The organism is Aeromicrobium jepli (assembly GCF_047246605.1).
GTDB lineage: Bacteria > Actinomycetota > Actinomycetes > Propionibacteriales > Nocardioidaceae > Aeromicrobium.
In genome coordinates this window covers 166,149-268,417 of record NZ_JBFOKO010000003.1, presented here as the reverse complement: position 1 = coordinate 268,417, position 102,269 = coordinate 166,149, and the positions used below count along the sequence as shown (strand labels likewise).

At 64.5% G+C, this 102,269-nt stretch carries 153 protein-coding genes, 43 tRNA genes and 1 other RNA gene (2 of these 197 cut by a window edge); 122 read left to right on the top strand and 75 right to left on the bottom strand.

Going from position 1 to position 102,269, the window contains the following annotated elements:
* From AB3M81_RS08570 to AB3M81_RS08305, 54 genes are all read right to left on the bottom strand, one after another.
* Positions 1-333, bottom strand: partial view of a hypothetical protein gene (locus tag AB3M81_RS08570; RefSeq protein ID WP_412903476.1) — the 5' portion only. 27 nt of this gene lie to the left of the window's left edge; 333 of the gene's 360 nt are visible here — the first part of the coding sequence; the start codon lies at positions 331-333; its stop codon lies off the left edge, out of view.
* A 2-nt stretch (positions 334-335) separates the two neighbouring features.
* Positions 336-563, bottom strand: coding sequence for a hypothetical protein (locus tag AB3M81_RS08565; RefSeq protein ID WP_412903475.1), 228 nt, complete (start codon positions 561-563; stop codon positions 336-338).
* A complete protein-coding gene (locus tag AB3M81_RS08560) occupies positions 556-1,035 on the bottom strand; it encodes a hypothetical protein (protein ID WP_412903474.1) in 480 nt (159 codons plus the stop codon). Before AB3M81_RS08560 ends, AB3M81_RS08565 begins: the two co-directional genes overlap by 8 nt.
* Complete coding sequence (locus tag AB3M81_RS08555) at positions 1,032-1,283, bottom strand: hypothetical protein (RefSeq protein ID WP_412903473.1); 252 nt, start codon at positions 1,281-1,283, stop codon at positions 1,032-1,034. Before AB3M81_RS08555 ends, AB3M81_RS08560 begins: the two co-directional genes overlap by 4 nt.
* A 4-nt stretch (positions 1,284-1,287) precedes the next feature.
* Positions 1,288-1,620: a hypothetical protein gene (locus tag AB3M81_RS08550; protein ID WP_412903472.1), complete on the bottom strand. Its 333-nt coding sequence runs from the start codon at positions 1,618-1,620 to the stop codon at positions 1,288-1,290.
* A 27-nt stretch (positions 1,621-1,647) separates the two neighbouring features.
* Positions 1,648-2,262, bottom strand: coding sequence for a hypothetical protein (locus AB3M81_RS08545; protein WP_412903471.1), 615 nt, complete (start codon positions 2,260-2,262; stop codon positions 1,648-1,650).
* 4 nt (positions 2,263-2,266) lie between these two features.
* The gene (locus AB3M81_RS08540) at positions 2,267-2,677 is read right to left on the bottom strand and encodes a hypothetical protein (protein WP_412903470.1); all 411 of its coding nucleotides are present in this window, start codon (positions 2,675-2,677) and stop codon (positions 2,267-2,269) included.
* Between the two features lie 71 nt (positions 2,678-2,748).
* The gene (locus tag AB3M81_RS08535) at positions 2,749-3,216 is read right to left on the bottom strand and encodes a hypothetical protein (protein ID WP_412903469.1); all 468 of its coding nucleotides are present in this window, start codon (positions 3,214-3,216) and stop codon (positions 2,749-2,751) included.
* Positions 3,213-3,746 (bottom strand): hypothetical protein, encoded by a 534-nt coding sequence (locus AB3M81_RS08530; protein ID WP_412903468.1) that lies wholly within the window; start codon positions 3,744-3,746, stop codon positions 3,213-3,215. The genes AB3M81_RS08535 and AB3M81_RS08530 overlap by 4 nt, the downstream gene beginning before the upstream one ends.
* 2 nt (positions 3,747-3,748) lie before the next feature.
* Positions 3,749-4,219 carry a hypothetical protein gene (locus tag AB3M81_RS08525; RefSeq protein ID WP_412903467.1) on the bottom strand — a complete coding sequence of 157 codons (471 nt, stop codon included), beginning with the start codon at positions 4,217-4,219 and terminating at the stop codon, positions 3,749-3,751.
* Positions 4,220-4,314: 95 nt separating this feature from the next.
* Entirely contained in the window at positions 4,315-4,983 is a 669-nt protein-coding gene (locus AB3M81_RS08520) for a hypothetical protein (protein WP_412903466.1), read from the bottom strand.
* Positions 4,984-5,105: 122 nt separating this feature from the next.
* Positions 5,106-5,567: a hypothetical protein gene (locus tag AB3M81_RS08515; RefSeq protein ID WP_412903465.1), complete on the bottom strand. Its 462-nt coding sequence runs from the start codon at positions 5,565-5,567 to the stop codon at positions 5,106-5,108.
* A 147-nt stretch (positions 5,568-5,714) separates the two neighbouring features.
* Positions 5,715-6,275 (bottom strand): hypothetical protein, encoded by a 561-nt coding sequence (locus tag AB3M81_RS08510; RefSeq protein WP_412903464.1) that lies wholly within the window; start codon positions 6,273-6,275, stop codon positions 5,715-5,717.
* Positions 6,275-6,658, bottom strand: a complete 384-nt coding sequence (locus tag AB3M81_RS08505; RefSeq protein ID WP_412903463.1) for a hypothetical protein — start codon at positions 6,656-6,658, stop codon at positions 6,275-6,277. Before AB3M81_RS08505 ends, AB3M81_RS08510 begins: the two co-directional genes overlap by 1 nt.
* A 90-nt stretch (positions 6,659-6,748) precedes the next feature.
* Positions 6,749-7,582 carry a hypothetical protein gene (locus AB3M81_RS08500; protein WP_412903462.1) on the bottom strand — a complete coding sequence of 278 codons (834 nt, stop codon included), beginning with the start codon at positions 7,580-7,582 and terminating at the stop codon, positions 6,749-6,751.
* Between the two features lie 4 nt (positions 7,583-7,586).
* The gene (locus AB3M81_RS08495) at positions 7,587-7,982 is read right to left on the bottom strand and encodes a hypothetical protein (protein WP_412903461.1); all 396 of its coding nucleotides are present in this window, start codon (positions 7,980-7,982) and stop codon (positions 7,587-7,589) included.
* Positions 7,979-8,134, bottom strand: coding sequence for a hypothetical protein (locus AB3M81_RS08490; RefSeq protein WP_412903460.1), 156 nt, complete (start codon positions 8,132-8,134; stop codon positions 7,979-7,981). Before AB3M81_RS08490 ends, AB3M81_RS08495 begins: the two co-directional genes overlap by 4 nt.
* Positions 8,135-8,195: 61 nt before the next feature.
* On the bottom strand, positions 8,196-8,531 hold the full coding sequence (locus AB3M81_RS08485; RefSeq protein WP_412903459.1) for a hypothetical protein: 336 nt from the start codon (positions 8,529-8,531) through the stop codon (positions 8,196-8,198).
* Entirely contained in the window at positions 8,528-8,830 is a 303-nt protein-coding gene (locus AB3M81_RS08480) for a hypothetical protein (RefSeq protein WP_412903458.1), read from the bottom strand. Before AB3M81_RS08480 ends, AB3M81_RS08485 begins: the two co-directional genes overlap by 4 nt.
* A 35-nt stretch (positions 8,831-8,865) precedes the next feature.
* The gene (locus AB3M81_RS08475) at positions 8,866-9,210 is read right to left on the bottom strand and encodes a hypothetical protein (RefSeq protein ID WP_412903457.1); all 345 of its coding nucleotides are present in this window, start codon (positions 9,208-9,210) and stop codon (positions 8,866-8,868) included.
* Positions 9,211-9,225: 15 nt separating this feature from the next.
* On the bottom strand, positions 9,226-9,510 hold the full coding sequence (locus tag AB3M81_RS08470; protein WP_412903456.1) for a hypothetical protein: 285 nt from the start codon (positions 9,508-9,510) through the stop codon (positions 9,226-9,228).
* A 34-nt stretch (positions 9,511-9,544) separates the two neighbouring features.
* Positions 9,545-10,072 carry a hypothetical protein gene (locus AB3M81_RS08465; RefSeq protein ID WP_412903455.1) on the bottom strand — a complete coding sequence of 176 codons (528 nt, stop codon included), beginning with the start codon at positions 10,070-10,072 and terminating at the stop codon, positions 9,545-9,547.
* A complete protein-coding gene (locus tag AB3M81_RS08460; RefSeq protein WP_412903454.1) occupies positions 10,072-10,248 on the bottom strand; it encodes a hypothetical protein in 177 nt (58 codons plus the stop codon). The genes AB3M81_RS08465 and AB3M81_RS08460 overlap by 1 nt, the downstream gene beginning before the upstream one ends.
* Positions 10,248-10,496 (bottom strand): hypothetical protein, encoded by a 249-nt coding sequence (locus AB3M81_RS08455; protein ID WP_412903453.1) that lies wholly within the window; start codon positions 10,494-10,496, stop codon positions 10,248-10,250. The genes AB3M81_RS08460 and AB3M81_RS08455 overlap by 1 nt, the downstream gene beginning before the upstream one ends.
* Before the next feature lie 49 nt (positions 10,497-10,545).
* Positions 10,546-10,902, bottom strand: coding sequence for a hypothetical protein (locus AB3M81_RS08450; RefSeq protein ID WP_412903452.1), 357 nt, complete (start codon positions 10,900-10,902; stop codon positions 10,546-10,548).
* A gap of 35 nt (positions 10,903-10,937) precedes the next feature.
* Entirely contained in the window at positions 10,938-11,519 is a 582-nt protein-coding gene (locus tag AB3M81_RS08445; protein ID WP_412903451.1) for a hypothetical protein, read from the bottom strand.
* A 325-nt stretch (positions 11,520-11,844) separates the two neighbouring features.
* A complete protein-coding gene (locus tag AB3M81_RS08440) occupies positions 11,845-12,432 on the bottom strand; it encodes a hypothetical protein (protein WP_412903450.1) in 588 nt (195 codons plus the stop codon).
* Positions 12,429-12,791, bottom strand: a complete 363-nt coding sequence (locus AB3M81_RS08435; protein WP_412903449.1) for a hypothetical protein — start codon at positions 12,789-12,791, stop codon at positions 12,429-12,431. The genes AB3M81_RS08440 and AB3M81_RS08435 overlap by 4 nt, the downstream gene beginning before the upstream one ends.
* A complete protein-coding gene (locus tag AB3M81_RS08430; protein ID WP_412903448.1) occupies positions 12,788-12,952 on the bottom strand; it encodes a hypothetical protein in 165 nt (54 codons plus the stop codon). The genes AB3M81_RS08435 and AB3M81_RS08430 overlap by 4 nt, the downstream gene beginning before the upstream one ends.
* A complete protein-coding gene (locus tag AB3M81_RS08425; RefSeq protein WP_412903447.1) occupies positions 12,949-13,782 on the bottom strand; it encodes a hypothetical protein in 834 nt (277 codons plus the stop codon). Before AB3M81_RS08425 ends, AB3M81_RS08430 begins: the two co-directional genes overlap by 4 nt.
* A complete protein-coding gene (locus tag AB3M81_RS08420) occupies positions 13,779-14,021 on the bottom strand; it encodes a hypothetical protein (protein WP_412903446.1) in 243 nt (80 codons plus the stop codon). The genes AB3M81_RS08425 and AB3M81_RS08420 overlap by 4 nt, the downstream gene beginning before the upstream one ends.
* On the bottom strand, positions 14,021-14,515 hold the full coding sequence (locus AB3M81_RS08415) for a hypothetical protein (RefSeq protein WP_412903445.1): 495 nt from the start codon (positions 14,513-14,515) through the stop codon (positions 14,021-14,023). The genes AB3M81_RS08420 and AB3M81_RS08415 overlap by 1 nt, the downstream gene beginning before the upstream one ends.
* A 126-nt stretch (positions 14,516-14,641) precedes the next feature.
* Positions 14,642-15,229 (bottom strand): hypothetical protein, encoded by a 588-nt coding sequence (locus AB3M81_RS08410; RefSeq protein WP_412903444.1) that lies wholly within the window; start codon positions 15,227-15,229, stop codon positions 14,642-14,644.
* 70 nt (positions 15,230-15,299) lie between these two features.
* The gene (locus AB3M81_RS08405; protein ID WP_412903443.1) at positions 15,300-15,662 is read right to left on the bottom strand and encodes a hypothetical protein; all 363 of its coding nucleotides are present in this window, start codon (positions 15,660-15,662) and stop codon (positions 15,300-15,302) included.
* A complete protein-coding gene (locus AB3M81_RS08400) occupies positions 15,659-16,054 on the bottom strand; it encodes a hypothetical protein (RefSeq protein ID WP_412903442.1) in 396 nt (131 codons plus the stop codon). Before AB3M81_RS08400 ends, AB3M81_RS08405 begins: the two co-directional genes overlap by 4 nt.
* A 91-nt stretch (positions 16,055-16,145) precedes the next feature.
* Positions 16,146-16,616, bottom strand: coding sequence for a hypothetical protein (locus tag AB3M81_RS08395; RefSeq protein ID WP_412903441.1), 471 nt, complete (start codon positions 16,614-16,616; stop codon positions 16,146-16,148).
* Complete coding sequence (locus tag AB3M81_RS08390) at positions 16,613-16,945, bottom strand: hypothetical protein (RefSeq protein WP_412903440.1); 333 nt, start codon at positions 16,943-16,945, stop codon at positions 16,613-16,615. The genes AB3M81_RS08395 and AB3M81_RS08390 overlap by 4 nt, the downstream gene beginning before the upstream one ends.
* Positions 16,942-17,100: a hypothetical protein gene (locus tag AB3M81_RS08385; RefSeq protein ID WP_412903439.1), complete on the bottom strand. Its 159-nt coding sequence runs from the start codon at positions 17,098-17,100 to the stop codon at positions 16,942-16,944. The genes AB3M81_RS08390 and AB3M81_RS08385 overlap by 4 nt, the downstream gene beginning before the upstream one ends.
* Positions 17,097-17,369: a hypothetical protein gene (locus tag AB3M81_RS08380; RefSeq protein WP_412903438.1), complete on the bottom strand. Its 273-nt coding sequence runs from the start codon at positions 17,367-17,369 to the stop codon at positions 17,097-17,099. Before AB3M81_RS08380 ends, AB3M81_RS08385 begins: the two co-directional genes overlap by 4 nt.
* Positions 17,366-17,893, bottom strand: coding sequence for a hypothetical protein (locus AB3M81_RS08375; RefSeq protein WP_412903437.1), 528 nt, complete (start codon positions 17,891-17,893; stop codon positions 17,366-17,368). Before AB3M81_RS08375 ends, AB3M81_RS08380 begins: the two co-directional genes overlap by 4 nt.
* A 23-nt stretch (positions 17,894-17,916) precedes the next feature.
* Positions 17,917-18,267 carry a hypothetical protein gene (locus tag AB3M81_RS08370; protein ID WP_412903436.1) on the bottom strand — a complete coding sequence of 117 codons (351 nt, stop codon included), beginning with the start codon at positions 18,265-18,267 and terminating at the stop codon, positions 17,917-17,919.
* Between the two features lie 106 nt (positions 18,268-18,373).
* Positions 18,374-18,607, bottom strand: a complete 234-nt coding sequence (locus AB3M81_RS08365) for a hypothetical protein (RefSeq protein WP_412903435.1) — start codon at positions 18,605-18,607, stop codon at positions 18,374-18,376.
* Positions 18,608-18,681: 74 nt separating this feature from the next.
* Complete coding sequence (locus tag AB3M81_RS08360) at positions 18,682-18,849, bottom strand: hypothetical protein (RefSeq protein WP_412903434.1); 168 nt, start codon at positions 18,847-18,849, stop codon at positions 18,682-18,684.
* Positions 18,850-18,872: 23 nt separating this feature from the next.
* Positions 18,873-19,247, bottom strand: a complete 375-nt coding sequence (locus AB3M81_RS08355) for a hypothetical protein (RefSeq protein WP_412903433.1) — start codon at positions 19,245-19,247, stop codon at positions 18,873-18,875.
* A 65-nt stretch (positions 19,248-19,312) separates the two neighbouring features.
* Positions 19,313-19,816, bottom strand: coding sequence for a hypothetical protein (locus tag AB3M81_RS08350; protein WP_412903432.1), 504 nt, complete (start codon positions 19,814-19,816; stop codon positions 19,313-19,315).
* Positions 19,813-20,091, bottom strand: coding sequence for a hypothetical protein (locus AB3M81_RS08345; protein ID WP_412903431.1), 279 nt, complete (start codon positions 20,089-20,091; stop codon positions 19,813-19,815). Before AB3M81_RS08345 ends, AB3M81_RS08350 begins: the two co-directional genes overlap by 4 nt.
* Positions 20,091-20,390 carry a hypothetical protein gene (locus AB3M81_RS08340; protein WP_412903430.1) on the bottom strand — a complete coding sequence of 100 codons (300 nt, stop codon included), beginning with the start codon at positions 20,388-20,390 and terminating at the stop codon, positions 20,091-20,093. Before AB3M81_RS08340 ends, AB3M81_RS08345 begins: the two co-directional genes overlap by 1 nt.
* Before the next feature lie 2 nt (positions 20,391-20,392).
* The gene (locus AB3M81_RS08335; protein WP_412903429.1) at positions 20,393-20,779 is read right to left on the bottom strand and encodes a hypothetical protein; all 387 of its coding nucleotides are present in this window, start codon (positions 20,777-20,779) and stop codon (positions 20,393-20,395) included.
* A complete protein-coding gene (locus AB3M81_RS08330; RefSeq protein WP_412903428.1) occupies positions 20,779-21,000 on the bottom strand; it encodes a hypothetical protein in 222 nt (73 codons plus the stop codon). The genes AB3M81_RS08335 and AB3M81_RS08330 overlap by 1 nt, the downstream gene beginning before the upstream one ends.
* Positions 20,997-21,233 (bottom strand): hypothetical protein, encoded by a 237-nt coding sequence (locus tag AB3M81_RS08325; protein ID WP_412903427.1) that lies wholly within the window; start codon positions 21,231-21,233, stop codon positions 20,997-20,999. The genes AB3M81_RS08330 and AB3M81_RS08325 overlap by 4 nt, the downstream gene beginning before the upstream one ends.
* A 119-nt stretch (positions 21,234-21,352) precedes the next feature.
* Complete coding sequence (locus AB3M81_RS08320) at positions 21,353-21,487, bottom strand: hypothetical protein (protein ID WP_412903426.1); 135 nt, start codon at positions 21,485-21,487, stop codon at positions 21,353-21,355.
* Between the two features lie 305 nt (positions 21,488-21,792).
* Positions 21,793-22,038 (bottom strand): hypothetical protein, encoded by a 246-nt coding sequence (locus tag AB3M81_RS08315; RefSeq protein ID WP_412903425.1) that lies wholly within the window; start codon positions 22,036-22,038, stop codon positions 21,793-21,795.
* Between the two features lie 50 nt (positions 22,039-22,088).
* A complete protein-coding gene (locus tag AB3M81_RS08310; RefSeq protein WP_412903424.1) occupies positions 22,089-22,262 on the bottom strand; it encodes a hypothetical protein in 174 nt (57 codons plus the stop codon).
* A 115-nt stretch (positions 22,263-22,377) separates the two neighbouring features.
* Positions 22,378-22,665 carry a hypothetical protein gene (locus AB3M81_RS08305; protein ID WP_412903423.1) on the bottom strand — a complete coding sequence of 96 codons (288 nt, stop codon included), beginning with the start codon at positions 22,663-22,665 and terminating at the stop codon, positions 22,378-22,380.
* Between the two features lie 1,251 nt (positions 22,666-23,916).
* Between AB3M81_RS08305 and AB3M81_RS08300 the strand changes: the two genes are divergently transcribed.
* Genes AB3M81_RS08300 through AB3M81_RS08290 form a run of 3 tightly spaced genes read left to right on the top strand, consistent with a single transcriptional unit; the run spans position 23,917 to position 28,404 of the window.
* Positions 23,917-26,475, top strand: a complete 2,559-nt coding sequence (locus AB3M81_RS08300; protein WP_412903422.1) for a type IV secretory system conjugative DNA transfer family protein — start codon at positions 23,917-23,919, stop codon at positions 26,473-26,475.
* Complete coding sequence (locus AB3M81_RS08295) at positions 26,472-27,845, top strand: hypothetical protein (RefSeq protein WP_412903421.1); 1,374 nt, start codon at positions 26,472-26,474, stop codon at positions 27,843-27,845. Before AB3M81_RS08300 ends, AB3M81_RS08295 begins: the two co-directional genes overlap by 4 nt.
* A gap of 25 nt (positions 27,846-27,870) precedes the next feature.
* Positions 27,871-28,404: a hypothetical protein gene (locus AB3M81_RS08290; RefSeq protein WP_412903420.1), complete on the top strand. Its 534-nt coding sequence runs from the start codon at positions 27,871-27,873 to the stop codon at positions 28,402-28,404.
* A 10-nt stretch (positions 28,405-28,414) separates the two neighbouring features.
* Here the strand turns inward: AB3M81_RS08290 and AB3M81_RS08285 are convergent, their stop codons facing one another.
* The 5 genes from AB3M81_RS08285 to AB3M81_RS08265 all read right to left on the bottom strand — a co-directional run bounded on the left by AB3M81_RS08285 (position 28,415) and on the right by AB3M81_RS08265 (position 30,520).
* Positions 28,415-28,750: a hypothetical protein gene (locus AB3M81_RS08285; RefSeq protein ID WP_412903419.1), complete on the bottom strand. Its 336-nt coding sequence runs from the start codon at positions 28,748-28,750 to the stop codon at positions 28,415-28,417.
* 8 nt (positions 28,751-28,758) lie between these two features.
* On the bottom strand, positions 28,759-29,409 hold the full coding sequence (locus tag AB3M81_RS08280; protein WP_412903418.1) for a hypothetical protein: 651 nt from the start codon (positions 29,407-29,409) through the stop codon (positions 28,759-28,761).
* Between the two features lie 116 nt (positions 29,410-29,525).
* Entirely contained in the window at positions 29,526-29,906 is a 381-nt protein-coding gene (locus AB3M81_RS08275; RefSeq protein WP_412903417.1) for a hypothetical protein, read from the bottom strand.
* On the bottom strand, positions 29,906-30,307 hold the full coding sequence (locus AB3M81_RS08270; RefSeq protein WP_412903416.1) for a hypothetical protein: 402 nt from the start codon (positions 30,305-30,307) through the stop codon (positions 29,906-29,908). The genes AB3M81_RS08275 and AB3M81_RS08270 overlap by 1 nt, the downstream gene beginning before the upstream one ends.
* 3 nt (positions 30,308-30,310) lie before the next feature.
* On the bottom strand, positions 30,311-30,520 hold the full coding sequence (locus AB3M81_RS08265; RefSeq protein WP_412903415.1) for a hypothetical protein: 210 nt from the start codon (positions 30,518-30,520) through the stop codon (positions 30,311-30,313).
* An 80-nt stretch (positions 30,521-30,600) separates the two neighbouring features.
* Here AB3M81_RS08265 and AB3M81_RS08260 point away from each other — a divergent pair, with 80 nt between their 5' ends.
* Together AB3M81_RS08260 and AB3M81_RS08255 are read left to right on the top strand one after the other, a co-directional pair.
* Entirely contained in the window at positions 30,601-30,963 is a 363-nt protein-coding gene (locus AB3M81_RS08260) for a hypothetical protein (RefSeq protein WP_412903414.1), read from the top strand.
* 24 nt (positions 30,964-30,987) lie between these two features.
* Positions 30,988-31,611 (top strand): hypothetical protein, encoded by a 624-nt coding sequence (locus AB3M81_RS08255; RefSeq protein ID WP_412903413.1) that lies wholly within the window; start codon positions 30,988-30,990, stop codon positions 31,609-31,611.
* 50 nt (positions 31,612-31,661) lie between these two features.
* Here AB3M81_RS08255 and AB3M81_RS08250 read toward each other — a convergent pair whose 3' ends face one another.
* The 8 genes from AB3M81_RS08250 to AB3M81_RS08215 form a co-directional block, all read right to left on the bottom strand.
* Positions 31,662-32,054, bottom strand: coding sequence for a hypothetical protein (locus AB3M81_RS08250; protein WP_412903412.1), 393 nt, complete (start codon positions 32,052-32,054; stop codon positions 31,662-31,664).
* Between the two features lie 158 nt (positions 32,055-32,212).
* Positions 32,213-32,683 carry a hypothetical protein gene (locus AB3M81_RS08245; RefSeq protein ID WP_412903411.1) on the bottom strand — a complete coding sequence of 157 codons (471 nt, stop codon included), beginning with the start codon at positions 32,681-32,683 and terminating at the stop codon, positions 32,213-32,215.
* The gene (locus AB3M81_RS08240) at positions 32,680-33,021 is read right to left on the bottom strand and encodes a hypothetical protein (protein ID WP_412903410.1); all 342 of its coding nucleotides are present in this window, start codon (positions 33,019-33,021) and stop codon (positions 32,680-32,682) included. The genes AB3M81_RS08245 and AB3M81_RS08240 overlap by 4 nt, the downstream gene beginning before the upstream one ends.
* A gap of 81 nt (positions 33,022-33,102) precedes the next feature.
* Positions 33,103-33,288, bottom strand: a complete 186-nt coding sequence (locus AB3M81_RS08235; RefSeq protein ID WP_412903409.1) for a hypothetical protein — start codon at positions 33,286-33,288, stop codon at positions 33,103-33,105.
* 28 nt (positions 33,289-33,316) lie between these two features.
* Positions 33,317-33,619 carry a hypothetical protein gene (locus AB3M81_RS08230; protein ID WP_412903408.1) on the bottom strand — a complete coding sequence of 101 codons (303 nt, stop codon included), beginning with the start codon at positions 33,617-33,619 and terminating at the stop codon, positions 33,317-33,319.
* 59 nt (positions 33,620-33,678) lie between these two features.
* Positions 33,679-34,038, bottom strand: coding sequence for a hypothetical protein (locus AB3M81_RS08225; RefSeq protein ID WP_412903407.1), 360 nt, complete (start codon positions 34,036-34,038; stop codon positions 33,679-33,681).
* A 112-nt stretch (positions 34,039-34,150) separates the two neighbouring features.
* Entirely contained in the window at positions 34,151-34,420 is a 270-nt protein-coding gene (locus AB3M81_RS08220; RefSeq protein ID WP_412903406.1) for a hypothetical protein, read from the bottom strand.
* Positions 34,417-34,911, bottom strand: a complete 495-nt coding sequence (locus tag AB3M81_RS08215) for a hypothetical protein (RefSeq protein ID WP_412903405.1) — start codon at positions 34,909-34,911, stop codon at positions 34,417-34,419. The genes AB3M81_RS08220 and AB3M81_RS08215 overlap by 4 nt, the downstream gene beginning before the upstream one ends.
* Positions 34,912-35,168: 257 nt before the next feature.
* Here AB3M81_RS08215 and nrdF point away from each other — a divergent pair, with 257 nt between their 5' ends.
* The 5 genes from nrdF (at position 35,169) to cas5e (ending at position 40,547) form a co-directional block, all read left to right on the top strand.
* On the top strand, positions 35,169-36,143 hold the full coding sequence (gene nrdF / locus AB3M81_RS08210; protein WP_412903404.1) for a class 1b ribonucleoside-diphosphate reductase subunit beta: 975 nt from the start codon (positions 35,169-35,171) through the stop codon (positions 36,141-36,143).
* Positions 36,144-36,450: 307 nt separating this feature from the next.
* Entirely contained in the window at positions 36,451-36,747 is a 297-nt protein-coding gene (locus tag AB3M81_RS08205) for a hypothetical protein (protein WP_412903403.1), read from the top strand.
* Between the two features lie 50 nt (positions 36,748-36,797).
* The gene (gene casA, locus AB3M81_RS08200; protein ID WP_412903402.1) at positions 36,798-38,792 is read left to right on the top strand and encodes a type I-E CRISPR-associated protein Cse1/CasA; all 1,995 of its coding nucleotides are present in this window, start codon (positions 36,798-36,800) and stop codon (positions 38,790-38,792) included.
* 7 nt (positions 38,793-38,799) lie between these two features.
* Complete coding sequence (cas7e, locus tag AB3M81_RS08195; RefSeq protein ID WP_412903401.1) at positions 38,800-39,852, top strand: type I-E CRISPR-associated protein Cas7/Cse4/CasC; 1,053 nt, start codon at positions 38,800-38,802, stop codon at positions 39,850-39,852.
* Positions 39,849-40,547 carry a type I-E CRISPR-associated protein Cas5/CasD gene (gene cas5e, locus AB3M81_RS08190; RefSeq protein WP_412903400.1) on the top strand — a complete coding sequence of 233 codons (699 nt, stop codon included), beginning with the start codon at positions 39,849-39,851 and terminating at the stop codon, positions 40,545-40,547. Before cas7e ends, cas5e begins: the two co-directional genes overlap by 4 nt.
* A 45-nt stretch (positions 40,548-40,592) precedes the next feature.
* Here cas5e and AB3M81_RS08185 read toward each other — a convergent pair whose 3' ends face one another.
* The 3 genes from AB3M81_RS08185 to cas3 are packed head-to-tail and all read right to left on the bottom strand — an operon-like array spanning position 40,593 to position 44,125.
* Positions 40,593-40,868, bottom strand: coding sequence for a hypothetical protein (locus AB3M81_RS08185; RefSeq protein ID WP_412903399.1), 276 nt, complete (start codon positions 40,866-40,868; stop codon positions 40,593-40,595).
* Positions 40,869-40,905: 37 nt separating this feature from the next.
* Positions 40,906-41,169 (bottom strand): hypothetical protein, encoded by a 264-nt coding sequence (locus tag AB3M81_RS08180; protein ID WP_412903398.1) that lies wholly within the window; start codon positions 41,167-41,169, stop codon positions 40,906-40,908.
* A 13-nt stretch (positions 41,170-41,182) separates the two neighbouring features.
* Positions 41,183-44,125 carry a CRISPR-associated helicase Cas3' gene (gene cas3, locus AB3M81_RS08175; RefSeq protein ID WP_412903397.1) on the bottom strand — a complete coding sequence of 981 codons (2,943 nt, stop codon included), beginning with the start codon at positions 44,123-44,125 and terminating at the stop codon, positions 41,183-41,185.
* Positions 44,126-44,941: 816 nt separating this feature from the next.
* Between cas3 and AB3M81_RS08170 the strand changes: the two genes are divergently transcribed.
* The 35 genes from AB3M81_RS08170 (at position 44,942) to AB3M81_RS08000 (ending at position 69,045) form a co-directional block, all read left to right on the top strand.
* On the top strand, positions 44,942-46,015 hold the full coding sequence (locus tag AB3M81_RS08170) for a hypothetical protein (protein WP_412903396.1): 1,074 nt from the start codon (positions 44,942-44,944) through the stop codon (positions 46,013-46,015).
* Between the two features lie 48 nt (positions 46,016-46,063).
* Positions 46,064-48,313: a DEAD/DEAH box helicase gene (locus tag AB3M81_RS08165; RefSeq protein WP_412903395.1), complete on the top strand. Its 2,250-nt coding sequence runs from the start codon at positions 46,064-46,066 to the stop codon at positions 48,311-48,313.
* Positions 48,314-48,465: 152 nt separating this feature from the next.
* The gene (locus AB3M81_RS08160; protein ID WP_412903394.1) at positions 48,466-49,017 is read left to right on the top strand and encodes a hypothetical protein; all 552 of its coding nucleotides are present in this window, start codon (positions 48,466-48,468) and stop codon (positions 49,015-49,017) included.
* Positions 49,018-49,084: 67 nt separating this feature from the next.
* Positions 49,085-49,426, top strand: coding sequence for a hypothetical protein (locus AB3M81_RS08155; RefSeq protein WP_412903393.1), 342 nt, complete (start codon positions 49,085-49,087; stop codon positions 49,424-49,426).
* 34 nt (positions 49,427-49,460) lie between these two features.
* The gene (locus AB3M81_RS08150; RefSeq protein ID WP_412903392.1) at positions 49,461-50,516 is read left to right on the top strand and encodes a hypothetical protein; all 1,056 of its coding nucleotides are present in this window, start codon (positions 49,461-49,463) and stop codon (positions 50,514-50,516) included.
* A gap of 87 nt (positions 50,517-50,603) precedes the next feature.
* Positions 50,604-51,404, top strand: a complete 801-nt coding sequence (locus AB3M81_RS08145; RefSeq protein WP_412903391.1) for a hypothetical protein — start codon at positions 50,604-50,606, stop codon at positions 51,402-51,404.
* A 36-nt stretch (positions 51,405-51,440) separates the two neighbouring features.
* Positions 51,441-52,304: a hypothetical protein gene (locus AB3M81_RS08140; RefSeq protein WP_412903390.1), complete on the top strand. Its 864-nt coding sequence runs from the start codon at positions 51,441-51,443 to the stop codon at positions 52,302-52,304.
* 25 nt (positions 52,305-52,329) lie between these two features.
* Entirely contained in the window at positions 52,330-53,148 is an 819-nt protein-coding gene (locus AB3M81_RS08135; protein WP_412903389.1) for a hypothetical protein, read from the top strand.
* Between the two features lie 51 nt (positions 53,149-53,199).
* Positions 53,200-54,498 (top strand): DNA-methyltransferase, encoded by a 1,299-nt coding sequence (locus AB3M81_RS08130; RefSeq protein WP_412903388.1) that lies wholly within the window; start codon positions 53,200-53,202, stop codon positions 54,496-54,498.
* Positions 54,499-54,500: 2 nt separating this feature from the next.
* Entirely contained in the window at positions 54,501-55,166 is a 666-nt protein-coding gene (locus AB3M81_RS08125; protein WP_412903387.1) for a hypothetical protein, read from the top strand.
* A gap of 361 nt (positions 55,167-55,527) precedes the next feature.
* Positions 55,528-56,985, top strand: coding sequence for a hypothetical protein (locus tag AB3M81_RS08120; protein WP_412903386.1), 1,458 nt, complete (start codon positions 55,528-55,530; stop codon positions 56,983-56,985).
* Positions 56,986-57,066: 81 nt separating this feature from the next.
* Positions 57,067-57,567 (top strand): hypothetical protein, encoded by a 501-nt coding sequence (locus AB3M81_RS08115; RefSeq protein WP_412903385.1) that lies wholly within the window; start codon positions 57,067-57,069, stop codon positions 57,565-57,567.
* Positions 57,568-57,621: 54 nt separating this feature from the next.
* The gene (locus tag AB3M81_RS08110; RefSeq protein ID WP_412903384.1) at positions 57,622-57,801 is read left to right on the top strand and encodes a hypothetical protein; all 180 of its coding nucleotides are present in this window, start codon (positions 57,622-57,624) and stop codon (positions 57,799-57,801) included.
* The gene (locus tag AB3M81_RS08105; RefSeq protein WP_412903383.1) at positions 57,801-58,418 is read left to right on the top strand and encodes a nuclease-related domain-containing protein; all 618 of its coding nucleotides are present in this window, start codon (positions 57,801-57,803) and stop codon (positions 58,416-58,418) included. Before AB3M81_RS08110 ends, AB3M81_RS08105 begins: the two co-directional genes overlap by 1 nt.
* Before the next feature lie 239 nt (positions 58,419-58,657).
* On the top strand, positions 58,658-62,872 hold the full coding sequence (locus AB3M81_RS08100) for an FtsK/SpoIIIE domain-containing protein (RefSeq protein WP_412903382.1): 4,215 nt from the start codon (positions 58,658-58,660) through the stop codon (positions 62,870-62,872).
* Between the two features lie 19 nt (positions 62,873-62,891).
* Positions 62,892-63,332: a hypothetical protein gene (locus AB3M81_RS08095; protein ID WP_412903381.1), complete on the top strand. Its 441-nt coding sequence runs from the start codon at positions 62,892-62,894 to the stop codon at positions 63,330-63,332.
* Positions 63,333-63,987: 655 nt separating this feature from the next.
* Positions 63,988-64,068, top strand: a tRNA-Tyr gene (locus AB3M81_RS08090).
* A 456-nt stretch (positions 64,069-64,524) separates the two neighbouring features.
* Positions 64,525-64,619: transfer RNA gene (locus tag AB3M81_RS08085), tRNA-Ser, on the top strand.
* A 3-nt stretch (positions 64,620-64,622) separates the two neighbouring features.
* Positions 64,623-64,695 (top strand) — tRNA-Asn (locus tag AB3M81_RS08080).
* Positions 64,696-64,874: 179 nt separating this feature from the next.
* Positions 64,875-64,956 (top strand) — tRNA-Leu (locus tag AB3M81_RS08075).
* 154 nt (positions 64,957-65,110) lie between these two features.
* Positions 65,111-65,183: transfer RNA gene (locus tag AB3M81_RS08070), tRNA-Asn, on the top strand.
* Between the two features lie 101 nt (positions 65,184-65,284).
* A tRNA-Glu gene (locus AB3M81_RS08065) sits at positions 65,285-65,360 on the top strand.
* Positions 65,361-65,672: 312 nt separating this feature from the next.
* Positions 65,673-65,745 (top strand) — tRNA-Glu (locus AB3M81_RS08060).
* A gap of 381 nt (positions 65,746-66,126) precedes the next feature.
* Positions 66,127-66,200: transfer RNA gene (locus tag AB3M81_RS08055), tRNA-Asp, on the top strand.
* A gap of 171 nt (positions 66,201-66,371) precedes the next feature.
* Positions 66,372-66,447 (top strand) — tRNA-Pro (locus AB3M81_RS08050).
* 95 nt (positions 66,448-66,542) lie between these two features.
* Positions 66,543-66,615, top strand: a tRNA-Trp gene (locus AB3M81_RS08045).
* Between the two features lie 116 nt (positions 66,616-66,731).
* Positions 66,732-66,807, top strand: a tRNA-Lys gene (locus tag AB3M81_RS08040).
* A gap of 254 nt (positions 66,808-67,061) precedes the next feature.
* Positions 67,062-67,135, top strand: a tRNA-Val gene (locus AB3M81_RS08035).
* Positions 67,136-67,327: 192 nt separating this feature from the next.
* Positions 67,328-67,400 (top strand) — tRNA-Ala (locus tag AB3M81_RS08030).
* A 302-nt stretch (positions 67,401-67,702) separates the two neighbouring features.
* Positions 67,703-67,775 (top strand) — tRNA-Ala (locus tag AB3M81_RS08025).
* A gap of 50 nt (positions 67,776-67,825) precedes the next feature.
* A tRNA-Arg gene (locus AB3M81_RS08020) sits at positions 67,826-67,898 on the top strand.
* Positions 67,899-67,972: 74 nt separating this feature from the next.
* Positions 67,973-68,055: transfer RNA gene (locus AB3M81_RS08015), tRNA-Gln, on the top strand.
* Between the two features lie 216 nt (positions 68,056-68,271).
* Positions 68,272-68,346, top strand: a tRNA-Ile gene (locus AB3M81_RS08010).
* Between the two features lie 455 nt (positions 68,347-68,801).
* Positions 68,802-68,874 (top strand) — tRNA-Ile (locus tag AB3M81_RS08005).
* Positions 68,875-68,981: 107 nt separating this feature from the next.
* Positions 68,982-69,045 (top strand) — tRNA-OTHER (locus AB3M81_RS08000).
* Positions 69,046-69,057: 12 nt separating this feature from the next.
* Here AB3M81_RS08000 and AB3M81_RS07995 read toward each other — a convergent pair.
* Positions 69,058-69,423: a DUF3846 domain-containing protein gene (locus AB3M81_RS07995; RefSeq protein WP_412903380.1), complete on the bottom strand. Its 366-nt coding sequence runs from the start codon at positions 69,421-69,423 to the stop codon at positions 69,058-69,060.
* 53 nt (positions 69,424-69,476) lie between these two features.
* On the opposite strand from AB3M81_RS07995, the gene AB3M81_RS07990 reads away from it, so the two are divergent.
* From AB3M81_RS07990 to AB3M81_RS07935, 12 genes are all read left to right on the top strand, one after another.
* A tRNA-Lys gene (locus AB3M81_RS07990) sits at positions 69,477-69,548 on the top strand.
* A gap of 35 nt (positions 69,549-69,583) precedes the next feature.
* Positions 69,584-69,656, top strand: a tRNA-Lys gene (locus AB3M81_RS07985).
* Positions 69,657-69,735: 79 nt separating this feature from the next.
* Positions 69,736-70,482: a DUF5131 family protein gene (locus AB3M81_RS07980; protein WP_412903379.1), complete on the top strand. Its 747-nt coding sequence runs from the start codon at positions 69,736-69,738 to the stop codon at positions 70,480-70,482.
* Between the two features lie 397 nt (positions 70,483-70,879).
* A tRNA-Val gene (locus AB3M81_RS07975) sits at positions 70,880-70,952 on the top strand.
* 101 nt (positions 70,953-71,053) lie between these two features.
* Positions 71,054-71,127, top strand: a tRNA-Pro gene (locus AB3M81_RS07970).
* 47 nt (positions 71,128-71,174) lie between these two features.
* A complete protein-coding gene (locus AB3M81_RS07965; protein ID WP_412903378.1) occupies positions 71,175-71,429 on the top strand; it encodes a hypothetical protein in 255 nt (84 codons plus the stop codon).
* A 114-nt stretch (positions 71,430-71,543) separates the two neighbouring features.
* A tRNA-OTHER gene (locus AB3M81_RS07960) sits at positions 71,544-71,638 on the top strand.
* 13 nt (positions 71,639-71,651) lie between these two features.
* Positions 71,652-71,723: transfer RNA gene (locus AB3M81_RS07955), tRNA-Gln, on the top strand.
* Positions 71,724-71,812: 89 nt separating this feature from the next.
* Positions 71,813-72,508, top strand: a complete 696-nt coding sequence (locus AB3M81_RS07950) for an SIR2 family NAD-dependent protein deacylase (RefSeq protein WP_412903377.1) — start codon at positions 71,813-71,815, stop codon at positions 72,506-72,508.
* Positions 72,505-72,825 carry a cyclic-phosphate processing receiver domain-containing protein gene (locus AB3M81_RS07945; protein ID WP_412903376.1) on the top strand — a complete coding sequence of 107 codons (321 nt, stop codon included), beginning with the start codon at positions 72,505-72,507 and terminating at the stop codon, positions 72,823-72,825. Before AB3M81_RS07950 ends, AB3M81_RS07945 begins: the two co-directional genes overlap by 4 nt.
* 42 nt (positions 72,826-72,867) lie before the next feature.
* A tRNA-Ile gene (locus AB3M81_RS07940) sits at positions 72,868-72,939 on the top strand.
* A 222-nt stretch (positions 72,940-73,161) separates the two neighbouring features.
* Positions 73,162-73,238, top strand: a tRNA-Gly gene (locus AB3M81_RS07935).
* 31 nt (positions 73,239-73,269) lie between these two features.
* Here AB3M81_RS07935 and AB3M81_RS07930 read toward each other — a convergent pair.
* Both AB3M81_RS07930 and AB3M81_RS07925 read right to left on the bottom strand, forming a co-directional pair.
* Complete coding sequence (locus AB3M81_RS07930; protein ID WP_412903375.1) at positions 73,270-73,521, bottom strand: hypothetical protein; 252 nt, start codon at positions 73,519-73,521, stop codon at positions 73,270-73,272.
* A 57-nt stretch (positions 73,522-73,578) separates the two neighbouring features.
* Entirely contained in the window at positions 73,579-74,079 is a 501-nt protein-coding gene (locus AB3M81_RS07925; RefSeq protein WP_412903374.1) for a hypothetical protein, read from the bottom strand.
* A 170-nt stretch (positions 74,080-74,249) separates the two neighbouring features.
* Here AB3M81_RS07925 and AB3M81_RS07920 point away from each other — a divergent pair, with 170 nt between their 5' ends.
* The 17 genes from AB3M81_RS07920 (at position 74,250) to AB3M81_RS07840 (ending at position 80,235) form a co-directional block, all read left to right on the top strand.
* Complete coding sequence (locus tag AB3M81_RS07920; RefSeq protein ID WP_412903373.1) at positions 74,250-74,735, top strand: hypothetical protein; 486 nt, start codon at positions 74,250-74,252, stop codon at positions 74,733-74,735.
* Between the two features lie 27 nt (positions 74,736-74,762).
* Complete coding sequence (locus tag AB3M81_RS07915; protein WP_412903372.1) at positions 74,763-75,590, top strand: hypothetical protein; 828 nt, start codon at positions 74,763-74,765, stop codon at positions 75,588-75,590.
* Between the two features lie 24 nt (positions 75,591-75,614).
* The gene (locus tag AB3M81_RS07910) at positions 75,615-76,193 is read left to right on the top strand and encodes a hypothetical protein (RefSeq protein ID WP_412903371.1); all 579 of its coding nucleotides are present in this window, start codon (positions 75,615-75,617) and stop codon (positions 76,191-76,193) included.
* Positions 76,194-76,202: 9 nt separating this feature from the next.
* Positions 76,203-76,275, top strand: a tRNA-Arg gene (locus AB3M81_RS07905).
* Positions 76,276-76,478: 203 nt separating this feature from the next.
* A tRNA-Phe gene (locus AB3M81_RS07900) sits at positions 76,479-76,551 on the top strand.
* 36 nt (positions 76,552-76,587) lie between these two features.
* Positions 76,588-76,670 (top strand) — tRNA-Leu (locus AB3M81_RS07895).
* A gap of 25 nt (positions 76,671-76,695) precedes the next feature.
* A tRNA-His gene (locus AB3M81_RS07890) sits at positions 76,696-76,785 on the top strand.
* Between the two features lie 49 nt (positions 76,786-76,834).
* Positions 76,835-77,758: a hypothetical protein gene (locus AB3M81_RS07885; protein WP_412903370.1), complete on the top strand. Its 924-nt coding sequence runs from the start codon at positions 76,835-76,837 to the stop codon at positions 77,756-77,758.
* 607 nt (positions 77,759-78,365) lie between these two features.
* Positions 78,366-78,438, top strand: a tRNA-Thr gene (locus AB3M81_RS07880).
* Between the two features lie 21 nt (positions 78,439-78,459).
* Positions 78,460-78,550 (top strand) — tRNA-Ser (locus AB3M81_RS07875).
* A gap of 185 nt (positions 78,551-78,735) precedes the next feature.
* Positions 78,736-79,213, top strand: a transfer-messenger RNA (tmRNA) gene (gene ssrA / locus AB3M81_RS07870).
* A 164-nt stretch (positions 79,214-79,377) separates the two neighbouring features.
* The gene (locus AB3M81_RS07865) at positions 79,378-79,512 is read left to right on the top strand and encodes a hypothetical protein (RefSeq protein WP_412903369.1); all 135 of its coding nucleotides are present in this window, start codon (positions 79,378-79,380) and stop codon (positions 79,510-79,512) included.
* A 20-nt stretch (positions 79,513-79,532) separates the two neighbouring features.
* Positions 79,533-79,625: transfer RNA gene (locus AB3M81_RS07860), tRNA-OTHER, on the top strand.
* A 72-nt stretch (positions 79,626-79,697) separates the two neighbouring features.
* Complete coding sequence (locus AB3M81_RS07855; protein ID WP_412903368.1) at positions 79,698-79,916, top strand: hypothetical protein; 219 nt, start codon at positions 79,698-79,700, stop codon at positions 79,914-79,916.
* Between the two features lie 34 nt (positions 79,917-79,950).
* Positions 79,951-80,042: transfer RNA gene (locus AB3M81_RS07850), tRNA-Ser, on the top strand.
* 22 nt (positions 80,043-80,064) lie between these two features.
* Positions 80,065-80,137 (top strand) — tRNA-Thr (locus tag AB3M81_RS07845).
* 24 nt (positions 80,138-80,161) lie between these two features.
* A tRNA-Pro gene (locus AB3M81_RS07840) sits at positions 80,162-80,235 on the top strand.
* 91 nt (positions 80,236-80,326) lie between these two features.
* Here the strand turns inward: AB3M81_RS07840 and AB3M81_RS07835 are convergent.
* Positions 80,327-80,842 (bottom strand): hypothetical protein, encoded by a 516-nt coding sequence (locus AB3M81_RS07835; protein ID WP_412903367.1) that lies wholly within the window; start codon positions 80,840-80,842, stop codon positions 80,327-80,329.
* A gap of 167 nt (positions 80,843-81,009) precedes the next feature.
* Here AB3M81_RS07835 and AB3M81_RS07830 point away from each other — a divergent pair, with 167 nt between their 5' ends.
* The 47 genes from AB3M81_RS07830 (at position 81,010) to AB3M81_RS07600 (ending at position 101,398) form a co-directional block, all read left to right on the top strand.
* On the top strand, positions 81,010-81,399 hold the full coding sequence (locus tag AB3M81_RS07830; protein ID WP_412903366.1) for a hypothetical protein: 390 nt from the start codon (positions 81,010-81,012) through the stop codon (positions 81,397-81,399).
* A 91-nt stretch (positions 81,400-81,490) separates the two neighbouring features.
* A complete protein-coding gene (locus AB3M81_RS07825; RefSeq protein WP_412903365.1) occupies positions 81,491-81,997 on the top strand; it encodes a hypothetical protein in 507 nt (168 codons plus the stop codon).
* On the top strand, positions 81,994-82,392 hold the full coding sequence (locus AB3M81_RS07820) for a hypothetical protein (RefSeq protein WP_412903364.1): 399 nt from the start codon (positions 81,994-81,996) through the stop codon (positions 82,390-82,392). The genes AB3M81_RS07825 and AB3M81_RS07820 overlap by 4 nt, the downstream gene beginning before the upstream one ends.
* A 59-nt stretch (positions 82,393-82,451) precedes the next feature.
* A complete protein-coding gene (locus AB3M81_RS07815; RefSeq protein WP_412903363.1) occupies positions 82,452-82,658 on the top strand; it encodes a hypothetical protein in 207 nt (68 codons plus the stop codon).
* Positions 82,659-82,717: 59 nt separating this feature from the next.
* A tRNA-Leu gene (locus AB3M81_RS07810) sits at positions 82,718-82,800 on the top strand.
* A 58-nt stretch (positions 82,801-82,858) separates the two neighbouring features.
* Positions 82,859-82,932 (top strand) — tRNA-Thr (locus tag AB3M81_RS07805).
* Positions 82,933-82,950: 18 nt separating this feature from the next.
* Positions 82,951-83,024 (top strand) — tRNA-Arg (locus tag AB3M81_RS07800).
* A gap of 144 nt (positions 83,025-83,168) precedes the next feature.
* A tRNA-Cys gene (locus AB3M81_RS07795) sits at positions 83,169-83,242 on the top strand.
* Between the two features lie 90 nt (positions 83,243-83,332).
* Entirely contained in the window at positions 83,333-83,755 is a 423-nt protein-coding gene (locus tag AB3M81_RS07790) for a hypothetical protein (RefSeq protein WP_412903362.1), read from the top strand.
* 88 nt (positions 83,756-83,843) lie between these two features.
* A complete protein-coding gene (locus tag AB3M81_RS07785; protein WP_412903361.1) occupies positions 83,844-84,179 on the top strand; it encodes a hypothetical protein in 336 nt (111 codons plus the stop codon).
* Positions 84,176-84,487: a hypothetical protein gene (locus AB3M81_RS07780; RefSeq protein ID WP_412903360.1), complete on the top strand. Its 312-nt coding sequence runs from the start codon at positions 84,176-84,178 to the stop codon at positions 84,485-84,487. Before AB3M81_RS07785 ends, AB3M81_RS07780 begins: the two co-directional genes overlap by 4 nt.
* Before the next feature lie 10 nt (positions 84,488-84,497).
* A tRNA-Arg gene (locus AB3M81_RS07775) sits at positions 84,498-84,573 on the top strand.
* A 41-nt stretch (positions 84,574-84,614) separates the two neighbouring features.
* On the top strand, positions 84,615-85,109 hold the full coding sequence (locus tag AB3M81_RS07770; protein ID WP_412903359.1) for an HAD domain-containing protein: 495 nt from the start codon (positions 84,615-84,617) through the stop codon (positions 85,107-85,109).
* A 4-nt stretch (positions 85,110-85,113) separates the two neighbouring features.
* Positions 85,114-85,404 (top strand): hypothetical protein, encoded by a 291-nt coding sequence (locus AB3M81_RS07765; RefSeq protein WP_412903358.1) that lies wholly within the window; start codon positions 85,114-85,116, stop codon positions 85,402-85,404.
* Positions 85,405-85,439: 35 nt separating this feature from the next.
* Positions 85,440-85,853 carry a hypothetical protein gene (locus AB3M81_RS07760; RefSeq protein ID WP_412903357.1) on the top strand — a complete coding sequence of 138 codons (414 nt, stop codon included), beginning with the start codon at positions 85,440-85,442 and terminating at the stop codon, positions 85,851-85,853.
* Positions 85,854-85,933: 80 nt separating this feature from the next.
* Positions 85,934-86,009: transfer RNA gene (locus AB3M81_RS07755), tRNA-Gly, on the top strand.
* 114 nt (positions 86,010-86,123) lie between these two features.
* Complete coding sequence (locus AB3M81_RS07750) at positions 86,124-86,657, top strand: HAD domain-containing protein (RefSeq protein ID WP_412903356.1); 534 nt, start codon at positions 86,124-86,126, stop codon at positions 86,655-86,657.
* Positions 86,650-87,135 (top strand): HAD domain-containing protein, encoded by a 486-nt coding sequence (locus AB3M81_RS07745; protein WP_412903355.1) that lies wholly within the window; start codon positions 86,650-86,652, stop codon positions 87,133-87,135. Before AB3M81_RS07750 ends, AB3M81_RS07745 begins: the two co-directional genes overlap by 8 nt.
* A gap of 69 nt (positions 87,136-87,204) precedes the next feature.
* Positions 87,205-87,543 carry a hypothetical protein gene (locus AB3M81_RS07740; RefSeq protein ID WP_412903354.1) on the top strand — a complete coding sequence of 113 codons (339 nt, stop codon included), beginning with the start codon at positions 87,205-87,207 and terminating at the stop codon, positions 87,541-87,543.
* Positions 87,540-87,665, top strand: a complete 126-nt coding sequence (locus AB3M81_RS07735; protein WP_412903353.1) for a hypothetical protein — start codon at positions 87,540-87,542, stop codon at positions 87,663-87,665. The genes AB3M81_RS07740 and AB3M81_RS07735 overlap by 4 nt, the downstream gene beginning before the upstream one ends.
* Positions 87,665-87,856 carry a hypothetical protein gene (locus tag AB3M81_RS07730; RefSeq protein WP_412903352.1) on the top strand — a complete coding sequence of 64 codons (192 nt, stop codon included), beginning with the start codon at positions 87,665-87,667 and terminating at the stop codon, positions 87,854-87,856. Before AB3M81_RS07735 ends, AB3M81_RS07730 begins: the two co-directional genes overlap by 1 nt.
* 34 nt (positions 87,857-87,890) lie before the next feature.
* A complete protein-coding gene (locus tag AB3M81_RS07725) occupies positions 87,891-89,243 on the top strand; it encodes a hypothetical protein (RefSeq protein ID WP_412903351.1) in 1,353 nt (450 codons plus the stop codon).
* A 50-nt stretch (positions 89,244-89,293) separates the two neighbouring features.
* Positions 89,294-89,977, top strand: coding sequence for a hypothetical protein (locus AB3M81_RS07720; RefSeq protein WP_412903350.1), 684 nt, complete (start codon positions 89,294-89,296; stop codon positions 89,975-89,977).
* Positions 89,978-90,060: 83 nt separating this feature from the next.
* Positions 90,061-90,231, top strand: coding sequence for a hypothetical protein (locus AB3M81_RS07715; RefSeq protein ID WP_412903349.1), 171 nt, complete (start codon positions 90,061-90,063; stop codon positions 90,229-90,231).
* Positions 90,231-90,962: a hypothetical protein gene (locus AB3M81_RS07710; protein WP_412903348.1), complete on the top strand. Its 732-nt coding sequence runs from the start codon at positions 90,231-90,233 to the stop codon at positions 90,960-90,962. Before AB3M81_RS07715 ends, AB3M81_RS07710 begins: the two co-directional genes overlap by 1 nt.
* Positions 90,963-90,997: 35 nt before the next feature.
* On the top strand, positions 90,998-91,540 hold the full coding sequence (locus tag AB3M81_RS07705; protein ID WP_412903347.1) for a hypothetical protein: 543 nt from the start codon (positions 90,998-91,000) through the stop codon (positions 91,538-91,540).
* The gene (locus AB3M81_RS07700) at positions 91,537-91,812 is read left to right on the top strand and encodes a hypothetical protein (RefSeq protein ID WP_412903346.1); all 276 of its coding nucleotides are present in this window, start codon (positions 91,537-91,539) and stop codon (positions 91,810-91,812) included. Before AB3M81_RS07705 ends, AB3M81_RS07700 begins: the two co-directional genes overlap by 4 nt.
* Positions 91,812-92,114: a hypothetical protein gene (locus AB3M81_RS07695; RefSeq protein WP_412903345.1), complete on the top strand. Its 303-nt coding sequence runs from the start codon at positions 91,812-91,814 to the stop codon at positions 92,112-92,114. The genes AB3M81_RS07700 and AB3M81_RS07695 overlap by 1 nt, the downstream gene beginning before the upstream one ends.
* A 37-nt stretch (positions 92,115-92,151) precedes the next feature.
* Positions 92,152-92,517 carry a hypothetical protein gene (locus tag AB3M81_RS07690; RefSeq protein ID WP_412903344.1) on the top strand — a complete coding sequence of 122 codons (366 nt, stop codon included), beginning with the start codon at positions 92,152-92,154 and terminating at the stop codon, positions 92,515-92,517.
* On the top strand, positions 92,518-92,847 hold the full coding sequence (locus AB3M81_RS07685; protein ID WP_412903343.1) for a hypothetical protein: 330 nt from the start codon (positions 92,518-92,520) through the stop codon (positions 92,845-92,847).
* A 141-nt stretch (positions 92,848-92,988) separates the two neighbouring features.
* Positions 92,989-93,834 carry a hypothetical protein gene (locus AB3M81_RS07680; protein WP_412903342.1) on the top strand — a complete coding sequence of 282 codons (846 nt, stop codon included), beginning with the start codon at positions 92,989-92,991 and terminating at the stop codon, positions 93,832-93,834.
* Entirely contained in the window at positions 93,831-95,009 is a 1,179-nt protein-coding gene (locus AB3M81_RS07675) for an RtcB family protein (protein WP_412903341.1), read from the top strand. Before AB3M81_RS07680 ends, AB3M81_RS07675 begins: the two co-directional genes overlap by 4 nt.
* Positions 95,010-95,014: 5 nt before the next feature.
* The gene (locus AB3M81_RS07670; RefSeq protein WP_412903340.1) at positions 95,015-95,209 is read left to right on the top strand and encodes a hypothetical protein; all 195 of its coding nucleotides are present in this window, start codon (positions 95,015-95,017) and stop codon (positions 95,207-95,209) included.
* On the top strand, positions 95,206-95,553 hold the full coding sequence (locus AB3M81_RS07665) for a hypothetical protein (RefSeq protein WP_412903339.1): 348 nt from the start codon (positions 95,206-95,208) through the stop codon (positions 95,551-95,553). The genes AB3M81_RS07670 and AB3M81_RS07665 overlap by 4 nt, the downstream gene beginning before the upstream one ends.
* Before the next feature lie 49 nt (positions 95,554-95,602).
* Positions 95,603-95,854, top strand: a complete 252-nt coding sequence (locus AB3M81_RS07660) for a hypothetical protein (RefSeq protein ID WP_412903338.1) — start codon at positions 95,603-95,605, stop codon at positions 95,852-95,854.
* 34 nt (positions 95,855-95,888) lie between these two features.
* Positions 95,889-96,149, top strand: coding sequence for a hypothetical protein (locus tag AB3M81_RS07655; RefSeq protein WP_412903337.1), 261 nt, complete (start codon positions 95,889-95,891; stop codon positions 96,147-96,149).
* On the top strand, positions 96,146-96,514 hold the full coding sequence (locus tag AB3M81_RS07650) for a hypothetical protein (RefSeq protein WP_412903336.1): 369 nt from the start codon (positions 96,146-96,148) through the stop codon (positions 96,512-96,514). The genes AB3M81_RS07655 and AB3M81_RS07650 overlap by 4 nt, the downstream gene beginning before the upstream one ends.
* 31 nt (positions 96,515-96,545) lie before the next feature.
* Positions 96,546-96,935, top strand: a complete 390-nt coding sequence (locus AB3M81_RS07645; RefSeq protein WP_412903335.1) for a hypothetical protein — start codon at positions 96,546-96,548, stop codon at positions 96,933-96,935.
* A gap of 32 nt (positions 96,936-96,967) precedes the next feature.
* Positions 96,968-97,378: a hypothetical protein gene (locus tag AB3M81_RS07640; protein WP_412903334.1), complete on the top strand. Its 411-nt coding sequence runs from the start codon at positions 96,968-96,970 to the stop codon at positions 97,376-97,378.
* Complete coding sequence (locus tag AB3M81_RS07635) at positions 97,375-97,746, top strand: hypothetical protein (RefSeq protein WP_412903333.1); 372 nt, start codon at positions 97,375-97,377, stop codon at positions 97,744-97,746. The genes AB3M81_RS07640 and AB3M81_RS07635 overlap by 4 nt, the downstream gene beginning before the upstream one ends.
* Complete coding sequence (locus AB3M81_RS07630; protein ID WP_412903332.1) at positions 97,739-98,296, top strand: hypothetical protein; 558 nt, start codon at positions 97,739-97,741, stop codon at positions 98,294-98,296. Before AB3M81_RS07635 ends, AB3M81_RS07630 begins: the two co-directional genes overlap by 8 nt.
* Positions 98,296-98,592 (top strand): hypothetical protein, encoded by a 297-nt coding sequence (locus tag AB3M81_RS07625; protein WP_412903331.1) that lies wholly within the window; start codon positions 98,296-98,298, stop codon positions 98,590-98,592. The genes AB3M81_RS07630 and AB3M81_RS07625 overlap by 1 nt, the downstream gene beginning before the upstream one ends.
* A complete protein-coding gene (locus AB3M81_RS07620) occupies positions 98,589-98,897 on the top strand; it encodes a hypothetical protein (protein WP_412903330.1) in 309 nt (102 codons plus the stop codon). Before AB3M81_RS07625 ends, AB3M81_RS07620 begins: the two co-directional genes overlap by 4 nt.
* Positions 98,894-99,466, top strand: coding sequence for a hypothetical protein (locus tag AB3M81_RS07615; protein ID WP_412903329.1), 573 nt, complete (start codon positions 98,894-98,896; stop codon positions 99,464-99,466). Before AB3M81_RS07620 ends, AB3M81_RS07615 begins: the two co-directional genes overlap by 4 nt.
* Positions 99,459-99,956 (top strand): hypothetical protein, encoded by a 498-nt coding sequence (locus tag AB3M81_RS07610; protein WP_412903328.1) that lies wholly within the window; start codon positions 99,459-99,461, stop codon positions 99,954-99,956. The genes AB3M81_RS07615 and AB3M81_RS07610 overlap by 8 nt, the downstream gene beginning before the upstream one ends.
* Positions 99,953-100,447: a hypothetical protein gene (locus tag AB3M81_RS07605; protein ID WP_412903327.1), complete on the top strand. Its 495-nt coding sequence runs from the start codon at positions 99,953-99,955 to the stop codon at positions 100,445-100,447. The genes AB3M81_RS07610 and AB3M81_RS07605 overlap by 4 nt, the downstream gene beginning before the upstream one ends.
* Before the next feature lie 72 nt (positions 100,448-100,519).
* Positions 100,520-101,398 (top strand): hypothetical protein, encoded by an 879-nt coding sequence (locus AB3M81_RS07600; RefSeq protein WP_412903326.1) that lies wholly within the window; start codon positions 100,520-100,522, stop codon positions 101,396-101,398.
* Here the strand turns inward: AB3M81_RS07600 and AB3M81_RS07595 are convergent.
* Complete coding sequence (locus AB3M81_RS07595) at positions 101,380-101,736, bottom strand: hypothetical protein (RefSeq protein WP_412903325.1); 357 nt, start codon at positions 101,734-101,736, stop codon at positions 101,380-101,382. The genes AB3M81_RS07600 and AB3M81_RS07595 overlap by 19 nt on opposite strands.
* A gap of 244 nt (positions 101,737-101,980) precedes the next feature.
* On the opposite strand from AB3M81_RS07595, the gene AB3M81_RS07590 reads away from it, so the two are divergent.
* Positions 101,981-102,269, top strand: the start of a protein-coding gene (locus AB3M81_RS07590) for a hypothetical protein (protein WP_412903324.1). 410 nt of this gene lie beyond the right edge of the window; only the first 289 of its 699 coding nucleotides appear in the window; the start codon lies at positions 101,981-101,983; its stop codon lies beyond the right edge, outside the window.

The following is a 102,269-nucleotide window of genomic DNA, read 5'->3' as shown; positions in this document are numbered from 1 at the left end:
TGCCTCGGCCGCGAGCGCGGTCATCTTCGCGGAGAAGACCTTCAACTCGTACTGGGTGATGTCGGCGACCTCCTCGAACGCGCGCGCCCTGCCTTCCTCGATGGCGTCGTACACCGACACGAATCCGAGCGACGGGTTGTACAAGATCGAGAATGTGTCATGACGGAGCAGGTCAGCGGTCGTGACGGTCGGGAGGGTCTGCGGGGCGCCCCACACGCGTTCGTTGGTGCGCGGGACGAACATCGCCATGTACACGTCACCGTCTTCGCCTCGGATGAGCGAACCGACCGGGAGTGCGTCCAACTCCTCGACCGTGGACAGACGCTTCGCCACCTCTACACCTCGCTCGCGGGGACGATGGCGACCTGATCGGTGCGCTGCAGCCGCAATGCGACACGGCCACGCCGCTTGGTCAGGCACGCGAACTCGAACACCTGCGTGTTGGTGTCCGGGTCGGTGAACTGGGCGATCACCTCGATCGGCTGCTTGCGGCCCGGAGGAACGATCCAGTTCCCTTCCACGATCTCGTCGGTGAACACCTTGCCCGGCTCCCGGTCAACCACGCGCGTACCCCGCTTCCATGAGTACCTGCGCGAGGTGGGTGTCGTGCTCGTCGAGCGCGACGAACCACGACGAGTCGGCTGTGTAGAAGTCGCAGGAGTCGCCCTCGCACTTCACGCGCGTGTACATCGTCGAGAGGTTCGGGTCCGGGTCGTAGACGCCCTCGGTGACGTAGTTCGGTCGGTGCGTCTTGATGAGGGCCCGAAGGTCGTCGAACGCCTTGCCGGTCTTCGTGCGGGATGCATCCTCGGCGGCATCGACGAGCGCGAGCAGCATCCGGGTGTCCACGTCCACGAAGGAACGGTTCTCCATCTCGGCGAGCAGGTCGTTCCGGAGGTTCTCACCCAGCACGGCCGTCCCGGAGGTTGCCGCCATCAGGACGGACAGGGCATTCTTCGTGACGAGCGTCATCTTCTGGTCCGGTTCGATGCTTGCGCGAAGCCTCGCGCACACGCCAGCGACATCAGTGCTCATGGGGTCACTCCTCGGGTCGCCTCGATGTGGTCGATGAGGGCGGTCAGTTCGGTGACCTTCACCGGCATCCAGTAGTCGTGCTTCGCGACCGCCTTGCGGAGCACCTTGCGGTCGAACGGCGCCAACGCGTCGGTGCCCTCGGTGGCATCGAGCAGCGCGGTCAATTCGGTCGCCTTGACGGTCACCCAGTAGTCGTCGGCGTGGATGTAGCCGCGCAACACCGCGCACAGGTCGAGAAGGTCGTCCATCGTCTCAGTCCTTCCGGTATCGGGCGGGCGTCTCGCGTTCGGTGCCGTCGGTGAACCCGAGGGACACCATCAGGTCGATGATGTCCTCGACGGTCGCGCCCTTTCCGAGGTCCGCGAGGCCCTCGAAGAACTCGGGGATGGCGTCGAACGCCTTCCACGCGTCGTCGAACACCTTGACCTGCAGCGCGTCCCCGTAACGGCCGAGGTCCACCTCGACGACCATGAACTCCCAGTCGTCGTGGATGATGTTGAGGACGTCCGTGAAGGCGTCACCCAGCGCGGACTTGTTCGCGTCGTACCACCACGCCTCACGCGAGACGATGAATTTCACAGTCATGCCCGGTTCAAGCCCGGACAGGGTCTCTCACCGATCTGCGTACGGGGTTCCGCCATGCACGAGATGACCGTGACCGACCAGACGGTGGTACGTGACCTCCTGCGACACGATCTCGAGGCCGTCCCGGAAGTCCCGCTTCGCGTCCTCGAGCGTGTTGTACGTGCCGAGGACCGTCCCGGAGGCGTCCCGCAGGTGGAACTGCTCGAACGTGGTGACCTCGGTGCCCAGAGCGGTCACCGAGGTGACGACCTTCGGCGTGTTCGCGAGGGCCTTCGCGACAGCCTTGCTGATGAACTCGGCCGTCTGACGGTGAGGCCACTGAGCCTGCCAGTTCTCGTACGACGGAAGCCCGACGGTGTGCGCGCCCGGGTGGGCGTCAGATCGTGCCGTCGCGTACTTCGCGAACTCCTGCTGGCCGGTACGGATCGCTTCGAGGATGACGACAGGGCTGGTGACTCGGGTGATGGAGCCGGTCGTGACGAGTTCACGCACGTACTCGGCGGTGTCCTCAGCGAGCATGAGCACCTCCGGACCCGTCATCGGGCCGGGGTTGTCCACCATTCCGGTCGCTTCGGCGATCTTCACGATGGCGTCGGCGAGCGCGGAGATGCGATGCGTGTTGATGTCGTCGGTCTCGGTCATAGGTTCAGTCCTCGCTGGTGGTGGGGTCGGCGGGCGTCCACTCGCCGAGGTACATCTGGAAGTCGCGGCGGACACGCGTCAGGAGGGGCTTGCCGCGACCTCGGGCATCCGAGGCGGCCAAGTCACGGTCGAACCGGGCGACGTAACGGCCGCCCGGGTCGGTGCCGCCGTACTCGATGTACGGTTCCTTCGTCCAGTGGTTCAGGCGCTCACTACCCCAGTCGTTGCTCTCGTGAACGACGGCCGGGGCGATACCCGAGGCGATGAGCGCGTCGGCCTGCCGGATGGCGAGGTCACGCTTGGCGGTGACGTTCCGCGGTTCGTCGAATGTGAACGGCTCCCCATCCCACGGCTGCAGGTCAGGGTTCAGGGCGTAGATGGCGCGGGCGTACTCGTCCCGCAGGTCGATGATCACACCGGCTCCCGGGTCGCTTCAACGAGGGATTCGACGGTCGGTTCGGTCATCTGGGTGTTCTCCATGTCGGTTCAGCCGAGAGGTTCGGTGTCGTGGACGGTGACCGTCCCGTCGGACCACAGGGCCACCCACTGGTCGTAGTTCACGATGACCTGCCCGTGCGCGTACGAGAAGACCATCGAGGCGCCGTCGCCGTACCCGTAGCCGTAGGTCTTGCCGTCCTCGTCGGCGAGCAAGTGCACGACAGGTCCGGGGACGCCGACCCACTGGACGGCGTCCACGAGGTCCGGCCCGACCGATTCGCTGTCCGGGGCGACGACCGGCTCGGGTTCCACGGGGGCGCCTGCGGTCGCGGGTGTGGGAGAGGTGAACGGCTCCCACGAGTCCACCTCCGAGATGTCACACACGAACTTGCTGCCACCCGGGGTCCACGCGCGCAAGTCCTCGACCGCGCGGTAGTAGGTGCCGAGGATGCCGTTGATGCGACCCTCAGCCGCATCCTCACGGGTGGTCGGGAAGTTCGGTCCGAGGGCGCTCATCGGCCGCCAGCCTTCGGGCTCAGGACGTCCGCCAGCAGGTGCACGACCTCGGCGTTGTCCGTGATGGACGCGAACTCGTCATCGCGGACCTTCACGGCACGCTCCACCACCTCGCGTGGGACCGCGACGTCGGACGGGCGGAGCACCTCGACCAGTTCGACGGTCTCCACGAAGTCGAACCGGACGGCGTCGGCGTTGTCGGTGAGCGGGTCCACCATCATCAGGTGGCCGCGGCGCATGTCCCGCCAGTACGTGCCGACGACCTTGTTGACGGCCGCCACGACGGCGTTTGCGGAGCCTTCGGGGATCTTCATCCACTCCGGCTCGTCGATGACCTCGACCGTCCCGTTCACCGCGCCGAGCGCGAGACGTGCGGTGGAGAGGTACTCGTTGCGGCAGGCGGCGAACCATCCGCCCTCACGATGGGAGGGGGTGTCCCACAGTTCATGGTCACGGGCACCCTTGAACTTCTCGTCATGCATCGCAGCCGCTGCGGCGTCGATGTGCTCCTCGTTGAACGTCCTCTTCACGGTCACCACCGGTCTTCGGCCTTCCGCTTCGTCTCCTCGTCAGCGATCGCGCACAGCAGCGCCTCGGCACCTCGCGCGTCCAACGGGAACGGGGTGCCGGTGGCGTCCCTTCGGCCCTCGACCAGCCGGGCGGCTTCCTCCACGAGTTCCTTGTCGATGACCGTCTCTTTCTCGTTGGCGATGACCGTGAACGCGACGCTGCGAACGTCATCAGCCAGACCGCACTCCACGGGGGTGCCGTCACCGGCCATGTCCCACGTGAACACCGAACCGTGCTCGTCACGGAAGTACCGCCCGAGGGCGCCGTTCACGACGGCCACCCGGGCGTACCCCTGACCGACCGGCAGGGAACGCCACGCCTCGGTCGACGTCTCGATGCGGCGGGTTGCGACGATCTGGTTCGTCAGGTGGAAAATCTCTTCCAACCGGCTGTTCTCGTGCGCCACCACCAACTCGTCGACCAGTTCAGTCACGGTCGGGAGGGTCTTTGCGTCTGCCATGAGGTTCCTTGGGTGCTTTGGAGGTGCTGCTCTCACTCGTTACAAGCCCAGAAACGCCCGTGAACCGATCAGGCCGAGCGACTCTTGGTGAGGTACGTCTGCTTCGACGCTCGGGCAGCCTCGAACTGCTGCCAACTGATGAGCCCGGCCTTCTCGAACGCCTTGAGCGCCCGCTTGTACTGCGGCCACGTCATCCGCGTGTCCACCACCAAGTGCTGGTGACCCGGGTGACGGGACTCATGCAGTTCGGTAGCCCGGTCCAGATCGAGCAGCAGCATGTGCCGCTTGGAGTCCTTCTTGCGTGACCCGATGTACGCCGAACGGTTCAGGGGCGTCTCTTTCAGGTACGTCTCGGTCCACGAGTCGTACCCCGAGTAGACGTGCTCGCTCACCTGCTTGTACGAACCCAACTGGTCCACCAGCGCGCCGGTCTTGTCGCCCGTGGCGAGCACCATCTGGCCGACGTGCGTGTTCGCGTCCACCCACGCCTTCTCCACGACACCAGCCTTCACCAGCGCCTTGAGCAGCCGCTTGTAGGCGACCCACGTCATGTCGGCGTCCACGATCAGGTGGAAGTGGCCGGGCGTCTTAGACGCGAACAGCCGCGCGTCGCGGTTCAGGTCGAGCAGAAGCATGTGCCAGTCGGCGTCGCTGTGGTCGCTGCGACGTGAACCCACCATGTCGGCGTCCTCGAGGAACTTCACCGGACGCAGGGTGCGCTTCCCGTTCTTCGACACCGGGAGCACTTCCCGGTACAGGGTGAGCGATCGAAGCAGTCGGCTCGCAGGCTTGGACTGAGGGACGGGAGCGGGCGCCCGGTTGGCCTTGAACGGCGGCGGGAACATCTTCGGCATCGCAGTCACTCGCTCTCGGCCAGCAGGTCCGCCACGACACGCTTCGCGTTCCTCGTCGCCGTGTCACGCGCCGAACCGAGCAGGTCCGACAGGACGTCACGGGACACGACCACGTGCGTGCGTGCGGGAGCGAGGACAGCCTTCTCGAACGCGACGAGGTTCTCCAAGATCACGTCCTCACCGGCGTCGTCGAGCAGGTACGTCGGGTGACGCAGCCACGTGCCGAAGTACCGGTCGCCGTCCTCGCTGACGGCCCAGCCGACGACACCGTCGCCACGGAACGGGACGTCATCGAGTCCGGGGATGTGACGAGGAGTCCACACGTTGGTTCCCTCGGTGACCGCCCAGTCCATCGGCATCGGCTTACCCTCGACGACCTTGCCATCGGTGTTGCGGTACGCCCACGGCGCGTCCGCCTTGATGATGTCGCCGGGCTGGCGGTTCACCCAGTCGTGAAAGTTACTCATACCCCGTTCAAGCCCAGCCGAGAGCCGCCACTCGATCAGTTGGCCTGCGTTCGCAGTTCGGTCGGGATCTTCTTGTGCTCGGCGTGCGCAGGTGTCGGTCCCATCCGGTCGCGTCGGTCTATTGCGTCTTCGCGAACACGTTGGCTTTCAGAACACCTTGGCGGTCTTGTCGAACGGATCGGTGAGTTCACGGAAGTCGAAACGACCCAGAAACGCCAAGTACATCCGGCAAGGGCCGTGCGGCGCAAGGGGCGGGTTCTCGTACACGGTGAATGAACCGGGGTGCCCGTGAACATCACACATCAGGAACATGCCACCGCCAAGCGACGAACCATCCCAATCGGTGACGTCCGCCTCCCACTCGTCCTTCTCGTACGAGCAGTCGAGCGTCATCACCACCACCGAACGGGCAGGAACCTTCACGCGGGCGGCGGTCTTTCCGCTCGTTTCGTCCCACTCCACGGTGACCCTCTTGCGGGCCGTCTCGACGACGAGTGCGGCGCCGGGCTGACCCGGGACAGTGACCACGTCACCGACACGGATGCCGACCCCGTTGGCGTCTCGAAGGCCAAGAACGCGGGCCCACCGGGCGGTCTTGTCGCACAGACACGCGTGCCCGTGACGGTTCTTCGCGCCGCACCGGTGGCCTTCGTAGTGGCCGTGCGGGTTCGAGTGGTGGCAGATGACGCACTGGCCGGGCTTGGACATCAGGACTCCTTCGACGCGGTGACGATACCGAGCGTGTCGAGCACCAGCGAGATGATCTCGCGAGCCTCACGGCGGGCGGCGTCTGCTTCCCAGTCGTCCAGTTCGCTCATCTCGGCTCCGAACCCGCGAATGAAGTCGTCGGTGTGGTCGAGCCCGATCAGGTGTCCGGCCAACACCTCCACAGCACCGTCGGGGTTCACCGCCGGGCGACCAGCGCGGGCGGAACGTACCTCACCGACGAGGGTCTTCACCATGTCCGGATCGAGCGCAGCCATGTACTCGGCGGTCGCGCGGTCCTCACCGAACGACACGTTGTTACGGCCGTACCGCTCAGTCGCGAGCCCTTCGATGACTGCGTGCTTGTGGTCGATGTCGCCGACCATCTCCACCCGGTACGGGCCGCGCGTCGCGTTGTCGGCGAGTTCCTCGAGGCGATCCAGATCGATTCTCATGCCTGCTTCAAGTCCGACCGGTCAGTCCCGACCGATCACGTCACCGATCGTCGCGACGGTCGTCTCGAACACCGGCTCGGGATCCGGCCACACCCGGTCGTCGGGATCGATGGCATCCACGTCGAAGCCGAGCAGATGCGAGTAGTCACCCACCCGGCCGCCGACACCGCTACGGGCCATCTCGGTGAGCCGTTCGACCGCCTCCTCAGCGGTGTACGCGACACACAACGTGTCGTCCTGCTCGCCCGTCACGTAGGCCTCCACCTTCATGTCGCCTGTGATGTCGTCCGGAACCTCACGGAACCTGACCTTGTTCCCGGGGACACGCCACCAACGCGGGGCACGCTCCAACTGCGGGACCAGTTCGATCATCAGGTTCGCGAACTCCTCAGGCTCCAAGAACCCGTCGTAGTCGTCGCCGTGCTGCTTCGACGCGTCCCACAACACCGTGTCCCACCCGTACGGCTTCGTGCCCGGCATGCCGATCTTCAACGAGGCGTGACCGCTGCGGTAGCGGAAGTAGTACGGGTATCCCTTGATGGTGCCTTCGGACTGGTACGGGCACGCGCCGCCAGCGGACTCCACCAGCAGGCCCGGGATCGCGGCTGACAGGGCAGCCCACCGTCCGGGGTCGGTCATGTGGAGGTTCGGTTCGTCATCGTCGTTGTCTCGCGCGTCAGCGATCGCGAACAGCGCGTCGAGCGGACCCACCTCGCGCTCCTCAGCGGCGGCTTCCTCCTTGACGGCTTCGGCGATCGCGTTGGTCTTCTCGAAATACGACTCGAACGCCGCCTTGCGCTTCGCCTCGAAGTCCGGGTCAGGGACCGGGATGGGCCACTCGTTCATTTCGGTCATGTGTTCACGCTCCTGCGGGGACGAGATGAACCGGGTGGACTTCGACCTTGCAGGTGTGGGTGGCGTCGGAACGTTGCGCGCGATGCTCGGCGTTCCACTTCTCCACGAACGCTGTCGCCTCACCACGGTCGGTGTACGCGCGCAGGACGTATCCGGGGAACTGGCAGTTCGCACCGTCGGTCGGGTCGTAGGTTGCGTACATGCAACGACGTTCCGCGACGACAGCGAACAGGCGCGGCAGGGACGAGTTCAGGGGGCAGCCGGGCTCGCGACAGTAGGCGACGTCGCCCTCCCATTCGATGATGCTGCGGTGATGCTCAGGGCAGGACCAGAACCGAATCGGGATATCACCCAGTTCTTCCAGCAGTTCGGCGAGCGTGGGCCCGGGAGTCTCGGTCACAGTCGGGCTCCTCTGGGTCGGTCGTACTTGGTCTTGGTCTGCTCGTGGCGGAACTGCTCGATGAGGACCATGTGGTCGTGCGGGAACCACCGGCGGACGAGTTCTTCGAATTCTGTTCGCGCGCCGTCCGGCTGCTTGGGGTCGCTGCTCATGGACAGCACAAGACCCCGGCCGGGCGACGATTCGATCGCAACCCTGCCGGGGTCTGTCTGCTCAGATGCTGTTGGCGATGTCCGACCGGGACAAGTACTGGTCCTTGGTGAGCGCGGCCGGGTCGATGGTGATGCCCTCGGCTTCGGCGACCTCGGCGATGACCTCAGCGATGCGCTTCTCGACCCCCGGGTCGCCATCCAGATGCTCGGTGAGGTCGGCAGCGACCCGGTGCATCACGTACAGGAACGTGAACTCGGCGTCCGGGTCACCGGAGCGCAGGTGGATGGACAGGTTCGCTGCCTTCGCGACCACCGTCGCCGCGTACTGGTCGTCGGCCGTCTCGTACTCGGTCACCAGACCCATGAGCCGGTCGGTGAGGACGTCGATGGTGGTCATGCTGCGGCCGCCTCGGCGCGCAGGTCAGCCAGTTCACGCTGGTAGAGACGCTCCACCATGTCCTGCACGATGCCCCACGTCTTGTTCTTCTCCCACGAGCCGAGGCTCAGGAACCGCTCCGTCTTGATGCGGGCTGCGAGGTCGGACAGGTACAGGACGCCCCGGTTCGGGTAGTCCACCTCTGACTGCGGCAGCAGAGCGAGCGCTTCGGTGTACACGGCCGCGGTGTCACCGGTGGAGATGTCACGGGCGCCAGCGAACAGGGAGGACAGCATCACGATGAGGTCGGAGGTCTTCATGCCTTGTTCAAGCCCTCAACGACACCCGACACCGATCAGGAAGCAGGCTGGCTGTTCCGGTAGGGGCCGACGACACCCGGGATCGTCACCCTCAGTCGGCGGGCGTTCTTCACGACGAGCGGGAGCGCCTCCTCGAACACGGCCTTCTTCACGGCGTCGGACGACGAGTCCCGGCTCGCGAGCACCGACCGGTAGAACTTCGGCAGCCACTCCTCCGGCAAACCCTCCGAGGCGCCCCAGACGGTCAACTCCAAGTCCAGCCACGTGTTCGCTTCGACCTCTGCGCTCCGGGCGAGGGCCTCCTCGCGTCGGGTGTGCAAGTCGACCGTCAACTGCTTGCTCTGCAAACCGAACCCCTCCTGTGTGGTGTCACCGTCCATGATGCCGTGAAGGGTTCAGGCGTGGTCGAGCACCTTCTGCAGCAGCACGATGCGAGCGACGGCGGTCTCGCATGCGACCTTCACGTGCGTGTTGATGCTGTACGCCGACCCGAGTCGCCGGGTGAACAGTTCCACGTCGTGCAGTAGGTCGTCGACCGAGCCGCTCAGACCCTCAGCGAACCGGATGTAGGTCGCGATGGTCGAGAACGTGAGGGCGGCCCGCTCAGAGTCGGCGAGACGGGCTTCGCGGGTGAACTCGCCGGTCAGAATGTCGGCCGCGTCGAATGTCGTCATGGTCATGCTGTCACCAAGCCCCCACCGAACCCCGAACCGATCATCGGGCGACTGCGTTCACGAGGGTGTCCAAGTCCCGACGCGTCACCGGATACCGCTCGTACGCGATGCCCAGTGGCTGGTCCTCGGGACGGTCCGGCTGGTTGCGTCGATCGAACTCCACCCACGCCCCCACCCGAGCGACCGCTTCACCGGTCTGGACGTCCACGTCGGTGACACCGAACGCGTGCAAGGCGGCGACCGCCTGCGAGGAAGCCAACTTGCGAAGGTCACTGTCCATGACCTCGATGTCGTCGTACCCGTGAGCGGCACCGGCGGCGTCGAAGTCCGGGTTCGACGCGTAGATGGCTGCGGCGACCGCGCGGACGTCTGAGATGAGGGGTCGCGCGAACGGGCGCTCCCACAGCGGCATCCCTGCGTCGTCAGTCTGCTCGGAGAACTCCATGACAGGCACCTCACCGGTGTCCCATCCGGCGTGGGTGCCGAACGGGTACCAGCCCGACGGCGGGTCGAACTCGCCACGGACAGGCGCCCAGTCGGGGAACGTGTCGCTGGTCGGGTCGGTCATCATTTCTCCTCATGTTCGGTGTGGTCCATGTCGAGCCCCGCCAACTTGGTGCGCAACTTCGACAAGGTGGCGTGCCCGGGGGTGTCGTCCGGGTCCGCGGTGGCGAGGTACGCGTCCAGCAGCCGGTCCAGTGATGCGGCCTCGCGCGGCGTGAGGGTGATCCGGTTCGAAGACATCACGACCCCTTGCGTGCCGGGAAGAACCGCTTGCCGAACCGTGCCCAGTCCGCGGCCTCGGCTTCGGTCTCGGGCACGAACACCGGCTGCGACCGGGCACCGACCCAGCCCTTCTCGATGAGCATGTCGGCGATCGCCTCGACCTCGAACTCGGTGTCCGCGTCGGTGAACAGGCACTCGCGGATGTCCGCCTCGAGGGCGTCACGGTTCACCCCTGCGGGGGTCACGACCGTCGCGGTAATCGTCATGACACCGTCAAGGCCACAGTGGGCGCGGTGCCCGATCAGAACCCAACGGTCAGGTGAGGCTGAACCGGTCGTCCCGGCCGTTGTCCTGCTCCCATCCACGGCGCATGTGCTCGTCGAACTCGTGACGGCGACGCTCATCGGCGGCACCCTGCTCGTACGACGACACCCGCTCCTCACGAGGGATGACCCGCTCGAACCCAGCACGGGCCCGGCGCGGAGGGCGGGGACGTTCACGCTTCGGCTGCGCCAGCCCGGCACCCTCGGCGAGAGCAGCACGGACGGCGTTCCGGATTGCCACGTCCACCGGGCTTCCCACGGGCGGGTACTGGATCCCGAGAGTGCCAGCGAACGCGGTCATCGCAGCGGTCACCATGTTGTCGGTCGGCTCGACAGGGATGTCCTTCATGACCCCTTCAAGACCATCGCGAGCACCGGACCCGATCAGACCCCAACGAGTTCCAGCGCCGCCTGCTCGGCAGCGACCCGCAGTTCGGTCTTCACGCTCGCGCGCACGATCGCGCCGACCAGCGAGTTGTCCATCGGTTCGGGCGTCAGCAACGGCGCCTGCTTCACGACCCGAAGTGTTCCCGCCGTGGTCAGCGCCATCAGACCCCAGTCGTCGGGCAGGTCGTCACGAACGATCGTCTTGTCGGACACGACCAGCCACCAGAAGTGCATGTGCTTCTTGAACGCTTCGGCCTTGCCGGGGGTCTTCAACTCGGTCAACCAGTCCGCTCTGGACACCTTCACCTCGTGCCCGTGGAACACCGGCGCCCGCTGAGTCTCATAACTGGGTGTGTTCCACCGGCCCCGGGAGAACGACTGGGTGTCCATCGCGATGAAGTCCGCGATCCGATACCGCTCCCCCGACAAACCGACCGGGACGTGCTCAGCACGGACGAACCGTTTGCCCGTCCACGGGCCGTTCTTCACGATCTTGTCGTAACGGTCCTGCAAGGCGTCCAACATGTCGCGTTCGGTGAACCGGCGCGGTGTCGGGTCAGACAACGTGAACTCACTCATCGAGGGCCTCCAACGTGGGGCACGGGTAACGGACGATCTTCCCGAAGAACCGACCATTGGGTAGACGCCACGAACACTCGACACAGACGACGCCATCAGGTTCGACAGCGACCGGCTCGTGCAGGGCGCGAACCGCGGCCACGCGAGAAGACAGATCCGCGCTCATCGGCCGGTCACCGGACCCGATGCCGGGCACCACGGGCGCGTGTACTGGTGAGGCGGGCCATCACAGTGACACGTACCGCCAGTCGTCGCGGTGGCCTCGGCGTTCAACGCCGTAGCGACATGGTCCGGTACCTTCCCGGTCCCTGAGCAGGTGGGACATTCAGCCATCGTGCCGAGTCCCCTCATCGAGCAGTTCCAGATGCAGACGACCCGCCTCGATGTACTTCTCACCGATCGCGATGAGACGTTCCGCGTCCTCACGGCTCAACACCGGGACCGTCCACCGGCCTACCTTCGCGTCGGCCTTGTACTCGGCCGGGCGGGTGTGAGCGCTCAACGCCGGGTTCGTGACCACCATGCGCGCATGCTCAGGGATCATCGCGTTACGACGCTTCGACTCCTCGAACACGTCACGGAACATCGACCTCGGCTCCTCGCGCGGGCTGACATCGTCCGAAGCCGGGGTGAGCACCTCCACGGGCACCCACACACGCACGACGCCGAAGTTCAACGAGTCGACCTCGATGAACGCTGCCTCCACATCGCCGTCGGAGGTCGGGAACGCATCCATGACCCGGCCGACTCCCACTTCGAGGTACGCGGTTCCCTTCACCTCACGGCTCGTGACCTTCGCGGGGGTGAGGTAGTTGCATCCCTCGAGATGACCTCGACCCGGAGGTGCGTACCGGCCGTCTCCGGGACACCCGTCCGTCGGACAGATCCGCTCGTCCCTGTCCTGCCCGCTCACGAGGGAACCTTCGTTCCGGGGCGCTCCCACACTGGCACGACGACCGTGTGGCAGCAGACCTTGGCGGCGTCATTGTGGCGGACGGCCGTCCAGTGGGCGTGCCACTCCCCCTCGAAGTCGCAACCCCACCCGTCGAGACGTTCGCACCTCTTGATGCGTGGCACGTACTGCAGGTGCTCCACCTGCGTAGCGAGACGTTCCCATCCGTCGCCGTGCTCGTGCCGGACGGCGGCTTCGATCTGCTCGACGGGATGGTCGACGCCTTCGATGACGATCCCCCATCCGCAGATCGCGGTCTCGTCCTCGGTGACTTCCACGTACGCGGCCCGGTACGCCAGAACCTCCACAGCCGTCGTCATGCTGACGCCTCCTCGTCGATACGGGCACCGATGTACTGGTGGCCCTGGGGGCAGAAATCCCACATGCCTGACCGCTTCACATCCGGCGACGCGCACACCTCGCACGTGAACACCTCCACGGGGTCACGGTTCGAGCCGAACAGACGCTTCAACCAGTTCACGAGTCCACCACCCGAACACCGAGGGCCTCGAGCGCCGCGAGCAGGCCCTCCACGACCTTCGGCTTGTCAGTCATGCTGGGAATCGGCAGACCCGACGCCTCGTAGTAGACCTGTGCGGCACGGTTCACGTCCGTCGTGGTGACCTTCGGCGCCGACACGGCCAGACCAGCGACGCGGGCTGCACGCATCACGGACGCGAGCGCGTCACGAGCGTCGGCACCGAAGTACGGGCGCGACCACTCGTTCAGGAACACCTCAGCCCACTGCCGGTCCAACGGTTCGGTCGGCGACGGGAACAACCCGTCCACCATCTCCTGCACCGCGAACTTCACCGGATACCAGCCGTCCCCGGAATGGAACGCCGCCGCGATCGCGTCGAAGTTGATCACCGGACGCTGCCACACGCGGGACTGCTCCGCGAGCGCACCGTTACGCAACGCGACAATCAGACCGGCATCCTCGGCCGTGTCCGCCTCGAACCAGACGTCCTCGTTCGCGGCGTCGGCCGTCGACCAGCGATTCGTCGGCTCGTAGCCGATGGTCCCGTCCTCGTCCCCGACCGGAACGAACTCCTGCAACCACGGGCCCGGCGACGCGTCCACCGCCATGCCGGACAGTGCAGACTGGTCAGGCACCACGGCCGGAGCCATCATGCGAGCCACCCAGACCGCGAGCAAGTCACCGTCCGCGGACTCCACCTCGTTGAGCACATGCTCTATGCAGTTGGCGATCTCGTCACGCAGCGACGCCACCGGATCTGGCGCGCCACTCCCGGTGCGTCGGACCGGTACTCGGACCGCGACCGTCATGTACTCGATGTCGTCGTTCACTCGTTCACCCCGATCGGCCTGACGACCTCGATGTCGTGCGCGTACTGGTTGCATTCGGGATCGAACCCGTCAGAGAGACGACGCAGCAGGGTCCACTTCTCGCGCGGGTCCAGCCAGTAACGGACCGCCTCGAACTCATCCCCAGCCGACACACCGAACCCCGGGTCGTCGGTGAGCACCCGGACGATGTGCGTGGACGCACTCTGCGGGCGCGGACGGTACGACAACAGCCCGTGCATCAGAGACCCCCGTCGAGACGACGGACGAACACGAGAGCCTCGACCGCCACATCGAGGTACGGGTCGATGTCCTCGTCGGTCAGGCCCTCCACACCCGGGGAGTCCTCACCCATGTCGGTGTCCGCGAGAACTGCGGCCAACTGGCGGGTCTCGTCCTCGGTGACGTTCGGGCGGTCCTTGGCGAGTTCGTCGTAGAACGCCTCGTTGATGACCTGAGCGAGATGATGCTCGAAGTCGTCCACGAAGATGTCGCAGCCGACGCACCAGTCCTCCTCACCGATGCTCGACCGCTCGTGGACACGCAGGATGTCGTGCGCGTCGAAGTGCAGTTCCTTCGCGCCACGGGACTGATGCCAGCCGTCGGCGATGAACGCCTCGGCGAGCGCGTGGAGGGACTTCGGGCCCAACGCGACCTCGCCCGTGAACCCGGACGACGGCGCCCAACGATGACGTACCTTCCGGATCGTCTCGATGAGATTCTCGCGACGGCTCATGACTGGGGCTCCTACGGTTGAAGATGACAGATGGGGAAACCGTTCAAGACGGCTGCACACCACTCATGTCGGTACAAGACCGAAGATGCGACGGTTCCGATCGGCAGACCGCCGACCACGCCCGTCTCACTTGGTGGGACGACTGTTCGGCAGCGCCTCACCGGTCTCGACGACCTTCGCCAGCACCTGTTCCCACACCTCGGGACGACCGATTCGGTACTCGTCCCGGGACTTCATGAAACGGGTCCACTCAGCCATCTCGACCAGCATCTCCGCAGCCGACGTCGGACGCAGGGCCTCGCACGTCGCGAGGTGACGGGCAGCGGCCAGCCAGATGGTGCGGGCGTCGTCGCGCTCCTCCCCCGCCTTCCGCTCGAACACGACAGTGAGGGACTGGCAGACACCAGCAGCGGACGTCTGCTCCCGAAGGACCGCACCGGTCAGCATCGCATGGCGACGCTTGACCCGCTCCCACGCGGTGTCGGCGCTCGGGTCCATGAAGTTGCGGGCGTGACCGTCCTCGAACCGCCACGACAGGTCGTTCAGGAACGCGAGCGCATCATCATCGGTATCCGCGAGCGCCGGGACCAGCATGCTCAACGCGTCGCGGTACACGAGCGCAGCCTCGGTCTCCCCGACCCCCTTGGCGGTGTCCCTCCACTTGGTGAAGACGCTCTGGAGGTCGTCGTGGACGTCGGCGCGAAGTACGGTCATGCCTGTTCAAGCCCTCGACCCGCATCAACCCCGATCGGCGACGCCCAGATGTCTCACATGGTGAGACGGCCTAGTTGGGTAGCGAGTACGGATCCGACGGGAGTAAACCATCACGAACCAGCGACCTGAACGCGGACTGCGCAGCGATGTGGCACTCGGCGAGATGACCGAACGCCTCACGGCACTTGCACACGTGCGGCAGGAGCGCGTGAATCCACCGGGACTCGCTGGTCTCCGGCAACGCCTTGTCGAAGAACCCTCCGAACGCCTCGGCGACCTCAGCCTCGAACTCCGGCGTGAGCGACACGAACTGGCCGTTCGCGAGACGCGCCTCCTCGGCGAGCACCTCGGAGACCATCGCGTCCACGAACACCTCCCGCACCTCGTCGCGGGTCACCATGAACTCCGCCCCCTCGGTACTCTCGGCGCTCACTTCGACCCCTCCACGGATACCGGCTCCACCGACGTCACCTGCGGGGTGTTGCACACGTGGACACCCTCACCCCTCGGACCGAACATGAACACCGCCATCTCGTGACGGTAGAACAAGCCGATGGCACCGTTCACCGACAGCAGACGCTTGTTCTCGGGGCCGGTCGGGATGTCCAGCCACTCCGCCGGACGCTTCTCCACCTCGACCTGACCGATGGCCGACAGGGCAGCCTGAGCCGTCGCGGTCGTGTGAACACGGCAGACCTCCCACGCGGCGCCTTCACGGTGCGCGTTCGTGTCCCAGTCCGGGTGACCGTTCTCGAACCCGAAACCGTGATGCATCGACGCGCACACCTTCTCGACCTGCTCATCGTCGAACGTCTCGATCGTCACCTCGCTGCCGATCATCGTGCGAACCTGCATGTTCTCGTCCTTCTCCATCTGTGATGTCCCTACGCCCATGTCTATGCAAGACCGGACCCGCTCAGCCGTTCGAGCGGACCTTCCAGTACCAGTCCGACATGAGCAACCGGGCCGCACGCGACTCGTACAGCACAGCCGTAGCCGTCACGACGGGAAGCACGTACAGGTCCGCCTCCCATTCCAACCGGTACAACGCCTCGGCACATTCACGAACCTGCTCCACGGTCGGCGTCGCGGCCAACAACGTGTCGAACTCGATCTCGATGCACTCCACGATGATGCGCTCGGCATCCGTGGACGCCCCCAACGCGTCGAACTCGTCACGGACCGCCGACAGCACGACCGTGGAGAACACCGGGAGGGTGTCCACGTCGTCGGCGTTGATGTTCGCGAGTGCCTTCTCGGCCGCCTGCACGTACTGCAAGACGACGTTCGCTACGGCCGGTCGGGCACGCAGATCCTTCTCGATGTCCGCGAGCGCGTCCCGGCACTGCTGCAGAACGAGCCGGGCCGCGACGATCTCCCACCTCACGACGTCTCACCACACATCGCAGCGACCAGTTCCGCCGCCTCGTCAAGCCAAATGCGTTGAGAGTGGTCAGCCAACTCGTCGAACGTCTCGGGCATCTGCTTGCGATGACCGACGTACTGCTGACCTCGATGCTTCGCGTACAGGAACACCGCCAAACTCTGACGGGCGGCCATCTCGTCCGAATCGACCCGACCATCGCGTTGCGCAACGATACGCGCGGCCACCTCGACACACTGCGGGACAGCGCCGGGCTCGTCACCGTGGTAGCAGTCGTGCAGTGCCGTGTTCGCCTCGTGAATCTCGGCGGCCAGCATCTCGACGGCGGTCATCGGGTCTCTCCCGTCTCCGGGCTGAACACCACGGCCCTCGGGGTGACGGTCATCTGCCGGAGCATCCACATCGTCTTGTCGAACGTCGGAACGCTCTGGCGGGGCGTGTTCTGGTCGGCGATCGCGTCGTCCACCATCTGCTCGAGCGTCCTCACAGGTTCCCTCCGCGCACCGACAGCAGGATCGACCGGACCGCCCGGGCGTTCTCGAAGGTGTCGCCGGTGTCGGCCTCGATGCGTCGCAACGCCTCGGAGTTCTCCCCGAACGACAGGTGCATGTGCGCCATCGCGAGCGTGCGGCGACGATCCCCGCTCTCGTCCAGCACCCGCTCGTACTCGGCCAACGGTACGAACACCTCGCCGTTGAGGTTGATCTCCCCGTCGATGGGGCGACGCTTCGGCACGAACTCCTCGGTGTCGGTCACTGCTGGCTCCCTGCGATGAGCGCGGCACGAACGATCTCGACGAACTGCTTCTTGAGGTTCTCCCGTCCTCCCCCGCCACCGATGACGGACGGCGCGGGCGCGTGCTCGTACACCCAGAGCGCCTCGGTGACCATCTGCGGTGTCGGGTCCATCGGGACCGCGACATGCGTCTTCGGGTTGTACGTCTCGACGACCTCGACGGACGTGATGAGTTCGACGGGGGTGTCGTCCACCGGCTCAGCCGGAACGAGATGCGACCCGTCCATGAACCACTGCGAGATGACCGGGCGGCCGTCGCGAGTACCGACGACGGCGAGCGTCGGATCGTCGGGGTCGTCCGAGATGAGCGCGCTGACGGGCACTCCGGGTGTGGCGATGTAGACGCCCTTAGCGACCATGAAGTCGAACGCTGCGACGGATGTCATCACCTTCTCGCCGGACTTGTAGGCGTACTCCTCCCCTGAGCGGACGAGGAAGCCGGGCTCACGCTGGATCCAGCGACGCTGGTCGGTGGTGTCGGTCATGACGGTGGGGCCTTTCAGGATGTTCAGGGGTGGGCGGACAGGTTGAGGGCGTCCTCGAAACGACGCTGCACCTCGAACAGGTCAGCCTGCGCGTCAGGGATGCGGGCACGCAGCGACGACGACTGAGCGTGCAGCCGCCACAGCATTCCGCGGGTGCCGTCGGGACGAACGTCGAAGGACGAGCCGAGCACCTTCACCCACGTGCCGTTCGGGGCGAGGACAGGGATCTCCATGTAGTCGCCGTGGCCCATGTCGTACTTGATCATCGACTCGACGAACGCCGAGTTGGCGTACCCCTTCATCTCGGCGAGTTCGTGGGTGACCAGAACGTCGAACGCGTCGTCAGCCCAACGGGCCTTCTCGATGTTGTCCATGCCTAGTTCAAGACCCGACGACGTGCAGCCACCGATCAGGCGGATAGGAACAGCGAAGCGGCCCACCCCGTGTTCAGGTCAGGCCGCTTCGAAAGAAGGTCGTGGGTCAGAGTTCGTACGCGACACGCTTCGTGATGCCAGCGGCGATCAGTTCGAGGGTCATCGCGGCCATCAGGCGGTCGTCCGGGGAACGCTTCGCGTCCTCGGTCACCTCCTTCGCCTGCGGGAGAGCCGTGTTGAGCAGGTAGTCCAAGTCGGCGTCCTCGTCGATGACCGCGTACCACTCGGCCGCACGGACGCGAGCCTCGTCATGTGCTTGCCGGGCCGCACTCTTCGCCATTGGGTTCTCCTCGCTCGGGGGTGATGCTGCCGTTCAGGCTACCCATGTAAGCCCGCAGGCAGGTCACCCGTCGATCAGTGCTCGTCGGGGAGACCGATGGGCCCGTGGAACTTCTCCGAACGCATCGGGACGCGTCCTGACTCCGGCACGGCTTCAATGTCGGCGAGGAACGCCTCCGCTTCAGCGAGAGTCTCCGCGATCACCTCAGGCGTCAACGGGGTGGGATTGGCATTGTCAGTCACGCTCCAGCACATGCGGCAAGAGTTCACCCGTCAATCAGGTACCCGGCGCAGTCGGACGTCAGGACTCGAAGCCGCGCCAACTCGGCCTCCTTGAACGCCCACCGCGGGTCGTCTCGGTTCAACAGGGGCGGACCGGCCGGGCCACGACTCGTTGACTCGTCGAGCCGCACTGCGGTCAGGTCATTCATCAGTCCGTCGTCGACGGCCCCAAGTCGTCGGTCCAGTTGGTCGGTCCACACGTACCCGAAGATGTCCGACTCGACCAGCAGGTCGTACGGACGCAACGAACCGGCCCGCGGCAGCAGGAGGTCGGCCGGGGTCGCGAACTCCACGTCCGGGGACAGCAGCGTCACCGCACGCGTCGCGACGCCGATGAAGTCACCAGTGACCAGCACCATCGCCGCGTCACCATTCACCCCTCGCGGAGGGACGGCCCGGTAGACGTCGCCGACCTGCGGAACCATCAACGGCCGTCCTGCTCTGCGAGCCACGCCGTCTCCGCGTACGTCGCCTTCGTGAGCGCTTCGATGGCCCGCTTGAAGTCCACCTCGGACAACGGCTCACGGTCACGCTGGCGCAGACGCAGCATCCCGATGATGGGCTGGACGTTGTGGTTCACGTCGCCCTTCGTGTACCCGAGCACCCGCGCCGACTCCTCCCGAGCCACCAGTCGGGCGAAGTCCGGGTGGGAACGCTCCACACCGGTAAACCACTTCGGGTCGGTGCGTCGCCCGTCGAGGAACGCCGCGATGTGGGCGTCCTTGGGCACACGCTCGTTCACCAGCAGGAACGAACCGTCCTCCGCGACGATGACCGCCAGCCCGGTCGGCTCGTCCTGATAGAACCGGCACACGGTCACCCCATCGACCGACGACAGGTTGTACTCGTACGGCATCTCGTCGGGCTCGGTGCTCGGCAGGATTCGCAGGGCGGTCGCCTGCGCCATGTCGAAGAAGTTGTCGGTCATCGTGCCTCCATCTTGAACTTCGCCAGCAGCGCCTTCGCGACGTGGTTCGCGCCGGTCGCGCTGATCGTTCCCTCGTCGGCGCGGGACGTCTCCCAAACGACCTTGGCGACATCCGGGTACTCAACACCCGTCGGGTCAGAGAGGCTGGCGAGGTGTGCGAGTGCGGCGTCCCAACCCTCGATGAACGCGTCGAAGGACGGGTTCGAGAACGGCCCGTTGAACCTCTCGGCAGCCTGCTTCTCGGCCTCGGTCGAGACGTACTTCTGTCGTACCATCAGTCCTTCTCCTTCTCGGTGTCGGTGACCCGGGCAGCCGTGGCGGCGCCGCGCTGGTAGGCGAGGTCGTAGAGGAACGCCTCGCGTCCCGTGAGTGGGACGTGGCGGTAGTCGATCGCTGCGAAGCAGACCAGCGAGTCGCGACCTGCGATGCGGTCCGACCATCCCTCCTCGACCTCGCGGCCGTTGATGGTCCCACCCTCGTTCCAGATGGGCTTGGCGCACGTGCGGCAGATTCCCTCGCCTCGGTCCTCGGCGTCCCGGGCGATACGCTCGGCCACGCGTTCGATCTCCATCATGCTCACTTGCTCCCTTCGGTGGCGGCGACCCGGACCGCGCGGAGCAGACCCTCCGCCGCTACGTCCCACGCCCGGATCTCGTCGAGAGGTACGCCGCCCATGCCGTTCACGCGCCACAAGAGCGCCTGCTCCAACAGATCCAGCGCCTTGATCTCGGCTTCGCTGCGTCCGGTCTGCACGGGCGACGCCAGCGAGGTGAAGACGGACTCGGCGTGCTCGTCCACGATCTCGTCACGGCCGGGGACGTCACGGGCCAGCAGGTCCGCGACATTCACGGTCAGGTACTCCGGCGCGGGTCGGGTCGGGATTGACACCTCGACGCTCGAGCCGCTCACCTCGGTGACCTTGACTCGCAGCAGCGCGTCGTCGTTGGGGCGGAACTCACTCATCAGTCTTGCTCCTTCTTCACGGTCAGGAACGGGGTCGCTTCGAGCGTGCCCCAGCCACCCGCCGACACGGCCCACTCGACCTCGTCGACCTTGTACGCGTGAGCCTTGTAGGTGATGATCTCTCCGGCGACGGGAACGCGCGGCATGGACACCTGCTCGTAGGCGGTGTGCTTCTGTCCGTCGTAGAACTCGATGTTCACGATCGTGCTGGAAGCGCTCATCGGTCCTGCTCCCAGTCGGGCTTCGCGGTGACGGTCACGACCGGGGTCAACCACTCGGCGTCCTTGTAGTCGCGATCCCATGAGACGTTCGAGACGACGTACGTGGTGCGGTCCGGGGCGTCCCAGACCTCCTCGCCGACGACCGGCACCCGAAGGACGTGGAACCGGTCCGATCGGATGAACCCACCGTCGGGCTTGCGGTACTCGATGACCACCATCTGCGCGTCACTCATACCGGTTCAAGCCCACAACCAGACCCGCCACCGATCAGGACTCGACCTGCCCAGCCACGCACCGGACCGGGCAGGTCAAAGTGTTGAGGCTGAGCCCGAAGAATCGGGACACGACAACTTCACCCGAGCCAGTGCCACACCTCCCGCGCGACAGCACCGACCGCGACGAACCACGTCACCCAACGACGCGGCGCGGGCCCGGCCGGGCGTGGTTGGTCCTTGCGAGAAAAGTGGAAGTTGAACTCGACCGCCATGACCTACTCCTCGACTCCATGACGGGCCCGAGTGGCTCCGTCAACAATGAGTTCGAGTCGGGTGACGTTTCACAGTACGAGCCTGCGAACTTTCTTCACCCGAACCTTCCCTCTAGTTGGTTAATGGGTGCGAGCGTCCGTTTTGGTGCACTTCGATCAAAGTTTTTCACCCGAATCGTCCTCGAGTGGGTTAAGGGGTCGGACGGTGGATTTTCTTACACCTCGACCGAAGTTGTTGCGCTCCGGCCGAAGAAACCACAACACGACAACATCGGCCAGCGACAGCACGGGTGTACCGGGTGGTTCTACTTCGTGGCTGTCATGGCGGACTGCTCATCGGCGGTCGCCTCGACCCACTTCACATGCATGACACGTCGCTCGTCCCGCTTCGTGTACGTGACGAACAGGACACCATCGGCGAACTTCTCCGACACCTCGACAGCCACGGCGCCGTTCTCGCCACGGGCAGCATCGACGTCCTTGACCAGCCCGGCCGACGGATTCTCACCGAAGTACTCAGTGAGCGACTGCTCGACGGACAGAGCACGCACCGAGTCGTAGACGCGCGCTGCACTCCAATGCAGGTTCGGCCCCGCGACCGTCAGCCGCCAGTCGCCCGCGCGAACAACGGAACGGCGACAGCCAGCAGCAGACCGACCACGGCGGACCCGCCGATGAACGTCACCACCTTGTCGATGAACGCTCGCTCGGCCGCGATCTCCGCCCGGATCCGGTCGGCCTCACCGACACGGAGCCACTGCTCGCCCGACGTCATGCTTGCACCAGCGGGGACACGATCGACGCGACCAGACCGATGACCACGCACACGATCAGGGCACGCGCGGTGATCGTCGTGAAGTTGGGCTTCTTGTTCCGACTCATGCCCACACCTATGCACCCGACTCGGCACACATGAGCGTCTTCCTCACCACGGCGCACGTCTTCTCCACACCGTCGATCACCCACCGTCCCTCATCATGCAGTCTCCCCTCCGGAGCCTCGATGCTCACGCCCGGGAACTGCTCTTTCACCCGGTCCAGCGTGAGGGAGTTGAGGTGGGGGTTCACCACGAGGATCACGAACGCGATGCTGCCGCCGATGAGAGCGATCAGGTACGCGAGCATGAAGATTGCGCTGGGGCCACGGCGGGCGCCTGTGTTGGTCTCGGAAGAACTCATGCCACCGTCAAGCCCGCACCCGCGCCCGGTTCGATCGGACCCTCGACATCGGGCGGCACCCTGCCGCAAGATCGGCCACGCGTCTACGTCGAACCACCGCGATCGCGGCCACCACAACAGCCCGGCCGAGCACCAGCCGCCGCGCCAGCCGCCGCACTTCGCCAATCCACCGCGAACGACCGTGAGCGAAATAGTGCGGGTCCGGCGGTAGCCGCAGCCCTATAGAAGCCTCCGGCTTCGCCGTCGGCTTCTCTCGCTGTCGCTCGTGATGGTGGACGGTTCGTCGTGATGGAGATCGTTGCGGGACTCGTGTCGTGCTTCGCTTCGTGGGGCACTCGTCTTGTGGGGCGTTCCGCGTCGCGGAGCGACGCTCGTTTTGTTGACGCGCGGAGCGCGTCAGGAGGTTGCTGGTGTGGCACGCCTGTGCCACCTACGGTGTCTGGAGCCGCTCCCCCGTCACCACCTGTCGGGCTGTCACGCTAAGCGTGACGATGCCCGTGATGGTTCTCGAAGTGAACCCCACTCGTGACGAGACTCGTGACGTTCTACCGTGAAGGATCTCGTACAGAATCCTCTTGGTGTAGCGCCACTTCGTGACGCAGAAAAACAGTGACGCCCTGACCCGTTCTGATGTCCGTGTTGGTGACCATGATGATGCTCGAACATGCCGTGGCAGCGACACGATCCCATGACCGCCAAGACCAGACCGTGCACACACCAACGAGAGGTGACAGGCAATGGCCGAAGGCCATTACAGGTTGCTGGTGACGACCCCGTCCACCACGCACCACATCTGGAGCCGCTCACCCGTCACCACCGCAATGGGGGTCGTGTCGAGTACACGTGGCGCGCATCAGTGACGTGACGAACACCGTGAAGCACAAACATGATGGCGCCCGTGACGAGTCACGGCCCACCACAGTGAGCCCAACACAACAAGCATCCCGTCCACAGAAGCGACAACACGATGGGGACGACACTGTGAACAACTGTTCGAAGAACACATGTTCGAACCCACTTTATTGTCCCCTCAAACCTCGGGTTCCCTCGTGGGCCCGTTCTGTTGGGCTCCTTTGGGGATTCTGACCCGAACGCACCCACCCGTGCGCGTACCGCGAATCGGGGTGAATCACCCATGCTGTGTGTTCGAAAGTGTCGCATGTGGATTCTCGAGCCCCTGTCCACCCCATGTGGACAAACCACACCAATCGAGGAGCCCCACCGATGGCCCGCCGCCACGATCAGACGACCGTGTTCCGACTCACCCGAGCCAAGGACATGGACGACAACCCGGCCACCTTCGCGTCCCGCGCCAACACCTTCGCCGCCAACATCAGCGAGCGCGAACACGCCACACTCCTCGTGAAGAAGACCGACCGCGGCCTCGAGGACTACCTCATCGCGCCACGCTCCGACGAGAAGATCGCCCTCGACCTCGGCGCGGCGATCGGCGCGAAGCACGACGTCGTCGACTTCCCCGAACTCGACACCGCCTCCGTCGGTCACCTCGTCCTCAACCGTCGCGGAGCCACCGCCCGAGAGACCACCGCAGGCATCGACCCGAGCGAACTTTCCCGCTCCCTCGTCACCGTCCTCGACGACCCCGGCTCGTGGGTCGCCATCACATTCCGCCGCACCACCAACACCGAGAAGAACCGCCACCGCGCGTGGCTGTCACACCGGCTCGGCATGAACAACCCGACCCACCACACGCAAGGCCTGACCCCACTCGTCATCAAGGTGACCGCCGGGTCAGACTCCGCGCTCGGCACCAAAATCCTCCTCGAGAAGTTGGCCGTCGCCCTGCCCGGATTCGATCTCGACACCAAGCCCAAGACACCCACCCGAGCCACCGAAGCCGGACCTCTCGGAGCCGTCGTCGGGGTCGCGCTCGCTGCGACCATCGCGTCGTTCTTCGTCCCGGCGCTCGCCCCGTTCACGTACCTGTTCGCCGCCGTCGCCACCTTCGCCGCGCCGTGGTTCATCGCCCGCTGGCGAGGCTGGAAGGTCGGCCGCGGCCACTGGCTCGAACTCGCGAACGCCAACGACTTCACATGGTTCGAGACCCCCGGCAAGTGGCACGGCGTCCGATACAAGAAGCCCCACGGCGAGTACACCAAGAACGGCAAGACCATCAACGCCGAAGACGGTGACTATCCGTTCGCGAAGAACACGTTCTGCGTCGGCCCGACCGTCATCGTCGGGCTCGTCGCACCACAAGCCGGAGTCGCGTCCGGTGAACGCATCGTCTCCCACGAACAGGTGCCCCCGGTGTTCCTCGACCGGGTTGGACCGTACATCGGAGAGACGTCCTCCGGCCGCGTTCACCTGTCTGCTGCGTCCACCCTGTACGGCACCGCCGTCGTCGGCTCCCCCGGCTCCGGCAAGTCGCGACTCATCCACGGACTGTTCGCGTGGTCGATGCTCGACAAGCGCAAGCCGTCCGGGCTTCCCGGGTTCCCCGGCGTGAGCAACACCCTCATCGCTTTCGAATCCAAGGGCGGCGGCGTTCCCTCCTACCGCAAGTGGGCAGACCGTGTCGGTGAGGACATCCTCGTCATCGACTTGAACCGGCACGACTCGTACGCCATCGACATGCTCGACGTGCCCGGCTCGTTCAACGAGCGAGCCAACTTCTTCGTCAACGCGATGATCTACGCGTTCGGCAAGGACTCCATTCAGGACCGGTCGTTCCGCATCCTCGTGACCGCCGTCGCCGGAGGCCTGTGCGTGACCCCGGACGTGGCCTCGAACATGGCGTCGGAGAACCTGCGAACCGACGGCGGTGCCCTCTACTACGCGAACGTCATCCTCGGCTCGAAGGGGTACAAGGCGGCCATCGAACTGTGCTCGGCTGTCATCGCTTCGGCCAACGAGATGGAACGGCAGTTGGGGCCCATCCGTGACGCGCTCAACGCCGGTCAGTACACCGACCCTGCAGGTCGTGCCGCGGCCGAGAACTACGTCGTGTACGCCACCCAGTACATCGAGTCGGCCACCGCCCTGCGTGACATCAGCGAGCGCACCGAGTCGCAGTTCCGGTCCTACGTCGAAGCCGCCGCGAACAAGTCCTTCCAGTTGCTGGAGTCCGCTGGCGGGTCGTGGTTCTCCGACGCCCGACCGAAGATGTCGTGGCGTGACATCCTCGTCTCACACCAGACCGTCATCGTGAACACCGGCGCGTCCGAGAACGGTGACGCGGTACCCGAGAGACTCTCCCAACAGATCTCCTCGATGCTGCTGTTCACACTCAAGGAAGCGATCGCTCGGCACTGTGTCGAGTGGGACGCCCAAGGCAAGTCCGTGTCCATCTTCTCCGACGAGTTGAGCCTCCTCGCCGGTCACTCCTCGGAGGTGCTGCGCTGGGTTCGAGATCAGGGCCGGTCGTTCGGAGTTCGTCCGTTCTTCGCCACCCAGCGGCCCGAGCAGTTGCCGTCCGATGTCCGTTCGGTGTTCCTCAACTTCGTCAACCTGATCTCGTTCGTGCAAGACGAGCGGTACACCTCCGAGGAGATCGCGGCCGCCATCGAGACCGACGGTGACTGGACCCGCGACATGATCCAGCACCTGCCTCCGTACACGGCCGCCATCCGCGCCCAGTTCGACAAGAAGCGGCAGCAGGCGTACTCCGCACGCATCGCCGACTTCGAGGGGAACATCGACTCGTTCGTCACCGATCAGGGTTACGTCCCGGACCCCACTCCGGCGCTCGTTCCGACCGTCCCAGTCGCTCCGATGCGACCCGCCACTCCGGCGCCGTTCACCCCGGTGAACGATGACGGCTACCCGGAGTTGGACGTCCCGCTGTGAGCATGGTGTTCCCCGCCGACCGCACCAAGACGACGGCGGCGCTGCACGCGAACCAACTGTTCACCCCGCTCGAGGGAGGCCTCTCGACGGACCAGCGACTCGACCCGTACTGGGACCGAATGTGGGTGTCCGGGTCCATCGCGTCATGGACGAACTACGACGGTCTGGCCAGAACCAGCAACGTCGGTGTCACGTTCCTGCCGAAGGCGTACCAGATCAGTGAGGAGGTCGCGTGGGCTCAGGTGATGAACAACCGAACGATGCAGGAGACGCTCCGGTTCCTTGCCGTGCTGACGTCGTGGCGCACCCTGTCCGGCGAACAGATCGAGGCGATGAGCGGATGCCGTGGAGCGGCGAACCCGCGCTCGAAGTTGATCTCGGCGTTGTTCCGTCTCGGCATCATCGAGATCGGTTACGCGACCACCAACGCTTTCATCACGAAGTCCGGTTTGGACCGGACCGTGCTGTACCGGATCGGTAACGAGAAGGCCATCGAACCACTGCTGGCCGACCTCACCTACACCGAATGGGTGTCCCTCACCGGCGGGCAGGGTTGGGAGCGTGGCGGCCAGTTCGACCGGCACAACGTCCTCGCGACCGAGTTCGGTTTGCGGTGCGCGGAGTTCATCGACCTCTCGGGTGTGCTCGGTGAGAAGTTCACGACCACCGACCTTCTCGCCGGGTCCGGGATCGGTCGTCCCACACTTGAGGATCGGCGGTCCGCTGACCTGTGCCTCGTGCGCCCGGACGGCCTGCGCATCGCCGTGGAGATCACTGCGTCCGCCGGTGAGTCCTTCACCCGGAAGGTGGAACGATGGGCCGAGTTGATCAACGACCGTCCGTTGAACGACTCGGGGTTCATGATGTTGTTCGTCATTGCTGCACCCGAAGGTCGAGCCGACGCTCTACGCGCCGAGGTGTACAAGAAGATCGCGTCCATCCTTCGTCGCTACCCCGGCACCGCGCGCGAGTCCGTCGCCGCCCGGTTCGCTGTCGCGTCGTGGACCGAGTTCTTCCCCGGACGTCACCAGATCAGTGAACGGTTCCTCGACCTCGTGGTGGACACACCGACCGGTGACCTGTTCGCTGGCGACCAGTCGACGTGGGAGGAAGTGTCCCTCACGGACGCGTCCGCGATCCCGTTCGAGCCGACCGACTTCGGGCTAAACGCGATCCTCGACAACATCCACTTGTTGTGGCAGTCGCCGACGTGGACGCGGATGCCGGAGTTGGCGCCGGACCTCGTCCCGACGATGCTCGCGCAGTCCGGCGAGACGACCATCCCGGTGCCGCCGTTCCAGAAGTCGGACCGGGCGTTCAAGCACACTCACCTGCCGTCGGCGCCGACCCTGATGACGTCCTACATGTGAGCGTCCAGCCACACACCGGCACGTCATGACCAGCAGCGCGTTTCATCCCGGCGTCACCAACTGCGGCGGCCGACTCGCTCATACCGGCTGCCGGTGTGGCGCTCGATCTGGGGCCAAGGCGGAGTCGTTGAAGGTGCTCGGCGCGGACCAGATGGCGGACGTGGATCTGCGTGCCGAGTTCGGCCCGATCGACACCCCGGCAGGCGCCTTCGACCGCTGCAAGGTCACCTCAGCCGTCTACACCGAACGACTCCTCGACGACGGCGTTGACGCCGAATGGGTGCAGGTTGTCGGCCCGACCCGCGCGTACCCTGACGCCCACGAGCCGTGGCATGAGGTCTCGCTCGAGTTCTGGCAGCACTACGTCACCCGGGTGACCCGCGAGGACGGGGCAGTCGAGTATGTGGACTGGACGCACCGACAGTTCGAACCTGACACCGCGTGGCCTCTGGTGGAACCTGCTGATGTGTTCGAGGCCCGGTGGTCGGACGTGTACGACCTGCCGGAGGACGTGACGCGCAAGTTCGCACGCATCGCTGTCACCCTCGTCGAGAACTAGACCCGACTGCTCATCGTTCGTCTCGGTCGCGTATGAAGATGGCGCGTAGGAACCGGATGGTGCGGACGGTGAACTCGGGTCGCATCTCGCGTGCCGTGCTGCTGAGCGGGTCGGCGTCGAGGTCGTAGTCGAAGGCCTTCCACATGTCCCGCGTGTAGTCGGCGATGATGAGCGCGACCGTAGGCGTGTCGGCGAACTCGCCCATGATGAGCCTGTCGATCTCCTCGACCAGATCGGCGTCGGGGTCGATGGTGTCGTACGGCAGGTTCTCGATCGTGGACCGAACGAACTCGTCGTCGAGCCGGAGCAGGTTGTCGAACAGGCTCCCGCGTGTGTCCCCGTGCATGCCCTCGCTCACAGGACGGCCTGCCAGTCGCCGCCTGCGACCGACACGACGACCTCGAACCCGTCGGGCGCGGACTCGGGACGGTCGTAGAACACGACGTCGCCCATGATGTGGTTCGTCTTGACGTTCCGGAACCCGTACCGGGTGTTCGGGCACAGGTCGATCTCGACGGGAAGCATCGCCGTGTACACGTTCGGCGGGGTGTACGGCATACCGACGTAGTGGTCCTCGCTGCACCAGTCGAGGTTGCACTCCGCGGGGTGGTCGTGGCGGCCGCAGTACGGGGCGTAGTCGGACAACTCACCCCCACCCATGTCCGCGGCGTAGAAGCCGAGGTCGTGGTAGGTCATCTGTCGGAGCCAACCGCCGAACCGGACGGCGCCGAGACCGACCTTCGGGGTGAGGCCGACGACTTCGAGCGACAGGGTGATGATGCGGGCGTGCTCGTTGTCGCGGTGGCCGTACCGGCTCCGCATCCAGATGTCCGAGACGCCATCGCCGCTGTTGATGCTCTGGAAGTGCGCACCGACGAGCGTCAGACGACGGCCCTTCCCCTGAGGCGTGGGCCGGTTGAAGGTGACGACCATCGTCGTCCCCTCGTTCTCGTCACCGATGATGAGGGTGTCGTCGTCGAACGGGTACGCCGTGTTGATCGTCATACCCGTTCAAGCCCGCAGGTGCGGTCGGGCTCGATCAGTCCGCGTCAGTGACGGCTCGACCCATCTCCTCGACGTCGAACAGAACGACACCTTGATCTCACCACCAATCACGGCGACTACTCCACGACAGCGTTGGCGCGGCCGACGGTGACGACCCTGTACGTGATGATGTCGTGCGCGTACAGCCACTGGTTGTAGGACATCGGCGAGGACTGGTCCGGGCGGCGTGGCTCATCCGAGGGGAGCCCGGCGGCGACGAGGACGTTGTGCGCTTTGCTCGCGGTGGCGTAGTCAGCGCACGCCTTCTCGTTCCTCTCGTCGATGCGGTCGATGTACGCGGCGTACTGGTCGTCGTTGACGACGTTGAGGCCGCGGGCGTACTGGTCGGCTTCGTCTTCGTCGGTGAAGTAGCCGACCTCATGATCGGTGACGTCGTTGGCGCGGAACCCCTCACCGTCGTAGTAGTGACGGTCGGCCTTGATCATGTAGACGGTCATTACGAGGCCCCCTCGGTGTCCGCTTCGTCTCGCTCGTGCGCCGTGAGGACGTACACGTCGGCGTAGTTCAGGTGGGACCAGTCGGTGAACCCAAGGATCTCGATGAGGTTGATCGGCTCGGGCGGGGCGACGTCCTCTCCGGCCGACTTGAGGATCCCGTAGCGGCGCTCCTCGGTATGGTAGGCCTCGGTCCGGTCCGCGTTGACGGCCTTCATCTGGGCCACGTAGTCCGCGTACGCGTCGGTGGCCTCACGGGTGAGGTCGTCGCAGACCTTCTGCGCGGCGTTCTTGTTGGTGAAGTACCGGCCGGTCAGCAGTTTCGAGTCGGTGACGTTGTGGGTGCTGCCGCCGATGTCGTTCTGGAAGTAGCGGTGCTCCTCGACGATCATGTACACGGTCATGGTTCAGGCCTCGATGTTCACGGTGAAGGTGGTCAGGACGTCGAGCCCTGCGGGGGTGAGCCAGACGGGCATCGCGGCGTCGGTGCCGTAGACGAGCATCTGGGCGATCTGCTTGGCGTCGTCCGGGTCGATGGGGCGGGTGCCGTCGGAGACCTGCAGCGCGGCCTCGGTGATCGCGTCCGCGAGCCGCTCAACGACGTCCTTCTTGGTCATGCCCCGTTTAAGCCCTCACATGGCACCTCTCCCGATCTAAATGAAGGGAGGGACGCGTCGTTCCCGCATACCCGCGATGCATGAACGCCTTCAACCCTCTGCTGCACCCTCGCGGCGACTACGGTGAGTTCACCGAGAAGCAACTGCCCGAGGCGGTCAAGCCGCTCGAGGCTACCGGTCCCGCGACCTGCGGCCGGTGCACCGACCCGGCCTGCTCGGGGTGGCGGTGCAGCCCGTCGTTCCATCCGGACATCCCGGTGGACGAGAACGACGAGCCCGCGTACCGGTGCGGCGGTTGCGGTGAGCCGTTGTTCAACGCGGACGCAATGACGTGCGGGAAGACCGAATGTCATCCCGGGTTCGACGCGGACTACGAAGCGCACATGCAGCACGAGATGTGGCTACAGGAGAACGCGGGCTGGTTCCGCGACCACGAATTCTGAGCCGACCCCGCACACCTTCCCCGCATGACTGTCACAGGCAAGAACGGCAAGCCGGTCAACGCCACCCCCGGCGTTCAGGGCTTCCAAGAGACCACCCGCCCCGAAGGGGTCAAGCCCGCCAACCTCATCGGCGCCGACTCCCCCATCGCCAACGCCATCGCCGCCATCGAGGAGAACCGCGGCCGGTTCGAGAACGGGTACGACGACATCGACATCTCCGACTTCGCCGCCGAGGTCGACGGTGTCCAGTTCGCCGCGCTGTGGGACGAGTACGACATCGACGACGGCTACCGAGGGGACTCGAAGTTCATCGTTCGTGAGACGCCAGACGGTCCTTGGCATGAACTACACGACACCGCCACCGGCTACCTCCTCGGTCTGGACGACGCACCGGCCGACCTCACCGGCCTCGACACTCTTTCCAGCGACCGCGTCGTGTTCCAGTACACGTCCGCCGCGATGATGGACGACCGAGGGAACTTCGCCGAGCAGGCCGACGACGTGTGCCGGACAAGCGGATGCTTCGAACTCACGGACGACGGTCAGGGATGGGACGGCTACTGCGGGAACTGCGCCGACATCGTGAGCGAGCACGAGGAGGGCGACCACATCATCCCCCGCGAGGACTGCCCCGAATGCAACGCCTGACGCCATCCTCATGAACAAGACCCCCGCCCGGACTCTCGGGTGGGGTCTTGTCAGTTCTGGAAGTGACGGACCGACAACGCGGAATCGATCAACGTAAGCAGATGATTCCCGTGCGGATGTTCCACCAGCAGTTCACCAGTGTCGATGAGCGTGTCCGCTTCGGCGTCCGACATGACCACGTGCGTTTCGGCCGCCACATCGTCAATGAACCTTGCCCGAACCCGATCCGGGTGAGCGTCCCGCCACCTGACCTCCCGCTGCAGACACAGCAGAGCGATGACCGCGGCGGAACACGAGATGATGACCGCTGGCGCGATGAGTAGGTCCGGCAGTTCGGTGCAGCCCCACCCGGCCGAGATGGCGACAGTCGAGGACAGGGCCACGATGACGAGGGTGGACATGCGGGTGCCCGGCCCCTCGTACAGGTACCCGTAGCCCGCCATGTCCGTCTACATGCGATGACCTGTGAACGACGTCACTACATCTCGGCGCCGACCGTCGGGACGACGCTCGAGACGCTCACCTTGGTACTGGTGAACGTGACGAGCAACTGCTCGCTGTTGGTCTTCTCGACCACCAGTTGGCCCTGAGGCTCATCGGGTTACTCAGGGAACTGGCGAACCCACGCGACCTTCTTCACCGTGGACACGCCCCGATGGAACGAGTAGATGAACTCGGCTTCGTTGCCGGTGCCGTCATCGCGAACCCACATGCCTGCACGGCCACGCTCGAGGAGAATCTCAGCGATCCGCATCGGGTAGATGTCCGCGCTGACGACGGCCGTGATGTCGTCGTCGAGTTGGCGGGCTCGTTCGGCCTTCCACTCGTCGTAGGCTCGTTGGGACGCGTGAGCGATGAAGTACGAGGCGAGCGCGGACAGGGCGAAGACCCAGCAGGCGATGTCGAACAGGATGCCCGCGATGCCGGTGAAGTTGTTCTTGCTGAGGAGCCCGAGGCCAACGAAACCGGCGAGCAGGTAGGCCAAAGCCCACACGATGGCGTTCTTGCGCGCCCACCACGGTCGCGGCAGCAGGGTGAACTTCTCAGCCACGCCGGGCGTTGCGGTACTCACACCGTCTCCCGAGTCGGAGACTGCTCGACGGTGATGGTCTGACCGTCGTAGAAGAACTCGTACCGGGTGTCACCCTCAGTAACCCGGAGTGGCTGCTTGGCTGACAGCAGGTAGCGGACGTCCTCGCTCGTGAGCGACACCCCATGCTCGGTGTTCAGGCGTCGCGCGACCTCGTCGCGTTCGTCGGCACCGAGGGCCGCGTTCGAGCGGATGACGTAGACGGCGATCGCGACCCAGAAGACAGAGCCGATGACGCTGACACCGATCTGGATGGTGGTCGTGTCGATGAAGCGCGGCGCGAACGCCAGTACGAAGGACAGGACGATTAGTGCGGCCATCGCTGACCGGACACGTCGAGACTGATCCGGACTGTGCTTGGGGTTGTACGTGAAGTCCATGCCAAACCCAAGGCCCACTGTTCACCGGGTTTCGATCGGTCCCATCCACGCGTCCTCGAGCAGGACCGTGTGACGGTTCGCGTCCACGATGTCCGCGGCCTCCTCGGCACCGGTCTGGAACTGTGCCCGCAATCGCTCCTTGAACTCCTCCGGCAAGTTCCGGCCCTCCGCTGCGGCCTGACGGCGCAGTTCGCTGCGGCGACGCACGCGAGCCTTCGCAGCCGAAGTCAGTTCCTCATTCGTGCTCGACATACGGTTCCTCCATCTCGACGACCATGCCGTCGGTGTACGTGTAGCCGGGGCTCGTCGCCGTCGGCGGGACGCTTTTCGTTCGCAGGAGCCGGGCCGCGTTCGTGTGGATGCCATGCGCTTGGAGCGCCGCCTCGAACTGTTCCACAAGGATCCGACTGTTATCATCCACCGGCGCGGACACGAGGGACACGCACGCGATCGACATGAGCAACTTGGCTGCCATCGCCAGTTCGGCCCCGAACGCGATGTTGTAGACCGCGAAGGCTACGTTGCCGACACACCACAACAGGATCAGAAGACGAGCGGCTTTGATCCGTGCGGCTCTACGGAAGAACTTCTCTGCGTTTATGCTGCTTCTACCCCCGAGAGGCGAGCCGGGATGGGCTCACGCTTGACCTTGATCACGGACATGACGCCATCACGGTAGGTGACCTCGAATGTGGTGTGGTCATCGACCGGGACGTTCACGTGGCCGTGACGGGTGAGGCGGTGGGCTTGCTCACCGGTCATTTCGATACCGAACGTGTCGGCGATCTGGGCGCGGAAGTCTGCGGTTCGGTCGTCCGCTGCGGCGATGAGCGCCTGTTCGGCCTTGACCAGCAGGGCGAACCACGCGCCGATGATGACGACACCGAACAGAGCGAACAACCATCGAGAGGCGTGCTGGTTCACGACGGTGAGCCACAACGCGATGACAACGGACATGACACCCATCCAGACGGAGTACCGCGGGACAGGCCCCAGCATGTTCGTGTCGGTGAACTCGATTCTCATGCCGGGTTCAAGCCCGCACGCGACCCTCTGCTCGATCGAGTGGTCAGAACAGGTTGGAGTACTCCGAGTCGGCGACCGGTCGGGGCATGGCCCGCGACTCGGCCCACGCACGCTCACGTTCTCCGCCGACCCGCTGGTCCTCGCGGCGCTGACGACCGTCCTTCACCGCGTCGGAGATCTCCTGACCGAGCACCCAGAGGACGGCGGCCGTCAAGCCACCGGCAACCACGTACAGTGACTCCGCGCCCGAAGCGGTGATGGCCGCTGCGACTCCGGCCCCGATGGCGGTGATGGTTCCGTTGGAGATGCTCACAGGTACTCAGCCTTCTCGTGTGTGACGGCGGTGTGGGTGTCGGGGTTGAACACTTCGAGCGGCTCGAACTCCACGACTTGATTGTCCTCGTCGGGCATCTTGCGCTCCCATGAACCCTCCGGCGCCTTCATCCAGATGGAGCCGTCTTTGCGGCAGAACTCACCGATGGCGCCGTTGAGGCGACCGATGATGGAGTTCTTGAAGCCGTCGGGGATGTCGAGGCGACGGCTCGGCGTCTGGTACTCGTACGGGACTGGCGTTCCGCGCTGGATGACCTTGTGGGTGTCGGGGTTGTACGTCTCGACCCGTTCGACGGTGCTGACGAACGGGAGCGGCATGACGCGTACGAAGTCGCCGTACGACTTGATCCAGACGCAGCCGCTCATGAGGCACCACTCGCCGAGGATCCCGTTCACCTTCGCGGTGATGGTGTCCTCCCAGCCCTCCGGGATGTCGTCCACGGTGAGGGTCGTCTCGTTCTGCTCGCTCATACCCGTTTCAAGCCCGCACGAGTCGGTCGAACCGATCGGCCCTGTGTAGCGAAGCGGTACCCGAACCTTCGATACGACGAGCGCCTCACCGAACGTCAACTCGCGGACCTCAACGGCCTCCGTCGCACCTACGACTACGGCAAGACCCGCTGCGAACTAGATCTCTGAACCGCACACCTTCTCTGTCCCCGCCAATGTCGCGCGTCCGTCGCGCATAGAGGCAAGTACCAACCCACTGACAGAGGAACGCACCACAGATGAGCACCACCAACCCGAGCGATGTCTCCCCGTCCTACAAGGGCATCAACTGGAACAACCCTGAGGATCCGTTCGACGTCCAGATCTACGACCAGTTGATCTCGCAGTTCTGGATCCCCGAACGGTTCACGCTCTCCCAAGACATCAAGTCGTGGGCCGGGTTCAGTGAGGCGGAGAAGTTGCTGACCATGCGTGTCCTGACCGGCCTGACCGTCCTCGACACACTGCAGGGCACGTCCGGCGCCATCAGCCTCATCCCGGACGCGGTCACCCCGCAGGAGGAGGCATGGCTGTCCAACATCCAGTTCATGGAGACCATCCACGCCAAGTCGTACTCCAGCATCTTCATGACGCTCTGCTCGACGATGGAGATCAACGACGCGTTCCGCTGGTCGGAGGACAACCCGGAGTTGCAGTTCAAGGCCAGCACCTGCGACGGCTACTACAAGGGTGACGACCCGATCAAGCGCAAGGTCGCTTCGGTGATGTTGGAGTCGTTCCTGTTCTACTCCGGCTTCTACCTGCCGCTGTACTGGCAGTCCATCGGTCGTCTCGTCAACACCGGCGACATGATCAAGGCCATCATCCGTGACGAGGCCGTGCACGGTCAGGCGATCGGCTACAAGTACCAGAAGGCCGTCGAGCAGTTGTCGGCCGAGAAGCAGGAGGAGTACCGCGAGTTCGCGTACGACCTGCTCGAGGAACTGTACGAGAACGAGGTCCGCTACACGCAGGATCTGTACGACGGCATCGGCCTGACCGAGGACGTCAAGAAGTTCATCCGCTACAACGGCAACAAGGCCCTCGCGAACCTCGGCTACGACCCGCTGTTCCCGAAGGAGGACGTCAACCCCGCGATCCTCAACGGCCTCCAGTTGGGCGCCGTGACGCACGACTTCTTCTCGGCGACCGGCTCGTACGCGATGGCGAAGGTCGAAGAGGTCTCCGACGACGACTTCGACTTCCTCGACTGAGCGACACGCTCATAGAACGTCCCCGTCGCGTTGGTCGTGGCGGGGACGTTCTGTATCTGCGCCACGACTAGCGCATGAAGTCCCACATCTGGGACTACAACCACTCTGACGTCCCACATATGGGACTTCACCCCACACACCCTCATGGTCCCGACCGGAGCAGTTCCGATCGAGTCCACTGTTCGAAAGACCTTGGTGTCGTCATGAGCCCCACCCTGCAGTCGAGCATCCAGACCGCCTACACGTACGCGCCCGCGTGGAAGCGGTGGCTGCTGCGACGCCTACTGCCCGGCGCGTTCGCAGGCCAGTGATCGACCCGGCTCTCGTCGCGACCGTCGGTTACTCGGCCGCCGCCATCGAGATCGTGATGGCGTTCCCGCAGACCATTCGAACCGTCCAGCAGCGCAACGACTACGCGGCACTCGCGGGCGTTTCCGTCGGGTCGATGCTGCTCATGCTCGTCCACTCGACCCTCTGGATGATGTATGGGGCGTTCAACCACGACATCCCCATCTTCGCGTCACATGCCGTGAACGTCCCGATGTTCGCGGTCATTCTCTACTTCGTCGTCCGGGCCCGACGCGCCTCGAGGGTCGCTCCCTGATCCTTCATGTGAGCGCCTGACCTCGCATAGAAACGTGCATGGTCGACGACATGAGGTACGCGCTCGAACAGCGCCGCTTCAACCTCATCGACGAGCCGTGGATCCCGTGCCTACTCCTCGCCGGTGACACCGTCGAACTGTCCCTGCGTGACGTGTTCACCCGCTGGGACCACATTCACTCTCTTGCCGGTGAACTCGCGACCGTAGACGTCGCCATCACCCGCCTGCTCCTCGCGGTCATGTACCGGGCCCTCCCGGAACGGTCCATCAACGCGTGGCAGCCTCTGCGTACCGGCGCCGACACGGGCACCCGCATCGACACCTACCTGACCGACCAGCATGACCGGTTCTGGCTGTTCGACCCCGAGCAGCCGTTCTACCAGACCGCCATCGCCGCGACCGACCGGACCGACATCCGTGCGACCCGGCAGTCGTGGGTCGAGAATCCGGTCACTCGCCTCCTGCCTGAGCATGAGGTCAACATGGGCAACCGTCGGATCCTGTCCTCGCGTCTCCCCCTCGATGTGACGTCGCTCGGGTTCGCTGAGGCCGCACGATGGCTCGTGACCGCGCAAGCGTTCGACAAGGTCTCCAAGACCAGCCCGCACGCCCAGACACAGCCCGGGGTTCGCCAGTACCCGAAGCCCGCACCCACGACCCGCGGTTCGGTGGTCATGGCGGCCGAGCCGAACCTGCGCGAGACCCTGTTCGCGAACTTCATCCTCTCCCCCGACCTCACCACCAGCGGCCCAGACGACCTACCCGCGTGGGAACGCGACCACGACGGCGGACTCGACTCGGACCTCGACTTCACCGACAAGGCCTTGAACGCGTCCGTGATGGCCGAAGACGTGTCGAGCCGGAAGGTCACCGGTGTCGTAGACGCGCTCACGTGGCAGTCTCGCCGGTTCTCCCTCGTCACCGAAGACGACCGTGTCATTGCCGTGGTCCGGGCGCCCGGGGACGTGATGGGACGTCAGGACGCGTATGAGTTCGAGCCGATGGTCGGGTGGCGGGAGAAGCCCGGCGGAAAGCGGGTCACGTTGACGGTCCCAGCCGCGCACTCGGCATGGAAGGAAGCCGGAGCGTTCCTCACCACCCGCGAGGGCGAGGGGGTCAAGCCCGCGCCAGTCGTCCTGTGGGGTCAACGCCTCGCGGCCGCCACGAACGCCGGGTCTGGCACGTTCCGTGTCGTCACAATCCATTGGGCCGACCAGAAGGCCCGCTACCGGGAACTCGCCGACCACAACCTCACCATCGGGCACAACTTGTTGGGTAACGCGGGGCTGGTGCGCCCCGTCATCGAAGCAGCCATCGCCGACGCCGTCCGGCTCGTCGACGAGATCCGGCAAGCCATCACCAAGACCGGCGGACCCGACGGAGGCCACGGCACCGACCTCATGGCGCGAGTCGCGACCATCTGGCCCGACTTCCTCACCCGCGTCGCCACCGGAACCGGCGGCCGGTCACGACGCTCCCGCGACACCATCTCCTACGAAGCCCTTCGCCCCGACTGGGTCGCCGACGTCCTCGAGCAGTTGCGGCCCGTCGCCGAGACTCACTTCGACCGAGCCGGTGAGACCCGCTTCCTTCCCTCACGGACCCGGCCTGCGCTCTCGGAGGTCGAGACGTGGATGCGCCGCAACGTCGCCGCGATCACATCAGGGTCAGGCGTCGTGTACGAACACCCGCACCATGAGTCCGGCCCGGTCGTGTCGTGGCGTCGTCACGTCACCCGGATCCCCGAGCACATCGCCGACAAGCCGTTCAGTCTCGCCCTCGGTGAACTGACCGAGCGGCGGGGCACCTCGGTGCAACGTCGGGCCCGGTCCCTTGCCGACGCCGACAACCCCGATGCCATCCGGGTCCACCTGCGGGCGCTCGTCGTGCTCATGTGCAACGCCGGGATCGGGTTCGACCACGACACGCTCGGCCGTGACCTGCACTCCATCTCGGCCGGTGCCGGTCAGCAGGTGTTGCGGGCATGGGCCCGGGACGGGTTTGCGCACTCGAACCGATCGAAACCACGACCTGTAGGGACTTGACCGACACATGGCCCTGCATCTGGACTTCCACGCCCTCCACTCGGTTCCCGTCTCGAACCTGAACTCCGACATGTCGCGCATGCCGAAGACCGCGACGTTCGGTGGCGTGCAGCGCGCCCGCGTGTCCTCGCAGTCGTGGAACGCCGCCATCCGCGAGCACCTCACCGAGGAGCAGAACATCGAGCACGGGTACCGCACCCGTGACATCCTCGGCCTCATCGGCGAGCACGACCCGAAGGCCGCCGAGGGTCTCGGGAAGATCCTCGCCGACAAGTCCAACAAGGTGCTGTTGTTCGACACGAAGACCAAGCAGTTGAAGTCGACGTTCTTCTTCACGCCCAGCCACCTCGACGCGCTCACCACGCTCGGCCGGACCGGCACCAGCGAGGTGTCCAAGGCGCTCGCGGCCATCGTCACCGACAAGACCAACGTCCCCATCGACGTCGCCCTGTTCGGTTCCACCCTCGCCGCCCTGCCCGAAGCGAACGTCTCGTCGGTCGGTGCGGCCATGCATGCCCTCTCGACCCACGAAGTCAATCTGGAGTTCGACGAGTTCGTCGGGATGGACGACGCAGCGGACCGGAACTTCGGCGCCCACCTCGGCGTGAACGACTTCCTCTCCGCCACGTTCTACCGATTTCACACCATCAACCTCGACGAAATGCGCGAAACCGTCGGCCCGGACCGCGTGAGTGCAGCAATCCGTGCGTTCACGCGTGCGTTCGCCGAAGCGGTCCCCGCGGGACGGCGCGGCACCTTCAACGCCGACACCCGCCCTGACCTGCTCCTCGCGCTCATCCGTCAGGGACGTCCCGAGCCGTACGTGAACGCGTTCGAGTACCCCGTCGCCCCGAGCGGTCGCGGGTACGTGGCTCCGTCCGTCGACGCGCTTGAGGACTACCACGAGACGCACTGTGCGACGTGGGGCGCACCGGTGGACGGGTGGCTCGTCAACACGGTCACGACCACCGGCACACGGTTCCCGTACACGACCTCAGCCACCTTCGGTCACCTGCTCGACGTCATCGGTGACCGGTCCGCCGGGCTCGTCGCGCCGTGACCGCGACCGCGACCCTCGTTCTCCGCCTCGCCGCTCCCATGCAGGCGTGGGGAACCACCAGCCGATTCGCCGACCGGGCCACCGACATGGTGCCGTCCAAGTCCGGTGTCATCGGACTCATCATGGCCGCCCTCGGCGCCGCACGAGACGATCACGCCACCATCGAGATGCTCGCGAAGACGCGGTTCGCGGTCAGGGTGGACTCCCCCGGCGTCATCGAGCACGACCTGCAGACCGCCCGCAACGGCGATGACGTGTTCCCGTTGTCGCAGCGCGCGTACCTCGCCGACGCAGTGTTCGTCGCGTTCATCGAGTTCGAGCATGCCGGTGATGCCCGTGCGGTCGCCGAAGCGCTCAACCATCCCATCTTCACGCCCTACCTCGGCCGCAAGGCGTTCCTGCCGACCGGACCCTTGGTCCTCGGTGTTCATGACGGACCCATCGAGCCGCTTCTGACGGAGGTCTCTCACCAAGGTCGTGCCCATTATAGTGTGCACGTGTCATGTGAAGTGCACATCGACGCCGACTCGAGCGCGTACGACCGGGTGGTCCGAGACGTCCCCGTGTCGTTCGCAGGCAAGAAGCATCGGGACCGGTTCGTGAAGATCACCGCCGTGCAGGTCGTCAACGAGAACGCTGCCGCGGACTCCCGAGCGTGGTTCGACACGTTCTTCGAGGCGCTGCCGCGAGTTTAGGTCAGGCGTGACAACCCGCAGGGGTGTCCAAAACTCCACCGAAACTCACCGACGCCGGTGGTAGTCCTCGAACGCCTCCTCGATGAGACGTTGAGACTCCCGGATCGTTTCCTCCGCCAGCGTCATCTGCTCCTCGGCGCGCGCCCGCAAAGCAGCGTTCGGGTCATGCTTCAACGACTCGAGCATCGCGAGCGTCCGGGTCGCCGTTTCCTCCGCAGCCCTCGACGCTTTCATCGCACCACGCAAAGAATGCACCGACGACGCCAACGCCAACACGAGCGCAGCATAGAACCAGACCTCCACCCAGTCGCTTGCGCTCACTGCTTCCTCCTACTGTTCACGAGGCGAAGATCAACCTTCACGATCCGGAGAACATGACGTCGACCTTCTCGCGGAACGTCGCGGCCGATGCGCTCAACTCTGCTGCCGCCTGCTCAGCCTGAACGTGCAACCGTGACCCTTCGGCCACCTTACGCGCCAGCGTGACGGTCTCGTGGGCATCTGCTTCGGCTCGCTGCGCCGCAACAAGAACGGCGTCGACCTCCCGGCGCAGATGCACGTACGCGACAAACGCGGCCACGGTGACGACTCCGGCGAACCCGATGGCGACGAACCCCCACATGAGTGTTCCCCTCTCAGGAGACGATGGCGCCGATCTCCCGGTCATATGCGACAAACTGAGCCGCGTGCTCACGCGTATCGAGCCACACGACCGGCTTACCGGACAGGGGCCCGGCGTTGAACGAGTCCGTCCACCCCGGATGGAACTGGTGCCGGATCTTCAAACCCCCGGAGTCGGACCGGTTGAACACGTGCGCCGGGATTCGCAGCGAGCACGCGTTCACCGCCTCCCGTAGCGCATCATCGGTGATCGGTTGACCGGGCGTGATCGGGATGGCCTTCAAGTCCGGACCGAACGACGACGCCGACGGCAAGAAGAACTCCGGCTCGTCGTCCGCGTCGATGCAGTCCAGCAGAATCACCTCGGTCGGCATGAGCGAGTCACGCACCGACGCGTCAAGGGCCTGCCCGCCCAACTCGTTGTACAAGAACCCCTCGAGGAGAGCGAGGTTGCCGAAGTCGGCGCGCTGTGTGACCGAGTGGATGAGGAACGCGGCCGCACGGGCGCGGGCCTCCTCACGGTGGGTGCGGGCTTGCAGCCACGCCCACTTCACGATGCCCGCGTACTTGGCGTTCCGTTTGATCAGCGGATCCTCCTCGGGACGGAACGACTCGATCTCCCACATGTAGGCGACGTGCACCATCTTGGCGATGTCGCCGGGTAGGGAGACCGTGGCCCGGTTCCGGAACTGCAGCATGGCCCGGTAGATGAGCATGTGCTCGTAGATGAACGACGACGAGGCGCCAGCCTCACCGAGTTTAAGGACGTCATCGACGCGCCAGTTCGCGTGTCGCAGCACCGCCAGCGGGGTGGTGAGTCGGTCGGGCCGGTGACCGTCGCGGGCCCGGTGTCGGTGGATGCGACCCATCCGCTGGAACAGCACGTCGGTGGGTGCGACGTCGGTGACGAGCATGTCGAAGTCCACGTCGAGGGACTGTTCGACGACCTGCGTGGACACGAGGATCTGTAGCGACGTGTCGGCGGCGTTACCCTCTCCGAACATGGTCGAGATGCGGGCGTCACGTTCGAGACGGTCACCGTCGGTGAACCTCGCGTGCATCAACTGGACCGCGTCTCCGAAGTGCTCGCGCAAGTTCCGGTAGGTCTCCTGTGCCCCCTTGACGGTGTTGCGAATGATGAGCGCACGCCCTGAGGGTTGACCGTTCTTGCGCAGCAGCGCGTCGAGACGTCGAGCCATCTGGTGGTCGTTCTCGTTCCAGCGACCAATCTTGACCTGCACCTTCGGGGACACGGGGGCCGCCTTGTGCATGCCCTTGCCTTCGTGGCTGAACCACGTGATGGCCGGGTAAGCGGGGGTGATCTTGAGGTCGGTCTGCACGAGTGGGTTCTTCTCGGGGTTCCCGGACTGACCGCGGACGTACGCGTCGATGAAGTCCTGCCGGGTGTGTACAGGCAGGGTTGCCGACAGCATGACGACCGGGATGTTGTACGAGCCGAGGTACTCCAGCACGACGTCCATGTACCGGTTCATGAACGCGTCGTAGGCGTGCGCTTCGTCGATGATGACGACCTTGCCTGCGATGCCGAAGTGCCGCATGGGGATGTTCCGTCCGGCGAGCGCCATCATGAGCAACTGGTCGACGGTCGCTACGACGAAGTTCGCGAGCCCGGTCTTGCGGCCGGTGAGCCACACGTGCGCGAACGCGTGCTGGTCGTCCTCAGCCAAGGTCGCGTCGGGAAGGCGAAGCGTCTCGAGTCGCTGGTTGTAGGACGCCTTGGAGTGCACGAGGGAGACGGTGTGCTTGCCGTGGTCGTCCAGCGACTCCGAGGAGTTGTTCAGCCAGTCGATGATGCGGTCGAACATCCGGTCGGTGGTGACCTGCGTCGGCATCGCCATCATGATGCCTCCGGCGCCGGACCGGTGCGCGAGGATCTCTGCGGCCATGAGCCCGGCTTCGGTCTTGCCTTCACCCATCGGCGCTTCGATGATGAGCAGGCTTGCGGGGTCGCATTCGTTGGCCGCGTCGTAGGCGGCTTGCTGGACGGGTCGGGCCTTGGCGTCTCGTCCGGGCACGAATCGGCTGGCGAACATGGTGTCGGCGTCTTCGCAGCACGCGAGCGACGGCGCCCACGGAGGCGGGACGGAACCGAGCCGGATCCATGCGGGGTCGCTGCGGGTGGTGTCGTCGCGGTTCTGGGCCGGGGGTAGTACGCCGGGCTGGTGCAGGTACAACGGGAACAGGTCGGTCGCGGAGGCGAGCCAGTCGGCGTACACGACGAGCGCGGAGTACAGCACCTGCACCTGCTGGCTGGGCGGGTTGACGGACACGGCGATGAGGGTTTCGAAGTCCAGATCGGCGAGGTAGAGGGCTCGTTCGAGGTGTTCGTCGCGGACGTGTTCCCACTCGTCGGGGCCGTAGAGGCGGTCGGTGGCGGCGAGGCTGTCGAGCCGTTCGGTGCCGTGTCGACCGTGGTGTCCACCGAGGATGTAGCCGAGCCATGAGGTGTCGTAGTCGCGTCCGGTGGGGTCGCCCGAGGTCATCCAATCCGACAGCGCGAAGTGGGATGCGAGGGCATGCATGAGGGTCTTGCGTTCGGGTGATCGGACGTTGAGGTCGGCCTCGATGACGAGGTCGTGGCGGTGCATCTCGGTGGCGAGGGTGTCGTTCATGACGGCGAAGCAGGGGGTGGCTTTGCCGACGTCGTGGCTCGCGGCGAGGAAGATTCCGATGGCTCGTGCGGTGGTCTCGCGGTCGGTTTCAGGGATGCTGTCGGGTAGGGCAGAGGTGATGAGTTCGCGGGTGACCTTGGGTAGCCAGTCGTCCCAGATCTTGGCTGCGGCGTCGCCTGCGTCCTTCAAGTGCTGGTGTAGTGGGAGCCAGTGCAGGCGCGTGTCGGTGGCCGGGAGGCGGTTCCCGTCGAGACCGTACTGGCCCAACTTGTTGGTCTTGGCCCAGACGGACAGGGCAGCGTCCGACATCGTGAAGGTGGTCACGAAGGGGCAAGACCCGCAAGATGGGAGTCGCCGATCAAGACTTGCAATGCTCATTACAGTGTGCCTTGTGGGGCGTGATGACTTCCGTCCGGAAGCACAAGGTAATGTGCCTGCACGAGCGCTCCGGTGTTGCGATTGTTTGCAGTGCTCTGCACATTTTTGCAGGAGTGGTTTTGGGTTGGAGCCACCACTGGGCGTCTCAGTGAGCGTTCAGGAGGGTCAACGGGTGCTTCATAGGCCTCGACTCGGGCGCCGGTGAGTCGGATGAGTCGGGTCGCTTCGACGAGTCGAACGGTCACGAACGCTGTTTCGGGGATGAAAGTTGGATCTGGCTCCAACTGGCTCCAACCACTTGGAGCCAAGATTTTCACTCGCGTTCGAGGGCAAATCGGACCTTGGGTCCAAAATACCAACTTTTCCCGCTACCCCACCCTTATACAGAGAACCCGTCTCATCTCAGTCTGAGATTTTGAGATGAGATGGCCCCCTAGTAGTAGTAGATCTATTTTGGATCTTTGGATCCAAGTAAGTAAGTAAGGGGGAAAGCCCTCCAATGCCAGTAAGAATCTTGGCTCCAGATCCATCCGAAAATCTGGAGCCACGCTGGAGCCACTGGAGCCAAGGTCCGGACAGGTGCAAACGGTTGCAAGTCCTGCAAGTTTGCAACCGGGACCGTCCTGACCACTGATCGGAAACGAGGTCGCTTCATCCCTTGAACGGGGCATGACCTCGACGAAGCCCAAGTACCGTTCCGCTGCCGAGTGGACGGACGCGCACCGCCGGGAAGCCACCGCGGCTGGACGTCCCCTCCTACGCATGCAGCACCCGATGACGTACAACGTCATGCGTGACGGGCTGCCGTACCTCGTCGTCGCCTCCCGAGACAAGGCGCTTCACGTCGCCGAGTACGTCGGGGAACGAGAGGTGTCCCGCGCTCACGGTGGTGACGCGGTGAACGTGTTGCAGGAGCGAGTCACCGGCATGCACTGGTCGAAGAAGGCCGAGCCCGCCGACGACCAGCCGCGCGCGATCATCTTCGCCGACCACGCCGCCATCACCACGGCCGCTCGCACCCTCGCCGACTTCGCGTTGGTGAAGAACGCGAGCAACAAGTTCTTCGCCGTCGCCCGTCGTCTCACGTTCCGTGCATCGCAGCCGGTCGGCTACCGGTTCGTGATTCTGCCCGATGCTCTCGCCGAACGTTTCCATGCTCCGGTTGACATGAACCTGCGTTCGGTCGAGGCGTGGGCTGACGCGTTCGGGGTGAAGGCCAACAGTGACGGTCTGGCAACGATGGCTCGCCTCGTCTCCGAAGGCAACCCCGTCGACATCAAGATCGCGAACGCGTTCGACCAGAAGGAACGCAACGCGTTGAGCCAGTCGTCGTACTCGTCCATCAAGACGCAGTGCAACTGCTTGGAGTCGGCGGCGAAGGCGATCGACTTGGCTGACACCATCCGCGGCCTCGACCCGATGCTCACGGAGTACAACGACCTGTCGGGTCTGACGACGACCGTGACGTACACCGGTCACGGTTCACGCTTCCCTCGCTTCAACATCGTCGGCAACTGCAACTTCAAGGAGGGTGAGTCGCTGTGGCTGACGAACACCCACGGGAGCAAGTTCGCGTTCCGGGTGCAGCGCCTGTTCCTTGAGAGCGACCGGCTCGTCGCGGAGTTGGAGCCGACGTCCTCGTCGTACGCGGACGTGAGGGATTGGGAGGACGTTCGCCCGGAGTACGGGTCTCGTCTGGTGGCGTTGTCGTCGCCGTTCCTGTTCGCTCGCAAGAAGGACGTCACCCGCAACTGGTCCCCGTACGAGAAGCAGGAGCCGGTGCCGGGTCGCGCGATGCCGGTGTCGGTGGCTCTGGCTGGTGCGCGCCGTGGCTGAACGCCCCGGGCTCTCGATGTGCGGCGGGCAGGACGCATAGAGCCAGTCATGCCTGCCGCCTACCTCATCGGAACGATCTCCCAGCCGGAGGTCGCGTTGACGTTCGACTTCTCGGACCGTCACGCGACGACCGGTCAGCCGTTGCAGGCGTGGGTGAAGGGTCTGCCGGGGCGCCGGTGGGATCGGTCTGCTGGTCGGTGGACGGTGCAGTGCTTCGGTGCGATGCCGACCGCGGCGTTGCGTGAGGCGGGTTTCATGTGCGACCCGGAGGCGCAGCATCCGGAGCGTCACGAGTCGTTGGACGGGGTGTTCGATCTGGATGAACTCGTCCCGCCGTTGGTGCTCGCGCACGAGACCCGACCGATCGCTGTGGTGCGGATGCGGTTCTCGGGCTGGGATCGCACGAAGCGGTTCCTGCCGTTGGGTGCGACGTGGGACAAGGCGACCCAACGCTTCGAGGTGCGGCTCGTCGATCTGGTGACGTTCTCACCTCAAGGCGAGCGGGTCATCTGGCCGAACTTGCAGTACATGGGGAACACGGTCGAGCGTGCGTTCGCTCAATCGCTCGTGGACGCGCCGACAGATTCGGCGATCGCGACGGTCGCTGCGACAGCCGCCATGTCCACGGGTCTGGACTTGACGAAGCAGGCCGAGGAAGCGGTCGCGTCTCTGGTCGCCGAAGTGGGTGACATCCCGGACGACTTCACGATGGCGTTGTACCCGTACCAGCGTCTGGGTGCGCTCGCGGCCGCCGCCGGACGAGGCCTCCTCGCCGATAGCCCCGGGCTCGGCAAGACCCGTCAGGCTCTTGCTGCGGCGTCGTTGCGTCGTTCACACCGGACCGTCATCGTCGTCCCGCCGGTCGTGGTCACGAACTGGGTCAAGGAGACCGAGGAGTCGAGCCTCGCCAAGAACTGTCACGGCGAGATCGTGATGTTCCGCGCCGGTCGCAAGGAGCGCCCGTTCCCTGACCGTGGCGTCGTGGTCATCCCCGACTCACTGATGGTGTCGCGTCCGCATCTGGTGCAGCAGGCGATCGACTGGGCGCCTGAGGTGTTCGTGTACGACGAGGCGCACCGGGCCCGGAACTGGGAGTCCAAGCGGTCCGAGGTGATGCGTGCGTTCTCCGAGCAACTCCCGGCCGACTGCCTGCGCATCGCGATCTCCGGCACTCCCCTGTTCTCCCAGCCGCACGAGTTGGCGTCCATCCTCGCGATCACGGGCCACCTCGACCCGGTGTTCGGCGGGTACTCGAACTTCCTGACCGAGTACTCCAAGCAGAACCACTTCAAGGCGTGGGTGGCGCAGAAGAAGAAGTTGCCCCAGTTGCGTCAGCGGTTGTCCGAGCATGTGTGGGTGCGCCGGTTGAAGGCCGACGTGCTCAAGGATCTGCCGCCGAAGTCGCGAGTGGGTGTGTTCGTGGACGTCGACTTGAAGGACTACCGCAAGGCTCACGACGAGGTGATCGACAAGATCACTGACTGGCTGGTCTCGTTCTGGGATGAGAAGGCCGAGGAGGCGGCGAAGATCATCGCCGACCCGAAGGTCTCACCGGAGGTGGAGGCGAAGGCGGGCCCGCGTTGGCCGAACGGCGAGGAGAAGGACTCGTGGGCGCGTCAGCAGATCGGGCTCATGTCCCCTCTGCGCAAGGCCGCGGGTGTCGCGAAGGTGCCTGTCGCGTTGGACACGATCAACGACTGGGTGGCGTCGAACCGTCTCGACAACCCGGCACCCGATGGGAGCCTGTACGACCGGCCGCTGCTGGTGTGGGCTCACCATCAGGAGGTCATCGCCGCGTTGCAGGACGGTATCGCGGCGGCGAACAAGGAGGTGCAGGTTGCGGTCGAGATCATCGACGGTGCGACCCCGGCCGCCACTCGAGGCGCGATCGTGGACCGGTTCCAAGCGGGCAAGATCGGTGTGCTCATCGCGTCGAACACCGCTGCGGGTGTCGGCATCACGTTGACGCGCGGTTCGGACATGATCTTCGTGGAGACCGACTGGACTCCGGCGATCGTGTCGCAGTGTGAGGACCGCCAGTGCCGTATCGGTCAGACGCAGCCTGTCATCTGCAAGACGCTCATCGCTCCGGAGACGTTGGATCAGCGCATCCAGAAGGTGCTGTTGACGAAGGCGGAGGTCTTGAACGAGGTGCTCGGCGGCACGGAAGCCGACGTGGCTGTCGCTTCGACTGATGACGATCTGGTGGCGCCTGCGGAGATCATCCTCGCGTTGATCGAGGTGGCGGAGCCGAAGGCGGTCAAGGCGTTGAAGGAACGCGCCAAGTTGGCGGCCTGACCGGACGGACAACCCCGGGCCCATTATACTGTGCCCATGATCGGGTTAGGCGCCAGTCGCGGGCTTGAAGGGTTATGAGCGAAACCAAGCCGACCATCCGGAACCGCGGAGCCGACCCGAAGGTCTACTCGACCACCGGCTACCCGCTCCCGATGGTTCACGACTCGGTCGTTCACCCCGACCGTCGCGAGCACGCCGATTCGCTGTACTCGGTGACCGACGAGGACGGCTGGGACGGCGAGAACGCACGACAGCGGCTCTCCACCCACCGCGAATGGTGGCCGGTCCCGTGGATCAACGGCGACCACGGCCTCCGAGGCGACTTCCACTCGTTCCGTGACGACATGGAGCGTGCCGAAACCGAACGGCTCTGCTGCGTCTGCGGCGATGGCCTTGGCTTGTCGGTCTTGATCGGCGCCCTCAGTGGGAAGGACGAGACCTCGGGTGGATGGTCCCACCCCAAGTGCCTGCGTCTGGCGGTCACCATATGCCCCCACTTCACCCGCGGTGAGCCCGACCCAGATCGAATCTCTGGCTGGCTGTGGGTCGGCGACGGCGTCGGGCTCGCCGACGCGGCCACGTTCAGCATCGACGAAGTGCACCCGGACGCGGTTCCGTTGACCCGCGCAGACATCGACCGGCTCGCGCAAGCCGACCCGATGGGCGAGACTGACCTTCGCTCGTTGATGACCGTCCCTTCCTGACGACTCTCGTCACTTCTGGACCTTCATCAGGTCCGGGTGCCGCATGTCTTCGGGTATGGGGGTCTCAGTGAAGGCGGATCAGCCGCGTAACGCGGACGGCACATGGGGCGAGAAGCCTCGCGGTGAACCGGTAACGACGTTGACCGGTTACACCGCCGACAAGATGTTCGCGGAGCGCGTCGATGCGCTGCTCATCTTGTACGGGCTGAGGAAGACCAGTGACGGGCTGTGGTTCGTCCCGTGCGACGGCTGCGACCATTGTGACCCTCACGAGAACTGCAGCGCCGCAGCGATCCAGTCGGGTGTGAAGTTCCATCCGGACCTGTACCGCTCGGGTCGGGACCGGCGTCGTTTGTGCCTGTCATGCCGGGAGGTCGAGTCGGTCGATGACCCCGGCTGGCTCTGGTGATCGAGACCGGAATGGTTACGGGCTTGCACGGGCCATGAGCATCACTGTCGAGCCCGCGCCAACCGTCACCGAGACGGACATCTTCGGTAACCCTCTCGGCCGCGGCGGGTACGCGCGAGACGGCCGCGGATCGGCGCTGGTGGTGACCACGGACCCGTTCGACGTGTACAAGTCCGGCGCCAAGAAGGGCATGTTGAAGACGTACGCGTACAAGGCGGCCTCGTCGATCGGTATCTCCACCTCGACCGAGGGGTTGGACCAGTGGAAGCAGAACCGTCTGCTGCTCGCCACGATCATCGACCCGGACCTGACGACTCGCCTGTTCCACGCGATGGACGGCATCAACCCGGAGTCCGACGAAGGCAAGGCGGTCTTCCGGACGTTCCGCGACGAGGCCCACGAGTTGGCCGAGACACAGATCGCCGCGACACGCGGTTCGTTCGCTCACTGGTTGACCGAATGCGCCGACAACGGCGAGTCCCCGCTCGAGGGTCTCGCGCACGGAGAAGCGATCGGTATCGACCCGGGCACCGCCGAGCGGATCATCGCCGGGTGGGAGGCCGTGAACATCGAGTTCGGGTTCAAGGCTCTCGCGGTGGAGGCCAAGATTGTCAACGACGAGGCGAAGGCGGCCGGTACGACCGACCGTGTGGTCGAGTTGACCAAGCCGTTGACGGTCACCATCGGTGGTGAGTCTGTCGTCCTTCCGGTCGGCACGATCGTCATCGTGGACTTCAAGAGCGGCAAGTTGCGTCGCGCGCAACGCACGGGCCTGCCGCAGTACTGGCACAAGTACGCCGCCCAGATCGCCACCTACGCGGGCGGTCACCCGTACGACCCGAAGAACCACGTCCGGATGGCGTGGACTGACATCGGTGTCCCGGCGCGCCCGTCGCAGGAGGTCGGGTTCATCGTGCACGCCGACTTGGAGGCTCTCGCCGACGGCACGAGCGGCGCTGATCCGCGGGAGGCGTTCAGCGTGTTCGCGCTCGACCTTGGGGTGGGGCGGGAGTACGCGGCCGCGTCGAACCTGCTGCGGGCCACCGAGTCGGGTGCGGGGAAGTCGTTCTCGCTGGTGGAGGTCGGCTGACCCCGACGCGATCCGCGTCCCGTGTCGCTATGTCTGTTTCTAAGAGAAACGCGGCGAGGAGTTCGTCTTGACCGCACACCTTCTGTCATGAGCATCGACAAGCACGGCCGCCCCGTCAACGCTGAGAAGGGCAAGCAGGGCTTCCAACCGACCAGCCGCACCGAACCAGTCAAGTCGATCCATGATGGGTTCGTGATGTACGAACGCATCGACCAGTTCCCGACCGAACAGACCGCCGTCGAGACGCTCAAGGTCGGCGACAACATCCTCAACGCGTCCGGCGACCGCATGTACACGGTCATCAAGGAGTTCGGCTACGACGACGAGGCTCAGGCCTACACATTCGAGACCTACCCCGGCGGCATCGACTTCGTGCATGAGGGAGAGATCGCGACGCGCATCATCGCCGACGACCCACGCACCATCGCTATCAAGGCGTTGAAGAACCACTCCCCTGAACGGATGCTCGAAGCGCTTCAAGGTCTCACCGCCCACGATCGGGTGTCGCACCTCGACCTGCCCATCGAGGACATGGTGACCGTCTCCCGGATGCTGTACCGCGAGGCCCCGCGCGTTCCGACCGTCGACGAGATGAGCAACAGCCAGTTGGACGACCTCGAACGCATCACCGCGACGCTGGTCACGGAGGACTACTACCGGTCCTTGCCGTCGGCGCCCGCGAAGGACCGGTACGCGTCGTTCTCCTCCTGCAACACCCCGATGCAGATGGCTGGCGCATGGGAGTCGATGACCTCTCCGGAGTACCTGAGCGGAGACGGTGAGGCGACCGCGGCGCAGCAGGACCGGGTGTTGTCACGGCTGCGTCGCGACTACCTCACCCGTCGCGCGGAGATCGAGGCCACGTACCCGTTCATGACGTTCGACTGATCGGGTCGGCGGTCGTGGTCGCCGCATGTGACAGGTATGACCATGATCGGTGCAGACGTCGACTTCGAGCAGGCCGACGACCCCGGAACGGCGACCGGCCGTCTCGCGGTCCTGAGCACGAGCGAGAACCCTGACGTTCGTACCGCCGTCGCGGAGAACCCCTCGACCGACCCCGGCACCCTGCTCACTCTCGCGGCTGACGCGGACGTCGAGGTGCGTTTGTCGGTCGCGTCGAACCCATCGGCCGACCGGTCGGTCCTGTCGATGCTCGCCAATGACCGAGACGTGGATGTGCTCGTCGCTGTGGCGGAGAACCCGGTCGCCGACGTCGAGACCCTCACTCTTCTGGCGACTCATGAAGCGTGCGAGGTACGTTCGGCTGTCGCTCACCACACGGCCGACTCCGACCTGTTGCGGTCCCTCGCCTCGGACACCGACCCGGCTGTCGTCGCGTCGGTGGCCGCGAACCCACACCTGCCCGTCCCGCTGCTGACGATGTTGGCCGAGTCGGTAGAGACGAGTGTGCGGATCGCGGTCGCTCAGAACTCGGGTTGTGCAGGGTCGCTGCTGGACCGGATGCTTGACGACCCGGACGGTCGTGTCGGCGCGGCCGCAGCGGCGAACCCGAACATGGCTGAGGCCAAGGTGGTCGCGTTGGCGTCGGACCCAGCCGCGGAAATCCGGGACGGTGCCTTGTCGAACCCGAACATCACTGCCTGTCACCTGAGCGAATTGGCCCAGCACTTGAACGCGGACGTGCGCGCCGCGGTGGCGGCGAACTCGCGCCTGCCAGTGGAGGCGATGGCGGTGCTGGCCTCTGATGATGAGTGGCTGGTGCGGTACTTCCTGTCCCAGAACCCGAACCTCCCGCTAGATCTGCGCGAGACCCTCGACGTCTAACGCCTTGCCCGCACACCTGTCAGGCATGACCTCGAACCAGTCGAACAAGCCCGTCAACGTCGAGAAGGGCAAGCAGGGATTCCAGCCGACCAAGCGCGGCGAGACCACCACGAACACTCCCCTTCCGGCCCCGGCTGACGAGTTCCGTCCCGGCGACTGGCGCGAGCAGGGCGACTTCCGTGCCACCCTCGTCGAACTCGGCGAGGGCCTGAACGGCGAGTACGACGAGAACGACCCGACCGACGTCGAGTTGTACCGCATCGACGTTCAGGTCAAGGGCACCCACCCGTGGGCGGACCTCGACGACGACCCCGAGGACGGCATCTGGTTCAACACGACCGGTGAGACGTCTCTGTGCACGAACTTCGCCGCCTCGTCGTCCACTGAGGAGTCCGAGGCGTTCCTCGCTGCAGCGCTGGCTCACATCACCCGCCGCTCCGACACTGGGGACGGGTCCGCCAAGGGCGCCCTCGAGGACATCGCGGGCTGGTCCGAAGCGCCTCAGTCCCCCATCGAGGTTGGCGCCACGGTCATGTGGGACGACACCGAGTACAAGGTCGTCCCGCCGGAGATCTTCAACCCCGAGACCGTCACCATCGCCAACGAGGACGGCGTGGAGACGACCGTCTCGGTCGACGACGTGTCGGAGGTGTGCGACACGTGCGGCGCCATCGAAGGAACCCCTGCGTACGACAACCACCACGACTCGCAGAACTGCTGGGCTGAGACCCCCAGCCGATTCACGGGTGTCCCGCTGACGGAACGTGAACCGGTCTGCATGCGTTGTGAGACCACATTCGAGTCCTTCGAAGCGCGCGCCGCCCACTCCTGCAACGACTACTGAACCGACCCACGGCACGACTGATGTCGACGCCCCGGGTCGCATAGATCCGGGGTGCGCGACTTCACCCAGCCTGTCCTCGACCTCACCGGCCTGACCCTGTTTCACGGCGACTGCCTGCAGGTGCTCCGAGCCGACGAGAACGGCTACGACTACGCGCTCGGGTACGGCACCCGACACCTCATCGCCGACAACTCCGTCGACGCCGTGGTCACCGACCCGCCGTACGGCCTGTCATCTCCCCCAGACACCGCCGAGGTGCTCCGCCACTGGCTCACCGAAGGCCACTACACCCACGGCGCGGCCGGGTTCATGGGCGCCGACTGGGACTCGTTCGTGCCCGGACCGGCCATCTGGCGTGAATGCTTCCGCGTGCTCAAGCCCGGTGGCCATCTCCTCGCGTTCGCTGGCTCGCGCACTCATGACCTCATGGGCATGGCGATTCGGTTGGCCGGGTTCGAGATCCGCGACAGCATCTTCTGGACGTACGCGCAAGGGATGCCGAAGTCGCTCGACATCACCAAGGCGCTCACGAAGAAGGGCGACCCGGACGCCGACGTGTGGACCGGGTGGGGCACGAACTTGAAGCCCGCGCAGGAACCCATCACCGTCGCTCGTAAACCACTCGACGGGACGGTCGTCGCGAACGTCGCAACGCATGGTGTCGGCGGGTTGAACATCGACGCGACCCGCACTCAGATGGGTCAGGCCGACCGGGACAACATCAACGCCAAGCACGCGGGCATGAACGCTGACGAGTACGTCCGCAAGCCCGGCTCGTCGTTGAACTTGTCGGTGAACCCGCTCGCGTTGAAGCCCGCCGAAGCGCACGACCTTGGCCGGTGGCCGACGAACGTGGCCATGTCGCACGGGTACGACTGCGACGAGGGCGGCGCCTGCGTCGACGGGTGTCCGGTCGCTGAGTTGGATGCCCAGTCCGGCACCACGGTGTCCCGCAAGGGTAAGCCGCGCGGGACTGTGGATCGCCCCGAGGATGCGGTGTTTGGCGCGAAGACGTCAGGCCTGTCGGGTCAGACCGGACCGGAGTACAACGACGCGGGTGGCGCGTCGCGGTTCTTCCCGGTGTTCCGGTTCAACAAGAAGGCCACCACCGCCGAACGACCGGTCGTCGTCCTCGAGGACGGGACGGTCGTCAAGCACACGACTGTGAAGCCGCTCGAACTGATGCGCTGGCTGGTCCGTCTGGTCACCCCCGTCGGTGGTGTGGTGTTGGATCCGTTCGGTGGCTCGGGCACGACCGCGCAGGCTGCGCTCGCTGAGGGATTCTCGTGTGTGATGGTGGAGTTGGAGGACCAGCACATTCCGCTCATCGAGTCCCGGTTCGCGGCCTGATCGTGAACCTCGCGGCGGTGGGGCTTGGCCGTGGCGTGGATCCATCTGTGCAGCGCACGCTCATCCTTGCCGCCATCGGCGACAGGGACGTTCGCGCGTTGCGTGCGTTCGCTGAGGATCCGAACCTTGACGAGGACAACGCGCACCTGCTCGCTGGGTACGCCGAACAGCATCTGGATCTGTCGATCGCGAAACGGATCGTGAAGTCCGGGGTCGCGGAACCGAACGCCCTGTGGTTGTTCGTGTTGGACCCCATCATGGCCATGTTGGACCGTGATCATCCCGATCTGGTCGAGGCTATCGAGGCGTTCGCGTATTGCGCTGACCAGTGGACTGTCGAGACGACCCACATGTTCGCTTCGGTGACCGTCAAGCGCCACGACATCTTCCGCACAGCGATCCTGACGGCCGCCGAACGCACCCGCCACCCCGCAGGGTTCCTTGCCGAGAACATGTTCGTGTTCCTGCCCGTGGATGAGGAACTGCTCCTCGACTGCGAGAAGGCCATCGCGGTGAACAGGCACACACCCGGGCTACAACTGGCGAACTGGCATGACCATGACGAGTTCGAGATCCGTAAGGCTGTCGCCTACCACCCGAACACGCCACCGGAGGTGTTGGAGGTGCTCGCCGAGGAGTTCCCGATCTCGGACCGTCTCGTCGCATAGATCCAGACATGAAGCGTTCCCTCATCGCCGCAGTCGCGCTCGCCGTCTCGACGGTCACCTTGTCCGCGTGCACGAGCGAACCGCCCCGCCCGGACAACCCCAAGAGCGACTACTCCACCCCCGCACCGTTTGACGTCGACATCGACGAGGTATCCAAGCGGGTCGGCGAGGAGTTCACCGACGCCGTCATCGAGTACCGCAAGGGGCATCGTGAACTGCCCGGCGGATCGCTGGCCAAGATCACCAAGGACATCTCCGACCCGTTCGGCGCCCCGCTGTACGACACGATGAAGTTGAAGAAGTTCACGCCACGCAAGGACGGCACGTTCACGTTCACACTCGCCCTCGCCGACGGGAAGAAGTGGGACTTCGACAGCAAGAAGATCCGGCCGAACGACGGCGGTCACGCCGAGGACGCGAAGGAACCGTCGGAGAACATCGTCCCTCCGACCGGGACACCGTCAACCCCTCCTTCGCCGCCTTCGCCGAAGAAGTCGTAGACCCCGCATACCCTCACCACATGGGTAAGGACACTGTCGCTCGGCAGAAAGCCGCAGGTACCGAAGGTCGCTTCGGTGAACTCGGCCGTCCCGAACCTGTCAAGGACATGGATGTTGACGAGTTCGACTATGACCCGTCCGGGCCGGTCGTGCATGACTTCCCCGCGAACCTGTTGACCGTCGCTGAGCACGCGATCGAGAAGGCGAACCGGCGCGCCGAACGAGCCGGAATCACTGAACGGTTCGAGTACGACGTCGAACGGTACGAACGCACCTACACCAAGGACGGCATCGAACGAGTCGAGGAGCGCGTCAAGTTGGCGCTCGTGACCCCGGCGCTACGTCACGACGACTGGGAGTTCATCGCGAAGGTCAAGTGGGATCCTGAGGCTGGACCGACCGTCCACACCGCCGACGGTGCAGCCCTACGGGAACGACCCGACTTGCAACGGTGCGACATCTGCCACTCCGACCGTCCCCGCAACGACACGTTCGTCATTGAACGTGACGGTGAGCAGTTGCAGGTCGGTGGCGACTGCGTGAAGCGGTTCTTCGGGATTCGCCCGCAGGGCTTGTGGATGCTCGGGTACGACCTCGAGGCGCACATGCCTGACGACGAGGGTGGCTACTCCCGCGGCGCCGACCGCACCCAGCGTGAGCAGACGATGGCGCTCACGGTCGCTGTCGTGGAGGAACTCGGGTGGCTCCCCCGGTCCCGTGCCGGGTACGCGGGCAAGGAGGCGACCGCCGACATCGTTCACGCGCTGCTGTACTCCCCTCGTGACTTCGAGAAGACGGCCGAGAAGCGTGCTTTGAAGGGCCGGATCTTTGCTCGTATGGAGGACGCCGAGGACAAGGCTGAGAAGGTCATCGAGTTCGTCACCGACCCGGACAACAACGACGGCTCGGAGTACTTCGAGAACCTCGCGGCCGTCGTGAACGCTCCGTCGGTGTCGTCGAGGAACCTTGGCATCTTCGCGTCCGCTGTTTCTGCGTACGACCGAACCCAGACGCGTAAGGCTGAGGTTGCCGCGAAGGCGCACTCGGAGTTCATCGGGGTCGAGGGGAAGAAGGTTGCCGACGTGCCGGTGAAGGTCACGAACGTCCGTTACCTCGACGGCGACTACGGCATCCGCACTCTCGTGGAGATGACCGACCCGAAGGGCAACGTGGTCAAGTGGTTCGCGTCCGGCCGTAAGGAGTTCGAGACGGGCCAGTCGTTCACTCTTGCGGCGACGGTGAAGAAGCACGAGGAGTACCAGTCGGTGAAGCAGACCGTCGTCACTCGCGCGAAACTCGCACCCGTAGACGCTCCGTGAACGACCCGGGTGTGGTTCATGTGACGATGGGCGGGACCGGTTCTGATCGGAAAATCCCTGCAGTCAACCCTTAGAGAAGGTATGAACTTCAAGACCCACCTGCGACGCATCACCGATCTCGGCAAGGAGATCGAGGCGGAGCGCACCATCATCCGCAACGCCGTGAAGGAAGAGATCGAGGCCGGAGCACCCATCGGCGACTACGTCGAGATGACCTCGACGGATGTCGCGTTCGAGCAGGGCATCTCCGATGCTCTCCTGCGTGTCTTCCCGTACCTGTCCCATGTCACGTTCACCGACGGGAACCTGAACCTGTTCCTGCGCGAGGGTGACAAGTGGCTGACCCGCGAGGACAACATCGAGACCATGTCGCGGTTCATCCCGGACCTGATGAAGGCCACCGGCCAGCAGGACCGCCACATGACGGTCGTCATCTACAAGAAGCCCAAGACGAAGCGCGACCCGTTGACCGAACTGGTCCGCTTCGAGATCGTCACCGGTGAACTCCTCGCGTCCACCGTCGCCATCGGCGAGTACCCGGAGTTCTTCACCAGCCTCGACGAGGGACTCCGCACCCGCTGACCCTTCCCTCCATCTGCATGATGTGCCCCCTGATGTCGTCGCATATCAGGGGGCATGTCTGATCTCTCCCCCGAACAGCGCCGCTCCTTCGCTCAGCGGTACGCCGCCAAGCGGTCCAAGGCCGACGAAGAGGTCGCCGACTGGGTCAACGGCCGCGGCCAGTTCGTCATCGTCGGTGTGCTTGTGCTCATCGTCGCGTTCTTCCTGTTCCAGATCGTCGCTGGCCTGTTCTGATGGCGGAGCCGCGCAAGGGCCGCGTCGTCGGTAAGGCCGGAGGGTCACTGGACCAGTTCTCCACGTGGGGACAAGGTGACGGTTCGGCTGCCAAACGCGGCAAGCAGGGCGAGATCCGTACCGCCCGGCTCCTCGACGAACTCGCGTCACGTGACGGCGGGCCGAGCATCCTGCACGACCTGCGGATCCCGATGAAGGGCGTGTCCGCGAACATCGACCATGTGGTCGTGTCTGGGCGCCGGGTGCTGCTGTTGGACACGAAGGAATGGAAGCCGGGCTTCTACTGGACATTCCGTGGTCGCTCGTATCGAGGCCGGGATCGTGTCCCCCACGCGGAGAAGAAGACGATGGAGATGGCGTCCAAGGCCGTCCGTGGGTTCCTCGAGCGTGAGGGCGTGAAGGCGACGGTCGTGCATCCTGTCGTGGCGGTGTGGCCGTCGTCGAACAAGAAGACCCTCAACGTGTGGGCGTTGCGGTTCCCCGGCGCGCGCGTCATCCACGCGGACGGGCTCGGTCGTGCTGTCGGGCGCGTATTGAACAGCAGACCGTGGAAGAAGTGGGCGAACGACAACGCCGACGATGACGTGGTGAACGCGCTGGCGAAACTCCTGTACTGATCGGGTTCACCTCCCCGGCGGTCTTGCGGTTCACATGCCCGAGTCCTCCGGGGTTTTCGCGACCCCACGATCCGATGTCGACCTGTTTGTGTCGCATCTGAACTGACATGCCTTCCCGTCGCCCAGCACCTCGAGGTCGAGGTCGCGCCGCAGCCCAGACACAACAGCATCCGGCCGTTGCTCCGGGTCTGGCTGGCGCAGGAATCACCCTCGCCGTCCTGCTGACTGTCGGCCTGCACTTGCCCGGTGTCATCGTCGCGTGGCTCGCGTTCATCGTGGGCGCGTGGCTGTACCCGCCCGCGGAGTTGACCGGCAAGAAGGACTCGAACGGGTATCCGACTCCCGCGCACGCCGGTGAGGCGAAGGCGATCCGTAAGTACCGGTTCTGGTCGGACTTGAAGTGGCGGATGTTCTCCCCGAACCCGGACTGGATGCCCGGCTGGCCGGTGTTCGCTTCGACGGCTTTCGCGCTGGTGGCCGCTGCCGTGTGCGCGTACTTCGACCAGATCATGCCGTGGGTGTCCGCGTTCGTCGCGTACGTCCTCGTTGAGCAGGTTGCCGCGTCCCGACGTCGGAACTCTCCGATGGGTGAACCGTGCCCGGGCACCCGGTTCGGGTCGGTCCGCAAACTTCCCGACGACCTGCTCGGGTTCGCGTGGCGTTTCGCTGCCGGTGCCGTCGGTGGCGCCGCAACGTTGTGGACCCTCGGGTACGCGTTCACGCTCATCCCGAAGTTGAACTACGAGATGCCCGGCATTCTGGGGTACCTGCTGTTCGCGCTCGCTGGCGGCTTGACCGCGATCGGGTCGTGGTGGTCGAACCTGTCCATCGGTCACTGGCGTGTCGTGGTGAAGGCTCGCGAGGAGTGGAAGCCCCGTTGGGAGATGCTCAAGCAGGGCGACGGAGCCCCTCATCTCGTGGACCGTCAGGAGGTCGGCCCGTTCATCATCGACACGTTCGACGCTCCCGGTGGTGTCGGTGCGGCGTTCTTCTACCAGATGGCTCCGAAGATCGTGCCCGCGATCGGCACGAACACGCAGGTGTTCATCCTCCCGGTCGAGAACGTCGACGGTGACGGCCAGCCCATCCCGAACTCCCAGCACCCGCTCCGGTTCCGGATCGTGACCACCACGAGTGACGGCATGCCCGACATGACCGACGCGACCCTCGATGCGGAGATCGCGAAGATGGCGTTCGAGGTCGCGGTCGTCGGTGGTGCCATCGAGATGGGTGCCGGGGCCCCGGTCATCGGCGCCGTGCACCTGATCACGGACATGAGCGAACCTGAGGTCCCCGAGGCGGGTACGGCCGACAAGGATGCCCAGACCGATGACGACTTGGAGGAGATGCTCAAGGACTTCCCTCCGGAGGTCGCTGAGCAGATTCGCGCCGAGCACGCCGAACGGGACGCCGCTGCGGCCCCGCAACCTGTCTCACCGTCCGGGCCCGCCCCGGCGACGTGGATGGTTGAGATCCAGTTCCCGTTCGGTCCTGACCTCAAGTGGTGCCACACCGACCTTGAAGGGTTCGTGTCGGGTCGTCTGGGTGTGGACGTGTGCTTCGAGCACCGCAACTACCTCCACATGTTCGCTGGTGTCCTCGACGACCCCGAGCAGCCCCTTATCGACGCCCGCCAGATCGCGCAACCTCGCGCCGACGTGGACGTCATCGAAGCGGTCCGCCGTATCCGTGAGGAGGACACGTGGATCGACCGTTGGACGAACGTGCTCAAGACGAACGTGAACTTCCCGGTCGTGGAGCATTCGCTGCGCAAGCAGTTCGAACTGCGTGACGGCACGAAGATCGAGTCGCAGACGTTCGTGACCCTGCGCGGTGATGATGTCGCTGGCACGTACTTCGGGCTCGAGGAGAAGTTGAAGACCTCGCTGGAGCACATCCCGTTCGTCGCGACGACCGGCTACCTGCACCGTTCGAGCCGTCGCGGTGAACGTCACCCTCAGGCGTTCGACGTCATCTGGTCCGAGGGCCCCATCCCGGCGAACCCGGACAAGTTGACGCCCCCGATGCGTCCGACCGGAGCGATGCCTGCCCAGCACGCGGTCCTTCGTGGCCGTGTCAACGAGGCGTTCAAGGCTGCCCGCCTCGCGCAGCCGGAGGTGTACGACGTCCAGTGCCTGACCGGACCTCGTTCGCGAGGGAACATCTGGAAGATCAAGGTTCGCCTCTACGGTGGCGTGACGTTGGCGGAGGTGCGTGGCGCGCAGCAGAAGATCAAGCAGGCGTGGGCGTCGGACTGGCTTCGCGTGACCGAGTCCCCGACTGGTGACGGCATCATCATCATCGCTGGCGCGAACCCCAAGAGGGTCACCCCGGTCGATGAGACTGTCATGCCGGAACTCGTGTCGTTGGACTGGGAGCAGGCGTGGCTGGACGCGAACATGCGTGGCGTCGGCGGTGTGACGCCGAAGTTGACGAAGGTCGATGTTCTGCCCGACAACCAGAAGGTGCAGGTGCTCGACTTCACTTTGCCGTCCGGTCTGTCGATCGAGGAGGTTCGTCAGGCGAAGAAGCGTCTGATGGCGACCACTTCGAACGCGTTCATCGACATCCGCCCGAACCCGGACAACAACCCAGCGCACATTCGTCTGCTGGCGTGCGAAGAGTCCCCGATGCCGTACCCGGTCTCGTACGACTTCGAGTACACGGACACGCTCGACAAGGTCATCCCGTTCGCGACCGGCATCGAGGGTCGCCCCATCACGATCGACGTGAAGGACAACGCCCACCTGATGCTTCTGGGCTTGTCAGGATCGGGCAAGTCGGTGTCGGCGCAGAACCTCATGTACGGAGCCCTCGTGCAGGGGTTCGACGTCGCCGTCATCGACATCCAGAAGCAGGGCGCGGACTTCAAGTTCGCGGAGGACCGGTGCGTCGCGTTCGCGCGTAACGTCCCTGAGGCGCTGGCGACGATGGAGGCCGTGTACGCCGAGGTGAAGCGCCGCGCAGAGATCTCCGGCCGGGTCGGCGCCGGTCACGTCCGCGAGTGGGACACCCCGCCCCCGCCGATGGTCGTGTTCATCGACGAGTTCAAGGGCGTGTTGATGGCTGGCAAGAAGCCGTCCACGAAGCCGGAGGACAACCCCGACATCGAGAAGGCGCGCCTCGAAGCGATGCAAACGTACGAGTCGAAGAAGCGGATCGGCTTCCTCACTGGTCGTCTCGCTGCTGAGGCTCGTTCGGCTGACGTGCACATCTTCTTGATGACCCAGAAGTTGGTCGCGGCCGACCTCGACGACGAGGTGAAGGATCTCCGCACCAACCTAGCCCGCATCCTGCTCGGCAAGGCCTCCAACGGCGACCGAATGTCAGCCCTGCGTGATCCGTTCAACGCGCCCGACATCGGTGAGTACATCCCGAAGGGTCGCGGCTTGTATGAGTCGGTTGAGGATCTCGCTGAGGTGATCCAGTTCTGGTACGCGCCCACGGACGAGTACCGCGCAAACCTCATCGAGCGTGTCCCGGAGGTGACCAACGACCGGCGACTCGACATCGAGGAGTACCTGCCGAAGCCGATCGAGTTGGACGACGTGGCGTTCTCCGTCGTGAGCAAGGGTCCGTCGCTGGTTCCTACCGTCGCGTCCGACGACATCGTGCTCAAGTCCCTCGAACTCGGGTTGGAAGACTTGGATGAGGGCGAGGAGTACGACCTGTCCGCGCTCGGCATCGAGATCGTCGGAGATGACGACGATGGCGAGGTTGACGGGGACACCGCGGCCGACGATGGTGAGGAACTGGACTGGGGTGACGACTTCACGCCAGCGGCCGACCCGGAGCAGGAACTGGACTGGGGAGACTTCCCAGCCCTCGACACCAATGGCGATGAGGTGCCTGACTTCCCCGCTCTCGACACCAGCGCCGCGGGCGACGAGGTGCCGGACTACCCGGCTTTGAACGTCGCCCCGGCCAACGACGAGCCGGTCGAGACTCCGGTCGAGGATGAGCCGCTGCCCGAACCGGACTGGTCCTCGCTCGCGAACGACCTCACCGAGTTCGAGACCGGACCTGTCGGCCAGTGGGCTCTCGAAGACCTCGTCGACGTCAACGAGGACGACTCTACCGGCGACTCCGCTTACGGCTGGATCGTCGCAGACCGTCTCCTCGAGGTGCTGTCGGAGTCCCCGGGTGTCGCCAAGGTCGTCGCGAACGACCCGGACCTGCATGACGAGATCCTGCCCGGTGTCCGCAAGGTTGACGTGCTCACCGACGTGGCTGCCGAGTGCGGGGTCATGTTCTTGCTGCTGGCGCCGCCACGCATCCCGGACCTGCCCGGCATCACCACCCCGGTCGCTGCTCCTGCAGCACCTCAAGCGACCACTCCGGTGAGTGCCCCTGCGGCGTCCCCAGCACCCGCGCCTGTGGTCATTCCGGAAACCGGTCAGGTCATCATCCCGGTCGCCCCACCGGACCCGTCGAAGGTGACCGAGGACTTCTGATCGCCGCATCTGTCCGGGTATGGAAGACCTGCGTGACCGGGTGGCAGACCCCGACGCACCGACCTCGATGATCGACGATGCCGCACGCCACGCGGCACTGGATGTGCGGCTCGTCGCTGTCCGTCATCACAAGTTGCCGTACCCGACACTGGTGGAACTTCTCCACGACCACGACGAGCAGATCCGGGCCGCTGCAGCGTCCCATTTCAAGATGACTTCGTACCTGCTCGAGGACATGGCTGCCGACCCGTGCGAGGACGTCCGATGCGCTGTCGCACGTCACCCGCACCTCAGATCCGGTGTCGCGGACCTTCTCGCAACCGACGAATCTGAAAAAGTTCGAGCCGCCGTCGCGACGGGTTACGCGATCACGAGTTCTGCCTTGCGTTCGTTGACGATCGACACGTCGCAGATGGTCCGCGATGTGGCCGCCAGACGTCACAAGATCGCGTTCGCGTGAAGAAAGTTTCCCAGATCGACTTGATGTCGTCTCGAATCGCCGCATAGATTACTACGTCGATGTGATTCACCGTCGTCGCATAGAAGATGGTGAAGGGAACTTCGGCAAGTGATCGGGCAAGATGACGCTCCGGGACTTGTACGAGGTGAACGGGGTTGAGAAGCCCCACACACCGTCAACATGACAACGCAGAACCGACCAGAAGGAACGACCCGAGATGCGCAGCACGCAAGCCCTCCTGAACCAGCGTCACGCTGGCTTCGTTGGCATGCCCTGCGCACGACCGTCGTTGATCGAATCCACCTCGGTCACGCGTGGGTATGACGCGAAGCAGGAGTGGAATGTTCTAGGGGTATCTGTGTAACCGCATCATCAGGTGACACGCCGACCGCCCCGAGAGCCACTCTCAGGGGCGGTTTTCTTTTCCCCAAGAGCAAACAAGCAGCACAACTACAGACTTCGCCAGATGGGCAGAGGCAACTCGTAAGACCCGGACACGGCACTGATAATTCTCAACTCAACAGTGGAAACAAGAGCAATCGCCCCGGGCGCCATCCCGGGGCACGACCTGCCATGCACGGCCGAGCGGACCTCCGCTCTGCCCGACAATGGGTCACCGAAGATCATCCGTCTCGGTCGGCATGGCAGGTATCGCGCGCAGGTATGCAAGTGGCTAAAGCACGGCGACTGTAAATCGTCTCCTTCGGGTTCGTGGGTTCAAATCCCTCTCTGCGCACTGGTGAAGGCAAGGTGGAGCCCGGCGGGTGGTCACACGGTCAGGAAACGACCCGTGGAAGACCACCGTTGGATGCGGGTTCGAGTCCCGTCAGCGAGACGACACCAACGGGTGACGTCGTTGGATGCTGTAGTTCAAGGGCGGAACGGCCGGTAGTACACCTAAACCTTCACCAATCTTGTGGGTCTGTTCGGCGGCGCCCGAGAACCCTCAACCTGCACCGCGGTGCCGGTTGTCAAAGATGGAAAGCCGGAGGTCTTGCTGGACTGCGTGAGCCAGCCAATCCGAGCACCAGCGCCAAGACTTCGGTCCGGGTCGGCACCCGGACGGTAGAGGGAACCTTCCTCATCCCTGTGGACGCAACGAACGGTGAAGGTCGCGAAGAGGCGGGGCGCACGGGCCCTCGAGAACCCAACCGTGCAACGCCGGACCTCATGCCGATGCGGTCCGGAACTCGGAGAGGTGCCAGAGCGGCCGAATGGGACAGTTTCGAAAACTGTTGACGGCGGTGAACCTGTCGTCCGTGGGTTCAAATCCCACTCTCTCCTCCACGATCCCCGGTAACTCAACAGGCAGAGTTTCCGATTGTTAATCGGAGGGTTCAAGGTTCGAGTCCTTGTCGGGGAGCGTTCGTATTCACCAAGACCGGTTCGGCCGGTCTCAGTGAATGCGCGGTGACCAGCCCGGTCCGACAACTGGGCGGCAGGGGGTCGCGGCCCTGAGGTAACACTTCCGCGACCGGATTGGCTCCACGTCATCGTGGCCGCGCGGACCCAAGCCTGTCGGGGCGTGGGTCCGCACCACCCGCCCCGCTGGTGGAATGTAGACACGCTGGTTTCAGAAGCCAGTGTCCGAAAGGGCGTGAGGGTTCAAATCCCTCGTGGGGCACAACTCACCGTCGATGGTTGGCGGTGCAGTCAGGCTGTATCCGCCGTGACCTTCGGGTCGGGTGGTCGTTCCGTTGTCGGGACGGACGGGTCTCCCATCTCGGTGTGGGAGCGTGCAGATGTCTCGCAGGGACGACCTCCCGTGGCGAGACCCATTCCCGGTAACTCAGATGGCAGAGTGCCCGCCTGTTAAGCGGAGAGTCCTAGGTTCGAGCCCTAGTCGGGGAGCCCAGTGATGTCGGCGCACGATGCGCCTCATCAGGATGCGAAGCGCATCGTGATCGAGAACGCTGCGACTCGATCCCTTACTTCTGTCAGCAGCACACAGCGCCCCCTTCGTCTAGCGGCCTAGGACGTCGGCCTTTCAAGCCGGTAGCGCGGGTTCGAATCCCGTAGGGGGTACCAAACGTCACGTCGGCAATCGTGACGGCATCAGCACGAGGGCGTGACGGCTCGTTGAAGGGCTGATGTGGCTGGTCGCAGAACGGGCACGACATGTCCCCGGGAGTGGTCAGAGGTTCGCGGGACTGTCAATCCGTGGCGAACGAGAAGTGGGTGTCGAAGCCTAGTGGTGTAACTCAGCGGCAGAGTGACCGGGGAACCGGAGGGCCGTCGGTTCGAATCCGGCCATCATGTTCGACGCCAAGACATCCACTTCTTCCAACCGGGGTTCCGTGAGGCGTCCCACCTTTAGGCGGGGACATCCCCCGCCACCCTGCCCCCATCGTCTAGTGGCCAAGGACGTCGGCTTCTCAAGCCGGTAACGCGGGTTCGAATCCCGCTGGGGGTGCTGCGAGTAAAGATCGGATGGGCTCAGCCCGACTGGTCGGCTCTCGCTGACGTCGGTCCGGCCGGTGGAGACACCGCTGGCCGGGCTGGGCGTCACTCCACGTGTGCCAGATCTGCAACATCTGCGAAGGTAGCGAATCTGGCACATCTGATCGAACAGCCCGGGTCACCGGGCTTGCTGAAAGCAGGTCGTCGCTTCGTGCCGCGGCTCGCTTCACACGAATCGTCCGGAGACGTCCGGGCGCGCAGCACTGGAACCACCGGGGTGGCCCGGCCAGTGCCCGTACATCCGACGTTCGACACCTCGTGTTGGCGGCGGGGCGCATGACCCAGATGTAGATCGCGGTCATGGGCAGTACACCAGTCACCGGGTGTGCACGTTGGTCCTGTAGCGCAGTTGGTTAGCGCGCCGCCCTGTCACGGCGGAGGTCGCGGGTTCGAGTCCCGTCAGGATCGCTCCACGTTGGAACGGCACGCAAGTCCCGACTCAGTTGCGGGTGCGCGTCAAGACGGTGGTCGTGCTGTCGAGTCGCAAAGACGTGGAAACGCCCGAGACCGAACGTAGGTCATCGAGGGGCACAGGGCCTGTGCACCTCGAGCGTGATGAGAGTTCACGGTCAGGCACCACGGGATGTGGCGCAGTTGGTAGCGCGCGCGCTTTGGGAGCGTGAGGTCGCGAGTTCGAGTCTCGCTATCCCGACCAGAACCACCCTGCGGGGTGGGGGCTCCGGTTCGTCACCGGAGAGTATGCGGCTCGACCATCAGATCTCAGACGAGGTGGTCGGTGCGCGGTGTCGGACGGGTGTGGCGCAGTTGGTAGCGCAGCGGTCTCCAAAACCGAAGGTCGGGGGTTCAAGTCCCTCCACCCGTGCTGTTCATCACCGGAGGCAGACGTTGGTCGGTCTCGAATGGGTGCAGCGAGTCCCCCGCCAGTCCCGATAGCGGCTGGCCTGCCTAGGGAGTTGGGGAAGCCGGTGATGAACTTAGGTGCCTGTAGTTCAGTTGGTAGAACAGGCGACTCTTAATCGTCGGGTCGGGGGTTCGAGTCCCTCCGGGCACACCACAGATCGCGATGCCCTTGGCGCCGTGATCGCAGCGCGATTCGCGTTTGGATCGGCCGCAGAGTGCGGCGTGATCGAGTCTGTGAGGGCTGCGGGCTTAATAGATGTAGAAGACATGAGGTTGTGTGCTGACCTCCGTGCAGGCCACGCCCTCGCGAACCATCCGACCCACAGGGAGTCGCTCTGGTTCGTGAGTCACCTCGCCGGTTAATACAGCATCGGAACGCCCACCGGGACGCAAGTCGAAACGGGCAACGGACCTGTGGCGCAATCGGCTAGCGCGACTCGTTTACACCGAGCAGGTTGGGGGTTCGAATCCTCCCGGGTCCACAGGTGAAGCACCGGCGGGTGCGGATCTAGTAGGGATGAGAAGTTCGGCATTCGCAAGCCGGGGCCTCCAACAGGGGGCGTGGTGTAAAGGCGTGGGAGGACTCGCAATCCGACCAGTCGGCCCGTATGGGTCGAAGAAGCACAACCATCTCTATGACCGTCGGTTGGGTTCGCGAGCCCGGCCGACACCGCGGGGCCTTGGCGCAACTGGTAGCGCATCTGCTTTGCAAGCAGAGGGTTAGGGGTTCGAGTCCCCTAGGCTCCACAAGGTTCAACGTGTCACGGGTCGCACCGAGAGACGTAGACCGAGGGAATCTGGTCCAAGCCGGAGTCACACCGGGTGGGCATCAGGCCACGTAGCCGAACCGGCGGGTTCGTCACTGCAAGCCTGAGAAGGACGGTAGAAGACCGCCCGTTCCCGACACTCATCTTCACAGACACGGCCGGAGGCATCTGGCCCAGCAGGACGTCGAGGTCAGCGTGCTCTCGAAAGCACGGCGGTTGGCTGCCCGCCCGAACACCGCTCGACGCACTGTGAACCCAGCCAACAGGGACGTGTTGGCGCCCGGGGAAGTGGCGCAACTGGTAGCGCACCTGAGTGGCACTCAGGAGGTTGTGGGTTCGAGCCCCATCTTCTCCACCGAAACTGACGAACGAAGAACCCAGCCAACAGGGACGTGTTGGAGACTGGCGGCTGTGGCGCAACGGATAGCGCACCTGACTACGGATCAGGAGGTTGAAGGTTCGAATCCTTCCAGCCGCACGTGCGGGGCCGGAGCAAACCCGGCTCAACCGGGGTCGCTCCCCGGGGAGGGGAGCCCACCGCTGCAGTATCGATCCCCGGTTGGTCTGTCGGCAGGGCCCGCCTGACTTTGAATCAGGACAAAGCGACGTAGGTTCGACTCCTACCCGGGGAGCCAGTCGAGAGTCCTGATCGAGAATCCTGTGGGTTCGGGACTTAGTAGTGATGTAGGGGCGAGAGCCTCTCAGTGTCGTGGCGGGTGTTCCCGTGGGAAGTTCACGGCGGGCTGCGCAGCCCCTGTGTCGAGGTTCGATTCCTCCCATGATAGCGAGCACCCCAGTCAAAGGGTGTTTATCGAAAGGTCGGACGGTGCCTGCGTAGCGAAACCGTCGTTGGTCCTGTAGATCAGTCTGGTTAGATCGCCGACCTGATAAGTCGGAGGGCGTTGGTTCAACTCCAACCGGGACCACTGCGTCACTCACGGCAGATCCGCCCGCCAGCGGGGAACTGAGCCGTGGGCCGTAGCCTCACGCGGGAGCAAAGTGGGGTGCCTGCCAGTGGTGGCCGGGTACGCAGCCCGAACTGGAAGCACGAAGGTACGTCAGAAAGCCTCAGGTGAGTACGGCGAACCAGCCTCACGTGGAGACCCGTGGCCACCGGGTCAGACCGATAACCGAGAGTGGCATCTCGGGCCGGAAGCGGCATGAACGGCGGAGCGACTCCGCAGGGTTCGGCTTCCGGTTACGGCACAAGGATGAAAGTTCCCTAGCGGTAGGGCACGTCATCTGCGTCGAGGGATCGTCACAGGTGCCCGATGAGCCAGTCAAGGGTCGCCCCCTTGGCTGGCTTCCGTGTTTCCCGGGGCATGGAGTTGATGCGCTCCCCGGGTCGTACAGCATCCAGAGCCCACCTCGTGCGGGCCGGTGCGCGGTCGTCTAATCGGTAGGACACGAGGCTCATAACCTCGGGAATGCGGGTTCGAGTCCCGCCTGCGCCACTTGTTGTGTGATTCCAGTGTGGAGCCTGTCGTGTCTCGGCCGGGACGACGACGGCAGAAGCGTTGGACGTCGACGTGAGGGCCGGGCCCGGCGCAATCGTTGGCGGGTGGGAAGTTCAAGAGGTTGAACACCGGTGCGCCGGAGGTTGCGGGTTCGAATCCCGTCCCACAATCACACGACGCTCACATTGCGTTCGTGGGCATGAACTGGTCGATGACCTCATCGGCGACTGAGATGGTCACCCGGTCGGTCTCCTTGTATCCGTCGGGGTAGGTGATCTCTTGAATCTGGGTGGACGCGAGAGCGACCGGCCCGAGCAGCACTCCGTTCCACTCGTACCCGAGTTGGTCAAGGATTGCGGTGGCTTTCGGGTTCAAGGGAAGCCGCAACCGGAGTCCGTCCTCGTTGACGATGGCTACGTCGTCCCCGTTGGGGATGTACTCGAGGTAGCCGCCGTCGATGAGTGCCTTCAATGAGGCGAGGTTCCCGGACTCGAACGGTCTCACTTCGAGGGTGCCGTCGGGTTGGATGACGAGGGCCTTCTCCATGACTGTCACGGTACCGGCTCGTTCGGACGGTCCGGTGGTCTTCAACAAGTCTGGTGCCCGTGGCTCAACGGTAGAGCAGCCGACTCTTAATCGGCGGGTTGGGGGTTCGAATCCCTCCGGGCACACCGCGGCGTCCCAGCGGCCGAGACAGGCTGGGTGCGGGCCTCTGGCTCAATTGGCAGAGCAGGGGACTTTTAATCCTCGGGTTGCCGGTTCGAGTCCGGCGGGGCCCACGCACAACGATCGGTCCTCTCCCCTGCCCGGGGCTTGGACGACACGACAACAACGGCTACTGGAAGGTGGTGAAGGACGATGGGCAAGACGACAGGCATCTCTTGGACGGAGCGGACGTGGAATCCGGTCACGGGATGCGACAAGGTCTCGACCGGCTGCGACAACTGCTACGCGCTGACGCTGGCGCCGAGGCTCAAAGCGATGGGCTCCAAGAGGTACGAGAAGGATGGCGACCCGCGCACGTCCGGACCCGGGTTCGGCGTCACCATCCACCCCGATCTGGTCGACTCGCCGAGACACTGGCGCAAGCCGAGCATGGTGTTCGTCAACTCGATGAGCGACCTGCTGCACGCCAAGGTGCCGTTGGAGTTCACCGACAAGGTGTTCGCCACCATGAACGAGACACCCCACACGTTTCAGGTGCTCACCAAGAGGTCCACGAGGCTCAAGAGGGTCGCCGACAGGTTCAAGTGGACCCCGAACATCTGGATGGGTGTCAGCGTCGAGAACGAGGACGCCATGTACCGGATCGACGACTTGAAGCAGACCCCTGCCGCGGTCAAGTTCCTGTCCTGCGAGCCGCTGCTCGGCCCTCTGCCGGGTCTGGCGGACATGCTCGACGGCATCGACTGGGTGATCGTCGGTGGCGAGTCCGGACCGAACTACAGGCCGCTCGACCTTGGGTGGGCTCGTGAGGTGAGGGATGTGTGCGCCGAGACCGGTACCGCGTTCTTCTTCAAGCAGGTCGGCGGCATCAAGTCCAAGTCCGGCGGGAACCTGCTGGACGGCAACCTCTACGAGGAGATGCCAGCCCTCGCGCTCTGATCCGGACGCGATCGCGTCTTGATCGAGTTCGGTGAGTTTGCGTCCTTGGACAAGACAGACCACGACGAACTTCGGTTCGTCCTTCAAGACACCGCAGCAACCAATGGCAACGGGCGTCAGCGGTGTCTGGGTCGGCGTATGGTGCCCGGGGAGAGCCCGGGACAGGTGCAACGTGAGGGGAACGCTACAGCGACCTTCACAATCGTTGAGCCTCATGAAACAAAGCCGACTCCCCCCATTCTTGGGCTCCATCGGGCCTTCGGCGCCCCGTCGCGTGTGGAACGCGACGGGGGTCGTCAATCGGTGGACCCACCTGCTCGTGCCGAGTAGCCGGACTCATAATCCGGTGAGGCGTCGAATCGTCGGCGATTGAGGTTCCACCACGAGCAGGTGCGGGGTACCTGTGGCGCAACTGGTAGCGCACCTGCGTGACACGCAGGCGGTTCGGGGTTCGAGTCCCTGCAGGTGCACGAGCGGATTACCGGGAGCGACACGACCCAAGGCGGGCAGTCGCTCGACCGTCTCACCATCGAGTGAGTGAACGCACGGCGTTCAGTGAAACCGGTAGCCACGGGCTGTGGCGCAGTTTGGTAGCGCGCACCGTTCGGGACGGTGAGGCCGCCGGTTCAAGTCCGGCCAGCCCGACACAGACTTTGATCGGAACTCGTTCGGGTTCTGGTCTTAGTGACGGCATGAGTGAGAAGCGGAACACGGACACCTCGGCCGACGAGTTGAAGTCGGCACGCATCGAGGCGTTCACCAAGAAGCCCGACCTGACCATGCGGTCCTGTTGGGTGTGCAACCCCGCTCACGAGCACATGAAGCAGTACGGGGACGACATCATCCTCAAGTGCTTCGGGTGCGGCCACGTCTACTTCAAGGGGATCGACATCACGATCTTCGACGAGGAGGACACCACGTACTTGGACGAGTACATGACGGAGTGAACCTAGGCACTCTGAACGGTACGAAGTCCGACCCGCGAGACCCAGCGGGATACAAGTCAGGTTCGAGGTAGGTGTGCCTCGCCGCAGCGGGATTGGCTCCGAAGCGGGAAGCGTGGTGGTGTACGTCTCGGTACCTCGCGAGAGCGGGCATAGGCAGAGCGTCTCCCAAACGCCGGAGTTGGTCGGTGGTTCGAACCCATCTGCCATCACGCGCACACGCCGTGGGGATTGGTGTAATTGGCAACACGACGGTTTCTGGTGCCGTTATTCAAGGTTCGAGCCCTTGATCCCCAGCGAGACCGACGTTGGTCAGGCCCGGAAGGGAGCAGCCCGCGCTGGTCTTACCACTTCATCCAGAACGACAACCGAGCCGGGAGGCAATCATGCGTATCGCGTTCTTCACCGGTGCTGGCATCTCCGCCTCGGCCGGGATCCCCACGTACCGCGATGGCGGTTCCTCGTGGGTCAACAAGGATCTGGAAGCGAAGTCCCACTACATCCGGTACGGGAACCATCTCGACGAGTTGTGGGTCAAGCATTGGGGTCCGCTCGTGCGGACGATCGCCGCCGCCGAGCCGACGAAGGCTCACCAGTTCATCGCGTCGCTCGATCAGGACCACGAGGTGCTGGTCGCGACACAGAACGTCGACGACCTCCACGAGGCTGCCGGTTCAACGAACGTCATCCATCTGCACGGCACGATGGATCTGCGATGCCTGCGCTGCAAGACCGTTCACCAGTCGTACTCGTTGCAGCAGATCGAGGCGCCATTCTGTCCGTCCTGCGGGATCAACAGAACACGACCAGATGCGGTCCTGTTCGGTGAGGGTGTCCCCCGTAAGCCGTACAAGACGGCGGAGCGGTTCATGCGTCGCGCGGAAATGATCGTCGTGGTCGGTTCGAGCCTGTGGGTGGAACCGGCGGCTTCGCTGGTGACGTCACAGTTCGGGACGGTCAAGCGTCTCGTGCTCGTCAACGCCGAGCGCATCACGCAGGCGGGCGGGTTCGACGACGTGTGGATCGGTGACGCGGACGAACTGATCGGTTCGGCGGTGTCCGCGGGCTTGGTTCCAGCGTGAAACTGTGGATCGATGACAGGCACGCTCCCCCGTCTGACGACTGGGTGTGGGCCAAGACCTCGCAGGAGGCTCTGGATACCCTCTCAGACGCTCTGAGCGCCTCCGTGAGCCTCGAACGCATCTCGTTCGACCACGACTTAGGCGGAGACGACACGAGCCGCAGAGTCGCATTGTGGCTCGTTGAGAACCACATCCTGTGGGACGACGCGATCGTGACGGTTCACTCGATGAACCCGATCGGTGTCGAGTGGCTCACGGGTCTGATCGACATGCACGGGCCCGGGGTGACTCGGGTCTACGCAAACACGGTCCTGTGAAGGACACGAGACGCATAGAAGTTCTTGGCCCTTCGGGGTCACGGCTGGGTAGCACAACGGTAGTGCGCGGGGCTCATAATCCCGAGGTTGCTGGTTCGAATCCAGCCTCAGTCACGCGGTACTCACGCGCAGCCACGCATCGTGGTGGGGTACTGGCTGTGGGACGTGGCGGCGATGCGGAGTCACGTCCAAACCTTCTAACGGTGCCCAGCATGCAACCTCTACGAGAGGTGGGTTCTGTCCAGCCGGGCCGCAACCCCGATTCGTCGGGTGCGGGGCCTTGTGCGAGCCGTAGGGGCTCACAGGTTCTTGACTCGTGGCGAGAGAACCGACCGCGCGGACGTAACTCAACTGGCTAGAGTTCCTGCCTTCCAAGCAGGGGGTTGCGGGTTCGAATCCCGTCGTCCGCTCCAAGATTCGCGTCGAATCCCCTGAGCCTCGTGTTCAGAGAGATTCGGTGTCGGCGCGAGCCCGTTCGCGGGCCGCGTCTGCGTCACGAACACCAGCCATGCCGACCTCGACACCCTTGGCGATCACACCGACGAGGCAACCGAGCGAACCCAACCCCATGAGAAGCCAACCCCACAGGGCGGCATCGGGATCGGAGTACTCGGCGCTGGTCATGATCATGACACCGAAGAACACAATGATGGTGCCGCCGATGAACCAGCCGAACGCGGGGGTGAAGATTTTCATGCCACGGATCGTAGGCCTAATGCTCTCCACAGTGCTTCGAAACGGATTAACGTTTCGTTAGTCCGGGTTCGCGTCGATGACGAGTTTCTGTGTCGCGACGTCTTCCTCGGCCACGGGTGCGGACTCGTATCCGGCGATCTCGGCGGTGTAGAACTTCCCGCCCGTAGGAACGTCGGTGAACACGGCGTCCCACGCGCAGATGTTCTCGAACTCGCTCATGTCTTGCGTGGTCGGGCTGATTTCGGCCACCCCGACAACGTTCCCGGTCGCGTCGTTCAACGACATCTTGAGCCCTTCGTACACGTCGGTACTGGCGTCCTCGCAGTCGTGCGTCTCACCGTCTTCCATCGCGTCACTGAACGTCTGCTTGATGTTGATGACGGCAACGGACGCGTGAACGGTCAGGGTGGGCGGTTCGGTCGTCGCCACGGTGGTCGGCTTGGTCGTCGCAGGCGTGCTGTCCGCCTTCTCGGTTCCGCTTCCGTTACCACAACCGGAGAGCAGGGCGACGACGAATAGGCTTGCAGCGATCTTGCTGGGACGTGGATGTGTGAGCACCGAGTCAGCCTAAACTCGCGGGCGTGCCCATGAGCGCGGATCGGCCAAGATGGTCCAACTACCCTTGGACATGGCGAAAGGGATGGTGATTCACCGTGGTCGAACTGAACGTCTCATGGAGTGAGGTGTCGGCTCGAGTTGGTCGTAACGACCTGCCGTACACGTTGTTCGTGAACATGTGGCGTCTCGACCCAGCCGACCTTCCCGGGGCCACCCACAACGCGTGGTTCATGGCCGAGTACCCCGAGAAGCAGGTCGAAGCCGCGATGTGGGTCAACCTGTTCGACCAGATCGGCTACACCGTCGATGGTGAGCCCGCCGTTCGCGAGGACGACATTCCCGAGTTCGTGACCGTGTACCGCGGGTGTCTGCCCGAACGGATCGACGGCATGAGTTGGACAACCTCCTTGGAGACGGCCTACTGGTTCGCGTCCCGATGGACGAAGCACGGCGGCAAGCAACTACACGTGTACCGGGCCGAGATCCCGCGCGACTTCGTACTCGCGAAGGTCGGCGGGCGCAGCGAGAACGAGGTCGTCATCGACACGAGCCAGTTGGACATGGACGTCGAAGCCGAAGTCGTCCCCGAGGAGGAACTGGCCCCGTTCAAGAAGGCCCGCGAACAGGAGCAGATGGTTTCCCTCGGTGACCTGTGAACCGCTGAGGGCCGCATCTAAGAGGGCATGACCTTCCATGTGGTCGAGGCCTTCACCGCCTCCAAGACCAAACACGACGACGACAACGAAGACACTTACGCGGACGGACCCATCTGGACGGTCGTGTGCGACGGAACCAGCGACAAGTCCGGCTACCGTCTCAACGGACGTACCGGCGGCTGGCACGTCTCCCGGCTGATCGCCGAGGTGTTCACGGCGGCCGGTCCCGGAGCCACCACGACAGACCTGCTCACCGCCATCAACCTGCGCTACGACGACCTGTTCGGTAGCACCGTGGAGCCGTCCTCGCCTGAACGCCCCTCTGCGGTGTTCACCGCGTTCAACAAGGTCGATGGCACGGTCGTCCGGGTCGGCGACGTCACATGGACCGACGGCACCGACGTGTTCGCGGTTCAGAACAAGGTCGAGGCCGTACACGTCGCGATGCGATCCAACTACCTGAGGATGCTGCTCGCCGAAGGCGCCACCGTAGAGGAACTCCTCGAACATGACCCGGCCCGCGCGCTGATCCTCCCCTCCTTGCGTCGCGAGGTGGCGTTCCGGAACCGCGCCGATGTCGGCGATCTGGCGTTCGCGGCCGTGGATGGGCGCCACATCCCTGACCAGTTCATCGAGAAGTGGACGGTCGGCCCTAACGTAACCGCAGTGGCCATCGCGTCGGACGGGTACCCCCGAGTTCTCTCGACGCTCGACGAAACCGAGACGTACCTGCAGGACGACCTGCTACGTGACCCGCTTCGCATCGGTCGTCACGCCGGAACGAAGGCACCCAGTCTGGGGTTCGTGTCATTCGATGACCGCACCTACGTCCGGCTCACTCGGGACGCATCCTGACTTGCCCCGCATACCTGACCGGGTATGACACTCGATAAGAACGGCCACAAGCACGCGTCCGACGGCAAGTACACGGCCAAGGAACGCGACGAGTCCAGCAAGGCGCTCAATCCGATCCTCGCGGGTCTCGAACCGGACAACCGGACCCGCCTACAGCAGATCCTCGACGATGCCGAGCAGAACGGCTACGACGTCACTGGACTGCGCGAGTACCTCGGTGAAGAGGCTCCGGACAACATGGCGCTGTGGAAGGTGCGGGGCGCCATCCAGACAGCGAACGAGGCTCAGAACATCGAACTCATCAAGGGGTTGGGTCGCGACTTGGCTCGGGACTACGCTCCGGGCGCTGACCGAATCGAGATCGGCCACAACATCATTCACGACCAGCACGGCAACAAGTCCTACACCCCGTACTTCGAAGGGTTCGTCACCGCGGACGGCACGAGTGTGGACTTCACCGAACTCGAAGAACACGTTCACGACGAGCACTGGGACGACTTCGAGGAGTTCAAGATGGCGATCGAGTCGCTGGACAGCGAGGATCCCGTGATCGATGAGGACCGGTCCGGCGGACTCCCGCGATACTTCATCTCGCTCGACTGAGCGTGGTTTGCCCCTCTGGCGCAACGGATAGCGCACCCGATTCCGGGTCGGGAGGTTGGGGGTTCGAATCCCTCGAGGGGCGCTTCGAGCAGAATCTTCGAGTTCTGATCGAGAACGTCTGGTCTTCGGACCTTATGTGTGGTGAGCGGGAACAAGCCCGCTCGTGAGAAGTACAGCACTTCAACTTCGGGCGGGAGGGTCGAGGAACCGAACATCGGGACTTGTGAGCCCGGTATGTCAGGCATGTTCGGCTCACCGGCCCTCCCGAACCGGGACCACGCTCTTGGCCTTTTGGCGCAACAGGTAGCGCGCCCGCCTGAAAAGCGGGAGTGTCCGGGTTCGAGTCCCGGGGAGGCCACAACGACGGCACCGGTCGGTAAACAGTGCAAGTAGCGCCCGAATGGCGGAATGGTAGACGCGCCGGTCTCAAAAACCGGTGGCCGCAAGGCCGTGTGGGTTCGAGTCCCACTTCGGGCACTTGACGCGAGACATCGCGTTCATGGTGGACGTGGCGAAATTGGCAGCCGCGCCGGGTTGTGATCCCGGTGGAGATAGCCTCTCCGTGCGGGTTCGAGTCCCGTCGTTCACCCCAAGGCTCTCTGCTTGAACAACCGTGTGACGCGCGCCGCATATCTACAGGTATGCGCCTGCTCACTGTTCTCGTTCTCGTCGCCGCGATCGCGTTCGCGCCCTCGTCGGCCAACGCGTACACCATCGGCCGCCTCGACCCCACGTTCGACGGTCGAGACTTCACACCGATCATCCACGTCCGCGCCGACAACACGTCTGCGCGTCTGACGCTGCGGACGGAAGGCGCGGGCCTGTACGAGTGGTACCAGCGAGTAGCCGGAGGCAAGTGGTACCGGTACGGCAGCCAGAGCACCAACAGCACGAAGCGGGAACGCTGGTCGCGGACGTACAAGGCGCCCACGGTCCCTGCCTCGTCGAAGCCTGTGATCCGTGAGTTCCGGATGGTGTACAAGCCGCGCATCGGCAAGACTGTCACCTCACGCATCCAGAAGGTCCGCTACCTCCGGAACACCAGCATGGCCAAGCCCGGCTCCAAGGCTGGGTTCATGTACCTCGACAACGACAAGCCAGCCCGCTGGAACCCGTGCACCGCGGTGAACGTGTCGGTCGACGTGTCGAAGATGTCGTCGAGCAAGCGCAACGCCGCACTCGCCGACACGAAGGCCGCCATCAGCGAGGCCGCGAAGGTGTCCGGGCTGAACCTGCGGTACTCGACGTCGAAGTCCGCGCAGATCAAGGTCACGTACAAGAACCCCAAGAGCAACGCGGCGGCAGGTACCGCTGAGGTCACCCGCACCCCGAAGGTCAACGGCACCTCGTACTACGGGTTGAAGACCGCCACGATCCTCATGCGCCCCTCACTGGCCGACAAAACCCGCCGAGGCGTCATCTTGCACGAGATGATCCACGCCATCGGCATCGGTCACGCACCCAATGGCGACACCATCATGAAGCGGTTGCAGTCCCGGTGGACCATCTCTGCTCAGGACCGCAAGGTCATCGGGTACGTCGGCGCCGGACAGGGATGCTTCTGACATCGAGTTCTGATCGGGAACGGGGCTCGACCGGGACTTGTCATAGATGATGACCTGTCCTACCTGCCGCAAGTCGCACGCCAATCCGCGGTTCTGCTCGCGGTCTTGCGCCGCCACGTTCAACAATCGGGCCCGCGGCGGGAAACACATCTGTCAACACTGCGGTGGTCCGAAGCGCAGGAGATACCAAAGCACTTTCTGCTCGAACGCCTGCTTCGCCGCCCATGAAGGAGCAAAGTATGTCCAGCGATGGCTGGATGGCGAGATAACGAAGATCGGCAGGCGAAGTAGATTCATTCGAGCGCACATTCTTGAGCGCCAAGGGGGCACCTGTGCGCTCTGCCCAGTAGGGACAGAGTGGAAAGGTGCTCCGCTTGTCCTTGTCTTGGATCACATCAACGGGAATCCCGAAGATGACTCGCCTGACAACCTCCGGCTGGTGTGTCCTAACTGCGATTCCCAACTCCCGACGTTCAAGAGTCGGAACAAGGGACGCGGTCGGGCCTCGAGACGGTTGCGTTACGCCGAAGGTAAATCGTACTGACTCGGAATGATCGAGAAGGCGCGAAGATCGGACCTTGACTAGAACAAGAAGTGTTCTTAACCCGCCGGTGAAGCACAAATGGCTGTGCAACTCCCTTGTAAGGAGAAGGCTGCGAGTTCGACCCTCGTCACCGGCTCTGGTCACCTCGGTGACCTTCGGAGGGATGCCGGAGTGGACGATCGGAGCCGCCTTGAAAGCGGTCGGCGGCGTGCAAGCGTCGCCCGTGGGTTCGAATCCCACTCCCTCTGCTGCGACGGAAGTTTCGTCGCATGTGTGATCGTGACGGGCTTCCCGTCCCGATCGGGCCGCAAGGTGCGGCGTGATCACGTCGCGCTTCGAGCGTGGATCTGAGAGCGACGCGCTCTCTGATCGAGAAGGAACGGCACTCGGGCTTGTACTGGGTGAACAACTGAACAGAGGCATAACCCAACTCGGGGCCGATCGGTTTCGACTTTGGCAAGTGCAAGCAACTTCGCGACCCGCGAACCGTCACACATCGTGTAACAGTGTGGCAACCCTATAAATGCCGATGACAACATCGCTGCCGAGGCCGCCGAGGGCATCAAGGACATCGAGTCCTTCCTCGCGACCGAGGCTCTCGTCGCTGCCTGATCCGACCGCCGAGGCTACTCGGCACCGGCTCAGTCTTTGAACGAGGACGGCTTGGGCTCTGAACCGGCCACCGTGCAGACATGGATCTCGCACGGTCCCCCGGGAATGACTCGTGGAAGTGAGCCGTTCCAACCCAATCACTTCTGACCCCAGCAGGTACCGCTGGAACCAACGGGCCCGGTGGGTGCCACCGCAACCAGCACCGAACGCGTGACCCCGGCAGGGGGCAATCTGCAATGGTCGACCGGATTGTTGAATCAAGTCAGAGGACCGGGGTTCGATTCCCCGCGGCTCCACACAGAACCTAGGAAGGAGAGACACGACATGTTCGAACGCAACGTCACCGCGACGCTCGCTGTTCTCGCGTCCAGCCCGGACCGCGAAGTGACGGCCGTGTCTCTCCTGTCTGGGATCCCCGAGGACCAGATCGCCAGTCTTGGTGGTCTCCCTCGGGGGTGAACTCATGAAGAAGAACACGAAGAAGTCCAAGCCAGCCAAGACCGTCACCACGATGACGCACACGGCGGGTGACACGACGAACCCTCGCTCCTACGACCCTGTGGTCCGGGCGGGCAGTTCGTTCAAGTCCGTGCGCTGACTCTGAGGTCGGCGCGCCCGGGTAGGGCAAACCGATGGTTGGCTGCCGGTCACCGTCCGGAAAACGGTTGGTCCTCTCACGAGGGCGTGCGGGTTCGATCCCCGTCCCTACCGCCGACTGCTGCACTCTGAACCATCCGACGCGCACGGCGTCGATCCAACTCACGTCCTCGAGAGGAGAAACTCATGTACGAGACTCGTAACCGTCTGGCCGCCGACATCCGTTCGGTTGTCACCAGTCATGTCGCCAGCAACCCCGGGGCGGTGTCCGTGCTCGCGGACTCCCTCTCGATCCCTGAGGAGAGCGTCGCCAAGATGCTCACGAAGGGTCGCTGGGATCTGGCACTCGGCGTCGAATGCGTCGACGCGCTCGGGCTCAGTCTGAGCATCTCTGCAACACCCTGACGGATTCTGCCCACCCGCGGCCGTCAGGTCATCGGGTGAGACCAGCCGAGGGATGGCGGCGGCGCTTCGTTGCTAGCGAGGTTGCCCCTTCACGGGGGCGTGTGGGTTCGATCCCCACTCTCACCGCTGACCCTCTCGCAGGGTCTTCGCCGCTCTAGTTCATCAGGTAGAACACCCCACTCGTAATGGGGAGGTGCCCGGTTCGAGTCCGGGGAGCGGCTCTTGGTATGGTTTCTTCTTGTCGACGGGCTGTGGCGCAGTTTGGTAGCGCACTTGACTGGGGGTCAAGGGGCCGTGGGTTCAAATCCCGCCAGCCCGACGCGAAGAGGCCGGAAACCCCGAAAAATCAGGGTTTCCGGCCTCTGCCGTGAGCGCCGCACACACTGAGTCCATGACGACAGACGCACGCGTCAACCGCAAGCGAACCCTGTCAGTTCCCGAGCCGAGAGCGTCTTGTTGACCGGACCGTCTGCGGTCCAGTCCGTGACAAGCCACTGTCCGGTCTTCAAGCCGAGCCAGTCGTTCGCGGTCACCCGAACCGCGTTGACGTGACTGCCGTCCGATGTGTCAGTGGCCCCCACCACCAGTTCACCGGCGGGCTGCTCCGCCACCCGGAATCCCCCAGCGGTGTTCGTCCAGTCGGTCGAGACGCTCTCGACAGGGAACTGCGAACTGTCCGTCATGGTGTGCTTCGGCTCGAATCGTGCGACCGTCCCGACGTTTCCGGGACCGGTGGCACGTTCGACAGTCAGTGTCGGCTGCTGCTCCCCCTTGCAGAGCACCGAACGAATCAGTGGCTCACCCGCAGCAGACACACCAACCGCGGCACTACCCGCGACGGCAGGTTCCTCCTCGCCTTGCATCACGACCGACAACCCGGCCGATGTCACCGCCACCACGGCGGCCGACACCAGCCACGGCGTCACGTCCTGCCTGCTCAACGATCTCCCCATGCGCTGCAGGGTACCCGCGCCGAACCGATCGTCGCAGCAGATCGAGATCAACGACCGGACGGGCTTGGGTCTGCCAGTTGGGCGCTCTCGGGAGCAGCGGCCGTCGGTCGAGGCGTGCGCCCGGAACAAGGGAGAATCCCGTGAAGAAGTTCCTGCTCGCCCTCGCGACGGTCATGCTGGCCGCCGCCGCACTGGTCCTTCCGTTGTCGCCCGCGAACGCCGCGGCCAACGACCTCGTGATCGCCAACCACTACTCCTCGCCGCGGAACATCGAGGTGTGCCGCGACTGGGGCAACACGTCCTGTCAGACCGCCTCCCCGAAGGGCTTCCTCACGCCCGGACAGAACAGCAAGACCAAGTTCGGATGGGCGGACGCCGACGGTTTCAAGGTTCCGGCCGGGTGCCGGTTCCACTACACGCAGTCCGGCACCAAGAAGTCCGTGTCCGGTGGTTCGACCGGCAAGTGGTTCAAGATGGGCGGCTTCTTCGGCACGAAGCACTACATCACGTCCAACAACCTGACCTGCTGACCTGCTCCGAGGGAACGGAGGGTGTCGCCCGTGTCGGGTGGCCCCTCCGTTCCTGATCGAGGCCGGGTCAGGCTTCGGGCTTGTTCACGCCATGAAGACCATCAAGGGTGCCGAGAACACGTTGAAGCGGCTTCGCGTCGGCACCGTCCTTCTCGACCGTCACGGCAAGGCGTGGCAGAAGACCTCCACGAAGGGGTGGATGGAGCCCGGTTCCACGCTCGAGACGAAGCACTTCATGATGTTCGGCCCGTTCACGATCTTGCACGAACCCGACCCGGAGCCGGTCGCCGAGGAGCCCGAGCAGACGTACTACTGGCTCGCTCCACGCGACCCGCTGCCGCCGCTGCCGGAGGACGCGTCTGAGAAGGCACGGCGTCGCCGTCGCCGCAAGAACCGACAGGCTCGCGAGTTCGAGGAGTACCGCCAGCACGCCGAGGCGAGTCTCGGCATCAAGTGCCCCGCCTGTCGCGCTGGCATCGGCATCTGGTGTGGCGCCAACCGTCTCGACGGCGGAACGATGCACGAACGTCGCTGGAAGGCCGGACGCGAGGCTCTCGAGGTCACGAAGCAGGCCCAGCAGGAGGTGCCGGTGCCGTGAAGCGGTTGTTCACCGAGGACGGCACGGACGTCACCGAGTCGGTCCAGATCATGTACGACGTCGCTCACGCGTCGATGGGCTGGGACTACGGGATGTTCGACAACGAGGAGGTCAGCGCGGTCATCGAACTGGCCACCCAGATGGGCTGGAAGGTTCCCGACCTCAACGAGTCGATGGCAACGATGGCTGTCCACTACCCCGACCACTACTTCTCTGACGGTCGCATCCGGCCCAAGGTCGGCCTTCGGGTTCGCCTGTGGGTCGGCGACCGCACGAACAGGGTGTCGGTGGATGGCGAGGTCATCGAGGTGCACGACGGGATCGTCACGTTCATCGACGCAGACGGGTCGAAGTTCATGTGCCCCGAGGGCGAGAAGGGCCTGTGCGTCCTGTGATGTGGCGAGGGTTCGCCGCATAGAACTCTTCGTACACACGCGAACGAAGAGGGAACATCATGGTGGTCATCGAACTGGTCAAGGACGTCACCGCAGACAACTCCGTGACCGTCGCCCGCAAGGGCACACGCGGCACCCTCGTCGCTCGTCTCGATGACTCCCTCACCGACGGTAAGGCGCGCTTCTCGGCTCGCATCATCGGTGACCCGTCGAGCGTGTTCACCCTCGCGAACACCGACTTCGAGGTCTACGACCTCATCTCCTGATCGGGCCCAGCCCCGGTTCGGGACTTAGCAGCAAACGTACGGCCGGTCGCACCGGCCATGTCCAAGTGGCGGAATGGTAGACGCGCTGTCTTGAGGGGGCAGTGACCTTCGGGTCGTGAGGGTTCAAGTCCCTCCTTGGACACAGAGACATCCGGGCTTCGACGAATTTCGATGAAGGTGCACACCGGATGTCTCTACTTGCCGCCTTGGCGCAATTGGCTAGCGCATCCGCCCGGTACGCGGAAGGTTGTCGGTTCGAGTCCGACAGGTGGCTCGCAGTTAGTGGTGATGTGCCCTCGTAGTTCAACTGGAAAGAACACCGGATTTCTAGCCCGCAAGTTGAGGGTTCGAGTCCCTCCGAGGGTTCAAATGTGGGAGGCGTGAGCCGTCATAACCACGACAGGTGGGGCCGATCCCGTGGACCAACCGGGGACGACCAGCGATGGTCAAGATCCGGACAATCCCACCTTGAAGTCCCGGCGAAGGAGGCATACCCGGGACACCCCTCATGGTGGTTTGGCCGAGAGGTTAGGCGCACGCCTGCAAAGCGTGTTACGCGGGTTCGAATCCCGCATCCACCTCCAAACGCGCTTCCCGTCCGGCGAGGCGCGGAGCACGCAGAACCTCCACGACGCACTCCGCGTCTCACAAGCCACAGCCGATACGGTGTCCGGATGAGCACCCACGAACGACCCGGCAGGCCCGCGTTCTCTGGCGAACTAGCCACCGCAGTCGGCCATGTCGTCCTTGAGGCGTCTCAATGCGAGGACGCCCTCGGCGAGATGGTCCTGCTGGCGAGCGGGAACCTCGGGGACACTCCCGACAACGTGTGGTGGACTTCCGGGGAACGGCTCGCGTCAGCCGTCGAAGCGTCCGGCGTGGAGAACACCTCCTCGATGGCTGACGAGTACCGGCGTCTCACCGAAGCGAGGAACATCATCGTGCACGGCTTGTGGCTGGAGAGCCCCACCGCGTTCGTCGTCATGACGCGTGGCAAGTCCATCCGGCGCGACCCGAATCCCCCGCACTACGGCTTCGGCACATGGACCCTCGAATCGATCAACGATGTCGCCGACCGGTTCAACGCGCTCGAGTAGCAGGCACAGGCCGCCATCGAAACCATCATGGGCGCGTTCGGCCCTTCCCACTGATCGGTGTCCTGTGGTTGCCGTACCTTGAACAGTCATGAGCGACAGTAAACACGTCATCGTCCGAGCCGCCGAGATGCAGCGCGACGACACCGAGACCAGCATCGGAGTGTTCGCTCGACACACCGTGGACGAGCGCCCGTACAGCGTGTGGCATTTCTTCACTATCGCGAAGCCCTACGACGACATCCCGTGCGTTGTCGAGCACGCGCTCACGTGGGGGTACGACGAGACCGACGCTGAGATTCACGCCGATCACTACGACTACAACACGTTCGACACGCACGCCGAGGGGTACGCGCACGCGAAGTCCATCGCCGACGCGCTCACGTTCGACGACGTGGACATCAAGGAATGGATGGACCTGTCGTGAAGCAGATGACCGCAGCGGAGCACCGCCACATGATGGCCGTCATGGACGACGTCAAGACCGCCCTCGTCGCCGAGCAGCAGAAGCGTCGGGAGAACCCGATGACGTGGAGGCTCAACGAGGAGAGGGTCGTCCTCGAGAAGGTCAACGAGTGGCGCGCCAAGACGGGTCTGAAACCCGTCATGCGTGAGCACATCGAGACGATCGAGTCGTCCGCGAACGGTCACAGCGACTACACGGAGAAGTTCAGCCTGTACGCGGCAGAACTCGCCGTCGGTGTCCACTGGATCGATGAGCGGGGTCTCGTCTGAGCAGTTCCCGGCGCCCGTAGCACAACGGATAGTGCAGTGGTGTCCTACGCCATCGGTTGGGGGTTCGAATCCCTCCGGGCGCGCCAACCAACCCAGAACTAGCGAACGTGGAAGGAGTCGAGGCGTCATGCGTACGACCTACTGGTGCCTCGACGTTGACGGCGTGCTGAACGCTTGGGATCTGTCCGGCAAGAAGGACCCGCCCGGCATGGTGTTCGAGCACACCGAGATCGAGGACACCCCGATCCACTACCGGCGGGCCGTGATCGACTTCGTGAACGAGATGGCCGCACGGCCCGACGTGATCATCGTGTGGACGACCGACTGGACCGAGAAGGCGAACAGTCTCCTCGCGCCGACGATCGGTCTGACCGGCCCGTGGGACGTCAACCCCGGCCAGCAGCCGGGAGAGTCCGATTGGCCGTCCCGTGCCGAGTGGTGGAAGTTGCGTCGTGTGAAGCGATGGCTCGCGACCGGGCAGAAGGTCGTGTGGACCGACGACGACATCCTTCCCCGGCACAAGCCGAAGGATCCGGACGCTCTCGTCATCGTCCCTACACCGTCGCGGGGCCTGTCCGACGCGCACCTGCGGAAGATCCGCGAGTTCATCGACCTACCCTGAACGGGTGACCATCGCGCATCATTCGGCTCCCGACCCGGGCCACGGCTCGTACCAGCGAGTCGTGAACGTGTCGTGGCCGCTCCGTGACGAGAACGGCCCGCATGCTCGCAACATCCCCGATCAGCCGACACATCCTCGTATCGAGGCTCGGCTCGTGTTCGAGACGGACGGCGAGACAGTCGTGACCGGTGTCGCGGTTCGCAAGCACGGCCGTCACATCTGCGTGAACGTCCACGACCCACGGTTGCAGGTCGGGTACGTGTGGCTCGACCAGAACGACGTCCAGTTCACCTGATCGGTGCTCACCCTTCCGAGACCCTTGCGGCAGACATGAGCACCGATCAGGACACCATCGTCACCAACTACAAGGTCCACCCGACCGGGTGGTTCGACGCGTGCCGTGAACTGGGGCCGCTACAGGACTCCTTCTCCGTGAGCGTGACCCGAGGCTTCGGTGGGCGGTGGCTCATCACGAGGGGCGTCACCCACTGGTCACCGACATACAACGAATGGCGGGACACCCACAACGGGTACACCGGCAAGCCTCCACGGGCCGAGGACTACATGGACCTCGACACGGCGTTGAAGGTCGCTCGTGAACTGGCGAACAAGGCCACCAACGTTCGCGGCCGGACGTTCATGGAGGCGCTCAAGCATGAGCGTGCCCTCAAGGCCGAGACCGAGGCGAAGACCAAGGCTCGCCGGGACGCGCGGATGAAAGTCGGAGCGAAGGCGCGCCGCTGACTTCCTTGACAGGACTGCGAACCACACCAGCCAGTGAGTTCGCCGCATGTAACACCCGTGGCACCCTTCGCGGTGTCCTCGCGGATGTAGCGCAGTTGGTAGCGCGTCACCTTGCCAAGGTGAAGGTCGCGGGTTCGAACCCCGCCATCCGCTCCACGCAGTTTCCTAGTCTCTCGTTTCCACTGTTGCAGGAAACAACGAAAGATCGTGATACCTCGGGCCGAACCGAAGTATCGCCGATAGCCGAAGTTTGAAGGGGGTGCGGCACCGGTGGCGAACGTTCGCCTCTACCTTGACGTCGATGGGGTGATCAACGCGTGGTCCCCGTTCGGCGACTTCACCTCAGGCGACGACCGCTACCGGCGGGCCCGGGCGGCAGGCACCGTCGTCACCTACCGACCCGTCGTGGTGGACGCCATCAACACGCTCTCCCGTTCCGGCGTCGAGGTGTTGTGGTTGACCACGTGGAAGGAACAGGACCGAGCCGAACTGACCCGCGCTCTCGGCTTCGAGCAGTTCCGCGGCCTGACCCGCGAACAGGAGAACGGACTGTGGTGGAAGACCGCCGCGATCCTCAACGACTTCGAACAGCGGGGCCCAGCGCCGTTCATCTGGGCCGACGACGACCTGAGCATCTTCGAGTACGACAACCTCACCCAGTACCTCCTCGAGCGTGACCAGATGGTCGCGATCGCCCCCATGTGCCCGGTCGAACCCGGGCTCGGCCTGTCAGACGACGAACTGGAATTCATGTACCGGTTCTCCGTAAACCCCGAACCCATCGAGGTGACGGCTCGTGACTGATGCCCGCTGGTACCTCGACATCGACGGCGTGGTGTCCGCGATGTACCCTCCCGCGATCGCCCACACCTACCTGTCGGTTCCCGTACCCGGCAACGGCGACCACTGGATTCAGCCGAAAGTCGTCGAGTTCATCAACAAGGCTTCCTGCGGTGGCGTCGAGGTCGTCTGGTTGACCTCGTGGGAGCGAGATGATGTCATCTCGGCGTTCGCCCCGGCCGCGTGGCTACCTGAGTTCCGGCACCTGCCTTGTGTCTCCGAGTACGGGGTGGAGGACTTCGACTGGAAGCGCAAGGCGCTCATCGCGGACCTCGAAGCGAACCCGGTCAAGTCGGTTGTGTGGACCGACGACGACGTGACCCCTGACGACATCGCCGCCGTCAAGAACGCCGCTTCAAGGGCACTGATCCTCGCTCCTACCCCGAGCGCGGGCCTCACGTCCTTCCACACCACCCAGATCGCAGAGTTCCTACACCTGTGAAGCAGATCTGCCCGTCACGGAGCGTCACATCCTGATCGGTGTGCCCGCCAGTTGAGGGCTTGAACAAGCATGAGCGACCACAGCGCAGCCATCCAGCACATCGAGATCCTGCAGGAGCAGGCCATGCGATCCGCCCGAGATGGACGGGAGACGATCCGCGTCACCGCCGAGTACGCAACCGTCAAGACCATCATCGGTATCGCCAGCACGGTCGACGAGCACATGGGCGCCGATGACGTCTACACGGCGTTCCTCGTGAAGTTCCGTGAGACCGGCGACGTCGAGGCCGCGAAGGACGCCGCCTACCAGACCGTGCAGGCCAACGTCGACGAGCAGTCCGACCGTCGCCGCACCGGCATGCGGGCCGCGTTCAAGCACATCGTCGGCACGTTCCCGGCGCCCCGATGATGCCCGGAATCAGCCTCGACTGGCCCGTCATCGCCGGAGTCGCAATCCTCGCGGTCATCGTCATCACCGACACGGTGGGCCTGATCCGTGAACGTCGTCGCGACCGACGCGGGAGCCTCTGATGCTTGCCTTCATCGGGTTGACCTGCCTCATCATCGTGGCGTTCATGGCCCTGCTCACCATCATGATCAAGGCCATGTCCGAACCCCAGCACGCCCACCCCGACGCTGAGGTCAACCACGGCCGCAGCGGAGGCGGATGGGGTCTGTCCACCTGCACAGAACCCGGATGCGACTGGACCGAGATCTACTGATCGGAAACCAGCCACCGGGCGGGCTTACCTGCTCGTGTTCACCACTATCTTGATCGGCGTCGCCGTCACCCTGTTCGCCGGACTCGTCGCGAAGGGCATCGGCAACCGTCTCGGATCGGCCCGCACCGGCGACTTCCACATCTCGTGGAGCGAGTTCATCGTCGGCGCCATCGCCCTCTCGTTCGTGATCGTCCCAGCGACCACCGCGGCCGGGTACGCCATGAGTCGCAACAGCGCCATGACGTACAACGAATGGTGGGGTGGCGTCGAGAAGACCGCCGACGTCAAGAAGGTCACGTGCCGGTACGACGGATGGGGCTGCCGCACGTACGACTGCGACTCCTACGTCGTAGCCGTCACCAAGACCCGCACCACCTACGACTCGAAGGGCAACTCGCGCACCGAGACGTACACCGACTACGAGACCCGCTGGCACTCGTGCCCGTACGCCAAGCACGAGTACCACTACACGATCACCGACACCCTCGGCGACCGTCACGACATCGGCGGCCGACGCGTGGACGAGGACCGCAAGGCCGCCCGCTACCGCAAGAACAAGGCCATCCCCGACTCCATGAAGTCCGGCATCCCGACGTTCTGGGCCGAAGCGAAGGCCCGCATCGACGCGAAGAACCCCGGCGGTGTCACCAAGCGCGTCAAGTACAAGAACTACATCCAAGCCGCACAGGACGACATCTACGCCAAGTTCTCCGACCGCATCAAGGAGTTCAAGAAGCACATGCCGACCCCCGCCAAGGACAGCATCTCGCCGTACCTCGCGGAGAAGTTCTACCCCGTCTCCATCCCCGGCATCGACAAGTCCTTCAAGGACGGCACGTTCAACACGAACATCCTTCGACTGTCGGGTCGCCTCGGTCAGAAGTTGCAGGGCGACCTGCACGTCGTCGCCGTCAACACCAAGAACGTCACCGACGGGAACGCCGACGCTTACACACAAGCGTTGCAGGCCTACTGGCAGTCCCCCGCGCTCGGCAAGAACACCCTCAGCAAGAACGGCGTCGTCGCCGTCCTCGGCGTGGACACCACCACGAACACGGTCGCATGGTCGCGCGGGTTCACCGGCATGCCCGAAGGTAACGAGCACCTGACGCAGACGCTCCGCTCCCTCGCTGGTCAGCCGTTCACGCCCGCACTGTTCGAGCACGCACAGGCCGGACAGCCCGCCACGGTCGCCGATCTGGTGATGGGTGGCTACAAGCGAGTCGAGATGGAGAAGTACGAGTACCTCGCCGCCGAGATTCAGCCGTCCGGCGGCGCCAAGGCCACCATCCTCATCCTCGGCCTCATCATGTCCGGCGGCTTGTGGTTCGGACTGCTCGCGTTCAACCACCGCGACTACTTCGGATCGAGTTCCTACCGGTACTGACCCTTAACTCTCTCGCCTGACCAAAACACACCTAGGAGCAACAACCCCTCATGAACACCGACTTCGCCAGCCGACTCCTGTCGAACACGAAGGCCCTCGTCGCCGCTGCCGTCGCCGTCGTCCTCGTCATCGGAGCCATCTGGTTCTTCGCGACGTACAACTCGACGCAGAAGAACATGGTCAAGCGAGAGCAGGCGCTCTCGAGCCAGTACAAGGACAACCAGAACGAACTCGCCGCGTACGTCTCCACCATCAAGGAGGCCCTCGGTGTCGCCGACCGCAACACCGACGCGCTCGACAAGGTGCTCGCGAACGCCGTGCAGGGCCGCTATCAGGTCGGTTCGACCGCGCAGCCCGGCGGCGGTGAACTGTTCTCGGCCATCACCGAGGCGTACCCCGACCTGAGTGGCGTGTCGCTGCCGTACCAGAAGGTGCAGGACGCCGTGATCTCCGGCCGTGAGGCGTTCAAGAACAAGCAGACCAAGATGCTCGACATGGCCCGCGAGTACGAGACGTGGAAGAACTCCGGCATCATCCACTCGCGCATCGCGAGCATGGTCGGCGCCCCGTCGGACAACCTCGTGGCCGCCATCGGTGACGACGTGAAGAAGGGTCAGGCCGCGCTCGACCGCATGAAGACCATCGTCGTGACCGCCGAGTCGTCCAAGTCGTTCGAGTCCGGCGAGATGGACCCGCTCGACCTCGGCCCCACCGCCGCCCCGTCGGCGAAGTAACCCACGGTCCGGGGAGGGTGCGCTAGGTCTCGGGTCTGGCGCACCCTCCCCTCTTCTCATTCCACCCAGTCAGGAGACACCTCATGATCCACGCAGTCTTGAACATCAGGGACAACGCAGGCGTCGTCGTGTCCCAGACCGCCTTCCACGCCGATGAGGTGTCCATGCCCGGCTACGTCGACAGCGTTCGTCGCGGATACGACGGCACCGAGTGGACCACCGAACTCATCACCGTCATCGGACAGGAATCCTGATGCCCACCAAGACCGTCAACGAGTGGACCGACGGGCTCGGGCAGACCATCCGCCCCGGAGACCACATCGCCGTCTCCACCGTGAACAACAAGTCCCCTCAGACCGTCATCGCGAAGGTCACCGCCATCAACGTGACCGACGCCAAGGGCAACCCCGTGTTCGACAACGGGTTCGGGGACACGTACACGCCTCACTACGGCGGCCCCACCGAAACTGACACGATCCCCGGCGCAACCATCACCGCCATCCCCGTCGCTGACATGCGCGGCTTCATCCGCTGGGGAACCTACTCTGGCGGGAAGGCGAAGGCCGTCACCTACCGACTGCTGGGCAACATCATCAAGATGTCCGACGATCAAGTCGCCGCCCTGTACGGGCATGTCATGCGTAAGCACAGGAACACCCGTAGCGACGACGGAACGGTCTTCGGTCCGGCGATCGTCGTGAACGGCAAGGCCTACCAGACGCTCCCCGCCATCGAAGATCTCTGCAACGCGTCCGGACTCCACCTCGACGTCATCCCCGGCGCCGACCATCCCGGCCTGCTGGACGTCAACCCCGACCTCGACTGGCACTACCGGCTCGTTGAGGAACAGGACGATGACCGTTACCTGCTCGTCGCTCGCAAGGAACTGTGGCTCCACAACCCACTCCTGCGCGTCAAGAACAACGGGAAGACGTCCTTGGACCGCGAACTGATCAACGAGATGAAGGCCAGCCAGAGCGCCTGATCGGGGTCGGGGCCTCTCACGGGCTTGAATGGGGTATGACGTACGAGACGAAGACCGTGGACCGTGACACCTTCACCACGTTGAAGGGCGCCCAGCAGCGCGCGTTCAGCGGCATGGGTATCGACCACGACCCGGTGTACGACGAGAAGGTCTCGTACTACCACGGTGATGACCGTGACTTCATCGACGTCGCATGGGATCTCAAGCACGCCGGGATCATCGACACCGTGAAGTTCGTTCCCGCCGAGCCCGACCCTGACGCCAAGTTCACCGAAGAGGTGGACGTCTGCCATGTCATCTCGACCGCGTTCCGGAACTCGACGGCCGTCAAGCACCTGATCGCGCTCGAAGCCGCCCGCCTCATCCTCGACAGCGAGCGTCTCAACACGATCCTCGATCAGGTGCCCGAGGCGGCAGAGCGTGCCCGAGCCGAAGCCGACAAGGACCGGGCCCTGTACGACGGCGCCGCCACGTACCTCGTCGCGCAGGTTGCCACCCTCATCCGTGACACCCCCGCCTCGAAGGACGCCCACAAGGTGCTGTCGGCGCTCGCGAAGCAGGAGACGACCGTCTCGTGAACTGGCAGGACGACATGAAGCGCGAAGCGGTCACGATCGCGTGTCCTGAATGGGTTCATCACCCCGACGACGAGATCGCCGTCGACATGGACTTCGACGACGGTTACGACCCGACCTACGGCGGCTACGACCCGCGCACCCTCATCGAAGTCAGGGTCCGGCGGCACAACGGCGAGAAGTACATCTCCGACTACGAGACGTACCGAAACGAGGAAATCGACGCGTTCTGGATGGCGCTCATGCGCGGCGACGGGAAGGGCTGGGAGTTCTGATGGGTTGGAAGGACGACATGCTGCGAGCCGCGGCCGACGTCGCGTTCAAGGGTGCCTACTCCGGCCCCGGGTACACCATTGACGTCGAGTTCAGCGAGGACGAGTCCCACGACTACACGTTCGGCAACCCGACGATCCGGACCACCTACGCGACCATCACCGTCTACCGGGGCCCAAAGCCCGACGACCCATGCGACTGGAGCAACGTGGTCACGTCCCGACGCTACGACAACGACGAGATTCAGGAACTGTGGCTCGGCATCATGAACCACGACCCGGCCGATTACACCGACGGGTTCTGACGCCCCGATCGACTCCGGTCACACCGCCTACCTTGAGATGAGCATGAAAATCACTTACACCGGCGATGACGGCACCATCATCAGCGAACCGATCACCGGGGCAGACGCTGCACGGATGAACCGTGCCCGCAAGACCATCAGCAACTCCGTCCCGGTGTCGATCATCACCGCAGTCCTGTTCCTCATCGGCGCCGCGGCGTACACCGCCGCCGACAACACACCCGTCGCGGCCGTCTGGCTGATCTCCGCTCCGGTCGCTCTCGGGCTTGGGTTCTGGCGTCGTCACCGTGCCCAGCGGGACGTCCTCACGTTCATGCACGAGTTCCAGACCCGTCACGGGATCCCGCTCGATCCGGAAAACCGTAAGGTGACCATGCGACGGACCGGCGAGACGAAGGGCTGAGTGACGATGCAGTGGTCGGAGGAATTCGAGCGTGGGCTCGAGTCCGGTGAGTTCACTCCCGAGATCGAGGCTCGCATGCGGTCCATGTACAAGCAGATGCGTGCTCTCGTCGTCACCCTGATCGGCATGGCCGTCGGCTCGATCACAGTGTCTGTCGCGATCGGGTTCATCGTGAACCCGTGGGCAGGCGCGTTCACGATGCTCCTCGCGGTCATGGGTATCAGCCGGTTCGTGGACACGACGGTCACCGCTAAGCACGAGGAAGCGGACCAGATCCTTCGCGACGCCGAGGCTCACACCTCAACCAGTGAGGACACGCCCTCCTCCTGAACCCGGCGCAGCAAGTCGTGACCTGATTGAAGAGGCGAAGGACCGCCACGGTTCTCCCAAGCCGGAGAGCCTGCCCGTCGCGACCGACGTCTACATCAAACCCTGATCGAATCAAGTGCGTCTCGCGGGCTTATTCCCTATGTGAGCATCAGCGTGGACTTCGCCGACCCAAGGTGGTCGTACATCCTCGGGCTCTTGCAGACCGACGGTCACCACCAATCAGGGGGCGGCCAGAAGGGCAAGATCACGCTTGAACTGAACTCACGTGATCGTCAGGTCTTGGAGGACATCAGCGACTTCTTGCCCTGCAACAGTTCGGTCCTCGATCGGACTCGGGACACCCAGTTCAAGGTCGACTACACCTCGTCAACCCTCGCTTTTTCGAGTCTCGAGATGCGCAAGTTGTTCGCCGAGGTTGGCCTCTTGGTTGGCCGCAAATCGAAGTCCATCGCTCCACCTTCCGTACCGATCTCCACGCCGGACTACGTGCGGGGACTGCTGGATGGAGACGGATCGATCGGGTTCACAGCAAAGAGATCTCCGTTCATCGGTTTCGTCACCGACAGCGAACCGATGGTCCGCTTCTACTGCGATGTGATCGAGTCGGTCACCGGTCGGGTGCGGCGGCCCGGACGGAACACACGCGACAGCGTGTTCAACGTCCTTCTGAAGAACCAAGCCGCCTTCGACCTTGCTCGCTGGGCTTGGTACCCCGGGCACGAGTTGGCGATCCCCCGAAAGGCCGCTGCGGCACAGAGCATCTTCAAGTTCGACGCAGAGGTCGGGATTGCAGCCACGTACTTCCGGAAGACGTGGAGTGACGAAGAGGACGCAATCGTTCTCAGCAATCCGGTCCGACGAGCCGCTGAACTGCTCGAACGAACCATCAAGAGTGTCGGCGCACGGCGCCACAGGCTCATCACTGCGGGCCGAACGGTCGCATATGACCTGAACTACGAAGCAACAACGAATGGAGCAACAGAATGACCTCCTACGAGATGCCCGGCGCACCCAACGTCGCCATGTGGGTTCCCGAGCACGAGATCGAGGCTCAAGCCGTCCAGCAGATCCGTGACATGGCCCGCCTGCCCTACATCGAGGGCATCCGAATTATGCCCGATGTTCACTATGGGGCTGGCGCCGTCGTTGGCTCTGTCATCGCGATGAAGGACGCCCTCTCCCCCTCGGCCGTCGGCGTGGACATCGGCTGCGGCATGGCCGCAGTCAAGACCTCCGTGCGGCTCGAAGACCTCCCCGACGACCTCGGACCGATGCGGGCCGCGATGGAGAAGGCCATCCCTGTCGGCTACCACGGCCACGACGGCGCTGTTCGTCTCGGTCCGAAGCACCGTCAGGTGGAGATGGCCCGCGACAACCTGTTCGGCCGGTTCTACGACCTGCGCGCCGATGTCAAGGACCGCGAGGGTAAGGCCATGAATCAGTGCGGTTCGCTCGGATCAGGCAACCATTTTTGCGAGGTGACCGCCTCGGATGACGGCGACGTGTGGCTGACCCTGCACTCGGGTTCGCGGAACATCGGCAAGGAGATCGCCGAGCGTCACATCAACACGGCGAAGTCGCTGGAGCACAACGCTCCGTGGGGTGACATGGCCGTGTTCCTGTCCGGGACTGCGGAGATGGACGCGTACCGCCACGACCTGTACTGGGCGCAGGAGTACGCGATGACGTCACGCCGCATCATGCTCGCGCTGTTCAAGGACGTGTTCGAGTCGTTCTTCGACACGGTGAACTACACCGACGAAGTCCTGTGCCACCACAACTACGTCGCCGAGGAGACGTACGACGGCGTGGACCTGATCGTCACCCGCAAGGGCGCGATCCGTGCCGCGAAGGGCGACATGGGTCTCATCCCCGGTTCGATGGGTACGGGCTCGTTCATCGTGCGTGGTCTGGGCAACAACGAGTCGTACCAGAGCGCGTCGCACGGCGCGGGCCGCAAGATGTCCCGCGGTCAGGCGAAGCGGACGTTCACGGTCGAGGATCTGGCGGCGCAGACCGCGGGCGTCGAGTGCCGCAAGGACGCCGGTGTCGTGGACGAGATCCCGGGCGCGTACAAGTCGATCGAGTCGGTCATCGAAGCGCAGACCGATCTGGTCGAGGTCGTCGCCCGGCTCCACACGCTCCTGTGCGTGAAGGGCTGACTGGCGTGGACATCGGCGACGACTACATCGAACTGCCCGGCGTCGTTCACCGGCTGATCGTGTCCGAGGCGGGCAGTGGGTGGCCGCTCATGGTGGACATCCAGAGCCCGAAGGGTGACGCGTCGGCGTTGATGACGCAGGAGGACGTGGATGCTCTCGCGGCGTTCCTCGACCGGTACCGGACGAAGGGCGGCGAGTGAGCCGCCCTGCCAAGACGCCTGTCGTGGTCCCGGCTGGTCTCGACGTCACCATCGAGGCCGGTCGGGTCCGGCGCGGCATGTGGGTGATGGGGCCCGGGATGGACGAGTTCGCGTTGGTGCGGTCCTTCACTGACAAGAGGTACGGCTGTCATTGGGGACCGGACGCTGGTCGTCCGCCTCGGTCGGTCGTGTCGTTCCGCCGGTTCGGGCAGCGTGAGTTCTCCCCGGACGAGCCGGTCGCGGTACGCGTTCCTGTCCCGTTCGACCCGGCTGTGGTCGACCTGTGGGGTGCGCAGACGTCCGGGGCGTTGTTTGACGCTGCCGGGATGCTCACCGACGCGTGATCGGTGCGCGAACCCTTGCGGGGCTTGGACGGGCGTGAGTTACGTTCGCATGTCCGAGCACGGCACCGACGTGTACGTGTGGGGTTCCACCCCGAACACCATCGACATCAAGGTCGCGTACACCCGGTACGTGGGTGACGGCGAGTTCGTCCCGATCAACAGCAAGCATGTCGGGAAGTCTTTCTCAGGTCTGTCCCGCGAGGAGGCGTTCAAGACGCTTCGGCGCCTCAACCGGCAGGGCGTACGCGTACCTCGCAAGGTGTTCCGTCGGCTACGCCGTGAGATCCGCACCCAAGCCTGATCGGTGATGGCCGGTCGTGCGGGCTTGAACAGGTATGGCTAAGACACGCACCCCGTCCCTCGGAGTGGACTGGCACCTGCCGTCCAAGAAGTTCGGGTTCCAACGGCGCCCCTTCACGTCCACGACGAAGGCGTCCTCGGACCTGATTGTGCTGCTCGCGGCGCGCGGTCTCACGTGGTCGCAGTTGTCCGAGCAGATTCTGTGGGATCCCGAGGCGAAGGCGGTCGCGGACCGGTTCGTCACCGAGGGGTACGGCGACGTCCCCGTCATGGCTCACGTGGGAGGTTCGCTTTGAGCGAGCATCTGAGCGTCTCGTACGCCAAGGATCAATCCGCCGACCGTCATGGCGACCGCGCGGCCGCCATCGAGGCGGCGCAGAAGGCATTGTCTGCCGACTTCGTGCACCTGCCGACGGTGCTACGTGAGGTCACTCGCGCGGTCCACGCGCAGGGGTACGCGGAGGCGTGCGCCATGTTCGTTGAGCACGCGGAGACGATGACTGTCGAGAAGGCGTTCGCTTCGCTCGTTCGGACCCACGGCCTCGAAGCGTCCCGTACGACCAACCCGTCCGACACCTTGCACGATTCCGAGTACCGCAACGGCCGCCAACGCGCCATCAACGACCTGCTCGGGTTCGTCTTCAACATCCCCAAGTACTGACACCAGCAAGCCATCGAGGAGCACTGGACCCATGACCGAGCAGGACACGAAGGACAAGATCGTCGAGCGAATGGGCGACCTCGCCGACGACGCGGGCGAGCGGGTGAAGCGGGTCGAGGCCGAGATGGGCGCCGCCTCGACCGAGGAGGTACCCCGCATCGACAGGGTGGCCGACCTCGCGGGGCGTGTCGCCTACGAGCGGGCCCGCCAGCACACGCTCGTGATGTTCCACTCCTACGTGCTGTCCCAGACCGTGGCGGACGCTTACGTGTGGACGGTCAAGGAGGTCGCCAACTGCGGTGCCGGTGGCACGTCGTCGGCGAACCCGGCTCACAACCTGATCGCGGACCGGAGCCAACACGGCTCGTCCAAGGCGCTCGAGGAGATCTCGTCGCTGTTGAACGGGATGCGTGCCCTGTGAACATCAACCGACCCGACGAAGGGAACGACACCATGAGCGACAGCCAGACATGCAAGATGGAGGTCGTCGAGCGTCTCGGGAGCCTCATCGACACCGCCCGACGTCAGGTGGAGGGATTCGAGGAAGCGGCCCGCGAGTTCGGCGACGACCGGACCATCAACGCGTTCGACATCGCCGAGACGGCCGGGAGCCTCGCCTTCCGCAAGGCGTACCTCGTGACCATCGAATCGTTCGTCGCGGACGTCCAGATCGGACGAGACACGGACGTGGCGTACTCGACGGGTATGTCGCACGCCTACGACGCTGGCCTGCCGCAGACGATGAACCCGATGGAGATCGCGATCCGCAACCGCCAGCAGCAGGGCATGCTTGCGGCGCTGCGCGAGATCCATGACCTGATGCGTCGGGTGCGGCTCGAGTTCGACAAGCGAGACGACTCGTGAACGACACGACAACGAGGTTGACCGGACAGGTGGAGGTTCTCATCGACCGGGCGCGCACGTCAATGGACAGCCAGATCGGTCAGATCGTCGAGGCGGCACCGCACGCCACCCCGGACATCATCGCTCAGGCCGCAACGAAGGTTGCGTTCTACCGCGAGTACTGCGACTCCCTCGCCGGGTTCGTCAAGGACATCAAGTCGACGAGCGTGCGGCGCGCGTTCGAAGACCTCATCCATCGCGGTGTCGAAGTGGGCTCCCTGACCGTTTCCACGCACACCGACGCGGCCATCAAGGATGAACGTGTCCGTGGCGTGCTCGCAGCCATCCGGGCTGCGAACGAGCAGATCGTGTGGTGCACCGATGAGTGACGTTCACTCCTACGTGCTCGGGTCTGTCGAGTTCGCTGCCATCACCGACCACTACAGCGGCAAGAAGGCGAAGCGAACGAACATCCCTTACATGCAGCACATCATCGAGGGTCTGTACGCCCTCGATGCGTTGGACGCCTCAGTGGATGCCCGGCTCGCGTTCTGCCTGCACCCGCTCGCGGAGCGCGATGAAGACCTGCCACGGTTCAACCCGCTGTACGCGTCCAACCCGACGGTCGTGATGAACGTCATGGAGTACCGCAACACCGTCAACCGGTACCTGCCCGCTCACGCCGAGGACGGCACCCGGCGCCCGCACCTGTCGCCGTTGCGGGACGTGAACCTGATGCTGATCGCGGACAAGACGCAGACCCGCAAGGACTTCGAACTGTTCCAGCAGGTGACGAACCCGGCGAACGCTCGCCTGCTCGACGCGTACTTCAAGAACTGGTTGCGGGTTCTGGGCGTCACCGAGGACCGGTACCGGGCGCTCACGAGCGAGATGATGGAACGAGCCCTGCAGGATCTGGCGAAGGTGTGGCCGACCTGATGAACGAGATGAAGTTGGGTGACCTGCTCACCCGTCAGATCGCTGTCGAGACGTTCCCGTTGTGGGAGTCCCGCGACGACGACAAGATCGAGGTCACCGTCACGTGGAACCCGCCCTACGGCGACGACCCCGGCGAGTTCAACATGTGGGTGTCCATTCACCGGGCGAACTTCTACGCGCTGCCGTTCGAGGACCGCTACGACGCGTCATCGTTCCGTGAACTGGACGGGTTCGAGGCGCAGCAGACCCTCGCCCGTCTCCTGTCTTCGCAGACGCTCGTGGAGGTGAAGTCGTGACGGTCATGAACCCGGCTGCACGCTGGTCGCAGGAGAAGGCTGTCGAGGCTGTCATCCCCGGTTGGAAGGTCAGGCCGGGCGACGACATCCGTGTCATCGCGTCAAGGAACGACGACACCTACGAGTTCGAGATCTGGGTGCGGGTCCGCCGAGATCTTCGCACCGATGTCCCGTTCAAGGACCGTCCGTTCTCGACCGCTGAACGTCGCGTCGACGGAGACGAAGCGGTCGAGGTGTTCAACCACCTCATCGGATGGGACGACTACATCAACGACTGGCAGCCGCCGCACACCAGACAGTCATGACTACGACAGGCAAGAACGGCAAGCAGGTCAACGCGTCCAAGGGCGTGCAGGGATTCCACGAAACCAAGCGCGGCGAGGCTTCGAGCGGCAAGACCCTGCCGCAGTCGGCTCTCACGAACTCGGGCCTCACGCCGGAGCAGGAGGACGCCATCGAGGCGGAGGCTCGACTCGTCATCGACACTGTCGGGTACCTCGACGAGATGAGCCAGCGCGGCATCAACCGGCACGGCGAATGGCTCAAGAAGGAGATCGCCAAGCCTGTCGAGGAGATGTCCACCGACGGGATTGCCGAGGTCGCGTGCAAGATGGCGAACTACAAGGGCGCCCAGCGTGTCTACCGCACGTTCTCCAAGTACGTGAACGAGGACGGCAACACGACCCAGCAGGCGCTGTTCCGGGTGACCGGGATGGTGACGAACACGCCGTCCCGGTCGACCGATCTGGCGTACCGTGCTGAGAGCCTCTCCCAGCACGAGGGCGTGCTCGACGCGTTCGATGAACTATCGAAGATGGTCGCCAAGCAGCAGAAGAACACCGAGAGGATCATGGCGGGTGACGTCGATGCGTGACCAGAACGGAAGCCTGCACGGCAAGGACGGCCGGTTCGCTGAGGACAAGCGTCCCGAGACGACCGTCAGCAAGTCTCTCGACGGAGCGCTCGACCCGGTGGACTCCGAGGTGGTCGAGTCGCTCAACGGAACGGTTCAGGCGATCAACGAGGACATCGCCGACCGCGCCCGAATCCTCGCGAAGATCGCCACGAACTCGCCGGAGGACATCCCCGGTGAACGCCTCATCAGCATCAGCCACGAGATCACTCGCAAGCAGTCGATGGTGAACGCTTACGAGCACTTCAACTATCTCGTCGAGAAGAAGGGCATGGGTCGTCACCGGGCTCTCGCCAGCGCCGTCGAGGCCGCGCACAACATCAACGTGCAGTCCCGTCCGGAGGTCGGCCGCGTACCCGACGAGGCGTGGCGTGACGGGGCGCTCGCTGCGACCCTCGGCATCAGCCGCCTGATCGACGTGATCGAACGAGACAACGGAGTGAACCTGTGACCAAGCGTGACCAGCGCGGCAGCCTGCACGGCAACGACGGCCGCTACACCGAGGACCAGCGCTCCGAGACCTCCGGTGAGCGGACGTTGCCGCAGCCCGCCGACGAGACGCAGGCCTACCGTGATGCCGTGACATCCCGCGTCAAGGAGTTCGTCACCGACACCGAGTCGGCGCTCGCGTCGGCGCAAGGACATCTCTCGTTCGTGACGACCGCAGCCGAGGTTCACACGGGTTCTGCCGCCACCGCCTTGTCGGACTTCGCCGAGTACAAGGGCGAGCACTCCGCGTACAAGACGTACGAGCGGTTCATCACCGACGAGACCGCCGGGTTCACCCCAGAGCAGGCACTCATGGAGACAGCCGACAAGGTAGGCCGCTACGGCGGCCGTTCCAGTTCGGTCGTTCGGAACGCGGTCGAGACGGCGACTCGTGACGGATGGGACCGCGGGATGCGGAACCTGTCCGACATCGTGCGCGGCGCCCGAGGCTGATGTCGGGCGTCCGGGCCCGCACACCTGTCGGGTATGAACCGCACGACAACACGCAACCGGGACAAGGGTGGAGTGCCCGTCGGGACGAACGGCAACTCGACCTCGTTCGCTGAACCTGTCCGTTCCGAAACCCTCAGCGGCCTCGACGGCGGCATGGATGTCGAGGAAGGGATCCTGCTTGCAAGCGACGTGCCCGACGATCTGGTCGTCCCGGCGTTCGGAGTGGACATCAAGTTGACGTCCAAGCCCGTCTCCCCTGTGTTCCTCGCCCACTGCCCCGAGCGCGACGTCATCGTGACCGCGCACGTCGCGAAGGTGGGCGTCCTTGGCACCCCGTCGCTCGAGCGGACTCTCTACTCCCCCGCCAACGGCCAGTTCCTGACCTCGATGGTGGACTCGTACACCGCGGACCCGTTCTCGGCTGCCGACATCGCCAAGGACAGCGTCGACGAGTACCTGTCGGTTCGTCCCGGCGAGTACACCCACGACGCCGACCCGACCACCCTGCCGCCCGCGACCCAGTTCGCGGACACCGTCGAGGTGGACGGTCACACGTTCCACCGGCGCCGTGAGGGTGTCTACCCGAGTGAGCCGTACGCGATGCGTTTCGAGTTCGACAAGGATATCTCCGACGAGGACATGGGCCGGTTCTCGCAGTTGGTCGGTTACGCGTACGCGGCGTCGGTTCGTGGCGAGCGGATGCCGTTCCCTGAGCGTGACTCGTCTCGGTCGTTCGTGATCTGGGCCGACACCACCAAGTCTCGCAGCGATGACCTCGGTGAAGCGCTCGACAAGTTCGAGAAGGCCATCGGCCCCAAGGGGACCGTGTTCGCCGAGGGTTCCCCGATTCGTACGACCGACCGTGCCGGTGCAGGCACCAAGGGCACCCGACTGGTTGAGGGGTTCGGTCACCGACCGAACTTCGAGATCTACTACGACAGCGTCGTCTGACCGGCATCATGAGTCTGCGCCCCGTCTGAACCGGACCCGAGCCGTTCAGGCGGGGCGTTCTCGTTGTGGCGCCGCATGTGAACAGGCATGAAGCGACTCTTCACTGCCGTCACGGGTGCCGTCATTCTCGTCGCGCTGGTGGCTGTGCCCGCGACCGCCGCACCGAAGGTGTTGAAGACCAACGGTTCAACCGTCTCGTATGTGGTCTCTGGGTCTGGTTCGGTGACGGTCACGGTGGCGGCAAAGCCGTGCGAGGGGTGGCCGAAAGCCCGGATCTTCGTTGACGGTCGCCTTGACCGAACGGTGGTGGTGAAGTCCCGCAGCAAGAAGACCGTCACGTCCAGACGTGCCTACCAGCCGGGACGTCACCGTGTCGTCGTGAAGATGACCTCTGACAAGCGGGTGCGTGGCAAGTGTGACCGGTCGGTGCGTGTCGGGTCCGCACGGATGACGTCACCGTTGGTTCGGCGTACGACTCCCACTCCCCCAGTTCCACCCACGGACCCGACTCCGCCAGCACCGACCGCAGAACCAGCGCCGGTCCCAGCGGCACCGCCCGCTCTGACTAGTCACGTCGGCGACATGACCATCACGACACCCGGCACGGTCATCAACGGGTACGACATCATCGGGCGAGTCTCGATCAAGGCGCCAAACGTCACGATCTCCAACTCGATCATCCGACCCGAGAAGCCCACCGGGTCAGGGATCGTGAACACCAAGTCCCCCGGGGTCGTCATCCGTGACACCGAGATCTACTCCGGCGTTCGAAACCCTGACTCGAACGGCGTCATGGGGTACGGGTTCACTCTCGAACGCGTCAACATCCATTCGGTCGTCGATCAGGTTCACATTCACGGCGACAACGTGA

Coding starts and splice junctions, on each gene's coding strand:
- AB3M81_RS08560 (WP_412903474.1), bottom strand. CDS start 1,035: ATGAGCACTGATGTCGCTGGCGTGTGCGCGAGGCTTCGCGCAAGCATC.
- AB3M81_RS08555 (WP_412903473.1), bottom strand. CDS start 1,283: ATGGACGACCTTCTCGACCTGTGCGCGGTGTTGCGCGGCTACATCCAC.
- AB3M81_RS08550 (WP_412903472.1), bottom strand. CDS start 1,620: ATGACTGTGAAATTCATCGTCTCGCGTGAGGCGTGGTGGTACGACGCG.
- AB3M81_RS08545 (WP_412903471.1), bottom strand. CDS start 2,262: ATGACCGAGACCGACGACATCAACACGCATCGCATCTCCGCGCTCGCC.
- AB3M81_RS08535 (WP_412903469.1), bottom strand. CDS start 3,216: ATGAGCGCCCTCGGACCGAACTTCCCGACCACCCGTGAGGATGCGGCT.
- AB3M81_RS08515 (WP_412903465.1), bottom strand. CDS start 5,567: ATGAGTAACTTTCACGACTGGGTGAACCGCCAGCCCGGCGACATCATC.
- AB3M81_RS08510 (WP_412903464.1), bottom strand. CDS start 6,275: ATGTCCAAGCCCGGCCAGTGCGTCATCTGCCACCACTCGAACCCGCAC.
- AB3M81_RS08505 (WP_412903463.1), bottom strand. CDS start 6,658: ATGGTCGGCGACATCGACCACAAGCACGCAGTCATCGAAGGGCTCGCG.
- AB3M81_RS08500 (WP_412903462.1), bottom strand. CDS start 7,582: ATGACCGAAATGAACGAGTGGCCCATCCCGGTCCCTGACCCGGACTTC.
- AB3M81_RS08490 (WP_412903460.1), bottom strand. CDS start 8,134: ATGAGCAGCGACCCCAAGCAGCCGGACGGCGCGCGAACAGAATTCGAA.
- AB3M81_RS08485 (WP_412903459.1), bottom strand. CDS start 8,531: ATGACCACCATCGACGTCCTCACCGACCGGCTCATGGGTCTGGTGACC.
- AB3M81_RS08480 (WP_412903458.1), bottom strand. CDS start 8,830: ATGAAGACCTCCGACCTCATCGTGATGCTGTCCTCCCTGTTCGCTGGC.
- AB3M81_RS08475 (WP_412903457.1), bottom strand. CDS start 9,210: ATGGACGGTGACACCACACAGGAGGGGTTCGGTTTGCAGAGCAAGCAG.
- AB3M81_RS08470 (WP_412903456.1), bottom strand. CDS start 9,510: ATGACCATGACGACATTCGACGCGGCCGACATTCTGACCGGCGAGTTC.
- AB3M81_RS08465 (WP_412903455.1), bottom strand. CDS start 10,072: ATGACCGACCCGACCAGCGACACGTTCCCCGACTGGGCGCCTGTCCGT.
- AB3M81_RS08460 (WP_412903454.1), bottom strand. CDS start 10,248: ATGTCTTCGAACCGGATCACCCTCACGCCGCGCGAGGCCGCATCACTG.
- AB3M81_RS08455 (WP_412903453.1), bottom strand. CDS start 10,496: ATGACGATTACCGCGACGGTCGTGACCCCCGCAGGGGTGAACCGTGAC.
- AB3M81_RS08450 (WP_412903452.1), bottom strand. CDS start 10,902: ATGAAGGACATCCCTGTCGAGCCGACCGACAACATGGTGACCGCTGCG.
- AB3M81_RS08445 (WP_412903451.1), bottom strand. CDS start 11,519: ATGAGTGAGTTCACGTTGTCTGACCCGACACCGCGCCGGTTCACCGAA.
- AB3M81_RS08435 (WP_412903449.1), bottom strand. CDS start 12,791: ATGACGACGGCTGTGGAGGTTCTGGCGTACCGGGCCGCGTACGTGGAA.
- AB3M81_RS08420 (WP_412903446.1), bottom strand. CDS start 14,021: ATGCACGGGCTGTTGTCGTACCGTCCGCGCCCGCAGAGTGCGTCCACG.
- AB3M81_RS08415 (WP_412903445.1), bottom strand. CDS start 14,515: ATGAGCCGTCGCGAGAATCTCATCGAGACGATCCGGAAGGTACGTCAT.
- AB3M81_RS08410 (WP_412903444.1), bottom strand. CDS start 15,229: ATGACCGTACTTCGCGCCGACGTCCACGACGACCTCCAGAGCGTCTTC.
- AB3M81_RS08390 (WP_412903440.1), bottom strand. CDS start 16,945: ATGACCGCCGTCGAGATGCTGGCCGCCGAGATTCACGAGGCGAACACG.
- AB3M81_RS08375 (WP_412903437.1), bottom strand. CDS start 17,893: ATGACCGACACCACCGACCAGCGTCGCTGGATCCAGCGTGAGCCCGGC.
- AB3M81_RS08370 (WP_412903436.1), bottom strand. CDS start 18,267: ATGGACAACATCGAGAAGGCCCGTTGGGCTGACGACGCGTTCGACGTT.
- AB3M81_RS08365 (WP_412903435.1), bottom strand. CDS start 18,607: ATGGCGAAGAGTGCGGCCCGGCAAGCACATGACGAGGCTCGCGTCCGT.
- AB3M81_RS08355 (WP_412903433.1), bottom strand. CDS start 19,247: ATGGTGCTGGTCACTGGTGACTTCATCGGCGTCGCGACGCGTGCGGTG.
- AB3M81_RS08350 (WP_412903432.1), bottom strand. CDS start 19,816: ATGACCGACAACTTCTTCGACATGGCGCAGGCGACCGCCCTGCGAATC.
- AB3M81_RS08345 (WP_412903431.1), bottom strand. CDS start 20,091: ATGGTACGACAGAAGTACGTCTCGACCGAGGCCGAGAAGCAGGCTGCC.
- AB3M81_RS08340 (WP_412903430.1), bottom strand. CDS start 20,390: ATGATGGAGATCGAACGCGTGGCCGAGCGTATCGCCCGGGACGCCGAG.
- AB3M81_RS08335 (WP_412903429.1), bottom strand. CDS start 20,779: ATGAGTGAGTTCCGCCCCAACGACGACGCGCTGCTGCGAGTCAAGGTC.
- AB3M81_RS08330 (WP_412903428.1), bottom strand. CDS start 21,000: ATGAGCGCTTCCAGCACGATCGTGAACATCGAGTTCTACGACGGACAG.
- AB3M81_RS08325 (WP_412903427.1), bottom strand. CDS start 21,233: ATGAGTGACGCGCAGATGGTGGTCATCGAGTACCGCAAGCCCGACGGT.
- AB3M81_RS08320 (WP_412903426.1), bottom strand. CDS start 21,487: ATGGCGGTCGAGTTCAACTTCCACTTTTCTCGCAAGGACCAACCACGC.
- AB3M81_RS08310 (WP_412903424.1), bottom strand. CDS start 22,262: ATGACGTCGGGCGAGCAGTGGCTCCGTGTCGGTGAGGCCGACCGGATC.
- AB3M81_RS08305 (WP_412903423.1), bottom strand. CDS start 22,665: ATGAGTTCTTCCGAGACCAACACAGGCGCCCGCCGTGGCCCCAGCGCA.
- AB3M81_RS08290 (WP_412903420.1), top strand. CDS start 27,871: ATGACCAGCAGCGCGTTTCATCCCGGCGTCACCAACTGCGGCGGCCGA.
- AB3M81_RS08285 (WP_412903419.1), bottom strand. CDS start 28,750: ATGCACGGGGACACACGCGGGAGCCTGTTCGACAACCTGCTCCGGCTC.
- AB3M81_RS08280 (WP_412903418.1), bottom strand. CDS start 29,409: ATGACGATCAACACGGCGTACCCGTTCGACGACGACACCCTCATCATC.
- AB3M81_RS08275 (WP_412903417.1), bottom strand. CDS start 29,906: ATGACCGTCTACATGATCAAGGCCGACCGTCACTACTACGACGGTGAG.
- AB3M81_RS08270 (WP_412903416.1), bottom strand. CDS start 30,307: ATGACCGTGTACATGATCGTCGAGGAGCACCGCTACTTCCAGAACGAC.
- AB3M81_RS08265 (WP_412903415.1), bottom strand. CDS start 30,520: ATGACCAAGAAGGACGTCGTTGAGCGGCTCGCGGACGCGATCACCGAG.
- AB3M81_RS08260 (WP_412903414.1), top strand. CDS start 30,601: ATGAACGCCTTCAACCCTCTGCTGCACCCTCGCGGCGACTACGGTGAG.
- AB3M81_RS08255 (WP_412903413.1), top strand. CDS start 30,988: ATGACTGTCACAGGCAAGAACGGCAAGCCGGTCAACGCCACCCCCGGC.
- AB3M81_RS08250 (WP_412903412.1), bottom strand. CDS start 32,054: ATGGCGGGCTACGGGTACCTGTACGAGGGGCCGGGCACCCGCATGTCC.
- AB3M81_RS08240 (WP_412903410.1), bottom strand. CDS start 33,021: ATGGCCGCACTAATCGTCCTGTCCTTCGTACTGGCGTTCGCGCCGCGC.
- AB3M81_RS08225 (WP_412903407.1), bottom strand. CDS start 34,038: ATGTCCGTTGTCATCGCGTTGTGGCTCACCGTCGTGAACCAGCACGCC.
- AB3M81_RS08215 (WP_412903405.1), bottom strand. CDS start 34,911: ATGAGCGAGCAGAACGAGACGACCCTCACCGTGGACGACATCCCGGAG.
- nrdF (WP_412903404.1), top strand. CDS start 35,169: ATGAGCACCACCAACCCGAGCGATGTCTCCCCGTCCTACAAGGGCATC.
- casA (WP_412903402.1), top strand. CDS start 36,798: ATGAGGTACGCGCTCGAACAGCGCCGCTTCAACCTCATCGACGAGCCG.
- cas7e (WP_412903401.1), top strand. CDS start 38,800: ATGGCCCTGCATCTGGACTTCCACGCCCTCCACTCGGTTCCCGTCTCG.
- AB3M81_RS08180 (WP_412903398.1), bottom strand. CDS start 41,169: ATGTGGGGGTTCGTCGCCATCGGGTTCGCCGGAGTCGTCACCGTGGCC.
- AB3M81_RS08170 (WP_412903396.1), top strand. CDS start 44,942: ATGCAGCACCCGATGACGTACAACGTCATGCGTGACGGGCTGCCGTAC.
- AB3M81_RS08165 (WP_412903395.1), top strand. CDS start 46,064: ATGCCTGCCGCCTACCTCATCGGAACGATCTCCCAGCCGGAGGTCGCG.
- AB3M81_RS08160 (WP_412903394.1), top strand. CDS start 48,466: ATGGTTCACGACTCGGTCGTTCACCCCGACCGTCGCGAGCACGCCGAT.
- AB3M81_RS08150 (WP_412903392.1), top strand. CDS start 49,461: ATGAGCATCACTGTCGAGCCCGCGCCAACCGTCACCGAGACGGACATC.
- AB3M81_RS08145 (WP_412903391.1), top strand. CDS start 50,604: ATGAGCATCGACAAGCACGGCCGCCCCGTCAACGCTGAGAAGGGCAAG.
- AB3M81_RS08140 (WP_412903390.1), top strand. CDS start 51,441: ATGACCATGATCGGTGCAGACGTCGACTTCGAGCAGGCCGACGACCCC.
- AB3M81_RS08135 (WP_412903389.1), top strand. CDS start 52,330: ATGACCTCGAACCAGTCGAACAAGCCCGTCAACGTCGAGAAGGGCAAG.
- AB3M81_RS08115 (WP_412903385.1), top strand. CDS start 57,067: ATGAACTTCAAGACCCACCTGCGACGCATCACCGATCTCGGCAAGGAG.
- AB3M81_RS08110 (WP_412903384.1), top strand. CDS start 57,622: ATGTCTGATCTCTCCCCCGAACAGCGCCGCTCCTTCGCTCAGCGGTAC.
- AB3M81_RS08105 (WP_412903383.1), top strand. CDS start 57,801: ATGGCGGAGCCGCGCAAGGGCCGCGTCGTCGGTAAGGCCGGAGGGTCA.
- AB3M81_RS08095 (WP_412903381.1), top strand. CDS start 62,892: ATGGAAGACCTGCGTGACCGGGTGGCAGACCCCGACGCACCGACCTCG.
- AB3M81_RS07995 (WP_412903380.1), bottom strand. CDS start 69,423: ATGGAGAAGGCCCTCGTCATCCAACCCGACGGCACCCTCGAAGTGAGA.
- AB3M81_RS07980 (WP_412903379.1), top strand. CDS start 69,736: ATGGGCAAGACGACAGGCATCTCTTGGACGGAGCGGACGTGGAATCCG.
- AB3M81_RS07965 (WP_412903378.1), top strand. CDS start 71,175: ATGAGTGAGAAGCGGAACACGGACACCTCGGCCGACGAGTTGAAGTCG.
- AB3M81_RS07950 (WP_412903377.1), top strand. CDS start 71,813: ATGCGTATCGCGTTCTTCACCGGTGCTGGCATCTCCGCCTCGGCCGGG.
- AB3M81_RS07930 (WP_412903375.1), bottom strand. CDS start 73,521: ATGAAAATCTTCACCCCCGCGTTCGGCTGGTTCATCGGCGGCACCATC.
- AB3M81_RS07915 (WP_412903372.1), top strand. CDS start 74,763: ATGACCTTCCATGTGGTCGAGGCCTTCACCGCCTCCAAGACCAAACAC.
- AB3M81_RS07910 (WP_412903371.1), top strand. CDS start 75,615: ATGACACTCGATAAGAACGGCCACAAGCACGCGTCCGACGGCAAGTAC.
- AB3M81_RS07885 (WP_412903370.1), top strand. CDS start 76,835: ATGCGCCTGCTCACTGTTCTCGTTCTCGTCGCCGCGATCGCGTTCGCG.
- AB3M81_RS07865 (WP_412903369.1), top strand. CDS start 79,378: ATGAAGAAGAACACGAAGAAGTCCAAGCCAGCCAAGACCGTCACCACG.
- AB3M81_RS07855 (WP_412903368.1), top strand. CDS start 79,698: ATGTACGAGACTCGTAACCGTCTGGCCGCCGACATCCGTTCGGTTGTC.
- AB3M81_RS07825 (WP_412903365.1), top strand. CDS start 81,491: ATGAAGACCATCAAGGGTGCCGAGAACACGTTGAAGCGGCTTCGCGTC.
- AB3M81_RS07815 (WP_412903363.1), top strand. CDS start 82,452: ATGGTGGTCATCGAACTGGTCAAGGACGTCACCGCAGACAACTCCGTG.
- AB3M81_RS07790 (WP_412903362.1), top strand. CDS start 83,333: ATGAGCACCCACGAACGACCCGGCAGGCCCGCGTTCTCTGGCGAACTA.
- AB3M81_RS07785 (WP_412903361.1), top strand. CDS start 83,844: ATGAGCGACAGTAAACACGTCATCGTCCGAGCCGCCGAGATGCAGCGC.
- AB3M81_RS07770 (WP_412903359.1), top strand. CDS start 84,615: ATGCGTACGACCTACTGGTGCCTCGACGTTGACGGCGTGCTGAACGCT.
- AB3M81_RS07760 (WP_412903357.1), top strand. CDS start 85,440: ATGAGCACCGATCAGGACACCATCGTCACCAACTACAAGGTCCACCCG.
- AB3M81_RS07740 (WP_412903354.1), top strand. CDS start 87,205: ATGAGCGACCACAGCGCAGCCATCCAGCACATCGAGATCCTGCAGGAG.
- AB3M81_RS07735 (WP_412903353.1), top strand. CDS start 87,540: ATGATGCCCGGAATCAGCCTCGACTGGCCCGTCATCGCCGGAGTCGCA.
- AB3M81_RS07730 (WP_412903352.1), top strand. CDS start 87,665: ATGCTTGCCTTCATCGGGTTGACCTGCCTCATCATCGTGGCGTTCATG.
- AB3M81_RS07720 (WP_412903350.1), top strand. CDS start 89,294: ATGAACACCGACTTCGCCAGCCGACTCCTGTCGAACACGAAGGCCCTC.
- AB3M81_RS07715 (WP_412903349.1), top strand. CDS start 90,061: ATGATCCACGCAGTCTTGAACATCAGGGACAACGCAGGCGTCGTCGTG.
- AB3M81_RS07710 (WP_412903348.1), top strand. CDS start 90,231: ATGCCCACCAAGACCGTCAACGAGTGGACCGACGGGCTCGGGCAGACC.
- AB3M81_RS07705 (WP_412903347.1), top strand. CDS start 90,998: ATGACGTACGAGACGAAGACCGTGGACCGTGACACCTTCACCACGTTG.
- AB3M81_RS07695 (WP_412903345.1), top strand. CDS start 91,812: ATGGGTTGGAAGGACGACATGCTGCGAGCCGCGGCCGACGTCGCGTTC.
- AB3M81_RS07690 (WP_412903344.1), top strand. CDS start 92,152: ATGAGCATGAAAATCACTTACACCGGCGATGACGGCACCATCATCAGC.
- AB3M81_RS07675 (WP_412903341.1), top strand. CDS start 93,831: ATGACCTCCTACGAGATGCCCGGCGCACCCAACGTCGCCATGTGGGTT.
- AB3M81_RS07660 (WP_412903338.1), top strand. CDS start 95,603: ATGTCCGAGCACGGCACCGACGTGTACGTGTGGGGTTCCACCCCGAAC.
- AB3M81_RS07655 (WP_412903337.1), top strand. CDS start 95,889: ATGGCTAAGACACGCACCCCGTCCCTCGGAGTGGACTGGCACCTGCCG.
- AB3M81_RS07645 (WP_412903335.1), top strand. CDS start 96,546: ATGACCGAGCAGGACACGAAGGACAAGATCGTCGAGCGAATGGGCGAC.
- AB3M81_RS07640 (WP_412903334.1), top strand. CDS start 96,968: ATGAGCGACAGCCAGACATGCAAGATGGAGGTCGTCGAGCGTCTCGGG.
- AB3M81_RS07630 (WP_412903332.1), top strand. CDS start 97,739: ATGAGTGACGTTCACTCCTACGTGCTCGGGTCTGTCGAGTTCGCTGCC.
- AB3M81_RS07625 (WP_412903331.1), top strand. CDS start 98,296: ATGAACGAGATGAAGTTGGGTGACCTGCTCACCCGTCAGATCGCTGTC.
- AB3M81_RS07615 (WP_412903329.1), top strand. CDS start 98,894: ATGACTACGACAGGCAAGAACGGCAAGCAGGTCAACGCGTCCAAGGGC.
- AB3M81_RS07610 (WP_412903328.1), top strand. CDS start 99,459: ATGCGTGACCAGAACGGAAGCCTGCACGGCAAGGACGGCCGGTTCGCT.